Genomic DNA, 115343 nt, shown 5'->3' with positions numbered 1-115343 from the left:
AGCACCTGGAACCAGGATTACGCTGTAAGTATATTTTTTCCAATCTGTTTTTTTGATCTGATTAATGGCGGCAAGGTTTACGCCTTTAGCCATCGGTTCGTAATCGGCGGCATCATTACGCTCATTTAGTTCTAATGCCTGAAGGGCAAATTGCATAGCGGGCTCAAAAAACAGTTTATTGTTGCCCTGAAGGGCTAGCCAGGCATTGGCTGCGGTAAGCTCTGCAAACGCTTTATCTTTTAATTTAAAACTGATGGAGTCTATTTTCGGGTAATTGGGTTTGTTACCTTCTACATATACGCCAATAGCGTAATTAATAGCATTGGCATCTTGTTCCCAGGCTTTAGCTAAAAGGGCTTTATGTTGCTCTTTGGCAAACATGGAATAACAACCTGAAGGGATCAGATGATTTTTTACCAAATCTCCCAATGGATTATTTTCTGTATAAAGCAGCGCCAAACGTTTTCCAATACGGGCTATTTCTTCACTGTTGAATTTTAAAGCGTTGGCATAACAACTAATATCTGTTTTGCAGGTTTTCACCGCTTCATTTACCTGTTTGGTTTTTGATTTATAGATGTTGCTGAACACCGTATCTGTACTGAGCATTTTGCGTAGTCCAGGCAATTGCTGAAAAAGCGTAAGCAGGTAATAATTTTTGTATTGTACTTCGTTTCTGGTCTTAATTAATTGATAAGATTGTTGCGGTGCATCCTGTGCCGCTAAACCTGTGTAAAACAGGCAGAGCATAAGGAAAGGATAGAGGAATTTCATCGAAAAAGTTTTGGAAGCAAACTTACAGACCTCCCATTAAAGAAACATTAAGAGGGTGTTATGCTTTAATTCCTCAATAAACCGATTTAGGTGTTGTTTAATATGGCTTAATGTTAATTTAAAGTACGTGTTGTGATTGGTGTGAAGAGTTAACGCAGGGGATACATAGTGTTAAAAATACACGCATACTTTTGTCGCCGTAGAACGCTCCGCAAATTAACCTGTTAACGATAAAGGATAAGCCTATGTAAATGTGAAAATCTACGCTTCTACTTAAAAACACAAAACCCAATTCTATTTCAAAATCATTACTAAGAACAAAAAGATGACATCATTTTTTTTAACCGCAAGTATAAAGCGTATTTGCAGGAGATTGCTTTTGCCCTTAAGCGTACTGGCCCTCTTTAACTCCAGCGCTATCGCAATTAGCCACGGTGTAAATGGTTCTGGCTTGCACAATAGCGCATTTGCTACGGTGAGCGGAACAGTTACCGATCAAAATAATCAACCTTTACCCGGTGTTAGTGTTTTCGAAAAGAAAACAAAAAAAACCGCTGTTACCGATCCAAATGGCCGGTATTCAATTAATGTAGAAGAAGATGCCGTTCTGATTTTTTCGTATATCGGTTACGATAATCAGGAGGTTACGGTTAATGGCCGTCAAAATATCAATATTACTTTAAAAGAAAGCAGTAATACTTTAAATGAGGTTGTGGCCATAGGTTACCAGAAGATCAGAAAATCGGATGTAACCGGAGCAATCAGTAGTGTTAAGGCCAGCGAAATGAATTTAACTTCTCCAACGGTTGGCCAGGCATTGGTTGGTAAAGTTGCAGGAGTGCAGGTATCGCAAACGAGCGGAGCACCATATTCTGGTACTAAAATAAGGGTACGGGGTATCGGTTCAATTAATGCCAGTTCAGATCCTTTATATGTAATAGACGGTTATCCGGCAGGGAATAACGTATCGATCAATCCGGAGGATATCGAAACCATCGACATTTTAAAAGATGCGGCCTCCGCAGCCATTTATGGTTCAAGGGCATCGGGTGGGGTGGTATTAATTACCACTAAAAGAGGTACGGATGGAAAAGGAAAGTTTGAATATGATGTTCAGGGTGGTATTTCTCAGTTGGCTAAAAAAGTAAAATTACTGGATGCCAACCAGTTTATACAGCTTTTAATTGACGGACGTAATAATGCCTATAAAGATTTATGGGTAAACTCGGGCAAAACCTGGAATGATGCCATGTTTAGCGATAACAATACTACCCGTATTGCCAATGTGGGCAATGGAAGTAGTGTAAGTATTCCGGCCGATCTTTATAATTTTAGTACGCAACAGGCTATCCCTGCGGCTTATAATACCGACTGGCAGGATGAACTCTATCGCAATGCGGCCTTTCAACGCCATAACCTTTCCTTTTCTGGCGGTACCAAAGATGTAAAATACTTTTTAAGCGGCGGTTACCAGAACAACGATGGTATTGTAACCAATACCAATCAAAAGGTAACCAATTTCAGGGGCAATATTGATGGCAAAGTGAGTGAGCGTTTACGTGTAGGCGCAAACATTTCGTATACGCAGAACGATAACCGCGAGGTGAGGGAAGGACGTTATGATTTAAGTCCGATGATGTCGGCTTTGATCTACCTGCCTTATCTGCCGGCAAGGGATGCCAATGGAAATCCGATCCAGTTTGGCATGGGCGCATTAGCTTCCCAATACGGTATCCAGAACCCAGAGAATCCTTTGGCTACAGTTGAACAAGTAAAAATTACCAGAAAAGGGGCAAGAAGCACCTATAATGCCAACGCTACTTATAAAATATTGGAAGGATTAGATTTTAAAGCCAATTTAGGTACACAGACCTATAATGAGAAATATGATTTTTATCTGCCAACCAGTTTAAGTAATGGTAATAATCCGCCTTATTCTACTGCTGCAATAACTGCAGCGAATGCTATTGCACAAACGCTTAGTCAGGTCGATCAGCTTGGTGAGTTTACCCTAAACTACAATAAAACCTTTGGTAAACATAAAATTGATGTGCTTGGAGGATATTCTGCTCAAAAAACAACCAGCGATCTGATCCGTATTTCTGCCAGTGGTTTCCAGAATGATAATATTGGCGAAATTACAGATAAAGGTGCTGATGCAGGATTTTTAACTTTAATAACCGATGGATCAAATAAAACAGCTAAAGCCACCAATACCTTACTTTCTTATTTCGGCCGTTTCAGTTATAATTATGCAGGAAAATATTTTTTAACCGGTTCATTTCGTCGTGATGGTTCATCAAGGTTTGGTCCGTTGAATAAGTATGGTAACTTTCCTTCTGTTGCTGCGGGCTGGAACCTATCAGATGAAAGTTTTTACAGAGATTTTCTTGGTGAGCAATCAACCGTGAAGTTGAGGGCAAGCTGGGGTTTAAGTGGAAACAATAATATTCCGAATTACAGGACACAGCAGGAAATGAGTGCGCCAAATGGTGTTGTATTCGGTAGTGCCATATCTACTGCTATCTGGCCAAATGCCATTCAGGATCCGAAGCTGGGATGGGAATCTACTTCTCAGTATAATTTTGGTACTGATATCAGCCTCTTCAAAAACCGTTTAAATATTATTGCCAATTATTACTTGAGTTATTCTTACAACCTGTTGTTCAATCAGCCGGTTTCTGGAATTTCAGGTACCTCATCTATCCTGACCAATCTGACTGATAGCAAAATCAGGAATAAAGGCTTCGATTTACAGTTGGATGGACGAATTATTCAAAACCAGGATTTTACACTAGGCCTTAGCGGAAACATTGCTGTTAACCGTAATATAGTGCTAAATATGGGAGGCGCGAGTACTATCTTAACCAATGGTGCAGAACGTTCTTATTTAACCCATATTACACAAGAAGGTCAGCCGGTAGGTATGTTTTATGGTTTTAAAGTATTGGGCAGGATCACTGCTGATAATTTAGGAAAGGTTGCCCCGTCAGCTTCTTCAACCAATCCGGCAAAAATTGGTGATTTATATTTTCAGGATACTGATGGAAATGGTATCGTAAATGATGCAGACAAAACGGTAATTGGTACGCCATATCCTAAATTTACCTATGGTTTTGCCTTAAATACCACTTACAAAACCTTCGATTTAAGAGCATCATTCAATGGGTCGTACGGAAACCAGGTTTTAGATGGACAGGATTATTACCTGTATAATTTTGAAGGTTCGGGAAACCAGTATGTAGAGGCTGCCGATCGTTACAGAAACGAGGCCAATCCGGGTAGTGGCTTAAACTACCGTGCATCGCGTGCAGGTACGCAAAGTAACAGTACCCGTTTATCGTCTTTCTACATTCAGGATGGTTCTTATTTCAGGTGTACCAACATTACTTTGGGCTATAGCTTTCCTAAAACGCTCGCAAATGCCATAAAAGTGAGCAACATACGTGTTTATGCCAGTGTTGATAATGCTTTTACGGTTACCGATTACAAGGGCTATAACCCGGAGGTTGATTATAGCGGAGGCTCTAACCTGACACCAGGTGTGGATTATGGAAACTACCCTTTGGCAAGAACCTATAATCTTGGCATTAAATTAACTTTTTAAAATTCAAAACATGAGAAAAAATATTTATATCATTTTAGCCCTTGCTGTTGTGGTTGGTCTTGGTGCTTGTAAAAAGGATTTTCTGGATCAAAAGAATCCAAATGCAGTAGCGCCTGAAGATTATTTTAAAACAGAAAATGATGTTTTGCTGGCCGTTAATGGCGCTTATCAATCATTAAGGAGCAATAACACTATGGGTGAGAACAGTGGTTTATTTACCGATGAACGCTCTGACGATACCGGAAGAAATGATAACCAGAGTAATGCGGGTGAACCTTTTCAGTTTAACGATTTTTCCCTGCTGCCAAGCAACTCCTATCTGAAAGCCCATTGGCTAGCCCTTTACAATGCGATAACCAGAAGCAATTTTATTTTGTCCAACATTGATAAAGCGAATTTTACCACTCAGGCTAATAAGGCAAATTACGCTGCAGAAGCTAAATTCATAAGGGCAATTATGTATTTCGAACTGGTACGGAAGTGGGGTGCGGTACCGTTGGTAACCAAACAATTATCAACTAATGAAGAGGTGACGCCCTTTGTTTTCCGCGCACCTGAAGCGGATGTTTACAATCAGATTGTAGCCGATTTAAAAGACGGGTTAAACAGTACTTTACCCAACTTTCCGGCAACAGCGAATATCGGAAGAACATCTAAAGCCGCCATAAATGCCTATCTGGGCAAGGTTTATTTAACCATGGCAGCCACCCTGCCAAACAATAAGGCAGAAAACCTAACCAATGCAAACACTTACCTGTTGGCAGCCTATAATATGAAAGCTTTTGGGAACCTTTCCGAAATCCCCTATGCTGATGTTTTCGACGTAACTAAAAAAACGACTTGTAAGGAATTGATTTTCCAGATTTCATACAAACAAGGTGACATCACTTACAGCTCAAGTATTGCGGCCAATAACCAGGCGAAGGGAGAAACCATTAATTCGCAAAAAACTGCTACAGGTGTTGGTGGTAATGTTACGCTCGATTTGATTAATGAGTATGAAGGAAATGATTCAAGAAAGAGTTTCTCTGTGAAATATGCAAATGATGCTACAGTAAAAGACTGGTTTATTACCAAATTCCGCGATGCCAGCGAATTGGCAACTAAAAACGGTTATGGAGGCAACGACTGGATCTTAATGCGTTATGCTGATGTAATTTTAATGCTTGCTGAAGTTAATATGTTGCAGGGCAATGATGCCGTAGCTATTCAATATTTGGATATGGTTAGGGCGAGGGCAGGGATGCCAGTTTATGCGGTTGCCAAAACGGATGCTACCTATGCCGCTAAATTCCCGACTTTAAAACTAGCCATTTTACACGAGCGTAGGGTAGAGTTTGCTTTCGAACACCAAAGATGGTTCGATTTAATCAGGAATTTTACTGCTGCAGAGTTGGTTACTTACTTAAAAGCGAAACCACAATCATCGTATGGAATTGCTAAGCTGGCTAACGTAACCACAAAAGACAGGTATTATCCTATTCCTTTTGATGAAGTAAAATTAGATCCGGTTAAAATGTACCAGAATCCGGGTTACTAAAAGGGTTGTAATGTATAAGAAAAGCGGTTCTGATCAATGATCGGGCCGCTTTTTTAGTTTGGAGTTCTGAGCGTGTGTTTTATCTCTAAGTCTGTTCAATAAACTGTGCGATTGATTTCCGAAGATTGTTTATTGCGTTCGAAATGCAAATCTCACTAGCCATCGTTGCAAACGAATATATGGTTCTTATAAAAATCGTCATTGCGAGGAGGAACGACGAAGCAATCTTTCATGCTATTGCTCCTTGCTAGAGAGATTGCTTCGTCGGCTGAAAAAGCCTTCTCGCAATGACGATTCCTTCTCCGCCACATAGCACTAAAAGCCCTCTCGTTAAGATTCATTTTATGCAATAAATTATCCCTATTGACAGATACTAAAGAAAGTCGTCATTGCGAGGCACGAAGCAATCTTAAAGCGCTCCCTACTAGCGATAGTTGTAAGATTGCTTCCCCGAAAATCGGGGCAGGCTGTCGGCTGAAAGAGCCTTCTCGCATCCGATAGCTATCTGATGACGACTCATACGCAACCTATCGCACCAAAAAAACTCCTGTCATTTATTCGAAATGACAATTTATAATACAGACTCGAACCGAAAACTGCTTTGCCTAAATAATATTCCTGGTAATTTTTCCTTTTATAATATAAAGTGCCTGGATGTTCTTTTTGCTGATTACGGTATCGCCTTTAAAATTTGGATTTGAAGAACGGAGGATTAGTTTGGTATCATCCGTGTGCTGAAAAATTAGCTTTATAGTACGCAGACTGTTACTATCTTCATCCGTCATCACCACATAAGCCTCGCCCCACTGTAAAATTTCGTAATTGGTAATTTCTTTTATCGCTATAATTTCGCCTGCGGCATATTGCGGGTACATGCTATCACCATAAACCGGTAAATAGGCTGTACAATCGTTAAAAGGCAGGTAATTTACCAGGTATTCTGCCCGTTCTTCTTCCACCATGTGCTCTTTCGCATCAGATAGGCTCATATCGAAGTATGGCACACCCTCCCTACTTTCGCCAACGACTGGTTTTTTTTTGAAAAAAGGTTCGCCAATTCCATCCTCCAGCCAGGTTAAATTAACGTCGAATTTCATTTCCAAACGATCTTTAATCGCATTAGATACATTAACCCTTTCTCTTAAAATATCTGATAAAGAACCTTGTTGAATATTCAATGCAGCAGCAAAATCCTTTTGAGTTTTAAAATGCAGTAATTCCATTAACCTTTTTAAGCGCTGATTTTCATTCATAAGAGATGTTGATAAGTTTTTTGAATTAATTATAGTTTAACTATATTTATTTTGCTAAATTCGTTAGCTAATATAATCATTTAAAAAATATACACTATGGATGGGGACTTAAATTTTAAAAAAGAAACTGTGGCATTTATTGGTGCAATTGAAAGCTTTTTTTCATCAAATGGCGTAAGCTACCATTTAAATTTTTTAAAAAACTGGTTAATCCCTCCACAGAACGAATTCGATTTTTCACCACAAAAGCACCCCGCAAAACTGTTGGTTTTTTACGAGCAATTAGTGCCGCTTTTCGATTATTCGGATTTAATTTTTAACCACATTGAAACCGATACCGCATTTGTGAAAGCGATTGGGGCTGATGAATGTGGTGTGGAACGCGAAACGGTACTGCTTGATTACTATCCGAAACTGTTAAGCAGCGGTGAAATGAAAAATCCAAAACTTACCTTTCTTGATATTTTCCTGTTTTTTCAATCAGATACCTATAAGCTGGTTTACAAAGAATGGCTGTTGGCTGCATTGGAAAATAACCTCGATCTGGATTGGGACCAGTATGTTGCGGCGTTTTACGAAAACACCAAAAAAATGCTGGAGGCTTGTTGGCTCATCCACGAAAGGATTATTACCAGAAATAGTTTTAAAAATATCGATCGCTATTACCATATGGCCATATTCGAAAGTACATCGCCTTTGGCTTTCGAACAGGAATTATTTAATGATCCATTTAAAGCAATTGAATTTTTCTTTAGCCTGGATAACCTTAGCGGGCATAAAGCTTATTTAAAAAATTGGTACAAAGCCGCCCTGGCAGAAGAGCGATGTGTGAGCGACGTGGCCGATTATTTTTTCTTCTATAACCAATTTACAAAACTGCTTAACGCAGGTTATTTAATCACGGCTAAAAAACTAACTTATCAGGGCGCCGAAGGTTTGCCCGCTGCTCAAGAGCAATTTATAAACAGCGATACCTACCACAAAGAATTGTGCGAGGTAAATACGCTGGCGGCAGTACATATAGAAAATCCTTACCTGTTTGTGGAGTCGTTTTTTATTCCCGAAAAAATTAAACAGCTGCGTTTAGGGCTATTAGAGTGGTTATATGCTGCTTTCAGTACCAGGAGCAGCATTAAACTAATGGATAAGGAATTTTTGTTTGAACAGTATGAAAGCATGATGATGATTATGGAAGCTTTTTTTGTAATGATCAATACTCCTGCATTAATTGAAAATGATGAAGGGGGTTATTATGCGGAGTAAATCTTTAAACCTGGGTCATGATGCGCTAAAAGATGAAAGCATAGTGCGTTTATTAAAGGGCATTACGGCTGCAGTACCTGCTCAGTATATTTATCTCCATAATAACTTTTTGGCTGATAAGGCAGCACTAGAAATGCTGATTATGGTTTCGTTTAAACATGTACGTATTTTAAACGAATTAACGCCGGTATTAAATATTGTATTTAACGGGGAAATGGAATGGAGTTACCGGGTTTTTCATGTACACGAGGTGGAGCAGGCATTACAGCAGGGAAGTTTGTTTTTTTACTATGCCACCACCGTTCAAAATTGTTTATTCAGTATTTCCGGAAATTTTCTAAACGGGGGCACACCGGAACTTGTTGCAGATCATGTGAGCACCATTTATCGCCAGGGAATTGATAAGGCTAATAAATTTTTATCGGGCGCAACATTCTATTTTAAACAGCAACATCTAGCATACTGCGCTTTTATGTTGCATCAGGTTTTCGATCTGATGTACGGGGCCATCGAAACTCTGGTAATGGGAAAGGATAAAAAAACACACCGCATTAAAGTTCATCAATTGTATATTAAACCTTATGTAAAGCCACTTTCCGAGTTATTTAATGATAGGGAAGAAGAGGTTAGCCTGTTGCATTTGCTTGATGAGGCTTATCTGGCTGTGCGTTACGAAAACAATTACACGATCAGTGAACCAGACGTGTTGCGCCTGTTTGAAAAGGCAGATTTATTGTATGTGCTTGCAGAACAGGTTTATCAGCGTATGATGAATAAGCATTTCGATCAACAGCTTAGCAGAATAGGTATGGGTTAAGTGTTGTTGGTAAACTCAGCCATTAAAACCTACCGAGTTGGCAATTCGTTTTTGTATCAGGTTATCCCAAAGCTTAAGTTAAGTTTATTGTTTTTAGCTGAAAATGAATGTTCAGTATTTCTTCGGCAACAGCAGCCCCGTTATTCGCTTTATCCCGATGGAAACCTGTGAAACAAGCAAGCACACCAAAATATAACATAAACTGGTGCTTAAATCGGGATGCACGCTACTACCGGGTTTATGAACAGGGGTTTGTGCAAAAATTGCGTACATTAATGTTTGCCGGCTGTGCGATTAACCAGTAATAGTAATGCCTGCCCTGCCATCTAGACCCGATTGAAGTGAGCACGAGCCCGATATTTCATCGGGTGAAGTAAAACGGAAAGCGGGACGAAACCTGAATAATTGTACTGAATTTGCTCTCCAAATAATTGGAAAAAACTCGCTTTAGCTATTAAACGCAGATATTTAACGAAAATGAAAATATAGACTTATTTTTCTGCCTTCTTGATCTGTTCGTAGTTCGCTTCGCCCGGCTTTTAACCCTAGGACTGCCTGCCGATCATAAATTCTGGACAGATGCACCCGTACCCTGAACCAGTTTAAAAGCCTGGAGCGGACAAACCATAAAAAAGGATTATAAAGTTGAGTATTAATACCAATAATAAATATCGTATAAATATATTTGCCATAGGATCTGTTATGAGTTCAGGTCCTGATCTCAAAACTCAATTTTAACCAATGAATAAATTCGAAAGCCGTTACGCTCAAAGCCCTAAAGAAGTTAAACAAATGGATACCGCTGCCTTGCGGGAAAATTTCCTGATCGAAAACGTATTTGAGGCCAATCAGGTAAACCTGACCTTATCTCATTTTGACAGGTATATTGTTGGTGGTGCAATGCCAGTTGATCAGAAAATAGCACTTCCAAACCCTGATGATTTAAAAGCAACTTACTTTTTGGAACGCAGGGAACTAGGGATTATTAATGTTGGCGGAAAAGCTATTGTTACTGCTGATGGCGAAAAATACGAACTGGATTATAAAGAAGCTTTATACATTGGTAAAGGTACAAAAGAAGTGTTTTTTGAATCTGCTACACCAGGCGAAGCCGCTAAATTATACATCAATTCTGCCCCTGCGCATCATACTTACCCTACTAAAAAGGTAAGCAAAGCCGAAGCGGAGATTGTAGAGTTGGGTACGCCTGAAACAGCAAACCATAGAATAATTAATAAGTTGTTGGTGAACAGCGTTTTGCCAACCTGCCAGTTGCAAATGGGTATGACCGAGTTAAAATCGGGCAGTGTTTGGAATACCATGCCTGCACATACACACGATAGGAGGATGGAAGCCTATTTCTATTTCGAAGTTCCAAAAGGGCAGAGTGTTTGTCACTTTATGGGGCAGCCACAAGAAACCCGCCACATCTGGATGCAGAGCGATCAGGCGGTAATTTCGCCAAACTGGTCTATCCATTCGGGAGCAGGTACAAGCAACTATACTTTTATCTGGGGTATGGCCGGCGAAAACTTAGATTATGGCGATATGGATCACTGCGCCATTACCGAACTGAAATAATAATTTCTTACCGTTATCTCGATCCGATAGCTATCGGATGAAGCGTAGCGGAATGGAGAGATCTAAAAAATGAATTTTAAACATCATGTCTGACATATTTAATTTAGCAGGTAAAACTGCATTAGTTACGGGTTGTAAAAGAGGAATAGGGAAAGCTATGGCGCTGGCTTTAGCCGAAGCAGGTGCCGATATTATCGGTGTTTCTGCAAGTCTCGAACTTCAGGGTAGTGCTGTTGAGAAAGAAATTTTAGCGCTGGGTAGAAAATTCTATGCTTACCAGTGCGATTTTGGTAAACGCGAAAAGACCCTGGCTTTTGCGGCCCAGGTAAAAGTAGATCATCCTGTTATCGATATTTTGGTAAATAACGCCGGAACGATTTTACGTCAGCCAATTGCTGAACATTCAGATGAATATTGGGATGAAGTAATTGCGGTAAACCAAACAGCACCGTTTATTTTAACACGCGAAATTGGTAGAGAAATGATTGCCAGGAGAAGCGGAAAAGTGATTTTCACAGCATCATTACTATCATTCCAGGGTGGTATTACCGTTCCTGGTTATGCCGCCAGTAAAGGTGCAATTGCCTCTTTAACCAAGGCTTTTGCAAATGAGTGGGCCTCAAAGGGTGTAAATGTAAATGCGATTGCGCCTGGATATATCGCAACTGATAATACTTCTGCTTTACGCGAAGATCAGGATAGAAGCACTTCTATATTATCCCGTATACCTGCCGGAAGATGGGGAACACCAGAAGATTTTAAAGGACCGACTATATTCCTGGCCTCACCGGCTAGCGATTATGTACATGGAACAATCTTGACCGTTGATGGCGGTTGGATGGGAAGGTAGGCTAGTCATTAGTCTGGAGTCCTTAGTCAGGAGTCTTTAGTCCGGAGTCGATGTTTAGGAGTATTTAAACCTCGCAGGTTTTTAAAACCTGCGAGGTTTTTTATGCAATTTGTACTTAGGACTTGGGACTCATGACTTGGGACTTAATAAAGATTATAAATCTCCTTAATATCCTTCAAAATGGCTTCAAAATCGATTTTAAGATCGATTAATTTACCCGTGTGGATATCGAAAACCCAACCGTGAACCGTTATCCCACGGTTGGTAATTGCTTCCTGCACTGCTGCGGTTTTTAACAGGTTAACGCATTGTTCCTGAACATTCAGCTCCACTAGTCTGTTGTAACGTGCACCTTCATCCTCAATGGCGTTTAACTCATCTTTATGGATGCGGTAAACGTCGCGGATATTCCTTAACCATGGATTGAGTATACCCATATCTGCAGGTTGCATTGCAGCTTTAACACCTCCGCAGTTGTAGTGACCGCAAACCACAATATGGTTCACTTTCAAATGGCGCACAGCGTAGTTTAAAACCGTCATTACGTTTAAATCTACGTTGTTTACCAGGTTGGCCACGTTACGGTGTACAAAAGCCTGACCTGGTTGTATGCCCATTAAATCTTCTGCTGTAACACGGCTGTCTGAACATCCGATATATAAAAACTCTGGACTCTGTCCTTTTGATAGTTCAGTAAAGTAATCAGGATTGATAGCCAGTTTATCGGCGATCCATTTTTCGTTGTTCTTAAAAACCTCTTCTACATTCATATTGTGGTGTAATAGCTTTGTTGGATAAATAAATTATTATTAAACCGTTGTTTGTGCAGGCGTAATATTAAAAAATATTTCCTGATTTCGGCAAGTTATTCGTCTGTAATTGTTGTGTTCAGATTGAAATAAATATGCGCCCTGCAGTTTTCTTTTATAGAGTGATTTAACAAATTTTATCCAGAAATGTTTAAGATTTGGCAGATATTTTAGGAAACCTCGCCAGATTGGGCCAGCATGATCAGTTTGGAGTATTGCTCACTGATGATGTGAACTTTAAGGTAGGAACTGATATCTTGATTGAATGGTTTTCGGATGGAGCGCAATGAAAAGATTTCTCTATTTCGCTGCGCTCCGCTCGAAATGACGATTAATTGTATTCGTCTAATATTTTAGCTCGCAACTGCTACCGCATTTTTATTGATGTGGCTAGGTAATTCTTCTAGCGTGTATAAGTTAACTAAAGATTCTCTTAGTACATCTTTAGCATCATACCACACGTTTTCTTGAGTAAAATGACAAATGCCATTGGTTATTTCTGTAATAATTGCACCTATTAATGTTGCAAAATGATTTTCGAATACATCTCCAGAATGGTATTTTAGAGAGAATACTTTATTGCAATTTTGTAATTGTGCTTCAACCGCTACACTTAGTTTTACAGGTTTTGCAACCTTTCTTTTCTTCTTTTTGAATAAACCAAGAATCTTTTGTACGATACTCTTTTTAATGATTTTTTCTTTAAAAAGCTTTTTCTTGTACTCTTTCAAATCGAATGATTTAAGAGAGACACTAAAATTTAACTTTAAATTATTTTCGTTAAATATTGCAAGGCTTGGTTTGTCCCATTTAAAAACGATCGGTAAGTTTCCATTCGGATTTCTGAATGAAAAAGAAGAATTAATATCCAAAACGTTCTCATGTTCATTTAAACGTTTTAAAATTGTTGGGATAAGATCGTCTGTTAAAGAATTGGTGTAGATGTTAATATAAGCGCTCATGTTTAATTAAGATTAGCTGAATCAATGTAATTGCGCAGGTTTTTTTAACCTATGCTTTTTTATGCAATGATAGTTAAGGATATCATTATACTATGGAGTAATCTATTTTTTATAGATGGTACCCCAACATTTGGATTAACTCGGAAATCTTAATTTGGATTGATAGTAGTTTTTTTTCATTTGTATGTGTTTTTTTGTGTGAAATTATTTTCCGCAAATGGCGGTTATTTTTAAATCTCAATTGCTTAAACGGATCGAAATGCGAAAACGCTACAATTAATCTAAAATTAATTTGATAGCAATAATTATACCATAAACACTGTGCGTTTCTTAATTTTCCAGAAGCTTTTTCATACTGGTTAATTGCAGCGTATTTTTAAATTCAGGTGAATCAAAATCACCTTTAGCTATAACCTGCTTTAAGCTTCTGTTAAAGCTCCTTAGGGAGATGCCCAGGTAGGCAGCCATGTCTTCTTTGGATATAGAGATATGCTCGTCAGCTTGTAATTTAAATAATTTCATAATGGCATATTCTAAGGTGTATAACTGCTGGAAAGCTGCGCGTGTACTGGTTTGTATAATTCTGGTAGACAATTCCTGGAGTAGGAGTGTAGTGAATTCACTACTTTTGTTAATCAATGAAAGGAAATGATGATGCGGTATGACATAGGCCGTAACATCGCTAATTGCAGCTACATTGCACAGGCAAGTAATCTTTTTTAGCGCTTCTAATTCACCAACAATTTCGCCCTTCCCTAAAAATTCGATAATAAAATCTTTACCGTTCTCTTCAGAAATAAAACATTTGCTGATGCCTTCTTTAATGATGTAAATGTTGTTGATTTTTTCGCCTTGCTCAATAAATCTATAACCTGCTTTAAAATTTTTAAGCGTAATGTTTGCCTCTTTATTTTCAGCGCAAAAACGTTCAATAAAGGACAAGAAAGTAAGGTTGGTTCTTAACATATTTATTGAGTTGAGACAAATGTCCTTTTTTGAAGTTCGTTGCTGCTTTACTTTTGTGGTGCTAAAGTAAGCATAACCATGAAAAATCAAATTACTGTAATTGCTTTTGATGCAGATGATACCCTTTGGGTAAATGAGCCCTATTTCAGGGAAACCGAAAATCAGTTTGCAGGCCTATTAGAAGATTTTATGCCGCACCATAAAATCCTGGCAGAACTTTATAAAACGGAAATAGCCAATTTACCCCTTTATGGTTATGGAATTAAGGGTTTTGTATTGAGTATGATTGAAACTGTTTTAAGGATAACAGCTGGTAAAATAGACCCAATCGTGATTAATAGGGCCATAGAACTGGGACAAGATATGCTTAATAAACCGGTAGAGCTGATTGATGGGGTTGAAGAAGTGCTGAAATCCCTACATGGAAAATATAAACTGGTGGTGGCTACCAAAGGCGATTTATTAGATCAGCAAAGAAAATTGACAAAATCAGGGCTTGATCACTATTTTCACCACATCGAAATTATGAGTGATAAACAGGAAAAAGATTATCAAAAACTAATCAAACACCTGGATTGTAAGCCTGAGGAGTTTTTAATGTTGGGTAATTCTTTAAAATCGGATGTTTTACCTGTGTTGAATATTGGCGGACATGCTGTTCATATTCCTTTTCATACTACGTGGGTGCATGAGCATATTGATCATACCGTTGAGCATGCAAATTTTTACCAGATGGAAAGTCTATCTGAGGTCTTACCAAAATTAATTGAATGAAAGAAAAAATAGATATCAATACCTGGATCAGAAAAGATCATTTTAAATTTTTTAGCGCCTTTGAAGAGCCTTTCTTCGGTGTTACTGTAGACGTAGATTGTACGGCTACCTACGAAGAAGCAAAAGAACAAAACGTTTCCTTTTTTCTGCTTTACCTGCACAAATCTTTGGTAGCGGCCAATAATGTAGAGCCCTTTAAATATCGCATTATTGATGGCGAAGTTTGGAAATACGATATTGTAAATGCTGCGGCAACCATTAATCGTCCAAACGGAACTTTTGGGTTTGGTTATATGGATTTTCATGCGGATTTTGAAGATTTTAGAGTGGCAGCTAATCAGGAAATTGAAAAAGTGCAGGCCGGCACTGGCTTAATCCCTTCCTCATCAGGTGAAAATGTAATCCATTATTCGGCACTGCCCTGGTTAAATTTTACCTCTCTATCACATGCGCGAAACTACGCTTATCAGGATAGTTGCCCTAAAATATCTTTTGGCAAGCTTAGAGATGAAAACGGAAGAAAAATAATGTCGGTTTCTATACATGTAAATCATGCTTTGATGGATGGCTTTAACGTTGCTCAATTTGTGGATTGCTATCAGGCGCTGTTAAATAAAACAGGGGTTAAAGAAAATGTTTAGTATAAACATTTAAGGAACGAAATCTACACAATATTTAGTGCCTACTTAACATTGAAGATTTATTTTCGGTAATTTTTATCAATGTCGTTATTGTCCCTTTTTTAGCTCTTGTAGCCATGTGTTATATGGACAGTGCACTTAAGGCCATTATGTTTTTATCGTGTTACTGGTTGCCACATTTATACTTTTTCTATTCATCAATTTACCCTATGCAACCGGCCCTTGCCGTAATCTGATTAATGGCATTGTTTGCCTTAAAATTTAAAGATTAATTAAAAAGTTAAATTATCATTTGCATTCGAGAAAGTATTTGCTATTTTTGCTGCTCAAGCCAGAAGCTTGTTATTCAATGTTTAATTATTTTATTATTGAATATTAATACCTGGGGGATTAGCTCATTTGGCTAGAGCGCTTCGCTGGCAGTGAAGAGGTGATCGGTTCGAATCCGATATTCTCCACCATATTATTTAGCCCCTTTAAATCATATTAAAGGGGCTTTTTTATTGCTTTTAATTGGCGTTTTCGCAACAATCATCCGCTTTTTGTAGTTAGTAACTTTTAATTAGTCAGTTTGCTAGCTTCATTAAAAAAAAATATTTGACATCTGATCTAATAATCATTACTTTGTTCCAAATTAAACTGGCAAATAAATAAACGCCTCTCCAATGTTCAAAGACCCCTTTTCTTTTTATGGCAGAATCCGCCGTACGGAATTCGCTTTAACCCAAATCTTCTATCTGATTATTTACTTTTTTGTGCTAATTTTTGAGAACAATAAGTCAGTTGGCAGCTGGATTGAGATCATCTTGCTATTGCCGATCTATCTGTTGATTTCTCAGGGCGCAAAACGCTGTCATGATCTAGGTAAATCAGGCTGGTGGCAGTTGGTGCCTTTTTACGCTTTTCCGATGTTTTTTTCGGCAGGTGATTTTGGCCCCAATGAGTATGGCGATAATCCAAAGGGAGAAGGGAATGAGGATTATGATGCATTTGGATATGATTTTAAAACCGGCAAAATGATAGAGCCAGATGAGAATGGCTCATCGCAAGCTTTGCAGGAGATAAAACCAGATTAAAACCGATACTATTAGCATACTTAATCATTAAAATAAAACATTCAACCCGTAAAAATGAAGTTTACAAAAACGATACCCATTGTACTGTTATTCACCCTTGGCAGCATTACGCTTCTGGCTCAGGAGGCTGCGAAGCCGGATCCCCTGATTATCGTTAAAAACTGCATTGAGGAAATGGGCGGTGAGACCTTTCTCCGTAGTATTACAACCTTGTACAGCAATATCAAGACCGAAATGGAGGGTAGAGAGGTAAACTATATTACAAAGGAAATGTTGCCAAATAAAGGTAGTTTTAATATCGTATATAAGGGCAGAACCGTATTTCAAAATTGGTTTGATGGAAAGAATGCTTTTGAAACCGTTAATGGAGAGGTAAAGAAGGCGGATCTTGCTGAATTTAAAGATAAGTTCGATAGGAATAATATTTTTAATGAACTTGATTGGATTATGCCCGAACTATGGACGCTCGAATTTCTGGGTGAAGAAAAAGTGGGTGTTAAGGACTGCTACAAGATCAAGGCAACTCGTAAAAGCGGATTGGTTGAACTGTTGTATTTTGATAAGGAAAGCAAGTTGCTTATGCGGGATGATAAGGTAGAGGATATAAACAAAAACAGTTTTTCTACTACACTCTATGTTAGTTATAAAAAATATTCAGGACTGACCTTTGCATCCGAAATGAAAATTGGTGATAAGGATCATTTACAGACCCTGAACGTTGTTGAACTAAAGATTAACTCAGGTGTAAGTGAGGCTGACTTTAGACCTTAACTTGGTTTATATAATGCAATTTTGATACAGGAATTCTGAAAAAGCCATATAAGTAATACACAAATAAGGAATATTTGTACTTTTTTTATGTTCCTAAAAATGCTAACCAGCCTTTTCAAGGCACTTTATTGATAAATATCAAGGACTCATTTTTGTTAAGTAAACTTTAAGAAATAATTAAGGGTATCTTTGTTTTATGAACAACGCTCTTAAAATCATTGTGTTATCATTATTAATGATTAGCGCTAAAGCCCAATCTGTTAAACCATTCTCAACAGAGGGATTATCAGCTACCCGTGCAAACTTTAACAAAAACTTAATAAAATTGGATTCGGTTGATATCGATGATTTACCTACCCCGATCTATTTGTTCTCTAGAGATGGTAAACAGGAAATAAACATTGACGGTGTTACGGTCTTAACTAACCAAAGAGAAATTATCGGTATTAAAGATATGGATCTGTCAGAAGAGTCAATAAAAAATATCAGCGACAGACTTATAATTCTTGATAAGCTTCAGAAAGCCTACAGTGAAGCATCCAATGATGAATATAAATCTAGCAAAAGAAACAAAAATAAAATCGTTTTCTATGATCGCAGATTTTTTGCAGTTCTACGTTCAATGAGAACAACCCTGAAAGATTTTAAAAATATGTACGCTGCAAATCAGAATGATAAAACAAAAATAATATCAGTTGCAGCAATGAGAAGCCCCAATATTGACTGGGAATTCTACTGTCGTTTGATACAAGTGGAGCACCAAAAAACACTAGCACTAACCAAATAATTATTGTCAAGATTAAAACTAACCATCTGTAACGAAAGTTGTAGGTGGTTTTTGATTTTTACATCAACCGATGATCAAAATAGACGGTTAAAATTATAATTAACAAAAAGATTCTTCATTACATTCCGAATAGCAAATTCATCATTTCATCAAGAATGCAGCCTCTTCATGTGCAATGTTTTTATTTAAAAATCAGGTCGCCATTCATCAATTTTAATTAAGCAACACCTTTAGATGCACCCTGCTTTTGTAAGCAGACCAGCTAAAATTAAACCATTTATTGACTTATTTTAACCTGTTGTTTCCTTAAATTGCTGAGCACTGTTTTAACATTTAGATTTGAGGATGAATGCAATCAAAATATCATTATGTTGGGGTTTATCCGTTTTAATGTTCAATGTATTGTTTTGCGGAACAGTACATGGTCAGGGTAGGACAGAATACCTGCTGGAAAAAAACTGGAAGTTTAGCAAAGGTGATTTTCCTGAGGCCAAAAATCCTGCGTTTGATGACACCAAATGGGAAACGGTAAGTGTACCGCATGATTGGGCAATAAAAGGTCCTTTTGATGGGAACAATGATAGCCAAAATGTACAGATTTTACAAAACGGAGAGCAAACAGCATCATTAAAAACAGGAAGAACAGGTGGCTTGCCTTTTGTTGGCAAAGCCTGGTACCGGAATACTTTTGTTGCACCTGCTTTTACAAAAGGTAAAAAAGCAGTGATCTTGATTGATGGCGCCATGAGCTACCCTAAAGTGTTTTTGAATGGAGAAGCTGTTGGGCAATGGGCGTACGGCTACAATTCTTTTTCAATAGACGTAACCGACAAAATGAAAGTTGGCAAAAATACACTTACCATTAGCCTGGAAAATTTGCCGGAAGCGTCGCGCTGGTATCCCGGGGCCGGCCTGTACCGGAATGTGCATGTCATTATAACGGATGAGGTAAGTATCCCGGTTTGGGGTATTTATATTACCACCCCCATAATCAATAAAGATTTTGCGCGTGTAAAAATAAGAACTCAGGTAAATTCACTTAGTGGGAATTATACTGGTTTGAGCCTGCAAACCACCATTGTAAATGCAAAAGGCGAAACGGTAGCTTCTGCAACCAAGATTTTGAATGAAAGTGATTTGAATGAGTTTGAGCAAGATTTAGTTGTCAGAAAGCCAGAATTGTGGTCGCCGGAAACACCAAACCTATATTCGGCCATCACAAAACTATATGCTGGGAACAGCTTAAAAGATGAATATACCACTACTTTTGGTATCCGTTCCATTAAATACGAAGCAGAAAAAGGGTTCTCGCTAAACGGGGTTTACCGCAAGTTTAAAGGCGTTTGCAACCACCACGATTTGGGGCCACTTGGAGCCGCCATCAATGTAGCTGCATTGCGCAGGCAGCTTGTATTATTGAAAGATATGGGTTGCGATGCCATTAGAACCTCACACAATATGCCAGCTCCAGAGCTGGTAAAGTTATGTGATGAAATGGGATTTATGCTTATGGTCGAATCTTTTGATGAATGGAAAGCACCTAAAGTTTTAAACGGATACAGTCCCCTTTTTGATGAGTGGGCCGAAAAAGATATTGTTAACATGATCCATGCCAACAGGAACAATCCTTCTGTGGTGATGTGGAGTATTGGAAACGAAGTGCCCGATCAATCAACCAAAGAAGGGGGCAAGATTGTAAAGTTTTTACAGGATATATGCCACAGGGAAGATCCAACCAGACCGGTTACTGCGGGTATGGATAGGATTAAAGATGCCTTAGACAATAACTTTGCTTCGGTATTGGATATCCCTGGGTTTAATTATAAACCGTTCTGGTACAGCGATGCATACAAACGTTTGCCACAAGCTATGATTCTGGGGTCTGAAACGGCCTCTACCGTGAGCTCAAGAGGGGTATATAAATTCCCGGTTGTGCCGCAAAAAATGAAAATGTACAACGATAATCAAAGTTCATCTTACGATCTTGAATACTGTAACTGGTCGCAAATTCCGGATGATGAATTTGTAATGCAGGATTCACTTAAATATGTAATTGGCGAGTTCGTTTGGACAGGCTTTGATTACTTGGGCGAACCTACCCCATACGATGAGAAATGGCCATCGCACAGTTCTTATTTTGGGATTATTGACCTGGCAGGGATCCCTAAAGATCGGTTTTATCTCTACCGGAGCAAGTGGAATCCTGAAAAACCGACTCTTCATATAGTTCCTCACTGGACTTTCCCTGGGCGTGAAGGACAAGTTACACCAGTATTTGTGTACACCAATTACCCGTCAGCAGAGTTGTTTATTAACAACAAAAGCCAGGGCAGGCAAAGCAAAAATAAAAAGTCCAATACCAGCAGGTACCGACTGATGTGGAATGATGTAAAATACGAACCAGGAGAAATAAAGGTTATTGCCTATGATGAGAATGGTAAAGCTGTTGCTGAACAAAAAGTTAAAACGGCTGGCAAACCGCACCATATCGTGTTAGCATCTGATCGTAAAACTTTGATGGCTGATGGCAAGGATTTAGCCTACATTACGGCAAGTGTGGTAGATGCGAATGGTACTTTATGTCCTGATGCAGAGAATAGCTTAGCTTTTAAAGTTACCGGAAAAGGAACATATAAAGTAGTAGCCAATGGCGATGCAACAAGCCTGGAATTATTTCACCTGCCAAAAATGAAGGCCTTTAAGGGCAAACTGGTGATTACCGTTCAATCAACAGAACAGGCTGGGAAATTAAATCTAAGTGTTTCGTCTAAAGGTTTAAAAACTGCTGTACTGCCCATTGAGACCAGATAACAATTAAACTTGGAGATGACGGTGCCTGATCATTTGAAGGTTAACGTTTAATCGGCAAACCGAAATGCCTCTGTAAAATGATTGAAAAAAATAAAAGTCCTGGCCAATTGCCAGGACTTTTACGTTAAACCCATAAGTAAAAAAAATTAATCATCAACTTTCTCATACTTATAGATTTGGGTTCTTGCACTGGCATTATAGATACTATCCTGTTGTATGTTTTTGCGGTGCTCCGTTAAAATAGCATAGCTTGTGCCCATTAGCAGAGGCTGTTCCTGTTTATTACCAAAGATGTGATACTACAAAACTTAATTTTTCAGGAATATTTTAAACACCGAGCCAACCTCTGCATTGTTTTCGATTTCTATTTTACCGCCGGCGTTGCTCACGATCGTATGTACAAGGTATAATCCCACACCAGATCCCTCTACGCCAGTTTTTACACGTTTAAATTTCTCAAAAATAATATTTTTGGCTTCTTCCGTAAGTCCAATTCCATTATCTGATACCTTTAAGAGCATATATTTACCGCGCTTTTCGGCTTGAATTTTTACGTGGGGTTTTCTATCCTTTGGTGTATATTTTATTGCATTGCTAACCAGATTGTAAAGGATGCTGCGTAATTTTCTGCGCACAAAAGTAATTTCTGTTGCTTTTAAATCTGTTTCAATAATCGCACCCGATTCATGAATTAAGCTGGAAATGGACAGACGTACATCTTCAATTATATTTCCCAGGTCTATAAGCTCTTCCGCATAATCACTGCGCTGCTTATCCCAGTGGCCCCGCACAAGATCATCCACAACATTTTTGATGTTATTTAGGCTTCTTTCCATGGCATCGATCAATTTTGGCAATCTTTCCGCCTTTTTATTAACGTCCAGTTTCATCGCAGATAATGAAAGGCTTAGCGCTAATATGGGGTTCTTAATGTCGTGGGCAATACTATCAAGTAGAAGCTCATGCTCTGCCACAAGTTTTTCTTGTTCGCGTAGATCTTTTATCCTGGCTGTGACATCTACAAAGGTGATAATAACACCATTTGTTTTATTGTCTTTTCTGTTTATGTATGGCAAGATATTCATCTGAAACCAATGCATATCCGTAGTCTGGATTTCCTTTTCCAGGATCTTTCCGGTTGCAATCACTGTTTTTATATTTTCAATGATGGTGGGAAATCTGAAATTTTCATGAACATCCAGTATTGATCTGCCAATAAAATCAGCTTTCAGCGAAAACTGCTTCATGGCAGGTGGGGTAAATTTTCTTAAAATCAGTTCTGAATCGACAAAAAGCTGGGGTATAATGGTATTGGCAAAATAATTTTCCAGCTCTTCATTAAGTGTTACCAGATCTGAAATCTGCTGATTTTTGGTTGGCATAGTTTGTATTTTAGCGTGGCATCTATTATGCTTCAGAATGGATGATTCAAATATAATCCAATTATTTTATGATCAATCCAATTGAAGCAATTCCACTTCAGCGCATCTTACATGTCTGTAGTATTAACAAGTAATAATAAAAGATGTTTACTCCTTTAAAGAATTTTTTTAAAATTGTAGATTGAATGGACTTGGATTTGGCCTCTACGATGAAATCATCTTAAGCAGCAAACTGGTATATTAAGATGAAAGAGAATCGTTCTTACTGATGATATAATACACTCGCTAAGATTTTAATGGTTACGATCGCATACCATTGTACTGCATAAATTCGCACTTTTAAGGAACAGGTTTTATAGGCGCCAAATAGCTGAAAGGATGTTTTCTTGATAGATACTTAAGTAAGATCGTCATTGCTGAGTGTTTATTCCTATTTTTAGGAAAGGGAACGAAAATGTAATCTTTCCTTTTGCAATGATTATATAAAGATTGTTTCCCCCCTAAAAGTTGTGATATGTTATCGGCTGAAAAAAGCCTCTCTCATCCGATAATTATCGAATGTTGATTTCAATAAGGATAGAATTCCTTGTATAAATAGCCGGGGAGCATCAATATATAACCTGAGTTATTCACTTAACACTCCCGTAAGCTATCAACTAACTGACCGACTAACTAATAAACTCCGTCTAAATCCATGGCACGTACAACTTTAACGTGTCTGAAGGCGCCCGTTTCCGACCATTCTGAATCATAATTCAATCCGTAAGGCCAAAAGTGGCCACCTCCCGCACTGATATTGCTGGTGGGGGTTTCAAGCGCCCTGATGGTCGCAATACCATTTGTACCAGAGTATGTTCCTCCATTGGTTAGGTTATACCAACCCCCAGTTTGTCCTACGCCATAGCAATGCCCCATTTCATGCATAGCCGTACGTACATTCTGATAACTGGTATTTGCACCGAAACTGATGCTACCATTTACATTAGCTTCAGCTGTTGGAACACCTGTATTGTAAGAAACACTTAGGGTTCTGGCATCCCAATCGGCACCGGCATTGTAGCGTGCACATGCATTATTCATGGCATTTGTTATTCTGGTAATCACATCTGCAGGAACGCCAGCAGTTGATGTCCATGTCCAGCCAACCTGTCCGTTATATTTTATTTTCACTAAAACCCATTGTTGGTTCTCGCCACTATTAGAATCATACTGGTTTATATCGCCGCCGTCTTCCAATGAAGAGTTCCATAAATCCAGCGCTTTTCCACTTGCCCTGTTTACAATGCGGTAATAGTTGCTACCCAATGATACAAATTGCCATTGCTGGTTATTGGCACCGGTGTAGTCGTTTATCTGAATATTGCCACCGTTTGTATTATCAGCAGCAGTTAATGCCCGGTTACTTTCTACCCCGATTATGCTATAGTATCCACCAGATAAGGCTGTTAGTTTCCATTGTTGGTTAGTGCCACCTGTTCCTCCCCACTGCGATACACTTGTATTGTTGCCATTTTGGCCTCCCGGCACATCTATCACCTTGCTGCTTAATTTATTCATGATATAAAAAGTTCCATTTGCTAGTGCCTGTGGAATTTCTATTGCCTGTATGGCTTGAATTTTTCGCTTGGTTATTGCCGAATCAAATGTTTCTGTCTCATTAAGATTTAACTCAGCCGCCTTCTTACAGCTGATCGTGCAAACGGCGGCTACTAGAATCGCACCCGCGTACTTTAAAAAAAGCATTTTGTTTTTCATAATTAAGTTAAGGTTTTGTATGGAAGTTTACGCGACAACCAAGAGTCTTATATTTCCCAAAGGCGCAAAATTTTTGAATTAAAAAATCTCTGGGCGTTAGCATTGAAATTTTGATTTTGTGAAGATTGATTAGGTTATCTCTTATGCGTAGAAATTTTTAATCGGAATACCCGCCACGATTGATGCTTGGCCTTTTTTCTTTACTGCTGATATTAGTAAACATTTTAGATTCATATAATATATGGTTAGGTAATTACAAGAAAGTATTATATAATTGCGTCTGTAGTTCAAATATAATGTACAATCAATTGTAGGAGGGGTTGTAAATCAATCCATTTTGGGGGGTAAATCAATAATTTTATATTATTTTAAGGAGGATTAGGCCTAATTCGCTTTAAAATTGCTTTTGTAGTTGGAGGTTTCCTTTTTAGTAGCAACTTGATGAAAGACCAATAGACAGAAACCTTCACCGATATTAAAATATCTCATTGTGTTTCTTTACATTTGGAAATAAATGTTATTTGCACGTTTATTTGTGTTCACGGTAATGTATGTTATGCAATTAAATGGCTGTAAATAGTTTCTAACCAAAAAAGATTAATCTGGTCAATCAAAATATAATCGCAGGATAATTTTCTAATTACCTGATCGATAGCATTCCAAATAATTTGAACTATGAAGTTTTATACGAAATGTATGGTGTTAATTGTCGCGTTGGCAATTGTTTTTTTTGGTGGTTTCTCTCAGGAAGTAAAATATCCAAAGAAATTTGATGGGTATCTTTTTGCTTATTTTGAAGGATCGGGCCCAGGGGAAGCGCAGGAACAGCTACGCTTTGCGGCAAGTGTTGATGGAGCAAATTGGTCCGCACTTAACCATAACAACCCGGTAATAAAATCGGATACCATTGCAAATTCTGGTGGTATCCGTGATCCCCACATCCTCAGAAAGGAAGATGCAAGCGGATTTTTTATAACAGCAACAGATATGAATACCCATAAAAACGGCTGGGCCAGGAATACTGGAATAGTCATGCTGAAATCTTCAGATTTAGGTTGCTGGAACCATAGTGCTGTAGACCTGGCAAAAGAATATCCGGCAACTTTTGCTAAGGTGAAATGGGTATGGGCGCCACAAACGATTTATGACCCGATTGCAAAAAAATACCTGGTGTATTTTACCATCAGGTTTGAGGATAATGAAAAGCTTGATTTTTATTGCGCCTATGCCAACCAGGACTTCACAGGTTTTGAAAAAGAGCCAACTTTAATGTTTAGTCCGAAATTTGGCGGTATTGATGGTGATATTATTTACAAAGACGGTATATACCACTTTTTTTATAAGGGAAATACCAAAGTAGATGGAAAAGAAGTTAAAAATGGAATTCAGCAGGCCACTTCGAAATCATTGAAGGGGCCTTGGGTAGAAGATTTTAAATACCTGGATGTTTACGCCGGAACGGGCACTCCTGTGGAAGGATCAAGTATTTTTAAACTAAACGATTCTCCAGATTATATATTGATGTATGATTTGTATACAAAAGGTAAATATGAATATCAGAAGAGTACCGACCTGTTTAACTTTAGTGCTGCCCCATTATCATTTACCAAGAATTTTTTTCCAAGACATGGAAGTGTAATCGGGTTAACCAGTCAGGAGGCCCGTCATCTAAATAGCATTTGGAAAGGTATGCCTGGGGAATTGCTTGTTCCTAAACTTCCTGGCGATCGGTTTCAGTTCGTAGCTAATGGAAACCCGATTATCACGCACCAATATACAGCAGATCCGGCAGCGATTGTAGATGAGGGAAAACTATGGCTATTTACAGGGCACGACGCAGGTGGAAAGCAAAAAACTTTTAAAATGGAAGATTGGTCGGTTTTTTCAACAACTGATCTGAAAAACTGGACTCAATACCCTGTGCCGCTTAAGCTATCAGACTTTTCATGGGCCAAAGGTGGCGATGCTTACGCCGGTCAGGTGATTAAGCGCAATGGCAAATACTATTGGTATATCAGCACCAATGCACTGGGCATAGGTGTCGCGGTTTCAGATCAACCCGAAGGTCCGTATAAAGATGCGCTTGGAAGGCCTCTTCTAACCAACAAAGATTGTTATGATTCCAAAAATTATTGGGCATGTATTGATCCAACTGTTTTTGTGGATAAAAAAGGTCAGGGCTGGATATTTTGGGGAAATAGTGAGTGTTATTATGCGAAATTAAAGGAAAATATGATCGAAATTGATGGTGCTGTAAAAAGGATCAATTTTGAAGGCTTTAACTTTACCGAAGCGCCATGGATACACGAGGAAAAGGGAACTTATTACCTGTCTTATGCTACTGGTTTCCCAGAAAAAATTGCATACGCAACGAGTAAATCCCTTGATGGTCCTTGGAGATATCAGGGTATTTTAAACGAAATAGCAGGCAATAGTGATACCAACCATCAAGCTATCATCGAGTTTAAAAACAAATGGTATTTCATTTATCATAATGGGGCTATGCAACCTGGAGGAGGAAGCAATAACAGATCGGTTTGTATTGATGAAATTTTTTACAACAAAGATGGAACACTTAAAAGAGTAATAATGACGAGTGAAGGTGTAGGGAAGAAATAGTCAAAAATCAATGCAGATCTATCACTTTATTAACGCTTGTTATCGGTATAAAACAAAACCTTCGAAAAGCGCAATAGCTAGTGGTAGGTATGATACCAGCCACTAATGAAACTAACTAAAAATGCCTGGATCATAAAGACGATCCGGGCATTTTTAGGTTTGATCGAAGCTACTATTTTATAGTCAGATTAACAGTGAAGGTAGCGGTCACTTTACTGCCGGAAGCTAATGTATAAACCAATGCCTGTTTCATGGTATATTTATCACCTGTATTAACACGGTTAGGATACTGACCAGCACTTAGCTTAAAATTTTGTGCATCAAACTCGCAAAACACACGTGAATTAGCCGAACTGTAGCTAACTACATAACCGTTGGCATCGAACCACTGTCCGTAGCCATTAGCTGTTAGGGTAGCATTTAGGTTGTTGTTAGGTTCAATTGCGTAAAATTTAATGTCGGTTCCTATTTTGTTGGTAATATCTTGTTTAGGTAATTGAAAGGCAGAAGCCAGTTTAGCAATATCAATTTCGGCTGTGGCATAATCGTAAGAAGTGGTACTCCGCTTTAATTCAAGGTCGTAAGTAAAGGCTGCATCTTTAGGTGCCTGATTATTGTAACCCGGTAAACTGGTATTCTGGAATTTTACTTTGTATGGCCATTGTTCATCATTGCTATTGTTATCATCCCAGGCATGCGGATTATATCGGGTAGGGGCGCCGGATACCACGAACCAAAGGCGGCTGCAATTCACCGGAATAGTAAATGTTGCATTTCCGGAGGCACTTGAGAACATGGTGCTGTAACTTCGCGTACCATTTGTTGATAAGGCAACGAAACCATACCTCCAGCCGGCTATGCTGGCATCAACCTGATTATAGCCCGAGGCATTTGGCAAGCCTTGAAATGCGGCTGTAACAATTGTACCTGCTACAGGCACCTCTAAAGGCATCACATTGTAACCGGTTGTTTGCGGGCAAAAGCTTGGATCCGGTTGGAAAGCACCATCGCTCATCAGGTTCATTTTATAATGATGTGCACCAATTTTGCTTGCACCTAGCGTGCGGATGTTATCAATATCCCAGGTTACAAATTTAGATGCAGCATCATATAATTCATCGTTTAGTTGGCTCACCGTAAGTCCGTATAAACGTTGGTAAACCTGAATCGGATCTTCAAAACTCTGCGACGCCTGCCATATTTTGCCGATAACGGTAATGCCTCTTTTTTGTGCCCAGTACTGATGGATCATGTAGTTGGCATAACGATAATCTTCGTGGATAAGGTGTTTTTGGTAATTATCCAGGTAAGGATCGAACCAGCTGCTAAAAAGTTCATCAGGGTAGGAGATAAAAGCTTGCCATTGTGCGGTTTGTTCCCAAAAGGCATTTCCACCTGCTCCATTGCCTCCGAAACCCCATCTGAAGCCATGAGAAGTGCCTAAATCACAAGATACCTGATATTGAAAACTGTGGCCAATCTCATGTCCGATTGTTGAGCCAACCGGCCGGCAGGTCTGCGGACTTATCCACAATGCACCTATGGTATCGTCGTATCCTGAACCAGTTGCACGCCAGCCATCCTCATAATATAAAAAGATCATCATTTTATATTGGTCCAATTTTGAAGTTCCATTTCCAACAGTGGCAAATTTCAAGGTATTCACATTCAAATTATAAAATGATTCGGCCTTGGCCAGCAAATCATCAATATCTACGCGGTATTTTGAATCTACATTTGTGGAGGACGGATTGTTGCTGCCATATCCTTTTCCCCAGAACAAAATAAAGTGATCAGATTGCTTAGAACGAGGATAACACCATTCGCTTTCGGTAGAATTCCAATCCATATTCTGCATAGATTTTGGTTTATAAATCTGCAGGGCGGTCGCTGTCTGCGCACTGGTTTGATTTGCAAGAGGATCAGGTTCTACCTGAGCTTTCTTACATGCTGTAAAGTTTAATAATAAGATGAAGGAAAGTGCGGCACCGATTCGCCACTGCAGCATTAATTTTGGTAAGTTGTTCATTGTTTTAGGAGTTGATTGATGTATTCAGCAAATTAACCAGGACCCCAAAACTATAATGACAGCTTTTTAACTAGAAATAGCTCATTTTTAACTAATTACGTTATTTTTACGCTTGTCTGTTTTCATATTTGATTTTTCCATGCTTGATGAGTTTTTAAGCATGAATATGGACAGTAACGGGTAAGTTTATTTCAACAAGGTCCAATCCTTTTTTTTCGATCAGTAAACCTTCAATAGCCAGAACATCAATTTCAGTATTTAAAAAGCAGCGTATGGCATCTTCAGGACTTGAGGCCATAGGTTCGTTCATTACATTTAAAGAGGTATTAATCACTGCCGGGCATCCTGTAAGGTTGTAGAATGCCGTAATTAGTTGATGAAAATCTGGATGATGTGCTTTGCTAACGAGCTGAACCCGGGCCGTACCATCAACGTGTACCGCTCCGGGAATTAAAACTGCATCGGATAATTGATAACCATTGCTATTGCCTAAATAGTTTTCTGTGAATAACATATATCGGTTTTTTGAGCCTTCACCAAAATATAAATCGGCAAATTCTGCTAAAATAGCGGGCGCAAAGGGACGGAAAGACTCTCTAAACTTGATTTTTGCATTCAATATGGCTTTCATTTCGCTGTTTCTGGGATCTGCGAGAATGCTTCGGCAACCCAGTGCTCTTGGTCCAAACTCTGTTCTTCCTCTGAAATATGCGATTACCTTGCCATCGGCTAAGTACGTTGCTATTTTACGATAATAAAGTTCATGATCAACTTCTTCGTAATTCAGGCCATAGGCGGAAAGTGCTTTGATCACTTCATGCTGGGTATAGCTTGGGCCGAGCAGTGATTGCTTCATTCCGTCCGCCTGCGGATCAACATTCCTAACTCCAGATAAATGCTCGTAAAATACGCTGTAAGCGGCACCCAATGCACCACCAGCATCGCCTGCTGCAGGTTGTACCCAGATATGTTTGAATCCAGAATGTTGTCTGATGGCTGAGTTAATGATGCAGTTCAATGCCACTCCGCCTGCAATGCATAAATTATCTATTTTAAATTCCCTGTAAAGACTTTGAGCCAGCTTCATCATGATCTCTTCGGTCACTTTTTGTATTGAACTGGCCATGTCTTTGTGAAACGCCAATAATTCATCGCCTTTTGCACGGGCGGGATGACCGAAAAGCTTGTCGAATTTTTTATTGGTCATTTTCAACCCTGTACAGTAATCAAAGTAATCCATGTTCAGGAGAAAGGAACCATCTGCTTTAACATCAATTAAATGATCATAAATAAGCTGTTTGTATACCGGTGTGCCATAAGAAGCTAAACCCATTACTTTATATTCATCAGAATTGACTTTGAAACCCAAATAATAGGTGAAAGCAGAATATAAAAGACCTAGGGAGTTTGGGAAATTGATCTCTTTTTTTAAAGTTAATTTTGCCGAACTGCCTATTGAAACCGCAGTGGTAGTCCATTCGCCCACACCATCAACGGTTAATACCACAGCCTGTTCAAATGGACTCGGGTAAAAAGCAGAAGCTGCATGTGCATGATGGTGATCGGTAAATAGAATGGTACGCGATTTTCCCCAGTTGGGATCTATGTCATGAAGCGCTTTGGCTATGTTTTTTTTGATAAATAATTTATCCTTTAACCATATTGGCATCGCCTTTAGGAAAGACTTTAATCCCCTGGGTGCAAAATGAACATAAGTTTCGAGCAAGCGTTCAAATTTCAGGAAGGGTTTTTCGTAAAATACAACTTGGTCAACTTCTGCCAGGGAAATATTAGCAAATTTAAGGCAGAACTTAATTGCTTCTGTGGGGAATGACTCATCATTTTTAATCCTGGAGAAACGTTCCTCCTGCGCAGCAGCAATAATTTCTGCATCTTTCAACAAACATGCTGCACTATCGTGATAGTAAGCCGAAATCCCAAGAATATAGCCCATGCTGCGTGCCCGATTAGAATAAACTGTAAATAAAAGGGGCCAGGACAGAGCCATGCGCTGCTACCAGTACTACTCCCAAGATAAGCAGAATGATAAACAAGGGCCATAACCAGTATTTTTTACGCTGGGTTAAAAAATGGAAAAATTCGATCAGTATATCCATTGTATGTGTTAATTAGAACTGTTGATTAAAAGAACCCATCGCCCGGTCTGATACCTCTTCCCAATAAGAAACCAACTGCTTATTCTTTTTTGTTTTTAAACCCTGCTTTTTAAACAGGCGAAGTAAAAAGGCAATAGGGGTTAAGATGAAGATAAATACTAAGGTTAACAAAATTGTACCGTTAACCATTCCCAGAAAATTTCCAACCTTTAACCATATTTTTCTTATAGGTTCAAGGTGTTCAGGAGCGCAGATTGCCATTAAGATTAATCCGCTTGATAGCAACAGTAAGATTTGCTGCGGGTAGGTTCCCCTCCAAAAAATAAGGCAAAACAAAATAACTGTGGCACCTAAAATAAGGCCGAATTTCCTGTTTTCTAGTTTTTTGTTGATCATGTTACCTGCTATTTTTCTTCCTATATTTTACTGCAGCTTCATCGGCCCGGAGTTGGTGATAATAGCTTGCAATTAATTCATTAATGTTATCAGATGGAGTTTCTTTTTTGAGTTTGATGATGTTTTTTATTATTTCTTCGGTTTGTGCATCCAGGTAGGTTTGCTCACCAGCATGTTTTAGTCCATCATTAAATTGCAGTGCCTTTTCCGGTAAGTCAGATTTAAAATAAAACAGGAAAAGATTATTTGCATTCTCAGGCGTTGGTGAGATGTTGTAAGCTTTTTTGAAATAAAAATCTGCGGTTTTCAGATCTGCCAGTTCAAAACCAAGGCGGCCTGCATAAGTGTGATAACTGGTTTGGTAAGGGTTTTCCAGCAGTACAGCTTCGGTAACCTTTAAGGCTTTGTGTTTGTCGCCTGTGGCCATAGCAGTTTTATAGAGTTCGTCCATGGCCGCTCGCCAGGTAATCCTGTCTACCGCCAATGCGCCTGCAAGTTGTTCATCTAAGGAATTTCCACGGTTATAAGTAGCTGTTATGGGCTCATTAAAGGGCCAACCCGAGCGGAGCATCATAATCTGATACGCACCATATAGCGAATCTACTTTGGTAACGGGCATGTTAGCCAGCAATTGTGCAAAAGACATTTCGCTTTGTTTTTTTGCGGGTATTAAATTTCTATTGTTAATCTGTTGATAAAAAGATTCGCTCATGATTGCATAACCCAATAAATTTGGATGAACATGCTCTAAAATGGTTTCTTTGCCAATTATTCCGCTAACCTCGTTTTTCTCAAACAAGGCACGGGTATCAGCGAGGTAAATACCGGGGTATTGCCTGCACAGCTTTTTAATGATTTGGTTGAAGGCTTCCGGCGCTCTGAAACGCAGCTGATCGTACTCTTTAGCCATAACAAAATTTGTTTTTGCGGCTTTAAAATCACCATTTACGTATAATTTTTCGCCATTTTCGTATTGCTTTTGAGCTGAAAATTTGCCTGTACTGATGAATGGTTTAAGATCTTTTTCGTTGCTTACCAGTGTACTGATTACGGTTGGGATGTGTTTTTTTGACAATAACTGGCACAATTCGTCCATATTGCTGTTAAACTGAGCTATGCCACGGTTAAAATCGGCCGATTGATAAGCAATTTGTTGCTTGGTTACCATGCGTTTCATCAGGTTTTCGCGCTTATCAATTCTTTTGCCAGAGCGTTTCGCAATAGCCTCAATGATGCGGTCTGATAACTGTACCAACTTAAGTTCGCGCAGTTGAATGACCAGTTTTATCCAGGTGCTATTCCCCTTAATCTGGCTGGTAGAGCCAATGCCCAAAGCGCCGTAATATTCGTTATGCCCGGTATAAACCAGTACCAGATCTGGCTGATAATTAACAATTTGTTTGGCAAAATCTAATACCGTGTACGAATTTACTGCGGTAAGGGAAACATTAACCACCTCAAAGTTAAGATCAGGGTATTGGTGCATCAGCCGGTATTGTAACCACCTATGGAACGATCCATTGTGCATGTATGGGTAGCCGGCAGTGGTCGATTCGCCTATCACAAATATCCTATAGGTATTTTTAGATTTTACAATGCTAAAGCGTTCGCGGTTACCCTGTGTTGCATTGGCACTGGTAGAAAAAAACTTATAAGAGGCGGTAGGGTTCATCATCATATAGCCCTCTTGATCGGGATCTTTGATAAACAAAGATGGATCAAAGCCATAGTTGAATAATCTCAACATGATTTCGATGAAGCATAAAAATACCAATGGCAGCGCCAATGCCGCTGCCTTAAAGTATAATTCTTTTCCCTTGCCCATGCTTTATTTAGTAGATAAGTATTTTATAAAACTGCGTAGCTTTTTTGATTAAAGCTTAACGGAAATTTTACGGCCACTATAATTAAATGATTTGTTGATCTTTTGATTATCAACACCTGCTCCGTTCTGTTTACTTACCATCACGATGTTGAATTTGCGTTGGCCCAGCATGCCTTTAAATTGTCCTTTTCTATCCGAAAGGGTAAGTGTTTTTGTGGTGTCATTCCATTTGAAGTGGATTTCTGAATATGCGCCCTTCTCATAGTTATAACTGTCGTTTTCATCTTCATATAAAACAAAATCGCCGTTATCGCCAGGATATATGCGGATATCTAAATCATTCCATCTTTTTTCTGTTGCATATTGTACTTTTGGACCCCAGGGTACAATTGAGCCTGCTTTTACATAAAGTGGTATAATCTCTATCGGTGTTTCACGTTTTACGGTTTGTCCGCCTTTAAATACTTCACCTGTCCAGAAATCGAACCATGTGCTGGTGGAAGGAAGATATATTTCCTGATTGGTAACACCTTTATCGGTAACTGGCGCTACGAGAAAAGCGCTTCCGAACATATATTCAGAGCTGTTTTCGAAACCTTTAGTATCGTTGGGGAATTGTGAGTATAATGGTCGCATAAACGATCCGGCGTGATGCGTTACCGACCAGGCAGTTGCATAATTATACGGAAGTAAACGGTAGCGGAGGTTGATAAACTTCTCCTGGATATCAAATGCCTGATCTCCTTTTTTGCCAAACTGATATATTTCTCTTGGTATATCGGTGCCGTGAGAGCGCATCATAGGGGTAAAGGTTGCGAATTGCATCCACCGGTTATATAATTCCTGAAAATCGGGGTTTTTTGCACCACCACCTTTCACAAAATCGCCAGCGAAAAATCCACCAATATCGCCATTCCAATAAGGTAAGCCGGTTAATGAGAAGTTTAATGCTGCGGGTATTTGTTTTTTGAGTGTAGGCCAGTTAGAACCAACATCGCCGCTCCAGGTATTTGTTGCATACCGTTGCTGACCTGCAAATGCTGACCGGGTTAAAAGTAATACGCGTTTTTTATTGCTTGCTGCTCTTTGGTGATCATAAACCCCTCCCGTGTGTTGAAGTGGGAAAGCGTTCTCTACACTCCGGTAACTCCCCAAATAGGTAGGTTGATCGAAATCCTGTTCCTTCACATTAATATGGTCTGGTTCTGTCGAATCGAGCCACCAGGCATCTATACCTAATGAGAATATGCCTTTGTTCAGGTAGCTCCAGTAAATGTCGCGCGCAGTCGGGTTATATACATCGTAGGGTTTTGTGTTTGCACCCGGCGGCCATGTATCAAAGTTTAGGAGCATGTTTTTTGATTTAAACTCTTGATATTGTGGTGTTTTTGGTGCAAAACCTGGCCATGAAACAATAAAAAGATGGGCGTTAAGCTGATGTACGCTATCTACCATGGCTTGTGGTTTTGGGAAAGTGGTAGGATCAAAACTCATGGCATTCCAGTTATCGTCTTTTCCCCAGTATTGCCAGTCTTGTACAATACCATCAAGTGGTATTTTTAATGCTCTGTATTTTTTCACCACATCAACAAGCTCAAATTGGGTTTTGTAGCGCTCACGCGATTGGCTGAAACCAAATGACCACAAGGGCATCATAGGAGATTGACCGGTAAGCGCACGCATTTGTGCCACCACGCCATCACCGCCTCCACCAAACATAAAATAATAATCGGCACAGTTGCCAACTTCCGAATCGAATGAGGTTTCCTGAGCATTATCTGTAAAGGTAGTTGGTGAATAGTTATCCCAGAAAATTCCATAACCTTTTACCGATTGGAAGAAAGGAATGCATACGCTTGTATTTCCCTGTTTAAGGCGTATTTTTTGTCCTCTTTGGTTTAATTTTCCGTTCTGTTGCTGGCCAAGGCCATAAATAATTTCATCCTTGTCTAATAAATAGGCCTGTCTAACTACATAAGTTGGGTTCCCGGCATCTTTTATTGCGGTAAACTTGGTGCTATTATCTTTTTCTGTAAATAACTTCTTACCGTTTGGAGTTTCAAATGAAACTTTTCCGGTTTGTAAGTTAACCGTAGCAGCTATCAGTTTGCTGCTGATGGTTACGCTTTGCCCATTGTTTTTAACATCGAGTTTCAATTGTTCAGGACGTTTTATAACAGAAAGGCTTTCTTTTTTTTGCTGGCTCCCTTCGGGCTTTTTAAAAACACGAACAATAGCGGGCGAATAGAAACTGACCTCTACATCCATGGACTGGATAACGGCATGAATGCCCTGTGGTGTTTTTTGAAAAGATTGTGCTTGTCCTGAAAGGTGATAGCATAAAAATAATGTGATTAAGGCAATAAATTTTCTTTTCATAGTTTATATCATTTGAGGTTGTATTATAAGATAGGTTTCTGTAGATGTTGTCGTGTTAAAATATCAATTACAAATACTAATAAATGTCGTCATTGCGAGGAGGTACGACGAAGCAATCTTTCATGCTAACGATCCTTGCTATAAAGATTGCTTCGTCGGCTGAAAAAGCCTTCTCGCAATGACGATTTCTAGAGGAGATCCATAATGTTAAATTCTCCTGTAATTTATATTGATTTTTATACAATAAATTATCCCTCAGGATGACAATTTATATCTTATGATACAACCTCTGTAATCAGGACTAATATCCCTGGTTTTGTTTTATATTCGGGTTTTTAGCTAACTCCGCACGTGGAATAGGTAACAGTGTACGATAATCTCCATTTGGCGAGTGTGATAACCACGATTTTTTGGTGAATACACCAAATCTGATCATGTCCTGCCTGCGTCGTCCCTCAGTATTAAATTCCCAGCCGAGTTCATCCAGGAACCTTCCGTATTGAATATCAGCCCCACCTTCTACCGTAGAAGTTAAGTGATTGCGAAGGCCATAGTTATACACACTACCCTGCAACAGCTGGCTACCGGTTACGGTTGCTTTTGAAGGGTTGCCCAAGAAAGATCGCTGACGAACCTGTGTTACCAATGCAGCGGCACCGGCAGCATCTCCTGTTCTTAACAGGCATTCGGCCTTCATCATTAAAACATCGGCATACCTAAGTAAAGGGAAATCGTTGTTCATCCCTACCAGGGCACCTGGTTTGAATTCAAATTTTCCCAACCTGAAACCATGTACTTCATCTGATTGATCAACACCCGGAAGCTCATTGATATAAATCAGCGGTTTCCCATTACTGGCGCCAATGGTTCCCAATAAAACAGCACCTGCAGCGGTATATTGCTGCCCCTGCACATAATTGTCTTTTAGCCGGTTATCTTCCGGATCGAATGTGCTCACAAACTGTGGTGTGGCACAGATTCCTCCCCATGGCGAGTTTTTGAAGTTATAAGTAGCCTGGTTTTCTGGCTGAAGTGTTTCCATGTGCAGGGTGAAAGCATCACCACCGTCTGTAGTAAACTTTTCATCAAAGGGTATCGCAAAAATAGTTTCTCTGCTGCCTTCATTTGCATCAAGAAAAATAGTCTTCTGATTGGCTTCAAGCGTATATACGTTCGATGCTATGATCTCATTACAGGCTGCAATGCATTGAGCATAAGCTGGAGTGCCTGTATACACATTAGCATTCAGATAAATTTTAGCCAGCAGGGCAGTGGCAGCCCAGTAATTAAATTTGCCATAAGTAGCCTGGGTATTGGCCTTGCTCAGGTTTGGAAGGCTTTCAGTAAGTTCTTTAACAATAAAAGCATAAACCTGGGCACGTGTGCTCTGCTGTGGAAGAAATCCGGATGGTACATCAAATTTATCTACTATAGGTACCCCGCCAAAGAAATCGCAGAGTGCATAATAGTAAGATGCTCTTAAGGCACGCAACTCGGCTATGGTAGCATCTTTACCTGTAGGAATTGGAATCAGGTTCGATTGAATCTGATAGAGTACACGGTTGCATGATGTAATGCCTCCATAAGCATTGTTCCAGATCTGGTAGCTGTTGTCCTCATCAGAGGTCCATCGATGTTCATGCATCCTGCGATAGATGCCATTGTCAACCCATCCGTTCGGGCGGGCAGGTATTACGGCTTCATCGCTGGAAATCTCATTGGTACGAAAAATAGAGTTGTTGCTTCTTCCAAGCATTAAGGGCCTCCAATAGGTGTAACCTGCGCCAACCAGGGCCGCCACATCAGAGGTATTAGGGGTAAACTTATTTTGAATAAATGCGGAGTAGTTTTCGTCCTTTAACTTAGTGCAGGATGCTAAACTAATAACCAGTATCACAAGTGCGACGATGCCAGTGCTCAATATATATCTTGTTTTCATGATGTAAAGGATTAAAGATTAAGAGAAAAACCTAGTGTAAACGTACGGGCGGTAGGATACTTATCACGGTTATCATTACCAGGTGCCAGACCGCTCCAGTCTACTTCAGGATCTAATCCTTTATAGCCTGTAATGGTAAAAGTGTTTAACGAAGAAACATAAACTCTCGCACCTTTAAGATATTTGGTTTTTAGCTTGTTAAAGGTGTAACCCAATACAATATTGTCAATTTTCCAGAAATCGCCGTTTTCTACATAATAGCTGTTAAATTCTACTGGCATATTTTTATTGAGAACAGCTGTACCAAAAACAGGATCATAAGCTGATACCAGGCGGTTATAGTTCTGAATACCCGTGTTCTCATAATACATTCTTTGGAAGTTAAGAATCTGGAAGCCAAATGCACCTCGCATAGTGATGCTTAAATCGAGGTCTTTATACCTGAAGTTATTGTTCCATCCGCCGGTAAATTTAGGAATCCCGTTTCCAAGTACTTTTTTATCTTCAAAAGCATGATTAAACTGGTTGTATGAAACATCTTCACCATTTTTGCCTTCATAAATCCACTGACCATCAGCCGTTACACCTTTAACTTTAAAGCCATAAAAATCTCCAATGTTATCGCCAACACGAACAATATTGGTAAAGGTAGTTGCTGGCGGGCCTGTTCCCCCTGTAGTGAAATAGTCGTTTGTGGCCTGGTATAAATCGTTAGATAAACTAACCAGTTTATTTCTGTTGGTTGAAAAGTTGAAGCTTGTAGTCCATTCAAAATCTTTGTTTTGTATTGGTACGATGTTTAATAAAACCTCAATACCTTTATTTTGCATGGTACCTACATTTGCCCTTGTACTTGGGTAAAGGTTTGGCGGGCTAGGTACCTGATAGTCAAATAATAAACCATTATAATTTCTGTTGTAAACATCAACGGTACCCGTAACTCTTCCTTTATACATGCTGAAATCAAGACCAATATTAGTCTCTCTTTTTTCTTCCCAGCGTAAAGCAGGGTTAGGGTTCTGCGTAGGAACGAGTGTCTGGATCCAGTTGCCGTTAGATAGCACATTAGCGCCATAGCCCAATAATGCAACAGCGCGGAAACCATCGCTCGGCTGGTTACCGGTTACCCCATATCCTGCACGAAGCTTTAAGTCATCAAAAATCGTTTGATCTTTCATAAATGCTTCGTTGGTGATTTTCCATCCAACAGATACGGATGGAAAATTGCCATACGGTTTTGCAGCACCGTAAAGCTGGCTGGCACCTTCTCTTCTTAAAGAGGCCATTAACAGGTATCTGTCTTTGTAGCTATAGGTTAACCTGCTAAAAAATCCAATCAGGTTGGTTTCCGAATAACGACTTCCCAATAGTGCATCTAAAGCACGGTTTGCACCACGCCCCTGCTGGATATTATAATAACCAAAAGCATCTGTAGGGAAATCATAATTCCGCTCATAGAAATTCAGGTATGAATTATCCTGATAACTGTATCCGCCCAATAGTGTGAAACTATGATCGCCCAGTTTTTTGGAGTATTGAGCTGTAAGCTCAAGCAATCTGTCTATACTTTGAGTAGAACCCAGGGCAGCATAGCCATTAAGTTTATCTCTGATGTTGGAAATGTGGAACTTCGATTCTGAATAACCGCCATTTGAAACATATTTGGTGTATGAACCTAAGGCACTTAATTTAAGATCCGCAATCGGGTTATAAGTAATCTGCGAATTTAAACGTTGGGTGGTGTTTTGGTTAAGTCCCGTGCTTTCGAAAAGGCGCGCCACAGGGTTATCATATTCAAAGTTGTTCGGTTCCTCAAAGTAATGTCCGTCACTACCGAAAAGGGGAGATGTTGGGTTACGGATTAACGCCTGACGGTAAACAACGCCATTGAAACTGGCGCCATCCTGGGTTTGGGTATATTTATTGTTCTGTACTAAAACGCCCATGTTAATTTTTACCTTATTATCAAACATGGAGTGGTTAACATCTGCTCTTGCAGTAAGGGTAGAGTTGTCAGATTTTTTAAATATCCCGTTAAAATAGCGGTAGTTTACAGTCGCCAGGTAATTGGTTTGGCTGTTACCCCCACGGAAAGTGATATTGTGGATGTTGGTAATAGGTGTTTTATTAGAAATCTCTTTTAACCAATCTGTTGTTGCACCAAGATCGTATGATGCAAGACGTGTTCCTTCGGCAATCTGCCTGCGGTAATCATCGGCCGTAAGCATGTTGAGTTTTCGGGCAATAGTTTGTGTGCTTACAGAACCACTATATTCTACCACGTTGCTGTTCTTACCTGAAGATCTTTTAGTGGTAATAATAATTACACCATTGGTACCGCGCACACCATAAATTGCAGCAGCAGAACCATCTTTTAGTACATCTACTGATTCAATATCTTCTGGCGCAACCAGCTTAAGGCTGCTCGGTACACCATCTACAATAACAAGCGGATCGGCATTGGCACCGAAGAGTGTGTTATTGCCACGAAGCCTGATTTTGCTGCCTGAGGTAGGGTCGCCGCTTGGCGTGTTAACGGTTAACCCGGCTACTTTGCCCTGAATTAACTGGCCCGCATCTAGTACGGGCGATTTTACAAAATTCTCGGCTTTAACACTCGCTACAGAACTTGTTACATCACCTTTACGTTGCAATCCATACCCGATTACCACTACATCGGTTAAATTATTAAGTTCGGCCTTTAGCTGAACATTGATTTCAGTTCTGTTGTTGACCGCGATTTCCTGGGAAGTGAAGCCTACAGAGCTAAAAACCAGAGTTTCGCTACCAGTAGGAACTTTAAGGCTGTAGGTTCCGTTTGGTGCGGTTTGAACACCTGTACTGGTGCCTTTAATTTTAATGCTAACAGAAGGAATCGGAAGACCAGCCTCATCAGTAACTCTACCTGTTATGGCAATTTCAGCCATTTTATTTATTGTGGGTTCAGTTATTGCTCTCCGCTGGATAATGATAATATTATCTTCGAGCTTGTAGCTAATGGGTTGTGATCTCAGCGAGAGATCCAAGGTCTCGGCCAAACTCATTTTGTTAATTTCGATACTTACCGGGTGAGTTCCACTAAGCATTTGCCTGGTGTACAAAAACTGGTAACCGGTTTGGCGCTCAATTTCCTTGAAAATTTTTTCAATAGCCGCATTCTTTTTTGAAAGTGTTACCGTTTGTCCGCTGCTGGCTAATGAGAGCTGTAACATTAAGGAAACTAAAAGTAAGCATGTTAATTTCATAACCAGTAGCGGTTTACGCAGATAGGCCAAAAGCCTATTTACGCGTGATGCATAATAATTCATATATTTGAATGTTTGGGTTTATACTTGGTTGTACTATTGTCTGGAATACTTGGTGGCGATCCAAACGTCAGGTCAGAGTGTTACAGCACTCTGGCTTTTGTTTCATGGATGGGCCAACCTATTTTTGTAAGGTTATGGCATAATGGTCACGCTCCTTCCTTTGATTTTAAAGTGCAACAATCCGGTCAGCTCCAGCCTGTGGAGTACTTCTTCCAAATTTTTGGATTTTGGAATCGAACCGACAAATTCTTCCTGCGTTACTTCACCCTGATATTTTACATCAACATCATACCATCTTGATATTTTTCCCATCACCGTGCCGATGCGTTCATGTTCAAATGAAAAATTTCCGTTTTTCCACCCCATCACGTGGTTCGTATCAACATTAACAATACCGATGTTATGACTTGAAATGGCCTGCTGACCAGGTAAGATTATCTTTTTGCGATCACCTTTACTTACCTCTACCGAACCCTGAAGCAGGGTTGTTCTAGGAATTTCGCCTTCTCCGTATGCGCAGATATTAAAATGGGTGCCCAGTACTTTTACATTTGAGCCCTCAAAATCAACAATAAAAGGTTTTTTCGGATTGTGGGCTACCTCAAAATAAGCTTCGCCATGCAGGGCAATTTTCCTGGTATTGCCCGAAAAAACTACCGGATAAGTTATTTTACTCTCTGCATTCAGCCAAACCTTACTTCCATCAGGAAGATTAACGCAGTATTGTCCGCCTCGGGGTGTTACGATGGTGTTTGAATTACCTGCTGCTAAAACGGCAGCTGTATTGATTTTTCTGTATTTTAAAAGGCCGTTGCTTTGTTTTTCGATAGAATAGCCATTTTCTACGGCAAGTTGCCCTTTGGTAAAGTTGTTTACTTCGATACGCTTACCGTTTGAGAGAATAAGCAGTACTTTGTCACTTCCTCCATAAATGGGTTTTGCACGTAAGATGGTAGTGCTTTTGGAAAGTGTAGCGTATTTGTTCCCGTTCAAATGAGCAAAGTACAGCAATACAGCTGAACAGACCAGCACCAATACCGCCGCTGCGGCCATGATTTTAAAAGCTGTATGTTTCCAGTAGGGTGTTTTGGCAACCGATAAAGCATCTAAACGCATTTCGATTTTGTTTGCTAAATCCTCGTGCCGCGGTCCGTCTAAACTATCGGTTTTATGTTCGAATGATGCGCTATATTCTTGCATGAACGCATTCAGCTCGGGCTGATCTAATCGCTTTAGCCAATTAAAAAAGTCTTGCTGTTCAGACTCAGTTAATTCACCATGAATTAATTTTTGCTTGAGTTGCTCAACATCCTTTTGTTCCATATCAACTAAGACGTATACGGAAAGAAAAAGAACCCCTCGTTAAAGAAAAAAATATAGAAAAGAAATAAAAGGTGCAATCCTGTATAAATGTTTCAGGTGATTTCTCAGAAAAGCCATTCCGGTATAAAACTGTTTTTTGACTACCGATTTGGATATTTTTAGCTGTAGTGCAATTTCATCAAGAGAAAGGTCGTCGTTTATTTTGAGCTCAACAATTTTTTTTCTTTTTTCAGGAAGCAGGTTAATACCACTGTATACCTGATTTAAGGTTTGTGAATAAATCAGATGATCGTCTGTGCTAACAGAGCAATTCTCTTCAATGTTTTTTGAAACCTCTTTTAGCTTGATCTGCGTTTTTGATTTTCTGATATGATCGATTAGCAGGTTGCGTGCACAGCGGTAAAGGTAAGGTTTGAAAGACCCAACAAGAGGAAGGTTTTTCCTGCTCAGCCATATTTTAACAAAGATATCCTGTACAAGCTCATCTGCCAGGTCGGTATTGCCAGAAATTGAAGCGACAAATTTTCTTAAATTTTGGAGATATTTCCTATACAACAAATTAAACGCGGGGCGATCACCATCAGCTACGCGCAACAAAAGTTCTAGTTCCTCTGAAACATCTTTCATCTGCTTTTATGAATTTGGTTAGAATAAAAACCGTTCAATTGCTAAATTGAGGCAGTTAGTTCGGCAAGAAGTTAAGCCAGTCAATCATGTTTGATTAATTTACCAGCAGCTAATTTCATCCAACGTCTGCACGAATGTAGTAACACTTATTAAATAAAAAAATAAAGTAGCGGTATTTTTAGCGTATTTATAACGTTTATTTTTTTTAGTGCTTTTCCTGCTTCTGTAAAACAGGTTTCCAAATGGGTTAATGGACCTTTTGCTGTCAGGATGGATGTTTTAGGTTTACTGGTGTTAACGTTCTGTTAGTAAGTTGTTTGTTTTAATACACAAAGATAATTTATTGTATAAAAATCAATATGAATGACATTAGAATTTAATGGAAATAAAATTTCCCCGAGTGATTCGTCATTGCGAGAAGGCTTTTTCAGCCGACGAAGCAATCTTCATAGCGAGGATTACTAGCATGATAGATTGCTTCGTCGTTCCTCCTCGCAATGACGACCTTTTTTATGAATCTGTCAACGGTAGCATAATGGATTGCTTTTATTAAATGCATTTTTATTATTGCATTAAAAATGGTCTTCGACTACGCTCAGACTGACGTACGAATTAATTTTTAAACAAGCTTTTATTATTTCGGTCTGAGCTGTTTCCCCAATTGCTTATTTTAAGGTCACATCCAGGTAAACCGAATGCCTTCCGTAGCTATCATAAAATGGTTTAAACAAAACTCCGTCTATCGTAAATTCCAGTTTGGCTGGATTGCCTTTGATGGTTTCTCCCAAATCATCAGCATTAAGTACAACATTACGCCATTCTTTTCTTGCTTCTGGCTCCTGTGCGGCAAGCAGTATGGGACCGTAGAACAAACTCGCAATATTCTGCTGATCCATTACCGGATCTAAATGAAACTGAAAAGGCATTGTTAAATCAACCTGATCTCCGGATTTCCAGTTTCTGGAAATTTTAAGATAAGTTCCCGAAACTGCATTTAACTCTTGTTGCTGACCATTAATTTTAACAAAGAAACCCTTTGTTGCCCATCCCGGAACCCGCACGTACAGGTCAAATTGACCATTACCGTTGATGGTTAAACTGGTTTGATCTGATTTTGGATAGTTGGTAGTTTGTTCAATTTTAATTTTTCGCTCTGACCAGTTTAATACAGATGGGATGAAAAGGTTAACATATAAAGATTGATTTTGCTGATCTTTAAAATAAATAGCATTCTGTAACTTGGTACTACTTTCCAATGCGGTACCATTGCAACAGGTAAAACCGGTCATATCATCATTGCTGAATTGTTTAGCAGAACCTGGTCTAAGCGATATGTGGTAAGTATTTCCAGGATTATCTTTTGCTACTGAAGCTAAGATATCATTATATAAAGCCCGTTCGTAATAGTCCATTAATTCTGCTTTTTGTTCGAAGAGAAACAGATCTCCCGTAAGTTTAAGCATATTGTAGGTGGCGCAGGTTTCATTTTGCCCACCTTCAGAAAATCCATTTTCATATAAGGTTCCCGGCTGTGCAATAAAACATTCTGCATTGGCCGGATTTCTCGCGCCAGCAACACCGCCTATACTATACATGTAATTATTTACGACTTTATGCCAGAAGTTATCCGCAATTTTAAAGTAATCTGACTGCTTTGATACGCGATAAAGTTCCATACTACCCACAATCTGAGGAATATGCTGATTAGCGTGAAGGCCGCGCAAAAGATCCACATTTTTAACTAATCCATTGCTATGTGCGGCATCGCCATAAAACAAACCGATGTTGTCAAAAAGCTGCGCCGTTTTCAGGTAATTTTCTTTTCCGGTAATTCTGTAGAGATGTGCCATTGATTCATTCATGCCACCAAACTCACCAGCAATATAGGTACTCCACATTTTGGTTAAGGTGTGTTGTGGCAAATGGCTTAGTCGGGTGTATACCCAGTCACTCATATTGGTTGCAACTTCAAGTGCTTTTTTATTACCGCTAACCTCGTAAATATCAATCAGCCCAGCTAAAATTTTATGTAAAGTATAATAAGGTGCCCAAATCTGATTGTTTTGTCCGCCGTATTTAGCGCCATTTTCAAGCATGATAAACTGATCTGGTGGATAGGCGCTGATGAACCCTTTTCCCCAATTCCAGTAATCCCTTCTGATTCCCTTTTCGCTAATATCAGAATCATAAGCAGTTTTTCCAGGGCCAAAAGGAATAGCTAGTGGATCTGCAACAGCAGCACCACCCGCTTTTTGAGGTTTTCCGGACAATTGAGATAGGTTATAAAGTGTGTTTACCATATACTCCATTTTATCGGCGAAAATTTTCTGCAATGCTTTATCATTACCTGCACCTGCATAAGCTTGCGCAATGGCACTTAAATAATGCCCGGTAGCATGACCTCGTAATTTAGTATCTTCGCTATCCCATACTCCAAGTGGTTTCGAATCGGCGGGCTGTTTCTGACCAAAAGCATGACGAAACATATACAGGAACGAATTAGGATCTGTTTTAGCCAATGTGCGGATAAATTTATCCCTGTTTTCAATAAATTTCGTATCATGCCCTTCATGATCAGCCTTTAGCATTACCTGGTTCAGGGCAAAAGGTTGTAGCTTAATAGTAGGTGTCGCTTCATTGTCGGTCGCGGTCACCTTTACCAGTGCTTTCGGCTTAAAGTTTGTTCCTGGTACATAACCGGTAATCGTATAATTTCCGGGTTGGGCAACTGTTGAATTATCTGTTGGATTGGGCCAGATTACCTTTACCATCGGGCCAGTTTTACCTGGTTGATAAGTTCCGGCAACAGCACCTGGCAATCGTGGCAGATTACCTACGCTCGTTATTACATTAATATCATTTACCTGGGTCAGATATTTGGTATATAATTGGGGTGCATCTGCAGGAAAATGTTGCAGGTTATCATCTGTTTTAGCCGAAGTGTTAACTGTTGTTTCGTTGGCCCCGTTTTGTTCGTGGCGGTAAATGGAAACGATCTGCTTGGCATTTAAAGGCACCCGATAAATCCTGAAATCGTGGATTAATGCATTCAGCTCGGTATTTTTGCCCAATATCGCTTTGCCAAGGTTCAGTAGTTTCCTGTCCGATTTGTTCTGACCGAAAATAGCTGTAAGATCAAAGTTGATATCTTTTGCTTCAGCAACCTTTTTACCGTTAAGGTAACTCACCATAGATTTTGAAGAAATGTCAACAACAATGGCCAGATGCGCCCATTGGTTAATGGCAGGCATAGGCCCCTTTGCGATTATACCTGAGCCTTTCCCATTTTGGATCATCGCAAGAAAACCCTGATCATGCTGTTTACTGTTCAGTTTTGAAGAAAAATGTTTATCCGCGCTTTGACCAAAGTCAAAAAAACTTTGATCTGAACGTTCGCTTTTAAGCAAAACCCAACTGGTGATGCTGATGGATTCAATGTCTGCTAAGGCGGCTGCAGGTATGCTTACATAAGTTTCGGTAGTTCCTGGCAAAGAAAGTACTTTTCCGAAGCGACTGTCTTGTACAAATTGCGGCTGACCTCCAATGAAGTTTGCATTAAAGCGATTTCTGGACCAATCCTTTAAATCACCTTTAAGTTCATATCTGGCGCTCATCGCTGTTTCGCCAATGCCATCCAGGATCTGATCACCATTTTGTGCCAGAACCGTGTTGCTTGTCACTATAAAAACAGCAAGATATAGAATGGAGCTGAAGACTTTGTAAATTTTCATAATTGATAAAATTAAACAAAAAGAGCAATAGACGAAGCCCTAGAAATTGCAGGTATTGTGCATATTTTAACCTTATTTTACACTAGAAATGTAAATTAATGCCCGATTATGGTGTGAATTGTATTTTCTTGGATCGTTTTTGTTTTCCCTCCAGAGAAGAGAATATTTTAAAGATTGGAGCATTAAAAAGTGAAAGGTTAAAATATTGATACTATGCATTAATATCCAACGGTAATCTGCGTAGTACTTCGTTTATATTTACAGGCTGACCTATAACAGCTGTTCCCAAAACTCCTGATGTAACACTTAACCATGAATAAAAAATATTTAAAGCAATTCATTTTATTCCTGCTGTGCTCTACTTTTCAAATTGTCCTCGCACAATCTGCAAAGGAGGCTGTGCTACATGGAAATCCAATTATCCCGGGTTATTTTGCAGATCCAACGGTAAAGAAGTTCGGGGATACCTATTATATTTATGCGACAACAGATGGTAATGGCGGTGGTTTCGGCCCCGCTCAGGTATGGACATCCAAAGACTTTGTGAATTGGACCATGCAGGATATGAACTGGCCAACCACGCACTATTACTGGGCGCCCGATGTAACCCAGGGTGCCGACGGTCAGTATTATCTGTACTATTGCCAGCCTGTTGAAATTTTTGGCGCCTCCTCTCATAGTCCTGTTGGGCCATGGACCTCCCTTTTGCCTAAGGGCAAGCCTATTGTGTCTAATTTTATGGTGCCAAATGTGATTACGCTTGATGGGCAGACTTTTAAGGACGACGATGGCCAATATTATATGTATTGGGGCACCTGGGGTATTTATCCCAACCATGGCTGTGGGGTTGGCCTTTTAAACAAAGACATGAAATCCTTTTCCAAGCTGGCCCAGATTCCGAATACTGATGCAAAAGATTTTTTTGAAGCACCCTTTATGTTTAAAAGAAAAGGAATTTATTATTTAACTTATTCATCAGGCTATTGTGAAGATGGCACTTACAGGGTTCAATACGCAACTGCAACTAACCCAATGGGGCCATTTAAATACGGCACTAATAACCCGATTTTATCTACAAATAAAGACGGGACGGTGCACGGGCCTGGACACCAATCTGTATTGCAGCAACGTGATGATTTTTACCTGGTTTATCACCGGCATAATAATCCGCATAATGATGGCGGTTACCACAGGCAGGTTGCTGCAGATAAGATGCAGTTTGATGATGAAGGGAATATACTTAAAATTTCGCCTACACATACCGGAATCGGTTATCTGGCCAAAAATGCCAATCCACATCCAAATTTAGTGCGTGGTAAAAAAGTGTCCGCATCTTCCAGCTATGATGAAAATTTTAAAGCGGAATTTGCCTTTGATGATAATAATGGAACCTTATGGAAAGGTAAAAGCAATGTGGGGCCTGCCTGGGTGCAGGTAGATTTAGGAAAAATATTTCCTGTTAAAAGTATCCATACGCAGTTTGAATACGCCACCTGGTACTATCAATATAAGATCATGTATTCGATTGACGGGAAAACATGGAAAATATATGCAGATCGCAGCAAAAATACCCAACACGGCAGCCCGATGATTGATTTTGGGAATGTTAAGGCGAGGTACCTGCGGACAATGGTTTTACGGACCGAATATCCGGGATTGAATAAAGCCATATGGAATATTAAGGTTTTCGATGATGCGGAATATCATCCGGTAATGCATACCAAAATTAAAAAATGGCAACCTTTAAGTGTCTTTGAACCAAAAGGTCTGTTGGTAGATCTGGTATTGGATAATCTCCGCACAGGTACCGTTATAGCGAACGTTCCAAATAAAGGTAAGCTGGGTGGGTACTTTTTAGCGGGTGGAATAACTAAACCCATTACAACAATGATCGGAGGTAAAAAAGCATTGATTTTTACTGGTCAGGAACGCTTAGCTTCATCAGGTCCTGCGCCACAGTCTCTGCTTGGAAACAGCAGCTATAGTATAAGTATGTGGGTGCTAAATCCAGAGATTGATAAAGAAGAAACTATTGTATCGTGGACCGGGCAGGGAGGGGTTAATTTAAGTAATGCTGCCGCTGGTTATGGAAATAGTAAAACGGCTGGTGCAGTAACCCACCTTGGATGGGCAGATTTAGGATACAAACACTTACCAAAAGCCAATGAATGGCATCTGATCAGCATTGTTTTTGATGGTACAATGGAACGGATCTATGTTGATGGAGAGTTGGATAGGAGCGAAAGAAAGATGCTTTTTATCAATAACCTCAAACATTTTCTAATCGGCGGAAATGAAGATGGAAGCGCAGGATTTTCCGGTGCATTGGCTTCGTTGAAAATTTATGATATCCCACTAAGCCACGATGAAATTAAAGCCGCCTATAAAAAAGGACTGCATAATAGTACAGTGTTACATGTAGAAGCAAAAAATCTCGAATATGGCAATTTAGATCAGTGGACCAATAACGGAGCTGCTTTGGGAGAACTCATAGTTATAGATAAAGCAGAAGTTGCTGATGTAGATGGCAAAATAGCGGTGACATTAGGTAGTGGTGAAGAGTTACTTCTCGGAAAGGAGTTGGCCAGGATACTAGACTTTTCAAAACCTTTTAGCGCCATTTTTTCATTATACGCGCAGGTTGGTACAAAAACAGAATTATTTTTTGGGCGTAAAAGGGCTAGGATAGTAGGCTCTGGAAAGTGGCAACAGCTGATCTGTACTTATTATAAAGGGAAATTCAATGTTTTTATAAATGGTAAATTAGCCGTAAATATTGATGGGTCTAACACACAAAAAGATCCACACATTTTAATCGGATCTGCAACAGAAGGAAAATCAGTTGCCATATCTTCAATTTCTGTGTTCAATTATGGTCTTGATGATAGTGGGTGTACGCAGGAGTTTGATTTTTGGAAACAGAAACTAAATAATAACCTCATAAATGCATCATTCGCCTCGAAACCGTCAGCTGTTACACCCAATATCGTTTATATGGCTGCGAATAAACCAACATTACCGGGCACCAATTTCGAATACCTTTTTAAAAGTGACGAAGATAAAAATGCCCGAAAATGGTTAAAATCTGCAGATTATACTGATTTTACTGTTGCGCCAGAAAAGCGCTATACTTACACCGTAAAGGTTAGAGATAACTTTGGCAATGTTACCCAAACCTCATTGCCTTGTGCCGTTACGACAGATTCTACACTTTTTGTAATCAGAAAGCAAAATGGAACGGCGTTATCTGTTCCGGCAAGTGCAGATGGTTTGAAAGGAACTTCCTGGGACGGTTTGATCGGAAATGCGGACACCGTTGCCCAGCACTCCGGAGTATTGAAGTTGGTATCGCACCATACATTCTGGGATGGATCCATGGCAATAGGGCCATTTGCCTACAATAAAGTGGAAGGTGATTTTGTTGCTGAGGTGGTGTTGTCGGATATGTTAGGGTTGAACCAAAGGAAAGCCTATGGCGCAAATGAAGGTGGTTTAATGGTTAAAGAACCTTCTGGTACGACTAAGCTTTTACAAAATGGCGTAATGACAGGCTGGGGCATTGGAAACATTGTTACTGATTTTCGTTCTGGAGAACGTAAACAATTGAATAACCAATCCGGATGGAATTTTTATCGTCATTTACAAATACAAAGGCAAGGCAATCTATTTTTTATGCGTGGCAGTCAGGATGGAAAGGATTGGGTTAACCTCCCGGGCAGTCCGGTAAAAAGAGATGATATGGGCCGTGTTTTACAGGTAGGCGTTTATCATGCTACCTATGGAGATATTTTTGGTTATGCATCATTTAGTGATTTTAAAATTATTCAAAAGAAATAAAAGAGAAAAATTAATAATTTGTTATTGAGATTGGCTGACCAAATTTGTCATTAAGTTAGGCGCCGCGGTTGGTCAGTCTGAGCGTAGTCGAAGACTTCTTGATATTTTGATAAAGACTGACATACGAAATAAATTTTATTTAATTTTAAACAGGCTCTTAAATTATATTGCAATTCCAGGTTAGTTTCTGTATAGAATAATTCGGAATTTTTTGCCCATTACAAGCCTGTCAGATTCACAGAACTTTTCCTACTTCAAACGATTTTTGCATCTACCATTTGACGGAAATGACGGGATGAAATGACCTTTCATATAATAAAACAGGCTTCTAAATATTAATAGAAGCCTGTAGGTTCTCTTTTACAAAGATTTTAACCAATCTACAATCTGCTCGCGGGTTTTACCTGTTTTTTGTTGCAGTTTACCATAAAGTTCATCATCTTTTCCCTCCTCATACTTTAAATCGTCTTCAGTTAAATCTGCGTAGGCCTGTTTAACTTTTCCTTTAAGTTCGTTCCAGGCGCCTTTTAATTCTAATTTGTCCATTGTTTTAGTATTTAAGATTGATATTTCTGTTGTTGTTGAAAATTGGCTGTGCCTTATCTGCTCTGAGCATCTTTAGCAGCATAAACGCTATCTACCACATATCTGCTAAATCCTCTCCAGGGCAGGCTACTTTTATATTCCTTATAATGCAGTTCGTAAAATTTGCCACTGTTTCCCATCATTTGTCTAGCTATACTTTCATCGGTTACAGAAAATTCGAATTCATTGTTTTCCAACGTACCCATTTGTCTGGAACGAACGCCGCTTTGAATGAGTTTTCCCTCATTGGTTTTGAAAATATATCCCTTTTTAACGATGTAATTCAGCTCCCCGGCTTTTACCCCTTCGCCAAAGACAAAAAAGTAATTGTAATAGATCAAGCCGATAACCAGTACAAGGCCAACAATTGCTGCAATGGTTCCGATTTTTTTTCCTGTAGTCATTGCTTAGATAATTTGGTTTAAATTCTTTCTTCTCTGATTTCGATCGTTTTAACTCGTTTTTGGGAAGCTACAATGGCTCCAAAAGCCGCGCTTACTGCACCCAATATCATTCCAATAAAAGAGAATATTGCAAATTTGGATAGTGCCGACGCCATTTCATCACCAACTACTCTGGCTTTTGCTTCTGCTTGGGCTTTTACTTCTTTAACCTTTTCTTTTGCTGTTTTCAGCGTACTGATCCAGTTTTCTACAATCTGTTCTGATTCTGCCTGACTTTTTCCGGTTCTGTTTTTAACCACATTAACCAATGCCTCTTTATCTACGGCATTAAAAGTAGAATCGTTTTCAGAAAACAATTTAGAGAACAGGTCATCTATTTTCTGTTGAGCTTCCTGCGGATTTTCGAGAACATCCTCTCCAGTCGATTTTCCTTGGCTTGCTGCCTTATCTAATTTTTTATTAAGTGCGCCAGGCTGTAGTTCTTTCTTCTCCGTCTGCTTCAATAACAATTGCGCCTCCTGTTTCATTTTACTGAAAGTATTTTCATCTACGTTTAACTGGTCTTTGATCATGTTTCCAGCTTCTGGTGCAGCAGCCTTAATCCCTTCTCCGGCAAGTGAAAATCCTTTGGTGATTACCGTACCAACTCCCCCGATAACTTTTCCAACTGAAGAAGTGATTAAATACATGTTGAGGAAAGTTAACAAGCACCAGGTCAGTAACCCATGCAGAATCAGGTCTGTTCTTTGGATGTGATTCGAAAACCAACCAGCTACCCAACCACCAGTAAATACGGAGATTAGCATGGTAATGATCCACCAGATTAATGCTCCGGTGCCGAGGCCACTAAATGGTTTAGCTTCCTCCAGCGGATTGATGCTTCCAAAGCCAATGCCCAGGCCTAAAAAACTAAGGAGAAGTTGAACTGCGATAGCAATGAGTACGCCTGAAATAATTGCGCTCCATGATAAACGGCTGATAAATCCGATTGCGGACTTGTCGCCCAGGGTATGAATTTTATGTTCCATAATTTATGATATTGGTTAGATGTCGTAAATGATTTAGTCCTTTAGAAAAGAAGCCACTTTCGGAGGAAAGCAGCTTCTTTATTTTTAGTTTTAGTTATTGATGTCTCTTTTAACTTTGTTAGCTGCTCTTTGTCCCGGCAAATAAATCTGAAATCCGAAAGAAAGGTTCAGGTTATTTTGGGTTGTTGCGCTTCCAAAACCAACCAGGCCATTGTATTTTAACAAAGTCTCAAGACCAATATTTGGTGTAATGAAATAGGCAAAACCTGGACCAACGCTTAAGTTTAATCCGTTTGTATTACCACCGCCATTGCTCACATTAACACCACCAATACCAACAGTAGCTTCTGCAAATAAACGTCCGTGGCGTAACACCTCAACATCTTTTCCGGTATAATAGCGGCCCAATGCACCAACGCCATAACTGGTTGTAGTACTTGAGTTTTTTGCTGTTTTTAAACCGAAATTTACATAACCACCCACTGCAACGTTATCCTGAATAAACCAGGCTGCCTTTGGGGTAATGTCTACACTGAATATTTTTGGGTTATCCAAACCAAGGTTAATGTTGGTTAAGTTTCCGCCAACCATTACGTTGCCTTTTTGGATCTGGGCATTTGCCGCAAAAATGGTTGTTGCAGAGATAATTACTGTTGCTAGAAAATTTTTCATGATGATTGATTGTTTATAAAAATTAATATAATGTGAATTCTACTCGACGGTTTTCCTGACGGCCTGCGGCAGTTTTATTGCTTGCTATAGGTTGATCGGGGCCATAACCTGTTGCCTCTATTCTGGATGCATTTGCACCTTGAGAAACCAAATAAGCTTTAACAGATTCAGCTCTTTCTTTAGATAAGCGCAGATTTAATTCTCTGCCACCTGTATTATCGGTATGGCCGGCTAATTTTAAACTGAAATTTTTCTCGATTAACAATGCAGCAACACGATTTAATGTGGTGTAAGATTTTGCACGGATGGTTGATTTACCTAAATCAAATTCAAGATTTGAAATGGCATCTCTTAAAATTTTGCGATCTGCTTCGGTTACTACAGTTGTTTCTTTAATAACGGTTTGTGTAACGGCTATCGGGCATCCTGATCCGTCCACAACAGTTGCTGCTGCAGTTCCAGGGCATTTATCAAATTTGTTTGCCACACCATCATTGTCATCATCGCCTAAATCTTTGGCATATTGCTCACGGTCTCTTGCGGCATTTTGCTCGGCGGTAGATAATGCTCTTCTTAATTCGGCACTTTCTTCTGCACTTTGTTTTCTCAGGTCTGCAACCGCACTATAGTTTTGCAATTGAGAATTTTCTTTATTTCCAAGCGCAAATTCCAATCCTGCATGCGCATAAGAGAATCTGCTTTCGTTGTATGCATTTTTAACGGTAGGAGAAGATTTAATGAAATTAATGTCGTAACCCAAATCAATATTGATTCCTTTGGCTACGCCGAATTTAAATCCAACGCCTGTTGGGATATACCATCCTTCTCTTTCAGTAAAAATGTCAACATTAGCTACTTTTGAATCTGATGACATGTATCCGGCACCTGCCTTAACGTAAGGAATCAATACTGCGTTCTGTGTATTCAGACTAAAGTTGGCAATATTTAATACTGCAGTTAGGGAACCAGACCAGTTGATGCTGTTCACTTGCTCAATCGTGCTGGTACTATTTAAAGTTTTGATTTCTCCGCGAAGAAAATCGGCCTGTAGACCTAATGCTGGCAAAATTTGCTTTTTGATAAAGGCGCCGTAACCAATGCTTTTAAATTCTCTGGCTTTAACACTCCCTCTACCTAAAAATGTATTCTGACTAAGTATACCTCCGTGGGCTCCAACACTCCATGTTCTTAAAGATTGTTTGCCGAACCGCTCTGAGGTTGTTGGCGTTTCTTGCGCAAACAGTTGAGTTGATAAGCTTAATAAAGCAATCAACATCGTAGATTTTGTAAAATTATTATTCATGTTGTTCATTTTTGATTGGGGAAATAACATTATCAGAATGCAAATGTTTCAATTTCGTTACATAAAACATACTCCCAAAAGGGTTTGATTTTTCAGCATCTGAGGAGAAAATAATTACGTAAATAAGATGTTTTGTCCGGCAGTAATTATTGAGATTTTTACAACTGCCATTGCAAGTACTTGAATTAGGCTGTTTTCTGCAACCATTTTAGTTTGGCTAAAAGATCCTTCGACTCCGCTCAGGATGACATAAAGGGAATTAATTTTGGATGACTACCGCTTTAATTGAAAAGTTGGTTTGGAGTTGCCCGAGAGGAACATTGTTTAGTGAACTCAGGCTACTAAGATACTTTAAGTAACTAGATAATTTGGCTAAAAGATCCTTCGACTCCGCTCAGGATGACATAAAGGGAATTAATTTTGGATGACTACCGCTTTAATTGAAAAGCTGGTTTGGAGTTGCCCGAGAGGAACATTGCTTAGTGAACTCAGGCCATTAAGATACTTTAAGTAACTGGATAATTTGGCTAAAAGATCCTTCGACTCCGCTCAGGATGACATAAAGGGAATTAATTTTGGATGACTACCGCTTTAATTGAAAAGCTGGTTTGGAGTTGCCCGAGAGGAACATTGCTTAGTGAACTCAGGCTACTAAGATACTTTAAGTAACTGGATAATTTGGCTAAAAGATCCTTCGACTCCACTCAGAATGACATAAGGGGAATTAATTTTCGATCACTACCGCTTTAATTGAAAAGCTGGTTTGGAGTTGCCCGAGAGGAACATTGCTTAGTGGAGTCACGCTAATAAGATACCTTAAGTAACTAGATAATTTGGCTAAAAGATCCTTCAACTCCGCTCAGGATGACATAAGGTTCAGTTCAGATGATGGCCAAATAATAAATCTATTTGGCCACAATTACATTTGCCCCGCCCGGTAAAAGTTTTACTTTTAATTGTTTTGTCTTGTTTAACTTCAGCTGTTTTATTTGAGGTGAACGATCGTCGGCATCTGTGTATAAGGTAATATCTGTGCCCGATAACATCGGGAGCGAAATATTGATTGTTTTCTCTGTAGTTTCAGCGTTTATGGCCGCTACATACCATGTATCGCCATGGCGACGTGCCAGTACACAATATTTTCCAGGATATCCATCAATGAAAACGGTATTATCCCAGGTGGTAGGCACTTTTTTCATAAAATCAATCACATGAGGTGCAACATCAGTTAAGTTATTTGGCGTAATGCCGAAGTTTTGTACCGGGCTCTGGAAAAGTACCGCAGTTGCAATCTGAAAGGTTTCAGTAGTTTTTCTGATGGTACCACCATCATTTGTCTTATTGTGGCGCTTGTTTAAGAGTACAGGCCCGAATTCCATTGCGCCTACAGCATTCCGGATAAAGGGGTGAAGGCTGGCATTGAAAGCTTCATTATCATTCGCATGTTGCCCAAATATCAGATTCTCTGATGCTAGAACGGCTTCACTTCCCACATAATTGGGATACATGCGTTCCCAGCCTCGGGGTATTGTGCAACCATGGAAAATTACTGTCAAACCAAAAGTATTGGCATCAGACAGGATGTCTTCATATAGCTTCATCGTTTCCTGCTTATCGCCACCAAAGAAATCGACCTTAATACCCTTAACACCCATTCGCTGCATCCACGCCATTTCCTGCTTTCTAGCCGAAGCCGTGTTCATCCGGCTTTTAGGGTCTTGAGGAGCATCATTCCAGAATCCGTTGGAGTTGTACCATAGGCAAATGCCAACACCCTTGGTTTTAGCATAGGCGATCAATTCTTCGATTTTTTTATAGCCGATATTTTTTTCCCATCCACCATCAATCAGGGCAAACTCGTAACCCATTGAAGCAGCCAGATCGATAAACGTTTTTTGGTCATCATATTTAATACTGGGATCCTGCCATAACAACCAACTCCAGGTTGAACGTCCAAAAGTGTATTGTTTTGAAGCCTGGTACTGCGGTTCAACAACATCAAAAGGAATGGTTGTTTCCGCAACGGGCTTTAGGGTAGTGCCAACGGTGATGGTGCGCCAAGGGGTGTGGCCTGGAAGCGGAATCGTTGGATTTGCACGTCCCATTCCATTGTTTTCACCTGGTTCAGGGAAGGCTATTTTGTAATTGCCGTCTTTGGTTCCTTCACTCAACTTTGATCCGCAATATAGCGAATTAACACCTGTTTCGGAGAGTAATACCCATCCTTCATTTCCTAAATGGAAAAGCGCAGGAAATGTATAACCCACACCATATTTTGAAGGGACACCCATTGCCTGATCGGGCGTATATTCTTCTTCGTAGCTAGGTTTGGTTTTCATCCAGCCAATCATAGGGGTAGCCTGTGGCGTTAAAAAAGTAGTGGTGTTGGCCGGAAATTTGTATCCGCTCAATTCTTCTTCAATGATAAAGTTTGCAGTTTCACTGGTTTGCGGCACCTGGTATCTAAAAGCAATATTGTTATTGCTTACACGGAATGTTACTTCAAGCTGATTCTTTTTCGCATTCTCGAACTTACAGATCAGCTCGTTTGCCTGATAGTTTACACTACTGATCTTGATTTTTGGTTCATTGTAATGCTCATTTATTTGTCGCAATTGTTTGTCTATTAGCTTTAAACCAGATGATAAATCCATCTGGCTTCCACGAAGTCCTAAAGGAGACCGCTCAATCATTTCTTTTCCCTGTAATGTTACATTATAATAAAGTTTACCCTCATTTAAATAAAGCTTAACCATCAATTTCTGATCCGGACTTGTAACGTTCAGGTCTTGGGCAAAAGATATAACGTGGCTGGCAACCAATGCCATTACCAGTAAAATGCCTTTAAAATAATTCATAGCTAAAGATTTGGGGATATTCATCACAACGGAATAAGCTTATTTGGTTTAGATTGATCAGGGTCAGTTTTGAAAACTGAAAATTAGGAAAAATTTTTAAATGTTATAGTAACGTTTATTGTTTTTTTCCATAATCCATAAAAACAGCGTTTAAGCAACGCAATTAAAATCAGATATTCTTAAAATCCTCAAAGTTATTTCGCTTTCACTAAAATAATTAACTGAATAGGATTAGATTAACCAATTTTTCGTTTTATGACTTTAAAATAATTTTGGCAGTAAATCCTCGGAACGATTAAAAAATGGAATAAAACAATTCGAAACTTAGCATTTAATTCAAAGGCCCAACCAACCAACAGTTTTATCAATCTGGATTTATTTTTTTATCATCTTCCACCAGTCTAAACTGAATGTCCCCTCTTTAAATATCAGGAACAGGTCGTGCTCGCCCTTTACCTGATTAAGCGTACAGGAGATTGTTTCCCATGTAATATCTTTATTTTTTACGGGAAGCGTTCCGGTTAGCCTGCCATTTTGATCATCAATCCTGATTTCCAGCTTTCCTCCGCCGGTAAGAGAATTTAAACTGGCTTCAAACTTTTTAGCACCACTTTTAAAATCGACACCTTTAATTTTGATGAAGGCACCTTCCTGTTTATTGGTGGTGAAAATACGCCCGTTTACAGCGTCTTTTTCTGCTTTAATGCCTTCAGCCCAGTTTATTGTCTCAGCTTGGGTACGTTTGAAAGGACTCAAATTACCGACTTGTTTCACTCCGGTTTCCGACCACCATGGCAACTCCTGGATGGTGCCATCCGGGTTGTACCTGAGTTCTTCTACACAAACCGAGCGCCTTTCATGGTGTTTATCGGTGATCATAAAATTTAACCGGAAATTAAAACCAAACAAATATGATTTACCCTTATAGTCAATGATTCCGGGGTGATTTCCTGAAGATTTTTCATTTGGTTTCATCAGGTAACCCTTATAGTCCCAGGGACCGGTTGCATTTTTGCTCATTGCGTAAGCAATCCCTTCCGGGCAACAAGTAGAGGCATAGGCGAGATAGTAATGGTCATTACGTTTATAAGTCCACGGGCCTTCCTGGTAGTGGTAAGCATCAGCTTTGGTTTGCCCTTTTTCTTTACCTACATCTTTTACTTTAACGATTTCCCCGGAATAGGAAATCATGTCTTTATTTAACTTTACATACCAGAGGTTTGGATTTCCCCAATACAGATAGGCTTGTCCGTCATCATCAATAAATACGGAGGGATCAATATCATTCCACAGATGGTCATCATCAATAAGCCTTTTTCCAATAGGGTCTTTAAATGGTCCATAAGGACTGTCTGCTACCAGGACCCCAATGCCACTGCCCTGTACCGGACAATACAGGTAGAATTTTCCATTACGCTCAATACATTGTGGTGCCCAGGCTCCGTTATCCTGCTTTCCCCAAGCGAAGTTTTTCAGAGATGCAATAGCGCCGTGGTCTGTCCAGTTTACCATGTCTGTCGAAGTATAAAGAAGCCAATCCTTCATCAGGAATTTACCCATTCCAGGCCCCGCATTATCTTCATCATGGGAGGTGTACAGGTATACGGTATCTTTATATACCATTGGTGCCGGATCGGCCGTAAATTTAGTCTGTATAATAGGATTTTGGGCTAAAGTACCCAGCGTTATGAAACTTAAAAGTAAGCTTGCGCCTACTCTGAATTTCTTTACCATTTTTATATGTGTTTTTACCATTTAGATTTATTTTAAGGACTGATGTGGATTTTTCTATCCATAATTCCATTTAATTCACTTAGTCCTGATAAGGAACCGCAGTTAGACATATTCATGTGAGCTCTACAGCGCTGGAACCTGAGGTGATTAAACGACCTGCTATTAGCGGATCAAACGCCAGGAGTCAAAATTAAACAGGTCATTACCCTCACCTTTGAATACCAAATAAAGGTCGTATACACCAGTAATCTGGTTTATTTTACAAAGCTGGGCTTTCCAATCCCGAGTATTTTTGGTTGATTTTACTTCTAGTTTTCCCAGCAGCTTGCCGTTTAAACCATCTGCCCGAAGTTCTATATTTCCTTTTGAGGATAAGGAGGCTACGGTTGCTTCAAACTTCGTAGCACCTTTGCCAAAATCTACACTACGGATTTTGATATAATCGCCATTGTCAATATTGGATACATAAATGGCCCCTGTTAAGCTATCTTTGGCGGTTTTTACACCTTCAGACCATGCAATGGTTTCAGCTTCAACGCGGTTATAGGGATTTAGGTTTGCAGCGCTTTTCAATACGCCTGCTTTTGTGCGGTTAATTCTCGGAATGGATCCATCAGGGTTAAAACTGAATGGTTCTATACAAACCGAACGTTTAAAGCCTCCGCCACCAGGTAAAGCGCCGTCATGATAAAATAAATAAGACTGACCTTTAAAATCAATATAGCCGGGGTGGTTGGTGAATGCACCACGATCTTCGATCACTTTCATGATCGTATCTCCATATATCCATGGTCCTGTTGGGCCTTGGCTGGTAGAATAAGCCAAATGTTCGGGAACGCCACCGGCCGGATAAATCAGGTAATATTTGCTTTTCCGTTTAAAGAACCATGGTCCTTCCTCATATTCCGATGGTCTTTTTTCCGGATCTTTTTTCCTCGCACTAAAACCCTGCTTGTCTAGCGGCACTTTCACGATCCCAACTTTTTCATCATAAGAGACCATATCCTTATTCAGTTTTACATAATATAATTGGGGATTGCCCCAATATAGATAGGCCTGCCCTTCATCATCGATAAAAACAGTTGGATCAATGTAGCCAAAGCCTGAAAGCAATGGCTTTCCTATTGCATCTTTAAAGCCTGCTGTCGGACTGTCGGAGATGGCAACACCAATCGCGTTTCCGCCATTTTTTTGGTTCACGGGTAAGTAGTAGTAGAATTTTCCATCCCTGAATATGCACTGGCCAGCCCATGCATCACCACGCGACCAGCTAAAATCTTTATAAGATAAAATAGCGCCGTGGTCAGTCCAGTTAACCATATCCTTTGATGAATAACACCGCCAATCATTCATAGTGAAAAAATTTTTCACGGTAACATCTTCATCATGAGAGGTGTAGAGGTAAACGGTTCCATTGTGAACCATTGGTGCCGGATCAGCGGTATAATAAGTCTGAATAATTGGGTTTTGGGCAAAGCAGGATAATACTGATAGTAAACCCGTAAACAGTGATATTCCAAATGTTTTTTTCTGCATTTTTGATATTATTTTAACAAAGAAATCATTGTTTTAGCATAACGCTCGCCAAGCATGCGGTAGCCTTGTGCATTGAAATGTAAATGATCTGCTGCAGCGGTACAGCCAGCTGATGATATGATGTGTGCATTGGGAATTATTGTTGGCAACGTTGCAATAATTTTGTTCATTGATGCGCATATCCCTCCCTGATCTGCATGAACCACTTCGCCAGCGAGAAGGGGCGTAGTAGCTGGATTTAAATTCAAATCCCTGATGAGGTTTTCATAAACCCCTTTCACTTTTTTAGGCCATTCCTGATCGCCGGTATTGGATTCGCCCTGGTGCATCAGAATGCCTTTTATTACCCCTGATTGCTGGGCAATTTTGGCTAACTCCACTAAACGGCCGTACGGGTTTCCGCCATATTCATTTAAGGGCGATTTCATCCATTCTGGCGCAGTAGCCGTATAGGTTTGATAATTATCTTTATCAAATAATTCAATTTTGCAACCACCAACGGCTACATTAATAATCCCGATGCGTACATCTTTGGGCAATGAATCCAAAAGGTTTCGTCCGAAATAATCCATTGGCGTTAAGCCGGTTTTGCATCGGCATAAAGGTGGTTTAGCCGTGTACCAATTGTCTTTTTTTCTGCCTAATTCCGGACAGTCAACTGCCTGGAGCACACTAAATCTATTGTTAACGGTTGTATCCTGAGGTTCGAAAGGCGCATTACCTTCCATATTAGATTGACCAAAACTCAAAAAAACATATAATTTAGGGTCCTGAGCATATGATTTTTCACTATCACAGCACATTAATGCAAGTAACACGATAATTCCTAATCTTATGCCTATCGTTTTGTTTGAATATGTTATGGCCTGTTTTACCTTGTTTGCGGTTAATTTTTTCATACTGATTCATCTTTATACCTCACACTAAAGTATTAAATGCTGCAGATTGGCAGTAGCACTTTTTATCATAAAAAATGCTCATATGATTAAAATTTACCCAATCATTCTATTGCTTGTTGTTAACCAACCGAATCTCTTTAAGTATGGGTTTATATTGGCTACGCAATAAAATAAGTAGTTGCCAGGGAGATTTTTTTAATTAATAATCAACATTTCTGCTAGCATATTATTCAAAGTTTCCATACTAAATTCTTCTTTTAACATAGTTTTATCTTTTGCCTCACCTATCGTTTTTGAATGCATTTTATCCGAAAAAATTGGCAAAATTTTAACCAAATAAATAAACATCAATAATAAGTTAAGATCAACCGTATTAAAATAATTTATAGTAATGGAATCAGGGTTAACAAAAGTGGCCATCGTAACTGGTGGTGCATCCGGACTGGGGCTGGCAATTTCGGGCTTACTTGTTGATAAAGGAATGCATGTGGTGATGGTAGGTAGAAACGAAGATCATTTGAAAGCTGTAGCTGCAGATTTAGGTGGACGTGCTTCCTATTTCGTCTGCGATCTTTCAGAACCTGGAGAAATACCCAATTTAATTGAAAATATCTATACTAAATTTTCAAGAATAGATGTTTTGGTAAATAATGCCGGAATAAACATGAAAAAAGCATTTGTTGAAGTTACTGATGAAGAATTTGAATCGGTTTTGCAGACTAATCTTCAATCTGTATTTTCTATAAGCCGGGAAGTAGTTAAAAAGATGATAATTGCTCAGCAAGGGGCCATTGTTAATATCAGCTCCATGGCTGCCCAATACGGAATCCCAAAAGTAATTGCCTATTCTGCTGCTAAAACCGGAATTGAAGGGATGACCAGAGCCATGGCAACCGAACTTTCACCACTTGGAATTCGTGTTAATTGTGTGGCGCCAGGATTTATAAAAACAGCGATGTCTGCAAAAGCATTAGACGCTGATCCTGAGCGAAGGCAAAAAGTGATTTCAAGAACCCCTATGGGCAGGATGGGAGAGCCTAAAGATGTAGCTGAAGCGGTTTATTATTTATGCTCAGACAGTTCTTCTTATGTAACTGGTGTCGTGTTGCCTGTTGATGGAGGTAATTCTATAGGATTTTAAAGCTAAATAAATGATTTAGCCCAGATTGGGATAAAACTCTCATTAATCGTATTTAACCAAAAATGAATAATAATGAATCTAAAAATTAAAAGCCAATCTATTTTGGGCATTGCCCTAATTGTTGCTTTAGGAAGTTCCTGCCAGGAAAAAAAGAAGCATGCTGAGGAAAAGGAAACTTCAAAAACAGAGCAGAAACAATATCTTTCTGAGCCATTGGTGAAAGAAATTTATACTGCAGATCCTTCTGCGCACGTATTCAATGGTAAAATTTACATCTACCCATCGCATGATATCGAATCGGGTGTGAAAGAAAATGATAATGGTGATCATTTTGATATGAAAGATTATCGGATTCTGAGTATGGACAGCATTGGTGGTAAGGTAACCATTCATGAACCTGCACTATCTGTAAGTGATATTCCATGGGCAGGCAGGCAATTATGGGCACCGGATGCGGCCTATAAAAATGGTACTTACTATCTCTATTTTCCTGTGAAGGATAAAAATGACGTTTTCAGGATAGGGGTGGCAACCTCGAAGTATCCGGCTGGACCGTTTAAAGCAGCTAAAGAGCCAATTGAAGGCAGTTTTAGTATTGATCCTGCAGTTTTTACCGATACAGATGGCAGCAGCTACATGTATTTTGGCGGCATCTGGGGCGGACAGCTTCAACGCTGGAAAGATGGGAAATATGATCCAAATGGTTCTAAAACCGATTCTCAACAAGAAAACGAACCTGCTTTGAGTGCAAAAGTGGTAAAACTAAGCAAGGATATGATGGCTTTTGATGGGAAGGTGAAAGATGTGGTCATTTTAGATCCGCAAGGTAAACCGCTTCTTACAAAAGATCATGATCGCAGATTTTTTGAAGGTGCCTGGATGCACAAATATAACGGGAAGTATTATTTTACCTATTCAACAGGTGATACCCATTTTCTGGCATCGGCAATATCAGATAATCCATGGGGTCCTTTTAAATATCAAGGCACTTTCATGACACCTGTAGAGGGCTGGACTACTCATCATTCCATTGTTGAAATTAAAGGTAAGTGGTATATTTTTTATCACGATACCCAGCTCTCGGGAAAAACACATTTAAGAAATGTGAAAGTAACTGAACTTCATCACCTTAAAGATGGCACGATTGAGCTTATAAAACCGAATAAGGGTTAACTACCTGCGGTGCGATCAAAGACAAATCCACCAATAGATTCGTCATTCCCGCGCAGGCGGGGATCTTAATACAAGCGTTTTAAGATCTCCGATCCACCTGGGAATGACGATTCTCTGAGGGATATTATCTGCTTAATATCTCTAAGGATGAGGATTTTATATTTCCATCACGCTCTAATTTCGTAGCTACGCGAAGCCATTAAGTTGACAGCATGTTCTGAAATTCGGGCACAAGATCAGTTTTTTGCGTAAAGGACCCTGAAAAAAGTTCAGGGTGACGAACCTCAAGAGTGATCGTCATTGCGAGGAGGCATTTTCAGCCGACGAAGCAATCTTTTCAACAGGAAAGATTGCTTCGTCGTTCCTTCTCGCAATGACGAATTTTTATATAAATCTTAAAAGCCCGCGCTCGTTTTTAACGAGTGCGTAGGTAGCTTAACAATTTTATCGTTTTGTCAGTAAACCCATTATTATCGACGCTCGTTTGGAAACTTGCGTGAGTTTAAGTTATTTCGAATGATAAATTTTATCATTCCCGCTATAATCCAGCCACTTAAAGCTTGCTGTATTATCGCTTGGTTGGCCAGAAGATGTAGCATACAGCGCGAAAAGCGAACCGATAAAGCCGCCGGCAGCCTGCGTACTTAAATACTTGCCATCAACGTCTTTTTTCAGCATCAACCAGTCGCCACTATTTCCCTGACGATATTTGAAATCATACAGGCCACCTTTAGCTTCAATCTCCAGCTGAAGATCGGCTGATGAGTTAGGTAAAGGCAATTCTGTAAGTAATACCATTTTATTGGTAGCCTTATCGCCTTTAAAGAGCTGAATTACAGCTGCATTTTCTTTAATAGATTTACACATGAAGTAGAAATTAAATTCCCCCTGGAAAATCATAAATCCTGCTTTCTCATTTTCAGATTTTGGCAAAAAATGAAGCGCTGTACTTGCCGAACAGAACATATGTTGCTGTCTCTTTCCTAAAAAAGCCGGATTTGTTTTTTCCATGCAGGTTTCGGGCTTAAGTTTCATCGTTAGTCCATTTTTCTTATCAAGTTTATACCATGAGCTGTCGTTTTTTCTTAAAAATAATAGCGATGGATCCAAATCTTTATCGAATGTGGTGCGATAAGAAAAGTTTCCGTTTTGTGGTGGCGCGCCTGCTTGCTTGATTTCTTTATAATCTGCTGAGTACTGATATTGAACTTCCTTTAAACCGGGATTAATTACAGGCCATCCATTTGTCCATTTAACTGGCGCAATAAAAGTTTCCCTTCCGGTGTTGTAAAAATTTCCTTCATATGGGCGCACGGCAAGGAAAATGGCATAAGTTTTTCCATCAGGGCCTTCAACCAATTCTGCATGGCCGGTAGAAGTTATCGGATTTGCACGGTTTGGATCTAAATCCCGTTGTGTTAGAATTGGATTTTTTTCATAGGGCACATATGGGCCGTTAGCAGCCCGACTTCTAAGGATAACCTGGGAATGATTTACACTCGTTCCACCCTCAGCAGCGCAGATGTAATACCAGTCTCCGCGTTTAAAAATGTGTGGTCCCTCAATCCATACCGGTTTTTTTGAAATATCTACTCCACCATTTACAAGCAAATGTTCTTCCCCCTTAACTTTTAGCGTTGCGGGATCAAATTCATAGGTGCGGATGGTACGGTGGCCACTATAAAGTGGCTTATTGTCTGGGGCATCACTATTGTAAACGATATAGGCTTTATCTTCATCAAAAAATAAAGATGGATCTATTCCCCGTACTTCGCGTAACCATACCGGGTCGCTCCATGGGCCTGCAGGATTTTTAGCCGTCATCACAAAATTTCCGCCCTTGTCTATATTGGTACAGGTCATATAAAAGGTTCCCTTATGGTAATTGATAGAAGGCGCGAACAAACCACGTGAGGTTCCATCGCCCAGAAAAGTCATCTGTGAATTTCGCTCAATTACATTTCCAATCTGTTTCCAGTTTTTTAAATCCTTACTGTGAAAAACAGGGATACCCGGAAAATAAGAAAAGGTAGAATTAACCAGGTAATAATCAGATCCTACTTTCGTGATACTTGGATCCGGATAAAAACCGGCAAGAATGGGATTCGTAAATTTTATCTGTGCAAATGCTTGTGTAGTGAAGCACAGTAAGAATAAATAAAAGATTTTTTTCATAATTGTATTTGGTTATTGAAGATATATGCCTGGGTTTTTGCTGGTTTTTATATTTAAGCTCAACTAAAAATTACCCGGGTATTTAATGATGTAAGTTTTTTGTTTTTAAAGTTTCGCTGATGCCCAATTCGAGTCCGCGCAGTTCGGCAAGTCCTTTCAGTCTTCCTATCGCAGAATAACCTGGGTAGGGACTTTTATCCAGATCATCAAGCATTTGATGGCCATGATCGGGACGCATAGGGATCGCACGGTTTTCGGAATGCATGAGTTTTAGAATAGCTCTTACCAAACCGCTCATATCTGCATTTCCTTCCAGGTGATTAGCTTCATAAAAATTGCCGTTATCCTCTCGTTGCACGCTTCGCAGGTGCAGGAAATATATTTTGTTTCCCAACCGTTCAATCATTCCCTTTAAATCATTATCTGGCCTGGCACCAAAAGAACCACTGCAAAAACAGATTCCATTTGATGACGCAGGCACCGCTTTTAATATTTTTTGCGCATGTGCTTCTGTACTCATAATTCTTGGCAAACCTAAAATCGGGTAGGGAGGATCATCCGGATGTATGGCTAACTGTAGCCCACTTTGATCGGCGGTAGGCGTGATTTCCTCCAAAAAACTGATCAAATTATCACTCAGTGTTGCTGCAGAAATGTTTTTATATCCTTCCAGTAAAGTAAGCACCTGATCTTTAGTGAAATGATCTTTACTTCCCGGCAAACCCTGTAAACAGCTACTCATTAAAGTGCGCTGCTCTTGTGGGGTAAGTTTAATAAAGAAACTTTTGGCATCTTCCAATTCTTGTGGCGTATAATCAGCGCTTGCTCCAGGTCGGTTTAACAGATAAAGGTCAAAAGCAATGAATGCTGTTTTCTCAAATCTTAAAGCGAGTGCGCCAGTGCGGGTTTTATATTTTAAATCTGTCCGCATCCAGTCTAACACCGGCATGAAATTGTAAGTAATCACTTTGATTCCGCAGTTGGCCAGGTTTTTCAGACTAATTTTATAATTTTCAATCCATAGCTGATATTCTCCCTGCCGCTTTTTAATGTCTTCATGTACGGGTAAACTTTCTACCACTTCCCATACCAGGCCAGAAGATTCAATAAGTGATTTTCGGGCTAATATTTCTTCCTCAGACCAGATTTCGCCAACAGCGATGTGATGTAAAGCAGTTACTACGCCTGTACAGCCTGCCTGTAGAATATCGGCTAGCGTAACTAGATCATCGGGGCCGTACCAGCGCATGGTTTGGATCATTTTCATAGCAGACCAGTATTATTTTCAAGGATCTTTTGATCGCACATCATCACATTTTTAATTTGCTTTTTAATTTGAGGAACGATATTTCCCTGCGCTATAATGGTGTGTTTCATATTTGGTTTTTAGGCTTGATCACTTAAAAATATTTAGAATACATCAATCTGGCTTTTTTGTGCAATCGATTGCTAAAAAATGGCTGGTAACGCTAATTTTTTCTTAGCTTAGTGATGTATACGGTCAATTGTTTTTCCTTTTCCGAAAGTATCTATTACCGAAGTTCATTAAAGATTTTTAAATAAATGATGATTTGTTTAGCTCAAAGGCATTTTTGAACATTTTTGCACTCAAAATAATCAATGGTTCCATCATGCTGCGGTGCGATGCACTTAAGTTTGTAGTAATAATTAATTCTGGCAGTTACTTCATTGTTTCTGCCAATCACCTCTAACCAAAAAAATGAAACGATTAATCTCCATCTTAGCCATACTGCTTTTTATTCAAACTGCAGTTTTGGCACAAAAGCAGATTCCTACCGCGCCTGCAGGTTTTGATGTTAACCAGGAAAACATCCCCCATGGAAAAATAGATACGGTCCAGTATGCATCAAAAACTGTTGGGGTAACCAGGAAAGCCACTATTTATTTTCCTCCGGGTTATCTGAAAACTAAAAAATACCCTGTTTTATATTTGCTCCATGGTATCGGTGGAGATGAAAAGGAATGGCTTAATGGTGGTAAACCTCAGGTAATTTTCGATAATCTGTATGCCGCAGGAAAACTTGAACCTATGTTGGTGGTGATGCCGAACGGCAGGGCGATGAAAGATGATCGTGCTACCGGAAATATTATGGCACCAGAAAAAGTTGCTGCCTTTGCAACCTTTGAAAAGGATTTGTTGCAGGATCTGATCCCATACGTAGAAAAAAATTATCCTGTTTTTAAAGACAGGGAACACAGAGCTCTTGCCGGATTGTCTATGGGCGGTGGTCAATCCTTAAATTTTGGTTTGGGTAATTTAGATACATTTGCCTGGGTTGGTGGTTTCTCTTCTGCTCCGAATACCAAGGCGCCTGCAGAATTATTGCCAGATCCGGCCAAAGCTAAAACCATGCTTAAATTGCTTTGGATTTCTTGTGGTGACAACGATAGATTGCTTAATTTCTCTCAACGTACGCATGAGTATCTGGCGGAGAAAAATATTCCGCATATTTATTATGTTGAACCAGGTGTGCATGATTTTAAAGTATGGAAAAATGATCTGTACCTGTTTAGTCAGTTGTTATTTAAACCTGTTGATCAGGCTGCCTTTCAAAAGTATAGTCTAAATCCTTAACCACTGATTATTTGCTCCATGAAAAACTTTGCGCTACTGCTGCTCTTCATTAATGTTGTTTTCTCAGGTGCTGCTCAGCAAAAACCAAAACCAAAATTAAAATTATGGTACAATAACCCGTCCGGACAAATTTGGGAGAACGCATTACCTGTTGGCAACGGGCGGCTTGGCGCAATGGTATATGGAAATGTGGTTAATGAAATTATTCAATTAAATGAGCATAGCCTTTGGAGTGGGAGCCCCAACAGAAATGATAATCCCTTGGCATTAGATTCATTGGCACGCATTAGAACACTTATTTTTGAAGGTAAACAAAAACAGGCAGAAATGCTCTCCAATAAAGTTATCATCAGCAAAAAGTCTCAGGGACAGATTTTTCAACCTGTTGCAGATTTGCACCTGGATTTTGCTGGTCATGAAGCCTATACAAACTTTTACCGAGAACTAGACATCAGTAATGCAGTAAGTACCACTACCTATCAGGTAAAAGATGTGGTTTACACCAGGCAGGTTCTGGCCTCACTGGCCGATGGGGTAATTGCGATTGAGCTGAGCTCGAGTAAACCAGGTGCATTAAGTTTTACGGCTTCATTATCTTCCCTGCAACCCAGTGCGAAAATCAACACGCATGTGCCAGGACAAATTGAAATTACCGGAACCTCCACCGCGCATGAGGGCGTAAAGGGTCTCGTCCGCTTTGATGGGATCGCGGCATTTAAGAATATTGGCGGCAAAATCTCCAGTACCGAGCGTACAATTGTGGTAGAAAATGCGAACGCCGTAACCATTTATTTAGCTATTGCCACCAACTTTATCAATTATAAAGATATCAGCGGGGATGAAAAGTTAAAGGCCAGGGAAATGCTAAACCGTGCATGGCCTAAAAAATTTGAGGCTGTTTTAAAAGCACATCAATTACAGTATCACAAATATTTTAATCGGGTAGATTTATCGTTAGGGACAAACGATTTTGAACATGTACCCACTGATATCAGGCTTAAGAATTTCAATTCGGTTAATGATCCGCAGTTTGCAGCCCTGTATTTTCAATATGGACGCTACCTGCTCATTTCCAGTTCTCAGCCTGGTGGGCAGCCTGCTAACCTGCAGGGTATCTGGAATAATAAATTATATCCACCATGGGATAGTAAGTATACCATTAATATTAATGCGGAAATGAACTATTGGCCTGCCGAGAAAACAAATCTGGCCGAATTGCATGAACCTTTTTTAAAAATGGTTCAGGAACTGGGAGAAACCGGAAAACAGACCGCCCACGATATGTACGGCGCCAGGGGATGGATGGCGCATCATAATACAGATATCTGGAGAACAACCGGTGCTGTAGATGGTGCATTCTGGGGCGCATGGACTCATGGTGGCGGTTGGGCCAGTCAGCATCTGTGGGAACACTATCTTTACAGCGGAGATCGGTTATTTCTTAAAACAGCCTATCCAACTTTAAAAGGAGCGGCCATGTTTTATGTTGATTTCCTGGTTAAAGATCCTAAAAGAGGCTATTTGGTCATTAATCCGGATATGTCGCCCGAAAATGCCCCTCCGGCGCATCAGGGCTCCTCGCTCGATGCAGGAACCACAATGAGTAATCAAATTGTATATGATGTTTTCAGCACTGTCATTCGTGCGGGAGAAATTCTCGGTGGAGATAAAGCTTTTGCAGATACCTTAAAAAAAATGCGCAGCCAGCTCCCACCAATGCAGGTTGGGCAATACGGCCAGTTGCAGGAATGGATTGATGATATTGACGATCCAAACGATAATCACCGGCATGTATCTCATTTATATGGTTTATTTCCATCCGCTCAAATTTCGCCATACCAAACCCCTGAATTGTATTTAGCAGCCAAAAAGACCCTGAACCAGCGTGGCGATGTTTCTACCGGATGGAGCATGGGATGGAAAGTGAACTGGTGGGCAAGGCTGCTTGACGGAAACCATGCCTACAAACTTATTCAGAACCAGTTAACGCCCGTGGGTGGAAACCGGGCAAGCGGTGGTACTTATAATAATCTATTTGATGCGCACCCGCCTTTTCAGATTGATGGTAATTTTGGATGCACTTCGGGTATAGCAGAGATGCTGATGCAATCAGATAATGGCGCCATTCAACTTCTGCCTGCACTTCCGGATGTCTGGAAATCAAATGGACATGTTAGTGGTTTACGTGCAAAGGGAGGATTTGAGATTGTTAAACTGGAATGGGTAAACGGCATGATCACTAAACTTGTGATTAAATCGCGGTTGGGCGGAAATTTACGGATCAGGGTGCCTAATGAATTAAACTTATCCAAACTTGAAGCCAAAAATGCAGCTGGTGAGAATCAAAATCCTTTTTTCTTCATGACAAAAACGCCAAAACCGATTATTTCCAAACTAGCGCCTGCTGTAGCTGTAGATTTGCCTGAAACTCAATTATATGATATTAAAACAGATGTAGGGAAAACCTATGCGCTGTATAAAAAATAAAATGATTATAACACACTACATGATTCGTAAACCAAATCTGAGCGCCGTAACGAGAAAGCATATTTTTTATCTTTTGGGTTTTATGATCAGCTGGACTGCCAATGCAAATGGCCAGGATAGATTATATGCCAATGAATTCCCACTTCAGTCAGTTCGTCTTTTAGATGGCCCATTTAAACATGCCCAGAACCTGAATTTAAAAACACTGCTTGAATATGATGTTGACAGATTGTTGGCGCCTTACCTGAAGCAGGCTGGTCTGAAACCTAAAAAAAGCTCTTATGAAAACTGGGATGGTTTGGATGGCCATGTAGGAGGCCATTATCTTTCTGCACTTTCAACAACTTATGCTGCAACAGGAGATGGGGAATGTAAAAAAAGATTAGATTATATGATCAAAGCGCTCAAAGCTTGTCAGCTTGCAAATGCCGTAAATCATCCCGATTGGGCGATTGGATATGTTGGCGGCGTGCCTAACAGTGCTGAAATCTGGTCAACTTTTAAAACAGGTGATTTTAAAGCGTTCGGTAAAGCCTGGGTTCCCTGGTATAACGTTCATAAAATGTTTGCAGGCCTGCGCGATGCCTGGTTATATACAGGTAATGAAGATGCTAAAAAAACATTTATAAACTTTTGTGACTGGAGCCTGGATATAACTGCCAAACTATCGGATGAACAAATGCAAAGGATGCTCGGTACCGAGCAAGGTGGAATGAATGAGGTTCTCGCAGATGCTTACGAGATTACCAGGAATGAAAAGTATTTAAAGGCTGCCATGCGCTTTTCCCATCGTCAACTGCTTGATCCCATGTCGCACAGGGAAGATAACCTGAACAATAAACACGCAAATACCCAGGTGCCCAAAGCGATCGGTTTTCAGCGTATAGGCGAATTAAGTCATGCAGATAATTACAGGCAGGCTGGTCTCTTTTTTTGGGAAACCGTTTCCCATAACCGCACGCTTGCTTTAGGAGGAAACAGTAGGAGAGAGTTTTTTCCAAGCCCGGCTTCTGCGCCTGATTTTATCAATGATGTAGAAGGGCCGGAAAGCTGCAATACCTACAATATGTTAAAGCTTTCTGAAGGACTTTTCCGCGATCAGCCGTTTGGAAAATATATGGATTTTTATGAAAAAGCTTTGTTTAACCACATTTTGTCTGCCCAACATCCTGTTCACGGTGGTTATGTTTATTTTACACCGGCCCGGCCAAGGCACTATCGTGTATATTCTGCGCCAAACAAAGCCATGTGGTGTTGTGTAGGGAGTGGAATGGAAAATTATGGTAAGCTGGGGCAGGTAATTTATACCAACAGCAAAGATTCACTTTTTTTGAACTTGTTTATCGCCTCGCAGCTCGATTGGCAGAAAAAGGGCATTAAAATAGTACAAAGGACTTCTTTTCCTGATGCTGAAAAAACCAGAATCGAGATTGAAAAGGGGAGTGCAAACTTTATACTTATGGTAAGATATCCTGCATGGGTAAAACCAGGGGAGCTAAAAATACGCGTCAATAATAAAGAAGTAAAAAGCGATGCCGATGCCTCATCTTATGTTGGAATAAAAAGAAGCTGGAAGAAAGGCGATATTGTGGAAATCGAACTGCATATGCACACCAGCCTGGAGCAATTGCCAAACCTGCCGATTTACAGCGCAATACTCCGTGGGCCGATATTGCTTGCTGCGAAAACCGGAACGCAGGATTTGAAAGGACTTGTAGCCGATCAGAGCCGCTGGGGACATATTGCCAGTGGCGAAAAACTGCCCGTTGATCAGGCACCTATATTAATCGCGGGCGGGGCCGATCAGGTAATCTCCAGCATAGTACCTGAAAAAGACAGACCAATGGAATTCAGCTTTGCCAACCTCAAGATCATTAATCCTACTCAGCTTTCCCTGGAGCCTTTTTATAAAATCCATGATTCCAGGTATATGATGTATTGGATGACACTGAACGAGGACCAGTACAAGAATTATTTGGATTCCCTTCAAACTTTGGAAAAAGGTAAACTTTTACTTGAAAAAAGAACGGTAGATTTTGTGGCACCAGGAGAACAACAGCCAGAGGTGGACCACCAGTTGCTCCAAAGCGCTTCCCAAACCGGAACTTTTTCTGACCAGTTCTGGCGTTCAGCCAATAATGGCGGATATTTTAGCTATTTGCTTGAAACAACAGGGGAAACTGATCTTAAAATTTCGCTTAAGTATTGGGGCGCAGAATGGGGAAAGAAAGTTTTTGATATTTACATTGACGATAAAAAACTGCTGACTGTAGATAATTCAGAAAAATGGAATACTTCTGAATTTAAAACTGAAGAATATGCAATACCCCGGGAAATGCTTTCAGGAAAGAAAAATATAAGGCTTCGGATTCAGACTTCGCAGGGAAATACATCGAGTGCAATTTATTATATACGCCTGCTTAAGGATATTAATAATAAATAATAATTCTTAAACAGAATATCCATTTCATTATTAAAAAGAATAAGATAATAATTGAGCTGATTTTTTCTGGAGATGGGCAATCTTTATTGTAAGAATCGTCGGTATAAAAGGTTGCTTTCCCGAATGTCGGGACTGGCTGTTGTTCCTCCTCGCAATAACGACTTTTCTATTTTGAATGTATTAATGATAGCGGTTAGAATTTTTTAAATACGTTGGAGGGGTGATGACAGATATACGAGGGGCGTCATCTCCTTTGATTAACCAAAGGAAATGACGGTAACACGAGAGAATTTTTACTTGTGGATTAATTACTGTCATTTATATTGATTTATACCATAAATTATCCTTCAGGATTACATTCTTTATTATGATACAGGCGCTATATTCTCTAATTGTAATCCTTGCTTTTAGTTAATTCTTTCAGCGATTGAAGATCATGAACGGGACGCTCAATTTCAAATGGAATTTCCCTTCTGCTAAACTGCTGGAAATAAAGTAAACAGGCATCTTTCCAGATTTGGGCATCTCTGCTTTGTGTTCGCAGCTTAGATTGCACTTCTGCGAAACGTTCGCTGTCTATTGAACCCTTCATTTTGTCCCAGTCTTTTTGAAAAGATCGCACCTTCTGAACGCCATGGTCATAACGGATACATAGTTCCGTCCATAAATCCTTTCCATTTTTTAAACGGTAAGACCACGGCACATGGTGAAACCAGAGCAGATACATTTCAGGGCAGCTGGAGAGGTTATTAAAGGTTGAACTTAATGGCTCATGATATTGGTCTACCGCATCACTTCCGCCACGGCTTCTGTCAAAACCTATCCCAACGGTATCTGCCTTGTGGTAATACACAGAGGTCCAGTCTGCTCGAATTTTATCATTAGAGAACCATGGTGCCGGGCCATAATGATGGCCTTCTGCAAAAATATGATGTAAACCCAATGGCATCATATAATCAACGGCGGCTTCTCTGCTCTCCAGCATGATTTCTTGTGTAGTTTTAACAAAGTTGGCGTCGGTTTTCTTTTCTTTATCATCTAGAAAAGTCTGTTTTATCCATTCCTCAGCAATTGTTTTACTTTCGAGTTTGTTATTCCAGGCCAGGCGTCCGAAGGCATACCAGTTTGCCTGGGCAAATGTGTGTCCGGTCCAGTTTACATCATTGCCTATGTTGGCCACGCCCGCAATAGCGGTAAAATCTGTTTTGCTTAATGAGCCATCGGTGCAGGCAGCAACAGTACTGCCTTTTCCATTTTTATAAGTGTCGCTATTTAAACACTCTTCCCATAAGGTAGAGAGAAAAACAAGTTGCTTGGAGGCCCCCAGGTACTCTTGGGTGATCTGGAATTCGGGCATCACCGGTGTTTTCGACATTGCGCCAAATAATGGGCTAAAGGGTTCTCTGGGTTGGAAATCAAGCGGTCCGTTTTTTACCTGTAAAATTACATTTTTCTTAAAGGCTCCATCCAGCGGTAAAAATTCTTTATAGGCTTGTTTGGTCCTGTCTTCTGGAGATGGGTTATAAACAAATGCACGCCACATCACGATTCCATCAAAAGGGGCGAGGGCATCGGCAAGCATATTCGCACCATCAACATGGGTTCTTCCGTAATCCTGTGGTCCGGGTTGCCCCTCACTGTTTGCTTTAACTAAAAATCCTCCGAAATCGGGGATAAGTTTGTAAATTTCAGCTGCTTTATCTTTCCACCATTGTTTAACCTGAGGATCTAATGGATCTGCCTTTTTTAATTTGCCGATAAGAACCGGAGATGAAAAATTAACCGATAAATAGGTTTTTATTCCATAAGGACGTAGACTTTCTGCAATTGCCTTTACTTTTTCCAGGTAAGCCCGGGTAAGTATTTTTGCAGAGGCATTTACATTGTTTAAAACAGCACCATTAATGCCAACAGATGCATTTGCCCTGGCATAAGCTTTCCATTTTTCACGGTCTTGATTCGTAATATCTAATCCATTAGCCGCATTGCCCCAAAATATCGAACTTCCGGCATAACCTCTCTCAATGGTACCATCCAGGTTATCCCAATGGTTGAGGATTCTCCTGGAGTAGGCAGGATTTGAAATAAAATTACGCTGTGGAAGGTTGAGGTATTGGCGCCTTAACAATTCGTAAGCACCATATAGTAAACCCAGTTCTGTACGTGCATTGATTGCTGATTCTTCCAATTGAAATCCATCGCCTTTAATCGCCGGATTTTTGCTTAGGTTGAGTTTGATGGACATATTCTCTTTGCCCAGCCAGCCTTTTTTGAGTTCATCTGTGGCAAGATCTACAAAAGCAGAGCGGGTTGTGCTTGAAATATTAACATTTACAGCAGAATGGTTTCGTAGCCATAGGGCATGGCCATCTTCAGCTTTTGATATTGTAGCCTGGCTTAGCATCAGCAACGCAACAATAATTATTCTTTTAATATTTGCCATTTTTCTTTTTATCATCATGCTTTATTCAATGCTTCAAGGTATTTTATCATAGGGATTAAATTAGCTACCAATTATAGCTTAGTTTACCTTGATAACTTTCTTTATAATATTTCCGCTTTTTGGAGCGAGCTCATCTGGTTGACTGCCACCGATAGCTAATGTAATACTGCTTTTGTAAAATTGTTTTGAACCATTCTGGTCAATATAAGACAGGTCGTTAGCTTTTAAGCTGAATTTAACCAGTTTACTTTCTCCAGGTTCAAGACTGATGCGCTTAAAGCCTTTCAGAGCCTTTGCCGCTGATTTGATAGATTTCTGGTTGTTGAGTTGATACAATTGAACAACCTCGTCACTCCTGAAACTTCCTTTATTACTCACCTTAACAGATATTTCCATTCCTTTTCCTGCTTTCAACACCGCAGGAGCAACAAACTTTTCATATAAAAAAGAAGAATAGCTAAGTCCATAGCCAAATCCATAAAGGGGTTTGCCTTTAAAATACCGGTAAGTCCTGTTTTTCATGCTATAATCACTGAAATCGCCCAGATCCTGATCACTTGCATAAAATGTAACCGGTAATCGGCCGGATGGGCTATAGTCTCCGAAAAGAATATCTGCTACGGCTTCACCTGTAGCTTGCCCGCCGTACCATGCATTTAAAATAGCTGGAATGTTTTCTGCTTCCCAGGGTATGGCAATGGCACTACCGGTCATCATCACAAAAACAACTGGTTTTCCACTCTCTTTAAGCGATTTCATCAAGGCTGTCTGAACGGCAGGTAACATGATTGAAGTTCTGTCCCCACCACTAAATCCCGGATAATCTACCCGCATTTCCTCTCCTTCCAATTGTGGCGAAATTCCGCCTACAAATACGAAGGCATCAGCATCTGCATGGGTTTTGGTGAGTGCATTGAAATCAGTTTTTACAAAGGTACCAGCCTTTAAGCGGATGTTTGCACTACCTTCGCCTTGCCAGTATTCCACAACCAGATTGTAGACCGAATCTTTTACGGTCTCTAATTTATAAGTTTTAGCGCCCCATCTGTTCCTCGACCAGGCGTCAATCACATTTTTACCATTAATCATAAAACGATACCCGTCATCAGCATTCAATTCAAAAGTGATTGATCCCGAAGTGGATGGTTTAAATGTGGTGCTGTATCTGGCAGAAAAATGATTGGCTGTTAAGTTATCAGCAATTTTTTCACCTTCCTGCCAGCTGTTTTCAAGTTTTGGTTCTGTCCGGGTTAATACTGGTTTTCCCTCAAGGGTAATATTGTTAAAATATTCTGACTTAAAGCCCTGAACACCGTCTATTTTGTATTCGCTGTTTAAATCCAGGTAACTTAGCAGCGTATCATTAGTGAATGAAATGGCCTGCTGGTAAACTACATCGGTCTGCTTGCCTACTTTTTCGCGGATACCTGCTAAAACTGTAGTGATTTTGGAAGGAATTCCATTGTAATTACCCAATACCGAAATTGAATTGTCTGCATTCGGACCCAATACAACGATTTTTTTGAGATTCTTTTTTAAAGGTAGTGTATGCGATTCATTACGGAGCAACACCATCGATTCACGGGCCATTTTAAGGGCATGTGCTTTATGTTCGCTATTTTCAAGCACAGTGCTAGGGGTATTGGCATATTTAACCATCGAAGGCGGGTCGAACATGCCCAACCGGAAACGGATCATAAATAACCTTTTTACCGAAACATCAATGTCTTTTTCTTTAATAATGCCTGTTTTTACTGCTGTGATCAAGGCCTTATAGGCTTCTGTGCCGCAATCCAGATCCGTTCCATGAAAAACAGCATCAGCTGCGGCCGATGCTGCATTTGGATGTGTTTTGTGGTTTTTATAAAAGTCATCTATGGCCCAGCAATCAGAAGTTACATAGCCCTTAAAGTTCCATTTCCGGCGCAGAATATCAGTCATTAAAAGATCGTTAGCACAACAAGGCTGTCCCTGAAAAGCATTATAAGCGCACATTACACCTGCAACTTTAGATTGAGTAACCAGCTTTTCAAACGCTGGCAAATAGGTGTCCCAGAGATCATAAGCGCTCACCGTAGTATTAAAAACATGTCTAAGTGGTTCCGGACCGCTGTGTACCGCATAATGTTTGGCACAAGCGGCAGCCTTTAGGTATTTAGGGTCATCACCTTGCAAACCTCTTACAAAAGCATCTCCCAGGGTGCCAGTAAGATAAGGATCTTCACCGTAGGTTTCCTGACCTCTTCCCCAGCGCGGATCCCGAAAAATATTAATGTTTGGAGTCCAGTAGGTTAAGCCCAGATAGCGTTCGTTTGTTCTTCCCTGCGCTACTGCCTTATTGTAAATAGCCCTTCCTTCTAAAGCAGAATAGTCGGCCATTTTATAAAGCGCAGCCGGATCAAAGGTTGCAGCCATGGCAATGGCCTGAGGGAAAACGGTGACTTTGAAAGGTGTTCTGGCCACTCCATGTAGGGTTTCATTCCACCAATCGTACGCCGGAATCTTAAAGCGCGGAATCGCCGGTGCAGCGTTAAGCATTTGCATCACTTTTTCATCCAGGCTGAGTCTTGCAACCAAATCATCTACCCGCTTTTCAAATGGAAGCTTGTAGTCTTGAAATGGATACTCCTGGGCATTGACCAAACCGCAGAAATTGCAGAAAAGGATGGCAAGAAATAATTTTTTAAGGTAGTTGTGTTTTCTCATAATTGGGCCGCTAAAAGCGCACTGCTAAGAATTTCTTTGAATCTGTTTGTTTTACACTAATTAAAATTTATCCGTCACTCATATTGTTTTTATACAATAAATTATTCCTCAGTGTGATAGAAAAAGATCATTTTTTTATTTGTTCCAACACCGCAAATTAAACGTATTCATTAAAATTTTGTCACCTCAAAAAATGCTTTTTTGGGCATCAAGTTTTGATCAAATAACAGCGGATAATTTTTCTGTCCACGGTTATTCAGCCAGCTGTACCTGTCTGATAAATTCCAGAAAGTTACACCTGTAATGTTGGCTTTATATTTCCGTAGCACTTCAAAAATCATTTTATATTGTTGGAGCTGCTTTTCTTCCATTTCAGGCGTAAATTGTTCCGTATTGTTACTCGTATTGCCCTGGATTAACCTTCCGCCCTGGTTGCCGCTATAAACCGATACATCCAACTCTGTAACCTGAATTTTAAGTCCTAAAGAAGAAAATAGCGCAATAGATTTTTCCAGCTCAGACCGGCTCGGATTACTGATAGACCAGTGGCCCTGGAGGCCAATACCATGGATTGGAACACCCTTAGCCAGCAGGCTTTTAAGCATTCTGTAAATTTTCTCACGCTTTAATGGCTGTTCCGTATTATAATCGTTGTAAAACAGTTGGGCTTTGGGATCTGCCTGGTGGGCGTACCTGAATGCCATTTCAACAAAATCCTCTCCTGCAATCTGGTATAGCGGGGTTTTTCGGAAATAGGCAGAATCATCTGCTATAACCTCGTTCACTACATCCCATGCGTATATGTCTTTTTTATACCTGTTTACCACTGTATTGATATGCTCCTGGAGCCTTTTTAATAAAATTTCTTTCGAAACCATATTCCCATTTTCGCCTTTAAACAACCAGTTTGGCGTTTGCTTGTGCCACACCAGGCAATGGCCACGTAACTTTAAACCATTAGTTCTGGCGAAAGCGGCTATAGAATCTGCCATTTTCCAATTGTAGGTATTTTCCATGGGGTGTATCGGCCCCATTTTCATTGCATTTTCAGCTGTGATGCTGTTAAACTGGTTGAGAATCAGATTCCGCTTATCACCACTAAGGTCCCATGGCGTAATAGCCACACCTATAGGAAAATATTTTCGGTAATAGTCTTTTAAACCTTTTGTACTTACTTCATTGCTTTTATAAGCGCTGAATACTATTCCAGTAATGAGGAGCAAGGCGGCCAGGTAAGGTATGATATTCGGTTTTCTCATATTTGATTAGGTATGGCGGTAAAGTTGCAAAATCGTACGTTTTTTATGCCGACCAAGCTTCTTATCGTCAATTTTAGGAAACAAATGTCATGTAATGAATTTATGACATTTTGCCTGGCTGCTTATTGGGTTATTAATTCCGCTAATTTTAGCTATTTGGTGCTTTTTTGAACATCTGTTGTTATTGTTTTGACAAATATGACTGCTGGTGTATTTACTTAGGTCTAAATTTACTGGATTTTTCGGCTAATGTTAATAACGGAAATCGACTTTGCTATTTAACCAAATATAAATGCGTACAACTAAATTTCATATTGCCATCTTTATTATTGCTGTTTTTACAGTTTTTTCCAGTTGCGGCAGTTATACTACAGTTAAAAAAAGTAATTTAGGCCTCAAAGATTATTATCAGTCTTACTTTAACATTGGCGTAGCGGTTTCTACCCAAACAATTAAAGGTGAGCAGGGCACATTGCTTTTAAAGGAATTTAATAGCATAACGCCGGAGAACGCGATGAAAATGCAACCCATTCATCCCCGCGAGGATGTTTATAATTGGACGGAAGCCGATGCACTTGTTAATTTTGCACATGATAACCGACTTAAAATAAGGGGCCATACTTTGTGCTGGCATGAGCAGGTGCCAGCCTGGATTTTTAAGAACAGTACAGGAGGGCGGGTAGATAAAGCCCTATTGCTTAAGCGGCTTAAAGACCATATTACAATGGTTGTGGGCAGATACAAGGGAAAGGTTTATGCCTGGGATGTGGTTAATGAAGTGATTGGCGATGAAGACGACCAATATTTAAGGCCTTCTTTATGGAAAGAGATCTGCGGAGAGGAATTTATTGCCAAGGCATTCGAATATGCGCATGAGGCTGATCCTGATGCATTGCTTTTTTATAATGACTATAATGCTGAACGACCTGCAAAAAGAGCAAAAATCTATAAAATGCTGAAAAAACTGGTCGATAATAAGGTGCCTATTCACGGGGTAGGCCTGCAGGGGCACTGGTCTATTTTTGAGCCTAGTGAAACTGAATTAAAGGAATCTTTAAAATTATATGCTTCCCTTGGCCTGCAGATTCAGATTACAGAATTGGATGTGTCTATCTATAAATGGGAGAAAAATTTAAGGGTAAAGAAACCCGGTGAGCAGGACAGCCTTACTGCAGCGCTGGAAAAGAAGCAAATTGACCAATATGCACGGGTTTTTTCTATTTTCAGGGCCTTTAAAAAAGAAATCAGCAGCGTAACTTTCTGGAATATTTCTGATCGCTCTACATGGCTGGATCAATATCCGGTACCTGGAAGGAAAAACTATCCATTGCTTTTTGATCAAAACCTACAAAGAAAAAAAGCCTATTGGGGTGTTGTTGATTTTAGGGAATAATCAGTTTTTTAACCTGAAAATGAAGAAAATATATTGTTCAGGCGGTAATGATGCGATGAACTAAATTAGTTTTTTTATCTTACCACCACTAAACCAGATAGATCATGTATCCAAATAATTTTGAGTCTTCTTTAGATTTTAGCGCATTGTGTAGCCCTTCAACTCCTTTGAAGTTTAAATTTTATTAATACGGTAAAATCACAAAATTATGCTCAAAGGGTCTGCATATCTATCCGTAATTTTATTTATTTATGTGCTTCTTAGCGCTGGCAATATTGCTGCACAGCCTAAAATGCAACAGCCTGAATTGCGTTTCACCTCTTTAACCTCTAAAAACGGATTATCGTCTAACAATATCACCGTAATTTTTAAAGATCGCTATGGATTGATGTGGTTTGGTACGGAAGACGGCTTAAATAAATTTGATGGCACTAACTTTACCACCTATAAATATCAGGCAAACGATTCTACAAGTATTCAGGCAAATGAGGTTAAAGCCATTCATGAAGACCGGAAGGGGAACCTTTGGTTTGGTACCAGTGGCGGTTCATTAGCCCTTTTTGATAGAAGAAAAAATTCTTTCATCAACTACCGTGCTTCAAATAGCCCAACAGGTTTTAGTCACAGCCTGATCAGGTATATCACCAGCGATTATTTGGGTAAAATATGGGTAGCAACCTTTACCGGGCTCGATGTTTTTGATCCAGACACTAAAAAAGTTGCGAAGTTCCCAATCGCAGCCGCCCAGTCTGGTAAACTTCCGCCAGTAATGATTAACATCCTGATGGAAGATAGCAAACATAGGATGTGGGTGGGAACAGACGATGGATTATTTCTTTTTAACCGTAAAAATTCTTCTTTTATCCGGATTGGATCTGCAGCAGATAAACCTGTGCAACTGGCAGGAACTATGATAAAGTCATTAGCGGAAGATGGTAACGGTAATATCTGGATTGGCACCAACTCGGGTTTGAGTATGCTTAAATCGGATGGTATGGGTTTTGAGAATTATCAGCACATTCCAGGAGACCCTAACACACTAAGCGATAATACCGTTCAAAGTATAGCCGTAGCGCCAAATGGTCAACTATGGCTTGGCACCGAAGATGGCCTTAATGTTTTTGATCTCCGCACCAAAAAGGTTAGGGTATACCGGCCAAATCCCCGTAACCCTTACAGCCTAAGGGGAACCAGCGTAAAATACGTATACATAGATAAGGAAGGCATATATTGGTTAGGCTTATACCGCGAGGGGATCAATAAATTTGATAGTAACCTTAACCTCTTTAACCTCATCAGAAGCAATGTATTTGATGTTTACGGTTTAAATTCACCTGTGGTAACCTCATTTGCACCTAAAAACAACTCGGAAATATATGTAGCTACTGAAGGAGGCGGACTGAGTATCTTCAACAGAAATACGGCCTTGTTCCACAAAGTAAACCTGGATAAACTAGGTTTGACACCGCGTTTAACCCTTATTTCATTATCTGTCAGTTCAGCTAAGAAACTCTATCTGGGTACCTTTGGCTATGGGTTGATCGTGCTCGATTCGACTTTAACCAAAGCAACATCTTATCGGAAAACCAATACAGATGCTGGCCTTAATTCTGATGATGTATTTTGCATTACCCAAGATAAAACCGGTCTAATATGGTTGGGTACCAATGGCGGCGGAATCAATGTAATGGATGCTAGCCATAAAGTCGTTTTTAGGTATATAAGCAAAGTACAGTCGCCCATAGACCGTAAACTTCCACTCAATAATTATGTCCGTTTTATTAAAGAAGACCGTTTTGCCAACATGTGGGTAGGTTCTCATGGTTCTGGTGTAGCCATGATTAGTGCTGATAAGACCATTATTAAACATTATAACGAGCTTAATTCGGGCCTAAAGGGCGATATTGCCCAGGCTTTTCTGGAAGATTCCAAAGGACAGATCTGGATAGGCACCGCAGGAGGGGGCTTGAATTTACTGGATCAGAAGACAAATAAGTTCATCAATTTTGCCGAACGCGATGGTTTGGCAAGTGCTGTTGTGGATGCCATTGTAGAAGACGACAATCATAATCTTTGGTTAAGTACCAATAAAGGGATTAGCCGTTTTGATCCGAAAACCCGAAAATTCAGCAACTATGGTATATATAATGGCGTTCAGAACAATAACTTTATCAGGGGAGCAGTCCTGAAATGCAAAGACGGTGAAATATTTTTTGGTGGGGCAGAAGGGATGAACTACTTTAATCCGGCCGGATTTAGAAAAAATAAAAATGTTCCCGCTGTACTTTTTACGGAGCTAAAAATTTCCAATAATGTGATCGAGGCGAGCGAAGACGGACCGATAACCGACCATATTTCTGTTGCAAAACAAATCGATCTGGATTATAAGCAAAATTTTTCACTGAGTTTTGTGAGTGTAAACTATACCGCACCAGAACAAAACCGCTATAGTTACAAACTCGAAGGTTTTAATAAAGAATGGATTGATGCAGGTACAACTAAAACTGTTTCTTATACCAATCTCGATCCCGGAGAATATATTTTCCATGTACGGGCAAGCAACAATGATGGCGTTTGGAATACCACTGAATCTTCTATCAAGATAATTGTTCATCCACCATGGTGGAGAACCATATATGCTTATGCCTTTTACCTGCTGGCTATTGCCGGTACTTTGCTTTATATCCGTCATCGGGGCATCAAAAACCTGGAAAGAAAGTTTGCGCTGCTTCAGGAAAAAACTAAAATTGAACAGCAGATTTTGCAGGATAGAAAAGAGGCCGAGCGTTTACATGAACTGGATTCGCTAAAAATTAAATTTCTAACCAACCTCAGTCATGAGTTTCGCACGCCGCTTTCACTCATCCTGGGGCCAGTCGAGAAAATCCTTTCACAACCGGGAGATGATGCTAAAAACGCTTCTCTTAAAATAGTTAAGCGAAATGCCCGCCGATTGCTCAACCTGGTGAACCAGATCCTCGATTTCCGTAAAATTGAAGAAAATGAACTCAAGATCAATAATGCCCCAGGTGAACTGGTTTCTTTTATTGCCGATGTAATCGAATCTTTCAACGATTTAAGCGAACGTAAATCTATAAATCTTTCCTTTCAAACCCAGTTTGATAGTTATCCAACGGAGTTTGACCATGACAAGCTGGAACGGATTTTATTCAACCTGCTTTCTAATGCCTTTAAATTTACACCATCAGGTGGTAACATCACTGTTGATTTGAAAAGGACACCGCTTGATGGGCAGGAAGAGGCTGTTCTGATTACCGTGAGCGATACCGGAATTGGCATTAGCGGTGAAGAGCAGCATAAAGTATTTGAAAGATTTTTCCAGGCCGATACCGAAGTTTCCATTCTTAACCAGGGAAGCGGCATCGGGCTCTCCATTATCAAAGAATTTGTCAAAATCCAGGGCGGTACGATCGATTTACAAAGCGAAGTTGGAAAAGGAACACGTTTTATGATTGCCTTGCCTTTACCGCTGCTAGACCATATTGAAAAGCTTAATCTGGATTTTTCTAGTCCGGAAAGCCCATTACAGGTTGAGGAAGAAATTTCAGATAAAACCCTGGGCGAAACGGATGCAGAAATCCATACCATTCTTCTGGTAGAAGATAATCAGGACCTTAGAGAATACCTGCGAGATAATTTAAAGGCCCACTACCGCATTGTAGAAGCAGCCGATGGTAAAGAGGGTTGGCAAAAAACACTGGCAAACCATCCCGAACTTATTGTTAGCGATATTAGTATGCCAAATATGACGGGTATTGAATTGTGTAAAAAAATAAGAGAAGATAAAAGGACAAAACATATTCCGGTTATTCTTTTAACTGCGCTCACCGCAGAGCAGGAACAGTTAACGGGACTTGAAATTGGTGCGAATGATTACCTTACCAAGCCATTTAATATCGATATCCTCAACATTAAAATCAAAAACCTTTTGCTCCTTAACCGTACCTTGAAAAACACTTATACCAAGCAGATCAAGATGGAGACCGCTGAGATTTTAGTTGAATCGCACGGTAATAAATTACTTAAGAATATTCTAAAGTACATTGAGGATAATATCAATAATTCACAATTGTCTGTTGAAGATTTAAGTAAAAATGTAGGGATGAGCAGGGGTTCGCTCTACCACAAGGTGCTGGAATTAACCGGCCTTTCACCGGTGGAGTATATCCGTTCGGTAAAGCTCGATAAAGCTGCGGCTTTATTGGTTAAGAGCGACCTGAACATTTCACAAATTGCCTATCTGGTAGGCTTTGCCACACCAAACTATTTTGCCAAATCATTTAAGTTAAAATTCGGCATGCAACCTTCAGAATATTTAAACCTGTACCGCAAGCCAGACCATACTACTGGTATAGATAGTTAGGCCATTTACTATTATGCAATCGATTGTAGTAGGTCAGTAAAAACGTTTTACTAAATGAAATCTCTTGATAATTAATGTATTTATTCGCTCTTATTTAATGTAACTGATTGTTTGTTAGCTATTTATCAGTTTAGAACATTTATAGCTGATTTATGAACAAATATTCTAACCCTCAGACTCGTTTTCGAGCTATGTTTGAATTGTAACCAAATAAACTCTTAAACAATGACTAATCAATTGATCACCTTCTATGAGGAAGGCCCTGTTGGCCCGTGCAGAAATATAGAGCATTCCTGCCGAAAAATCGATTTTCTTTGCTACTTCCTATATCTGATTCCGACCGGTCTTCAAACGTTTACACGATGGGCAGAAACCATGTTGACTGATATCAATCAACCCTGTTAATTTCCTGAGTTAATTGCAAGTAACAGGGCTTAATCGTCAGATAAAGCCTGAATTGCACGTATTATTCGGATGTGTAACCAGCAGTAACTGCACCTCCAATGGAAATTGGGAATACCAAAATTTTATAAACAGGAATCAATTTTATGAAAGCACCAATGTAGCGGGCAATAACTGCAAAATATGCAGATAAGCATCTTTTTAAATATAACTAACCAGATAAAACCAAATTATGACTAAAAAAATACCACAAAGTATCCATTTCGTGTATGCTGAAAATGGAAGAGTAAATTTTCGAAATCGTAGGCTCTTAAATGAATTCAAATAATGGAACAATACAAGAAATTGTGTAGTAAGCATTGTTGCAAGGCTTTTTTAAAGCGACAATCACTGCTAAAAACTTGCTTTTCAATAATATTCCTCTTTCTGGTAGTTACTTCAGCCAGTGCACAACAAAAAAGACAGCTGAATGGAACTGTGTACGATGATCAAAAGCAACCTATGATCGGCGCAACCATTACTGTAAAAGGAACCAATATTAAAGCAATTACCTCTACAGAGGGGAAATTTTCTGTTCAGGTACCTTTGGGCAGGGTTACCCTGGTGGTGGCATTTGTTGGAATGACCACCAAAGAAGTGAGTATAAATGACCAGAGTAACATTGAAATTTCAATGGCTGATGACCGGACCGCTTTGGATGAGGTAATTGTTGTTGGGTATGGACAACAGAAAAAAGCGAGTGTTGTAGGTGCCATTTCACAAACCTCGGGCAAGGTGCTTGAACGTACAGGCGGGGTGACAAATTTAGGTATGGCCTTAACTGGTAATCTTCCCGGGGTAGTAACAACAGCCTCATCCGGTATGCCCGGAGGAGAAGACCCTCAAATTTTAATTCGTGGCCAAAGTTCATGGAATAACAGTTCACCACTCATTTTAGTTGATGGAATTGAACGTTCTATTAGTGCAATTGATATTTCATCAGTTGAAAGCGTTTCTGTTTTAAAGGATGCCTCGGCAACCGCAGTATACGGTGTGAGAGGAGCAAACGGAGTGATTCTGGTAACCACAAAAAAAGGAATGGAGGGCAGGGCACAGGTTCAGGTCAGATCCAATGTCACCGCAAAAGTAGCTTCAAGACTCCCTGAAAAATATGACTCTTATGATGCCTTAATGATAAAGAACCGCATCATTGAGCGCGAATCTATTGTGGATCAAAATGCATGGTCTGGCTATACGCCCAAATCTATTATTGATAAATATCGCAATCCAGCTAACATAAGTGAATGGGACCGCTATCCAAATGTAGACTGGGAAGACGAACTTTTCAAGGACAGGGCGATGTCTTATAATACAGCGGCTAATGTTTCGGGCGGTTCAAAGTTCGTAAACTATTTTGTAGGGTTGGACTTAACCAGGGAAGGTGACTTGTTTAAGACCTTTCCTAACCAGCGGGGTTACGAGTCTCATTTTGGTTATAACCGTACAAACGTAAGGAGTAACCTGGATTTCAACCTAACCAAAACAACTAAATTCTCTACTAAACTTTTCGGTTCGAATGGTGTTCGTCAGGTGCCATACGGCATGGGAGACGCCGATCAGTCATTCTGGTCTTCAGCATATAGAACGGCTCCCGATTCCTTTCGGCCGATTTATTCAGATGGAACCTACGGTTTTTTCCCGAGTGCAGCTCAGGATCAGCCAAATGCCGCATTCTGGCTAGCCTACTCTGGTGTAGAAAAAAGAACCACGACCCAGCTCACTACCGATTTTATTTTGCAGCAGAAGCTGGATATGGTTACAAAGGGACTTAGTTTTAGAGGTAGCCTTTCGATCGACAATAGTTTTCTGGAAAGGATTAGGGGGATAAATGATCAGTTTAACGCCGCCCAAAGGAAATATATTAATCCGAGTACTGGCATAACAGGATTTGAACAGCCACGTAACACTGGCACCCAGTTTGATTTTACCGAAGCCATTGCCTGGTCTATTGCGCCTGGAGAAGTTGATAAAAATGCCACCTACCGCAACACCAATTATCAGTTTCGGGTTGATTACGAAAGGAAGTTTGGAGATCATGATGTATCTGCTATGGGGCTTATGCAACGGCAAAGAACTGCTCGTGGAGGCGCATTCCCGACTTTTAGAGAGGATTGGGTATTCAGAACAACTTATAACTACAAAAGCAGGTATTTCCTGGAGGTAAACGGTGCTTACAATGGATCTGAACAGTTTGGTCCTGACTATCGTTTTGCATTCTTCCCATCGATTTCGGGAGGCTGGCTAATCAGTAATGAAAAATTTATGAAGAGCCTGAAATTTGTTGATTTATTAAAGGTACGGGCTTCTTGGGGTAGAATAGGAGATGATGCACTAGGAGGTCCAAGATGGCCATTTCGTGATGCCTATCAATATGGTGGAAACACACCTATGGGATCACCCGCAGTTGCTACCCCATATACCATCTATCGGATTGGTACCATGGGAAATCCCAATCTTTCCTGGGAAACTGTTGAAAAACGCAACCTCGGGGTCGAATATAGCTTCCTTAACGGTGCAATTTCAGGTAGCGTAGATATCTTCAAAGATAAGAGGAGTGGGATCATGATTGGCGGAAGTTCAAGGGCGATCCCTTCTTATTATGGTTTTGGTACAAATGCACCCAGACTTAATATTGGTCAGGTAAGCTCTCAGGGGTATGAAATTGAGCTGAAACTAAACCATGCTTTTAACAAAGACATCAGGGCCTGGGCAAATGTTGTTATGACCCATGCAACTAACATGACCGATTTCAGGGATGATCCGGTGCTTACTCCCAGCTATCAAAAGCAGGCTGGCTATCCAATTGGTCAAACCAGATCTTTTTTAAATGAAGGTTTTCTTACCAGCTGGGATGATATATATGGGAGCACGACGCGATTGTCGAATAACCAAAATAAACTACCCGGCGACTATAATATAATCGATTTTAATGCAGATGGCATAATTGATGATAAAGACAGGGCTCCATATGGATACACTTCTAATCCTCAGAATACCTACAACGCGAGTATTGGTTTTGAATGGAAGAAACTCAGTCTTTTTGTACAGTTCTATGGTGTGAATAATGTAACCAGGGAGATAGAGTTTCCTAACTTTCAGGGAAAAAGCAATGTCGTTTTTGTGGAGAAACCATATTGGTTTCAGCAGGACGGAGGCGGCGAAGTACCTCCGCCACGTTGGAGCGTGCTGGATGGCTTTGGCGGGAGTGGAACCCGCTACTATTATGATGCATCTTACATACGTTTAAAAAATGCAGAACTCGGTTATACTTTATCCGGAAATTACATTAAGAAAATAGGACTGAAAAGTTGCAGGATTTATGTAAATGGTAATAATCTTTTACTATGGACAAAAATGCCCGATGACCGCGAGTCCAACTTTAGCGGAAACTCACAGGGTGGAGCGTATCCAACTGTAAGACGTTTTAACCTTGGTCTTGATATTACCTTATAAACAAATCGAAGATGAAAAATCTCTTTAGGCATAAAATATTGCCACTTATCATACTAGCAGGTATTTTTACAGTAAGTTCATGCAAAAAATATCTGGACAGATCTCCTCTTGCTGACATCCAGGAAGTTGATCCCTACAAAAACTTCAGAAACTTTCAGGGTTTTACTGAAGAACTATATAACTGTATTCCATTGCTGAGTGTAACGGAAGCACACAACAGCTTTAATTTAGGTGAAGACGAATTTTGGGAGATTGGAGAAACACGGTTGCTTTCCTACCAGATTGATCAGGGGAACTATATGGCCTGGAATAATACTTTTTATAATTTTCTGGGAAGTGGCGGGGATCCCACTAACGGAACAGGAACTGATCCGAACAGATCAAAAGGAAAATTATGGGGACTTTCCTGGTATGCCATCCGCAAAGCAAATGTAGGGCTTGCCAACCTGGATAAATTAACTGATGCCACTCAGGAAGAAAAAGACCTGATTGCGGGGCAGCTTTATTTTTTCAGGGGCTATTTCCATTTTGTTTTAATGGAATACTGGGGCGGCCTGCCATATACTGACCAGGTATTGCCAACTGACCAGTTGATCCCGCTATCCCGCCTAAGCTATCAGGCTACCGCGGATAAAGTTGCTGCAGATTTGCAGCGTGCCGCGGCATTGTTACCTGTAGACTGGGACCAAACCGTAGTGGGAAAGCAGACGGCAGGAAACAATAATACCCGTATCAATAAAATAATGGCACTCGGATTTCTTGGTAAAAACTACCTGTGGGCAGGAAGCCCGCTGATGAACAGGGAATCTACCGGAAATAATACTTATAACCAGGAATACTGTAAGAAGGCGGCAGATGCCTTGGCTTCAGCACTTCAAATTACCGAATCAACGGGGCGCTATGAACTTGCTCCTTTTTCACAGTATCGTGATTTATTCTATACTTTTAATCAAAATGGTAAAATACCAGGGCTAAAAGAAGCGATATTTCTTGAAAATCTTGCTGGATCAGCAGGAAGGTGGAGATGGAACCAGGTAAACGATTATCGTCCTTTGGTCATCCATCAGACCGGTATTAAAGTATATCCAACGGCTAATTACGTAGATTATTACGGCATGGCCAATGGCTTGCCGATCACCGATCCTGAACAGAAGGATTCAGAAAGCGGATATGATCCGGAATATCCCTGGAGAAACCGGGATCCCCGATTCTACAATGACATCATGATAGATGGCGAAAAATGTGTACTAAGTGCTCAAAGCGTTGGTAATAATGAATACCGCCAGTATGCAAGTCTTTTTACCAATGGACTTTTCAGGACTGCAGATGGAAACAAAAAAGTTTGGACGGGCTATCTGAACTCCAAATTGGTGTCTAAACTAATGAACGAATATGATGGTTACAGGGAAAATAATACTTTCGTACTGAGTCTGATGAGGCTTGCGGATGTTTACCTTCTTTATGCAGAAGCTGCTGCTACCGGATATGGTTCTCCTGAAAGTAAAGCCAACGGATACGGACTTTCGGCTGTAGATGCGGTTAACAAAGTGCGTAACCGTGCCGGGGTATCTAATGTGGCGGCAAAATTTTTATCCTCCAACACACTTTTCCTGAGTGAGCTCCGACGCGAACGTGCTGTTGAGCTGGCATTTGAAGGACACCGTTTCAATGATTTGAGAAGGTGGTTATTGTTAACCGAGCGTCCGTACACCCAGAAAAAAGCGGTTGAGTTTGACCGTGCCCTGACCAACGCTCAGGTTTATGCAGATCCTAAAAACGCCAGGGTAAGAAATTTCAGGGAAACCATACTTTTTGAAAGACAATTCGGTCAACGTCACTACTGGTTACCTTTCCGTATAGAAGATGTGTATATGTATAAAGAATTCAAGCAAAATCCAGGGTGGTAAAAAATAATTCAACAGAAATGAACAGAAAATATATAGTGACCTGTTGCTTTTGTCTAGTTGCTTTCCTTTTAAGGATCACCGGGACATCTGCACAGGAACAAAAGGATAGCATCGTTAAAGTGCCGTTTCGTAACGTTTCCGCGCAACTTCCTAACGATAGCCTGGTAAAAGTAGCATTCAGAACGGTCGCCCGCGAGGACTTACTGGGCGGCGTATCAACAGTCAACATTTCAGCGCTTTTGAAAAAAAGCTATAGCACCAGAAGTCTGGATAATTTACAGAGTTTTGTGGGTGGCTATAACGGAAATATCTGGGGGCAGGCACCGCTGATTCTAATTGATGGCGTTCCCAGAAATGCAGCAGATGTAAAACTTGTAGAAGTGCAGTCGATAACAATATTAAAAGGTGCCAATGCTGTAATGCTTTACGGAAGTACGGCCGCTAAAGGTGCTGTATTAATTACGACCAATAGAGGAAGTATAAAACCTTTGAGTATTAACGTACGGGCAAATACCGGAATCTTTGTACCTAAGGCTTATCCAAAATACCTGAACGGGGCAGATTACATGACCCTTTACAACGAAGCGCTCACCAATGATGGAATAGCGACTTCAGGAGCCGGATTTAGCCAGGAACAAATTAATAATACAAGGGCGGGAACAAATCCCTACAGATACCCTGATGTGGATTTCTTTAGCAATGATTACCTTAAAAATGCATATTCTAAATCCGATCTTACAACAGAGGTTTCAGGAGGAAATGAGTTTGCAAGATACTATACAAATATTGGTCTGAGCTATAATAATAGCCTTATCAAGTATGGTGAGCAGAAAAAAAATAGTGACTTTGGTTTCAATATCAGGGGTAATGTAGACATGAACATTACAAAATGGTTAACCGCCTCAGCTGATGCCGTAGCCATATCCTCCAACAACTATGCTGGCAGAGGAGATTTTTGGGGCGCGAGTTCTACAATAGCCCCGACTTTTAACAGGTTTTCCCCATTGATCCCCATAGACAGGCTTGATCCAAGTAATCCCGCCCTGCAGACCTTCGTGAAAAACAGTAACCATGTGATTGACGGAAAGTTCCTGTTGGGTGGTCAAAGTACAAATCCGACCAATGTGTTTTCAGATATGCTGGCCGCAGGATATGTCAGGACAAAAACCAGTACATTTCTTTACAACCTGGGTGTTAAAGCAGATTTGGCCTCTTTAGTGAAAGGTCTTTCGTTTACCACAGCAACCAGTATGGATTACGCTTCTTTATATTCTGAAGCTTACAACCTGCCTTATGCAACCTACCGTCCAACATGGTCTACTGTAAATGGCCAGGACGTGATCACAGCACTTGAAAAATTTGGCGAGGATAAAAATTCTACGAACGAATATGTTGGCAGGTCGACTTATACCCAAACGATGTCACTCCGTTCCCAGTTTGATTACGCCAGGGTTTTCGGTAATGATCATTCGGTAACAGCCACAGTTTTGGGCTGGTGGTATAAGACACAATTTTCGAGTGATATTGATAATCAGGGTGGTAGTGATTATCAGCCTGTATTAAATACGAATCTTGGGTTTCAGGCCGGTTATAATTTTAAAAGAAAGTATTACGTAGATTTTACCAGCGCTTTAGTTCATTCGGCTAAGCTTCCGCCCGGAAAACGAAATGCGCTCTCACCTTCAGTTTCTCTTGGTTGGAGAATCAGTAATGAAAGTTTTTTTAAGGATAACATCTCTTTTGTTGACGATCTGAAATTCAATGCTTCATATTCGTCTATTAACCAGGATATTGACGTGACCGGTTACAGGGCTAACAATGTTAATGAACCGGTTGATTATTATTTATATCAGGGCTATTACAGTAACACAGCTGCCCTTGGAGGTTATTATCAATGGCGTGATGGAGTTGCAGGAGGGAGGACTACACTTTCAGGCCAGTCTGAAAACCCTGATCTTACCTTCATTAAACGTAATGAGTTACGGGTAGGGCTAGATGCTTCCTTCTTTAAAAACCTCCTTACCCTTGATCTGAATTATTTTTCACAAAATACAAATGGACTTTTAGCACGTGGCGTAACCATTTATCCTTCTTATTTTTCCGGCTCAGGCGATTTCCGCCCATGGCTTAATTTCAATAAAGATAAACGCAGCGGCCTTGATTTCTCGCTTAACCTGAACAAGCATATCGGAGAATTGCAGTATTCCCTTGGCATTTCCGGAATGTTTTACGATAGTAAAGCGGTTAAACGTGATGAAATTGCAGACCAGGCCTATCTGGCCAGAGCGGGTAGGGCACTTGATGCCTATTATGGTTATGTGAGCGAAGGCTTCTTTCAAAACCAGGCAGATATTGATGCGCATGCCAAACAAACTTTTGGTGTGGTAAAACCAGGAGACCTCAAGTATAAGGATTTAAACGGCGATGGACTTATTGATGGCCGTGACCAGCAGGACTTAGGCCATACAGGCTGGGCTGCATCCCCGTTTACCTATGGCCTCAACCTGACCTTGAAATACAAAAACTTTACATTTTTTGCATTGGGTTCAGGAAGTCGCGGTGCGGTTGGGTTTAAAAATAGTTCCTATTATTGGGTTAGCGGAACTGGTAAATATTCCGAGGCGGTGTTAGACCGTTGGACAGAGGCTACAAAGATGAGCGCAACCTATCCCCGTCTGACTACAAACAGCAACAATAATTTTCGTAATTCCACTTTTTGGTTATATAAAACTAACCGTTTTGATCTCAACAGGGTTCAGTTAAGCTATGATTTTGATCATAAATTTTTGAAAGATTCTTTCGTACACGGACTTAGTTTATATGTTCAGGGAGATAACCTGCTCGTGATTTCAAATGAGCGGAAATTAATGGAAACCAATATTGGTACTGCACCACAAACCCGTTTTTTCAACCTGGGTGCCAGGGCATCTTTTTAATGGAATTAAACCAAGAATGATATGAAATTCAAAATATATATTATCGGATTAGCTGTTCTGGCTTTAGCTGGATGCAAGAAGATCCTTGATCCGGAACCGGAGAACCTTAAAACCCTTGATCAAATGTATAGCGACGCTAATTTTGCGCAGGGCTTTCTAATTAACGCTTACCGAACCATTCCAGCCTATTATGATAACTCAGATTTTGCTACTGATGATGCGGTAACCAACCAGCTTACCCATCCTTACCTGCAACTGGCGGCCGGTTCGTGGACTGCAGCCAGTAATCCCGCTTCAGTCTGGAACCAATCATATGAGGCCATGCAGTACATCAATCTTTTCCTTGCAAATTCTGGGAAGGTTAAATGGGCTGCGGATGCGGAAAGTGCAAAGCTTTTTAATATGCGCATGCGAGGAGAAGCTTTTGGATTGAGAGGTCTTTATTTGTACTTTCAGTTACGCAATCATGGAGGGATAGCTTCCAATGGTCAACTCACCGGCGTACCAATCCTCACAGAATATCAAGGTCCAACAAGTGAATTTAATTTACCCAGGGCAAGCTTCGATGCCTGCATAAAACAGATCTATAAAGATCTTGATAGCGCTGAAGCCTATTTGCCGGTTGAATATAACGATGTATCCTCGGCGGCACTGATTCCCACAAGGTTTCGCAGTATTACCCAGAATCCTGAGACTTATAACCGGGTGATGGGGCAGTATGCGCGTCAGCTTTTCAATGGCTTAATCGCAAAATCCTTCCGTACAAGAACGGCTTTACTGGCGGCAAGTCCGGCTTTTAAAAGCCCATCCAATACCCTTAGCTGGGCAGAAGCTGCAGATTATGCTGCACAGATTATCGATTATAAAGGTGGAGCAGGCAGTCTTCCCCAAAATGGTGGAACCTATTATGCCAATACCGGAGAAGTTGACGGACTGGGTGGTGGAAATAATCCTTCGGAGATCATCTGGAGAGAAAATATTGTAACTAACGACGGTAACCAGGAGGGACAACACTTCCCGCCTTCACTTTTTGGAAACGGCCTGATGAATCCAACCCAGAATTTAGTAGATGCATTTCCAATGGCAAATGGCTATCCGATTAATCATCCTAATGCAAATTATGTTGAAGCAACTCCTTATACCGGAAGGGATCCGCGTTTCGCCAAATACATCTTATTTAACGGAAGTACTGCAGGTGTATCAAATACTGTGATACGGACAGGGAGTGGTTCAGGTTCGGATGATGGGATAAATGTAAGGACTACTTCTACCCGTACCGGTTATTATATGAAAAAAAGATTAAGGATGGATGTTAACCGCAATCCCATTTCATTAAGCGGAAAAACACATTATAACCCTAGAATCCGCTATACAGAGATGTATCTTGCCTATGCAGAAGCCGCGAATGAAGCCTGGGGCCCAACAGGAGTTGGTACGCACAGCTATTCGGCTTACGATGTGATAAGAAATATCCGCAGAAGGGCTTTCGGTTTTTCCAGTGATCCTTATCTGGAAGAATGTAAATCTGATGTGGGTAAGATGCGTGAACTGATCAGAAATGAACGCCGGCTGGAACTGTGCTTTGAAAGTTTCCGGTTCTGGGATTTGCGTCGCTGGAAAGTGGATTTAACCAAGTTAAATGAGACGGCCAGAGGACTGGATGTGAATGGGAATGTGTTAAAGCCGTTAAATGTTGAACCTCGTGCCTTTCAGAGTTATATGTATTACGGTCCTGTTCCTAATTCTGAAATTTTAAAATACAACCAGCTCATCCAGAACCAGGGCTGGAAATAATAAAATATCATTTAAATAAACTATAAGCATGAAATTAAATCATATCTGTCTGGGTTTAGCAGCTGCCATTGGACTGCTTTCATCATGTAAAAATGATGAGCTTGTTTTTCCCGATAATGTCAATAATGCTGTCTATTTCGCCAATCAATATCCTTATCGAACCATCGTTTTAGGTGAGGATTTGTTATTCGACAATACACTGGATAATCAACACAAAGTGTCTATCAAGGCAACCCTGAGTGGGGTAAGCAAAAATAAAGAGAAAGTAACTGTCGGATTTAAAGTGGATGAAACCCTATTGGATGGCGTTAACTTTACTAATGGAGGCACTAAAGTACTTGCTTTGCCTTCGTCGTATTATAAACTGGGTTCCAATCAAATCACTATTGAACCAGGAAATATTCTGGGCGGGGTAGATGTTCAATTAACCGATGCTTTTTTTGCAGATCCGAAAGCCTTAACCCGGAATTATGTAATTCCCCTGGTGATGACAAGTTTGAACGGTGCGGATTCCATATTAAAAGGTATGCCCGCTGTAACCAGCCCATCCAGGGTTGTACCTTTGAATTGGGTAGTACAACCCAAAGATTTTGTGTTATATGGAATTAAATATGTAAATCCCTGGCACGGCAATTACCTGAGAAAGGGAGTAGATCAGATTACCCAGGCAAATGGCACGGTGACTAATGCCACCAGGAGGACAGCGAATGTGGAAAGTAATCAGGTAGTCAGCATCTCAACAAGTGCTTTAAAGGTTGCTAATTTACCCTTAACGATTAAAAACAGTGCTGGAAATAATGTGAATTTTACACTGGTTTTGAATTTTGCCGATGGTAATAATTGTACCGTCACTGCCAATTCAAATGATTTTGATATTTCCGGATCAGGTAAGTTTGTGTCAAACGGAGAAAAAAATAGCATCGGCGGAACAAACAGAAGTGCTATATACCTGGATTATACGGTAAACTTTAAAAACCTGAATGTTAAATATGCAACTAAAGATACCCTGATTGTTAGAGATAGGGGGATCAAAGCAGAGTATTTTGAAGTTGTGAAAAATTAGAAGCTGCAGCATAAATGATGACCGATTACTTACTGCATGTTACCCTAAGGATTATTTTATTGCATAAAATCAATATAGATGATTTGAGAAGTTAACGGCATAGCTCTCCTTGAGGAATCCGTCATTGCGCGAAGGCTTTTCAGCCGGCGAAGCAATCTTTTTAGCAAAAATCGCTAGTATAAAGTTTGCTTCGCCGTTCCTCCTCGCATTGACGAGATTTCTTAGGTTATGTGTAATGGTAGCTTGTCGAAAAAAATTATTTAACAGTAATGATCATTTCCTCGAGGAAGAGGCTGCCCCATAAATGTAAAACTGTCATCCTGAACTTGTCGAAGGACCTGCTTTAAATGTCTTACAAGGCGTTTCGACGACCTGTCCCGATTCGTCGGGAGGCTCAACTTGACAAATTCAATTGAATTACAATTTATGAGACAGCCTTTATTTAGGTTATGTGTCTTCGGTAGCTTGCTGAAAAACTTATTTAAATATACTTTTATGCGTTTAGATATTTCATCAGGTTCTGCGCAACGATACAAACTTTAGCGCAACTTGTTTTATGATTCAGCATCTTTAATAAATTCAAATTTACCCCAATTATGAAAAACCTCGTATTTTATCTGTGTGTTGTGTTTCTAAATGGCCTGTTTCATTTTACAGCCTATAGTCAGCTAGCCATAAATCCTATAATCGCTGCTGATGTACCCGATCCATCGATTATCAGGGTCGGAAAAACCTATTATATGAGCAGTACAACCATGCATATGAGTCCTGGACTGCCAATTATGAAGTCTACTGATCTCGTAAACTGGAAGATTGTAACATACGTTTATGATACCCTGGCAAATACTGATCAGCTAAATTTAAATAATGGCAAAAATGATTATGGGAGAGGATCCTGGGCCAGTAGTTTGCGCTATCATGAAGGCCGGTTTTATGTGAGCACTTTTTCTGGTACAACAAATAAAACATACATATATTCCACTACAGATATTGAAAAAGGCCCCTGGAAAAGATCCGCCTTCAGTCCTGCACTCCATGATCACTCCCTGTTTTTTGAAAAGGGCAGGGTGTTTATGGTTTACGGTGCAGGCAAAATTATGATTGCGGAATTAAATACTGATTTTTCTGGCATAAAAACAGGTACAAGCCCTCAGGTATTGATAGAAAATGCTACTCAGGTTGCTGGTAACAATCCAGGTTTACCTGCTGAAGGTTCGCAACTTTTCAAAGTGAAAGATAAATATTACTTGTTCAATATTACCTGGCCAAAAAACAGTATGCGTACGGTTATTATTCATAAAGCCGACAAACTAATGGGCCCCTACACGGGAAAAATCGGCCTTCAGGATAAAGGAGTAGCACAGGGTGGATTAATTAGTACTCCTGAAGGACAGTGGTTTTCATATCTTTTTCGTGATTATGGCGCCGTTGGTCGCATTCCTTATCTTGTTCCGGTTAAATGGGAGCAGGGCTGGCCTGTTCTTGGGGTAAATTCAAAAGTGCCAGATACACTTCAGCTCGCTAAAAACCTAAGCCTGATCCCTGGTATTGTAGATTCTGATAACTTCGATGGAACAGGTGAAGGAAACGGTCTTAAAAAGGTATGGCAGTGGAATCATAATCCAGATCATGCCAACTGGTCGCTTACCAGAAAAAAGGGCTATCTGACGATCCAAACCTCCAGGATTGATACCTCAGTGCTTTCGTCCAGAAATACACTTACCCAAAGAACGGTAGGGCCAGCAAGTTCTGCCGAAACCAGTATAGACCTGGAAAATATGAAAGTAGGGGACTGCGCCGGTATGCTGTTGCTTCAAAAAAAATATGGCTGGATAGGCGTTAAATCTTTAAAAGAAGGCCTGTTCATTGTGGTGAATACGGTGAATGATACTCAGCCTATGGAAAGTATTAAGATTCCACTAAAACAGCAAAAAATTTATTTAAGATTAGATTGTGACTTTAAGGATCGCCATGACCTGGCTTCTTTTGCTTACAGCTTAGACGGTAAATCATGGAATACGGTTGGCGAAAAACTGAAAATGTCTTACACCTTACCGCATTTTATGGGCTATCGGTTTGGTCTTTTCAATTATGCAACGGAACAAATTGGTGGACATGCAGATTTTGATTATTTCCATATCAAAGTTAACTAAGCAAGGCGTTTGAAGATATTTTAGAGAATTACTGCTATTGAGCTAAACAATTTGAACATTAATGGCCTCATTATATTCAAATGGCAGACCAAAAGCCAGAACTGTTAAATAGTTTTGGAAATTGATAAGAATATGAGAACAAAATTAATTTTATGCGGCTTAGTCTGGCTACTGGTTTTCAGTTTTTCGGTTTCTGCCAAAGTTACCCTACCCCAGCTGGTATCCAGCCATATGGTGCTCCAGCGCGAAACCCCATTAACAATATGGGGCTGGGCAACAGCAAAAGAAAAAATAACGATTATTTTTAACGGAAAAACATATCAGGCTACCACCGATGCACAAGGCTCATGGTCAGTAAAAATGAGCAAAATGAAAGCTGGCGGACCTTTTAAAATGACCATTAAAGGTGAGAACACAATTACCCTTGATGATATTATGCTGGGTGATGTTTGGTTTTGTTCTGGGCAGTCTAATATGGCCCTGCCCATGGAGCGATTAAAAGAAGCTTATCCTCAGGTGATTGAAAAGGATCATTTTCCTTTGATCAGGAACTTTTTTGTTCCAACCAAAGCAAGCCTTTCTGGAGAATCCATCGATCTTCCTCCCGGCAAATGGGTTCCTGCTACTGGTGCAGGTATCTTAAGTTTCGGGGGAACCAGCTATTTCTTTGCAAAAACCCTCTTCCAAAAATATAACATTCCAATAGGTATTATCAATTCAAGCGTTGGGGGCACCCCGATTGAGGCCTGGATGAGCCGTGATGCATTTTTGACGAATCCCAAACAGATGAAAAAAATTAATAACTTCAGGGATTCGGCATATATGGCCAATTATCAAAAAAAAGTTAAAGAGAATAACCTGGCCAGGCCAACAACATCAGCACATATAGTTGATGAAGGACTTTCAGGTCCGGTAAAGTGGATCGATCCTGATTTTAATGCCAGTGGCTGGCGAAAATTCTGGATGCCAGGCTACTGGGCAGATCAGGGAATCCGAAATATCAACGGAATTTTTTATTTCAGAAAAGAACTGAAGATTCCTGAAGAGATGAGCGGACAGCAGGCTAAGCTTTATATTGGCCGCATTATAGATGCCGATTCTGTATTCCTCAACGGTAAATTTATTGGCAACACGACCTATCAATATCCTCCCCGGAGGTATGTTGTTCCAGCCGGGCTGTTAAAAAAGGGAAAAAATATTCTTATTGTTAAAGTGGTGAGCAACAGTGGTAAAGGCGGCTTTGTGCCCGATAAAAATTATTCCTTAATCACTTCCGATAAAAAAATAGACCTGCGGGGCGAGTGGAGTTTTGAAGTAGGTTATGCGCAACCTAGGCAAAACCTGGGTTTTCTTGCCAATGCCGAAATGCCCTTAGTTGCACAGAATGAGCCAACCGGATTATTTAATACTATGGTTGCACCAGCTGTACAATTTGCAATAAAAGGTTTTGTTTGGTACCAGGGAGAATCGAATACCGGAGATCCAAAAGCATACGGTCAATTGTTACCAGCGCTTATAAAAGACTGGCGCAATAAATGGAAACAAGAAAATCTGCCGTTTATTTATGCGCAACTGCCTAATTTTATGGAAGCCAACTATTTGCCTGAAGAGAGTAATTGGGCGCAGTTTAGGCAAAGCCAGCTACAGGCACTCTCTGTACCCAATACAGGGATGGCTGTGGCTATTGATGCTGGTGAATGGAATGACATCCATCCGCTGGATAAAAAAGACGTGGGTGAACGTTTGGCGCTATGGGCTGCGCATTTAGCTTACCACGATCAGCAGATTACTTATTCAGGACCTATTTATAAATCAAACCAGTTAAGGGGATCTGAATTGACCATAAATTTTGACCATAGCTCACCTGGGTTAATGATAAAGGGAGCTGATAAACTGAGCGGTTTTGCCCTTGCGGGTGAGGATAAGGTTTTCTATTGGGCCCAGGCCAGGATAATAGGAGATAGCGTTGTGCTTTCGAGCCCCATGGTTTTAAAACCAGCCTTTGTCCGTTATGCATGGGCAGATAATCCAGATCGAGCTAACTTATACAACAAAGCAGGTTTACCGGCTTCACCTTTTGAAGCAGAAGTGAATAAATAGAGTATTCCTAGAAACTTCTGCCTGCAACTATGTTCAAGATTAACATTAGTTGTAAAAATGCTCCTGGTTTTAGAACTAATCGGGGTGTAAAATTTCAAGAATTAGCTTGTTTAAATTTTTATTAGCGATCATCATCACCCTGAATTCATTTCAGGGTCTATTTGTAAAGAAATGTTAAAAATGAACTAGCTAAAAGATAGTTGAAAATACTAGTTTCTACTTGTAGAATAAATCTGATTACAATCATAATTGTATAGTGATTTTGTCTTCTATGTTGAGGAAAGAAAACAAAAATTCAACCGATTGCATAAAGCAGATTTTTCGACATTTTTTATCAGATTTATACCCTTTTGCTAATCATTTTCATGCACAATATACATGAAAATGATTAGCAAAAATCAGCATTAAAAGTAAACATAATAATATGTTTTTTTTATTAAAATACGCGTTTATTAGTATTTAAAGGCTGTTTTTAACTCAATTTTTCGATTCTTAAATACACGTATTTTTATTCTGACAGTAAAATTTTGTCTTCCAAATAACTTCTTTTGTAGCTCCATTTTTGTGTCGCCCATTTAATCATAGCTCCTTTTCGATTTGAACATTTATTCTATTAATATGCACAATCAAATCATGAGCAGATGAGCAATCCAAATATCTTTATCGCAGAATAAATCTGAATTGAACCAGCGAGGTATTGCTCATTAATTTTTGGTGCGTGATTTAAACATGTGCCTGATGATTTTCCAAATAACAGCTGGTCTTTTCTTATTCTTTAACCATTATAAACCATTAATTATGAGAAGTGAAATTTTACAATTTTCTGTAACGTCGCGCTGGAAATTTTTCAGGTATCTCCCCAAAGTGATGTTATTGGCAACACTGATATTTTCGGCTTTTATTGCACAGGCACAAACTGTGGTAAAAGGGAAAATTGTTGATGAAAAAGGTAATGCAATGCCAGGTGTAGGTGTCCTTTTAAAAGGAACAAATACCAGTACCTCATCGCAGGATAACGGAAGTTTTTCCATTACCACCACTGGTGCAAACCCCGTTTTAATATTCTCTTTTGTGGGTTATACCAATAAAGAGGTTCCGGTTAAAGGTCAGAGCACTATAAATGTAAGCCTTCAACCAAGTGCAGCAGAGCTGGGCCAGGTAGTTGTGGTAGGTTATGGTACCCAACGCAAAGAGGCGGTTACAGGTTCTGTAGCCTCTATTGGGGGAGAAAAAATCCGAGAAGTGCCGGCACCCAATATCGCTCAGGCCATTCAGGGACGTTTGGCAGGTGTTAATATTTCGCAAACTTCAACCAAACCAGGTGCAACCATGCAGATCCTGATCCGTGGTCAACGTTCACTATCGGCTAGTAATGAGCCACTTGTGGTATTGGATGGGATTCCATTTCCTGGCTCAATAGGCGACATCAACCCTAACGATATTAAAAGTATCGATATCTTAAAAGATGCATCTGCTACTGCTATCTATGGTTCAAGAGGTGCCAATGGTGTAATCTTGTTAACGACCAACAGAGGACAGATTGGTGCACCAGCCAAGATTTCTTACAATACATACACAGGTTTGCAAACCTTATTTGCAAAATATCCGATGATGAACGGGCCTGAATTTATTGCATTGAGGAAAGCCGCAGGGCTATTTACAACACTTGGTGTTGATGAATCCAATGATGTAAATACAGATTGGCAGGATCTGTTTTATAATAAAAACGCTATTGTAACCAGTCATGATTTGGGTGTTACCGGTGGTTCAGCAACCAGTAACTACAGTTTTGGTGGCGGATATTATAAAAACCAGAGTTTAATTCCTACACAGCAATATACCAGGTATTCAATGAAAGCATCGCTGGATCAGCAAATCGGCAAGCTTTTCCGTGTTGGATTTACCACCAATAATAATTATAACATTAGTGAAGGCAATCAGGTTGGTATTTACGGCAATTTGAGCAATACTCCTATTTCAAATCCTTATAATGCAGATGGTAGTTTAAAACGTACCGTTAGAATGCCACAAGATGAAGCTTTTGTTTATACCAATGGCATTGTAAAGGATTTGCATGATAAGTGGTTGAATGAGACACGTGGCTTTGCTACCTATAATTCATTATACGGTGAGGTTAAAATTCCATGGGTTGAAGGGTTGAAATACCGTGCTAACCTGGGATTGGATTTTATCCAGAGCAATAATGGTAACTTCACTGGTGTTGGGGTGGGTAATACTACAGCCACTACACCTTCTACCGCTGGCGTAGGTAACTCACAAACTTACCACTGGACACTGGAGAATTTACTGACCTACGACCGCAGTTTTGGAAAACATACTTTCAATGCAGTTGCCTTGTATTCTGCTGAACAAAATAAATTCAATTCTTCTTCTATGACCGCCAGGGATATCCCTTCCGAAGCCTTCCAGTTTTATAATCTTGGGCAGGCAAATGGCGAGATCACCATTGGTAGCGGTACGCCTCAAAACCCACTCTATACCCTTACCGGACTTGTTTCTTACATGGGAAGGATTATGTACTCGTATGATAACAAGTACTTATTAAGTGCTACCCTTCGGTCTGATGCTTCATCGCGTTTGGCGCCAGGGCATAAATGGCATACCTATCCGGCAGTTTCAGTGGGATGGAACCTGATGAATGAATCTTTTATGAAAGGAATTAGTGTAATTGATAAATTAAAAATCCGTGTAGGTTACGGACAAACGTCCAATCAGGCGGTTGCTCCATATCAAACACTTGGGCTGTTAAGTACCCGCCCATATAATTTTGGCGATAATACTTATGCAACCGGATATTACGTATCTCAGCTTCCAAGTCCGGGCTTAGGATGGGAATATTCTGAAACCTGGAACTATGGTTTGGATTTTTCAATCTTAAAAAACCGCATTTCCGGTACTTTTGAATACTATGACACCAAAACCAAAGACATCCTGCTGAGCGTGGCCTTACCCTCAACTGCGGGTGTAGGTAGCTATACGGCTAATATCGGCCAAACACAGAATAAAGGCTGGGAATTGAGTTTAAATGGTGTAATCCTTGAAAATCAGGGTGGATGGACCTGGGATGTAGGTTTCAACATTACGGCAAATAGAAACAAATTGACTGCCCTGGCTTCCGGACAAACCCGTGATGAAGGAAACGCATGGTTTGTAGGTCATAATATCAATGCCATTTATGACTATGAAAAAATCGGATTATGGCAGTCAGGAGACCCTTACTTAAATGTGCTTGAACCAGGTGGTAACGTAGGGATGATTAAAGTTAAATATACCGGAGACTATGATGCAAACGGTGTTCCAACAAGGGCTATCGGTGCGGCCGACAGACAAATTATCGATATTGATCCAAAGTTTACCGGTGGTTTTAATACAAGGGTTGCCTACAAGGGATTTGACCTGAATGTTGTGGGGCTTTTTAAAAGTGGCGGAACATTGGTAAGTACACTTTACGGCTCAGCAGGCTATCTGAATTTATTAACAGGTCGTAGAAATAATGTTAAGGTAGATTATTGGACACCTGATCATACAGATGCAAAGTATTCTAAACCGGGTGGTATTGCCAGTGGCGATAACCCTAAATACGGAAGTACGCTAGGTTATTTCGATGCATCATTCCTAAAAATCAGAACCATCTCTCTTGGTTATGATTTTAACAGAGATCTGATTAAAAATTCAAATGTAAGGTTGCGCATGTACCTAACCGTACAAAATCCATTTGTAATGTTCTCTCCTTATCACAGGGAGTCTGGTATGGATCCGGAAACCAATTCATTTGGTGACGAAAACCAGGCTGTTACTTCTTATCAACGAAGAATTTTAACTATTGGTACCAACACACCTTCAACCCGTAATTATGTTGCAGGTCTTAATTTAACATTTTAGTATAAATAGGATATGAAAAATATACAATTAAAAGCCGTTGCAGCTATTTGGTTACTGATGGTAATCATTTCAGGTTGTTCTAAAATTTTGGAAGAAGAACCACGCAGCACCTTTACACCTGATTATTTTAAAACGGTTACAGGCGTAAACGGTGGACTAACTTCTATGTATGCCCATTTGAGAAACATTTATGGTCAGGCTTACTTTTACAATTCTTTAATCACTGGTACTGATGAGGCCACCTGGGGCAAAGATGCTGACGGAAATTTTAAAGATATGGACTGCTCTGGAGTAGGTTCTATCTTATCAACAAGTTTTCCCAGCAGTATATTGTGGAGTGAAGCATTCCCTAACATTAACAATGCCAGTGGTATAATTGAAAACGCCAGTGGAGCAGGTATCTCAAATGCATTGGTGGCCGAGGCCAGGTTTTTCCGGGCTTTCGATTATTTTCTTTTGGTGCAAACTTTCGGTGGTGTTCCACTTGATTTAGGTGCAGGAGAATTAAAATTTAATACCAATCCGTCAAGAACTTCTGTGAGAAATACTGTACCTGCAGTCTACACCAAAGCTATATTTCCCGATCTTGTAAAAGCTATTGCTGACCTGCCTGCAACAGGAAGGGTTACCGGTGGTGTAACCAAGGTTGCTGCACAGCTATTTTTATCAAAAGCTTATTTAACTTATGCATGGTGGTTACAAAATCCAAATAATATTCCAACCTATCCCGCATCTGCAAGAACTGACCCTGACGGACATGATGCCAATTACTATTTTCAGCAGGCTTACGATATTGCTACTGCAGCAATTGAGAACCCAAGTACATTTGGGCTGATGGATACGTATTATGACGTGAATTTGGCCATAAATGACCGCAATAAAGAAACAGTATTATATGCCGATCATACGCAAACAAGTGAGAAATTTAATGGTGGTAGCTTAACCTTTGGAAGTGGCGGTGCACCTGATAATTTTTCAGGCTGGATGATGACCTGGAATTATACCAATATCCGTAGTGGAGGCATTAGTTCCGTTCAACGTGAGGCAGAGCAGCATTTAGGCCGCCCATGGAACCGTATGGCGCCAACAATTGAAGTATTGAAGAATACCTTCGCCGATAAAACACTCGATTCGAGATATGATGGTACTTTCACCACAGTTTACAGGGGTAACTGGCCTAAAGGTTACAACCCGCCTTCGAGTGCGCCGACATCATTGGTTAACGCAAATGGATTATCGATAGTACCTGGAGATGCTGTACTTAGCTTTCTAAATGCAGATGATGCTACAATTGCTTACCCAACAGGTGCAGGAGTAAGTGGTGTAGGTGCTGGTGTTTTGCCTGGAAGAGCTGATTATGTTGTGGCTCCTGGCGGAATCAGCAGAATCGTTTATCCAGGCCTTTGGAAATTAGGTCCTTACCGTACCGATAACGGCACAGGATTAGGACAACCAAATGCAGGTAGTACACGCCCTTATCCGGTAGCTAAATTTTCTGAGCTTTATTTCATTGCAGCAGAAGCAGCAGTGAAAGGAGCAACAACCAAAGCTGGCAAAAGTGCCCGCGAACTCATCAATGTGATTCGTGCAAGAGCCGGTAAATGGCGTTTTGATAACAATGGAAATGTGGCTAAAGTTGCTGATAATAGTGCAGCGATGGTTGCGGCTACACCTGCTACAATAGATATTAATTATATTTTGGCCGAACGCTCAAGAGAATATTATGCGGAAGGTTACCGCAGATACGATCTGATTCGTACCCAGAAATGGGGTGAGCTTGCGGCTACCTATACCATAGCAGGAACGGCCTACGGCGATCATACACCACAAACCGTAACCCGTACCATTACACCTAACTTATATTTACGCCCTATTCCTCAGGCACAAATAGATGGAATGCAGATGAGTGCAGATGAAAAAAAGGCTTACCAGAATCCTGGTTATTAAAAATACTTTGGTTTAGTTGGATGGGCGGCGTCAATTGATGTCGCTCATTCTTTTTATAATTGCCTGCCTTTTCTTATGTCCAAAGATTTTGGATAAATAAAATCCTGAAAATTTGAATCCGAACTTAATTGCTCTTTCTGTTTAAGCACCCAGACATTTTTTTTGCACTATTCTTAATAAAAATCCTACCTGCTAATAGCTTGCTTCCATAGCTAAAATATCGTGCTCTAGCCTAATAAATAACGATCAATCAAGAACCTAATTTATTCCCCTAATGCCAGTAAATTCTTTTAAAAAAAGCCAGATTTTCTTTACGCTTCTTATCCTCTCAACCATTTGGGTTAATTACACGAAAGCCCAGACAAGTTTGGGTTTGGAAAAGCAATTTATTCAAGAAACCAGAAGGTATAAAGATGATTTTGCATTGATTGATGGAGGGGAAGCAGCAAATATTTTTTATGATGAGAATGATTATAAAGGTGTGATCAGGGCAATTGGCGATTTAAGTCAGGACTTTTTCAGCGTGTCCGGCGTAAAGCCTGAATTGAAAAGCGTTAAGCCTTCGGGGAAAGCTGTTATTTTGATCGGAACCCTGGGCAAAAGCAAACTCATTGATCAGTTCGTTTCATCAGGCAAGCTTAATATTGCTCCCATTTCAGGCAAGTGGGAGAGTTTTATCATATCAACCGTCAAAAACCCGTTTCCTGGTATTGATCAGGCATTGGTTATTGCTGGAAGCGACAAAAGGGGAACAATATACGGCATATACGAAGTGTCAGAACAGTTAGGCGTATCGCCATGGTATTGGTGGGCCGATGTTCCACCTAAAACCCGCAAGAGTGCATTTGCGCTTTCCGGGAGTTATAATTCTGGAGAGCCAGCAGTAAAATACCGCGGCATATTTATTAATGATGAAGCCCCGGCAATGACGGGTTGGGCCAAAGAAAAGTTTGGTGGGATGAACAGTAAAATGTATACCCATATGTTTGAGCTGCTGCTTCGTCTGCGGGCCAATTACCTTTGGCCAGCCATGTGGAGTAACGCATTTAATGAAGATGATCCCGAAAATCCACGCCTTGCCGATGAATATGGTATTGTAATGGGCACTTCGCATCACGAACCGATGATCCGTGCGCAACAGGAATGGAAAAAACATGGGGTAGGTGCCTGGAATTACGCAACAAACCCCAAGGGGCTAAATGCTTTCTGGCAAGACGGGATTAAAAGAAATAAAAACTACGAAAGCCTGGTAACCATGGGGATGCGTGGAGATGGAGATGAACCCATGGTTGAAGGTGGTGATATGGCATCTAATGTAAAGCTGCTGGAAAATATCATCACTGATCAGCGCAAAATTCTTGCTGAAAATATAGATAAGCCTGTAGAAAAAATTCCACAGCTTTGGGCCTTATATAAAGAAGTAAAAGACTATTACGATTTCGGAATGAAAGTTCCGGATGATATTACGCTGTTGTGGGCTGATGATAACTGGGGCAACTTACGGCATTTGCCTACGGCCCAGGAGCGCAAACGCAGCGGTGGATCCGGAATATATTACCATTTTGATTATGTGGGTGCACCCAGAAATTATAAATGGCTAAATACCACCTCCCTGCCAAAAGTTTGGGAGCAGATGAATTTGGCTTATCATTATGGTGCCGACCGCATTTGGGTGGTAAATGTTGGTGACCTGAAACCAATGGAGATTCCGATAGAGTTCTTTTTAAGGATGGCCTGGAACCCCGAAGCGATGAGCCGGGAAAAGCTGGCAGGTTTTCTTCAACACTGGGCAACACGAGAATTTGGAACCGGCCAGGCAAAAGAAATTGCAGATTTAGTGCGTTTATACGCCAAGTATACTACAAGACGCAAACCAGAACTATTGAGTCCAGAAACTTTTAGTCTGATCAATTTCAATGAAGCGCAACGCGTAAGCATGGAATGGAAGGCATTAAACAGCAGGGCAGCACAGGTAAATGAGAAGTTGCCTCAGCAATATAAAGATGCATTTTATCAATTGGTATATTATCCCATCCAGGCGATGAAAACGGTTACCGATTTATATATTGCTGTTGGTAAAAACAGACTTTATTTTAAGCAGGGGAGAGCTGCGACCAATCTTCAACGCAATCTTGCGCTCGATTTTTTTAAATATGATCAACAGCTTAGCGATGAATATAACTATCAACTGGCAGGTGGTAAGTGGAACCATATGATGGATCAGGTAAGGATTGGGTATACGAGTTGGAATGATCCAAAGAAAAATATCATGCCAAAAACAGACGAAATCCAGGTGCCTTCAACATCAAGCTTTGGCGTAGCCATAGATGGTTCATCTGAAAGCTGGCCTTCAGCATCAAATATTCCGGCGGCTACGCTTCCGCAGTTCGAATCTTTAAATAAATTACAATCTTATTTTGAAGTTTTTGCAAAAGGGGCAGCACCGATCAGTTTCCAACTAAAAGCCGATCAGTGGATTCGTTTGAAAAAAGAAAGTATTCCAGGTACAAATGATTATCGCATACTGGTAGATATTGACTGGACTAAACTCGGCAGTGGAAAGCATCAGGGTAAAATTCAGATATCTGGCAACACGACCCTGGTGGTAATTAATGTTATCGCCAACAAGGCGACATCAAAACAATTGGGAGAAGCCAAAGGAACTTTTGCCAGTTTAGGATCGCCAATTGCATTTGAGGCTTTTCAGGCAAGTAAGAAAGTATCCAGAAATGGGGTGAGCTGGGAGGCGATACCCGGTTATGGAAGAGGAGCATCAGGCATGTCGATTTTTCCGGTCACTTCCGCTTCGCTTGATCAGCCTGGTACTCCTACAATAGAATACCCTGTTTTCTTTTCTGAAAGCGGGGAGGTTAAAATTGATTTGGTGGTGGGGCCAACCGTAAATTTCTCGTCCCAAGGTTTAAGGGTTGGAATTTCTGTAGATGGCGCGGCGCCTCAAATTCTGACCATTATAGCCAAACCCAGTGCCTCAGGATCTGATGCCAGCTGGGCCAATTCGGTAAAAGATAATGCACGAACGCTTACTTCTTCACATTTCTTTAAAGCCTCTGGCAGGCACACTGTAAAAATATGGATGGTTGATCCGGCAGTAGTTCTGGAAAAAATAATCGTATACAAAGATAAATTATCGCCAAGTTACCTCGGGCCAATGGAAAATGAAGTTGTAAAATAGTTATTGGAGGTTATTTAACGTAATTGTGAGGCTTAATTTTGTCATTGCGTTATGTACGTTTTTATTTTCCATTCGTCATGCTGAATTTATTTTACAAGTAAAAATTAGCATTTTCAATTGCCTTGTAGCTACTCCGTGGTCAGCATCTTACTAGCAGTAAAGACCCTGAAATAAATTTACTGCGTAGCTTTCCGCTGCGCTACAGGTCAGGGGTGACGCCCACTTAAATCTGAAAATTTGGTTTAGGATGCCAGAATATATTCTCAATTATCTAACTCAAGGTATCCTACCTAAATAACAAAGGTGCAAAATTTTGCAGGCTGCGTCTCCAGGTAAGCCATTCATGCGCTGTTTTCGGAGATTCGTAATAAGTATATTTAATTCCTTGTTGGTCCAGCATGGACTTGAACGCGCCAACAGACTTAGGGAAAGGAGCGGGTTCTTTGGTTCCTAGCCCTAGCCAAAATAACTTAAGCCTCTTGTTCACTTCAGTTCCAGTTTTAAATCTTCCTTCCATAAATACATTCGGATCGATTACATCCGTGTTAGGATAATTTGAGGTGCCACTAAAACCGCCATAATAAGCGAACTTATCCAGATTTCTCATCACGATGCGCATCGTTTGATTTGCACCCATTGAAAGCCCGGCAATAGCCCTGTGTTCCCGGTCGGCCAAGGTGCGGAAACGTTTATCAATCATTGGAATCACTTCTTTAATCAGTACATCTTCAAAAATTGAAATACCCTGTCCTTTTTGAGCTGTCTCATTATTTCCTGGTTTAAACGCATAACCATTATCCGTAACGATGATCATCGGTTTTGCCTGATTTTGTGCGATTAAATTATCCAGGATTATATTGGCTTTTCCCTGATTCACCCAGCCCGTTTCATCCTCGAAACTTCCGTGTTGCAGGTAAAGCACAGGAAAACGCGATTTATTGTTCTCGTAATAACTTGCCGGGGTATAGATGAAACACCTTCTCCAGGTTTTGGTTAAATCAGAATAATAAATATTTTCACTCACCATACCATGAGGCACATTTTGCAAGGCATAAAATGCTTCATCATCAGCCGGAACTTCGATGCCGCTGCCCAGCCTTCCTGCACCGTAGAAATAACGACTGTTGGGATCTGGAATTGCAGCACCATCCACATTGAGCTGGTAATAATGAAAGCCTTCGTCCTGTGGTTCTGATTCACCTGTCCAGAGGCCAGCCTCATTTTTAACCATCTCATATTTTTTTCCACCCAAATCCAACAGGACTTTAGATGCATGAGGCGCATATAGGCTCGCCCTCACTTTGCCTTCATCGTTTACCTGGGGGAATAATTTGCCAGGTTGATTGCTTTCGGCTGGTTTAAATGCTTTTAAATCAGACTTCAGTTCAGTCTGGGCTAAACATAATTGGCTAAATAAACAGCCTGCAAAGAGGAAAATAACATTTTTAGCTTTCATGTTTGATAATTAGCTCTTGTTTAAAATGAAATAAAAATTATTTCATCTGTCAGTCTGAGTGTAGTTGAAAACCCTGTCAATGATCAACTTTCGAAGCTTAGGCTTTCGCAAAAGATCCTTCGACTACGCTCAGGATGACAGCGGGAGGGAAGCAAGAAATAAAGTCTATTCTTATCATCGTCATTATAAGGAGGAACGACGAAGCAATCTATTATGCTATTATCCTTGCTATAAAGATTGCTTCCCCGAAAACCGGGGCAGGCTTTCTGCTGAAAAAGCCTTCTCGCAATGACGATTATTCGCGGTCTTATAATTTGTAAAATTCCCGGACATTCGTATTGACTTTTAAACAGGTTACCAGCGTAATCTATTTAAACAATAACGGAGCAAGTTCACGCAGGCTCCGGCGCCAGGTCTGAAATTCGTGGCCGGTATTTTCCGAAACATAAGAAACTGCATTGTAACCCGCTTCTTTTAAAGCTGCAACAGCATTTTTTACACCTTCAGGACGTTCTTTGCTTCCACAACTAATAAAAATTAACTGGGGTTTTGGTTTATCTTTCAGTTCTGTAGGGTTGAATGTTCCACCACTAAGCAACGCATAATAGCCAAAAAGTTCGGGTTTGTTGAGCGTAATGGTATGCGTCTCCATACCGCCCATCGATAGTCCTGCCATAGCCCGGCCATTTGAGGTTTTTATCGTTAAAAAGTTGTTGTCTACGTACGGAATCAGCTCTTCGGTTAATAAGGTTTGAAAACCATCAATCTTAAAGTCTTTCATACGTCCCCATTTGGTTTCATTGGTCATTCCATATGTCATCACAATAATAAACGGCTTAATTTTTCCTTCCGCAATCAGGTTGTCCATAATCAGGTTTGCCCGGCCCTGATTACTCCAGGCAGTTTCATCTTCGCCCCATCCATGTTGTAAATACAGCACCGGAAAACGTTGTTTATCTTTGCCATAACCTGGCGGCGTATAAACGTATGCCCTGCGCGAGGAATTGGTACTTTTCGAAGGAAAAAGTATTTGCTGCACATTTCCGTGGGCTACATTTTTATTGGCGTAGAAATCTTCATCCTTAGCCGGAATTTCAATGCCACTTTCCCAGCGCGACGAGCCAAAATAGTTCATAGCGCCGGGGTCGTTAAATACTCCGCCATCAATGGTCAGATGATAATAATGGAAACCTTCATCCATTGCACCGGCAGTGGTGCCCGTAAAAAATCCGTCATCAGTTTTGGTGAGTTTGGTTCCTCCCTGTCCGCCAAGACCGAGGCTTACCCTGATACTATCCGATTGAGGAGCTTTGATGCGGAACCGGGCGTAGCCTTGCGAATTGACCTGCGGGAATTGCTGGCCGGGCTGGTTCGTTGCAGCAGGTTTAAAATCTTCTTTAATTGGCTCGGGGTTGTTTTGAGCCTGGCATATTCCATAGCTAAGGCTTGCTCCTAAAGCAATTATAATAAATTTGAATTTCATAATATTTGGTTATTTAAGTTGTTTTGGCTCCTTATCTTCGATATTCAGAATTAAAACAGATTTCATAAAGATAATAGATGTATACATTGAGGAATGCTTAACTTGTTTAGTTTTCTAGCAGAAATGTTTAACCGTACCCATTACCAGGATTTTTATTTTGATTGTGGAGCTATTTAGTGCTGAAAATTAATGAGTTAGGTGATTTTTAACACATAAGTCATTATGTAACCTTGAAGATACGTTTAATCAACTGTTTGGCTTTCATGGCGAACAAAAAAGGCAGCCTGTAAACAGACCGCCTGAACCAAAATATAATTCTTTTTTTATTTGCTAAGGGAGGCTAATGCATTTTCAGTATTTAAGCTGGTTTTTGTATTGGCTGCAACAAATTTGTCCATAATCAGCTTTTGTCCTTTGCCCATTACCAGCAAGTGGTCGCCGGTTGAACCGCTTAAGGTTAAATCAGCGTGGTCTTCAATCACTGTATATAATCCTTCAGTTTGTGAGTTTAAGTCCAGTGATGCATTTCCGCTTAGAAAAACCTGCAGGTATTGGGTATTGATTTTACCCTGTGTTTTTACTTTGGCATTATCCATGGCATGGATGCGGTAAATGTCATTTACATAAATGGTCAGTTTCGCGGTGCTGTTATCCAAAGAGGTAATCTCTAAGCCATCTCCATTCTGCATAACCTTAACTTTACCAGTATTTTCATCTGCATACCTAATGCCGGTACGTTTTCCCTGTATAATGGTCAGCTCTACATTTCCTTTCACTTTGATGCGTTTGAAGCTCAATGCTTTCGAAGCGTGAACAGGTTTGATGGTTTCAGTTGCGTTAGCTGATAATATTGCTGAAGTAGATAATACCAATGCTAAAGATGATGCGAATAATGTTTTAAGTAAAGTTTTCATATGCTTTAAGTTTAAATTTTTATAATGTTTTTATTGATTGTTCTGATATTAAGACGTGCAGGCACCGGAAACGTTTCAGCACAAATCGCAGCATTATACCAGCCTGGGAAGCTAATCGACCAACGCCCATAATTTAAAGACAAAAAGAGGGTAGTCGCTGGGTATTTTCCAGGTTTGCTTCCCGGGATAGCTGATTAGACGTCTTTTTTACCTGGAAGATCAGTCTTGTCATTGTCTTTCTGCTGATGCTTTTGCGGTTTGGGCAACAATCAAATCTATGTTGATCCGGTGCAGGTCTTTCTACGGGCAGGTGATATTAATTGTTATTTGACACAGTTTTTCGTATATTTGCGGTCTGGTATTTTTTTACCAGGAACTTTCTCTGGGGCCGTTCTTGGATTTGACGGGGTGGCGAAAGTTATGTTAGCATGCAGTGCGTTGTTCGGAGAGCACTTAAAGTGAACGATCACATTTTAGTTGGCGAAAATACTTACGCCTTAGCTGCTTAGTTTAGAACTAACTAGCTTTTGTCCCTCTAACTGCTGCATTGTTGGGTTAGAATCCGGGGCATCGAAACAACAAAGCTGGCTTTAAGGAGATACGACTTAAAGTGAGATCAAGTATCTAAGGATTTAAATAAGGTCGGTTTTCAGCCCGTTTATTTCCCGAAAATCAATTGAAAAATAAGCATGTAGAAGGTATAATTTATCTCACAACTGGACAAGGGTTCGACTCCCTTCGGCTCCACATTATTTAATGTTAAAACAGAAATCCCTGCAAATCAAATTTTTGCAGGGATTTTTTGTAAAAATCATTCGCTAATCCGAAGTAA

General features: G+C 40.1%; 67 protein-coding genes, 1 tRNA gene and 1 other RNA gene (1 of these 69 only partly in view). 34 read left to right on the top strand and 35 right to left on the bottom strand.

Going from position 1 to position 115343, the window contains the following annotated elements:
- Nucleotides 1-774: the 5' portion of a YdcF family protein gene (locus tag OQX63_RS04760; protein ID WP_265849739.1), read on the bottom strand. It extends 474 nt beyond the left edge of the window; the window shows 774 of its 1248 coding nt (coding positions 1-774); the start codon lies at nucleotides 772-774; its stop codon lies off the left edge, out of view.
- A gap of 325 nt (nucleotides 775-1099) precedes the next feature.
- On the opposite strand from OQX63_RS04760, the gene OQX63_RS04755 reads away from it, so the two are divergent.
- Both OQX63_RS04755 and OQX63_RS04750 read left to right on the top strand, forming a co-directional pair.
- Nucleotides 1100-4381 carry a SusC/RagA family TonB-linked outer membrane protein gene (locus OQX63_RS04755; protein ID WP_265849738.1) on the top strand — a complete coding sequence of 1094 codons (3282 nt, stop codon included), beginning with the start codon at nucleotides 1100-1102 and terminating at the stop codon, nucleotides 4379-4381.
- A gap of 10 nt (nucleotides 4382-4391) precedes the next feature.
- Nucleotides 4392-5921: a RagB/SusD family nutrient uptake outer membrane protein gene (locus tag OQX63_RS04750; RefSeq protein ID WP_265849737.1), complete on the top strand. Its 1530-nt coding sequence runs from the start codon at nucleotides 4392-4394 to the stop codon at nucleotides 5919-5921.
- Between the two features lie 605 nt (nucleotides 5922-6526).
- Here OQX63_RS04750 and OQX63_RS04745 read toward each other — a convergent pair.
- Nucleotides 6527-7144, bottom strand: coding sequence for a LexA family transcriptional regulator (locus tag OQX63_RS04745; RefSeq protein ID WP_322974254.1), 618 nt, complete (start codon nucleotides 7142-7144; stop codon nucleotides 6527-6529).
- A gap of 126 nt (nucleotides 7145-7270) precedes the next feature.
- Between OQX63_RS04745 and OQX63_RS04740 the strand changes: the two genes are divergently transcribed.
- The 4 genes from OQX63_RS04740 to OQX63_RS04725 all read left to right on the top strand — a co-directional run bounded on the left by OQX63_RS04740 (nucleotide 7271) and on the right by OQX63_RS04725 (nucleotide 11685).
- Complete coding sequence (locus OQX63_RS04740; protein WP_265849735.1) at nucleotides 7271-8437, top strand: hypothetical protein; 1167 nt, start codon at nucleotides 7271-7273, stop codon at nucleotides 8435-8437.
- Nucleotides 8409-9254 (top strand): HEPN domain-containing protein, encoded by an 846-nt coding sequence (locus OQX63_RS04735; RefSeq protein WP_265849734.1) that lies wholly within the window; start codon nucleotides 8409-8411, stop codon nucleotides 9252-9254. The genes OQX63_RS04740 and OQX63_RS04735 overlap by 29 nt, the downstream gene beginning before the upstream one ends.
- A gap of 741 nt (nucleotides 9255-9995) precedes the next feature.
- A complete protein-coding gene (gene kduI / locus OQX63_RS04730) occupies nucleotides 9996-10835 on the top strand; it encodes a 5-dehydro-4-deoxy-D-glucuronate isomerase (RefSeq protein WP_265849733.1) in 840 nt (279 codons plus the stop codon).
- 85 nt (nucleotides 10836-10920) lie between these two features.
- On the top strand, nucleotides 10921-11685 hold the full coding sequence (locus tag OQX63_RS04725; RefSeq protein ID WP_265849732.1) for an SDR family NAD(P)-dependent oxidoreductase: 765 nt from the start codon (nucleotides 10921-10923) through the stop codon (nucleotides 11683-11685).
- Between the two features lie 143 nt (nucleotides 11686-11828).
- Here the strand turns inward: OQX63_RS04725 and OQX63_RS04720 are convergent, their stop codons facing one another.
- Entirely contained in the window at nucleotides 11829-12455 is a 627-nt protein-coding gene (locus OQX63_RS04720; protein ID WP_265849731.1) for a carbonic anhydrase, read from the bottom strand.
- 197 nt (nucleotides 12456-12652) lie between these two features.
- Here OQX63_RS04720 and OQX63_RS04715 point away from each other — a divergent pair, with 197 nt between their 5' ends.
- Nucleotides 12653-12784: a hypothetical protein gene (locus OQX63_RS04715; RefSeq protein WP_265849730.1), complete on the top strand. Its 132-nt coding sequence runs from the start codon at nucleotides 12653-12655 to the stop codon at nucleotides 12782-12784.
- 63 nt (nucleotides 12785-12847) lie between these two features.
- On the opposite strand, the gene OQX63_RS04710 is transcribed toward OQX63_RS04715, so the two are convergent.
- Nucleotides 12848-13456 (bottom strand): hypothetical protein, encoded by a 609-nt coding sequence (locus OQX63_RS04710; protein WP_265849729.1) that lies wholly within the window; start codon nucleotides 13454-13456, stop codon nucleotides 12848-12850.
- Nucleotides 13457-13786: 330 nt separating this feature from the next.
- Nucleotides 13787-14422 (bottom strand): Crp/Fnr family transcriptional regulator, encoded by a 636-nt coding sequence (locus OQX63_RS04705; RefSeq protein WP_265849728.1) that lies wholly within the window; start codon nucleotides 14420-14422, stop codon nucleotides 13787-13789.
- Between the two features lie 78 nt (nucleotides 14423-14500).
- Here OQX63_RS04705 and OQX63_RS04700 point away from each other — a divergent pair, with 78 nt between their 5' ends.
- From OQX63_RS04700 to galB, 7 genes are all read left to right on the top strand, one after another.
- Complete coding sequence (locus OQX63_RS04700) at nucleotides 14501-15196, top strand: HAD family hydrolase (RefSeq protein WP_265849727.1); 696 nt, start codon at nucleotides 14501-14503, stop codon at nucleotides 15194-15196.
- Nucleotides 15193-15837, top strand: a complete 645-nt coding sequence (locus tag OQX63_RS04695) for a chloramphenicol acetyltransferase (protein ID WP_265849726.1) — start codon at nucleotides 15193-15195, stop codon at nucleotides 15835-15837. The genes OQX63_RS04700 and OQX63_RS04695 overlap by 4 nt, the downstream gene beginning before the upstream one ends.
- 384 nt (nucleotides 15838-16221) lie before the next feature.
- Nucleotides 16222-16298, top strand: a tRNA-Ala gene (locus OQX63_RS04690).
- A 204-nt stretch (nucleotides 16299-16502) separates the two neighbouring features.
- On the top strand, nucleotides 16503-16913 hold the full coding sequence (locus OQX63_RS04685) for a DUF805 domain-containing protein (protein WP_265849725.1): 411 nt from the start codon (nucleotides 16503-16505) through the stop codon (nucleotides 16911-16913).
- 54 nt (nucleotides 16914-16967) lie between these two features.
- Nucleotides 16968-17684 (top strand): hypothetical protein, encoded by a 717-nt coding sequence (locus OQX63_RS04680; protein WP_265849724.1) that lies wholly within the window; start codon nucleotides 16968-16970, stop codon nucleotides 17682-17684.
- Between the two features lie 196 nt (nucleotides 17685-17880).
- A complete protein-coding gene (locus OQX63_RS04675) occupies nucleotides 17881-18471 on the top strand; it encodes a hypothetical protein (RefSeq protein WP_265849723.1) in 591 nt (196 codons plus the stop codon).
- Between the two features lie 345 nt (nucleotides 18472-18816).
- Nucleotides 18817-21282: a beta-galactosidase GalB gene (gene galB, locus OQX63_RS04670; protein WP_265849722.1), complete on the top strand. Its 2466-nt coding sequence runs from the start codon at nucleotides 18817-18819 to the stop codon at nucleotides 21280-21282.
- Between the two features lie 308 nt (nucleotides 21283-21590).
- On the opposite strand, the gene OQX63_RS04665 is transcribed toward galB, so the two are convergent.
- Both OQX63_RS04665 and OQX63_RS04660 read right to left on the bottom strand, forming a co-directional pair.
- The gene (locus OQX63_RS04665) at nucleotides 21591-22664 is read right to left on the bottom strand and encodes an ATP-binding protein (RefSeq protein WP_265849721.1); all 1074 of its coding nucleotides are present in this window, start codon (nucleotides 22662-22664) and stop codon (nucleotides 21591-21593) included.
- A gap of 672 nt (nucleotides 22665-23336) precedes the next feature.
- Entirely contained in the window at nucleotides 23337-24419 is a 1083-nt protein-coding gene (locus OQX63_RS04660; RefSeq protein WP_265849720.1) for an RICIN domain-containing protein, read from the bottom strand.
- A 675-nt stretch (nucleotides 24420-25094) separates the two neighbouring features.
- On the opposite strand from OQX63_RS04660, the gene OQX63_RS04655 reads away from it, so the two are divergent.
- Nucleotides 25095-27038, top strand: a complete 1944-nt coding sequence (locus tag OQX63_RS04655) for a family 43 glycosylhydrolase (RefSeq protein WP_265849719.1) — start codon at nucleotides 25095-25097, stop codon at nucleotides 27036-27038.
- Between the two features lie 172 nt (nucleotides 27039-27210).
- Here OQX63_RS04655 and OQX63_RS04650 read toward each other — a convergent pair whose 3' ends face one another.
- From OQX63_RS04650 to OQX63_RS04600, 11 genes are all read right to left on the bottom strand, one after another.
- Nucleotides 27211-29067 (bottom strand): DUF4859 domain-containing protein, encoded by a 1857-nt coding sequence (locus OQX63_RS04650; RefSeq protein ID WP_265849718.1) that lies wholly within the window; start codon nucleotides 29065-29067, stop codon nucleotides 27211-27213.
- Between the two features lie 154 nt (nucleotides 29068-29221).
- Nucleotides 29222-31021, bottom strand: a complete 1800-nt coding sequence (locus OQX63_RS04645; RefSeq protein ID WP_265849717.1) for a carbamoyltransferase — start codon at nucleotides 31019-31021, stop codon at nucleotides 29222-29224.
- Between the two features lie 13 nt (nucleotides 31022-31034).
- Nucleotides 31035-31184, bottom strand: a complete 150-nt coding sequence (locus tag OQX63_RS23365; RefSeq protein ID WP_265849716.1) for a DUF5989 family protein — start codon at nucleotides 31182-31184, stop codon at nucleotides 31035-31037.
- Between the two features lie 12 nt (nucleotides 31185-31196).
- Complete coding sequence (locus tag OQX63_RS04635) at nucleotides 31197-31580, bottom strand: SxtJ family membrane protein (RefSeq protein WP_265849715.1); 384 nt, start codon at nucleotides 31578-31580, stop codon at nucleotides 31197-31199.
- A gap of 1 nt (nucleotide 31581) precedes the next feature.
- Nucleotides 31582-33405 carry a GDSL-type esterase/lipase family protein gene (locus tag OQX63_RS04630; RefSeq protein ID WP_265849714.1) on the bottom strand — a complete coding sequence of 608 codons (1824 nt, stop codon included), beginning with the start codon at nucleotides 33403-33405 and terminating at the stop codon, nucleotides 31582-31584.
- A gap of 48 nt (nucleotides 33406-33453) precedes the next feature.
- Entirely contained in the window at nucleotides 33454-35784 is a 2331-nt protein-coding gene (locus OQX63_RS04625) for a TIM-barrel domain-containing protein (RefSeq protein ID WP_265849713.1), read from the bottom strand.
- 301 nt (nucleotides 35785-36085) lie between these two features.
- Complete coding sequence (locus OQX63_RS04620; protein WP_265849712.1) at nucleotides 36086-37723, bottom strand: RagB/SusD family nutrient uptake outer membrane protein; 1638 nt, start codon at nucleotides 37721-37723, stop codon at nucleotides 36086-36088.
- An 11-nt stretch (nucleotides 37724-37734) separates the two neighbouring features.
- Nucleotides 37735-40968, bottom strand: coding sequence for a SusC/RagA family TonB-linked outer membrane protein (locus OQX63_RS04615; protein WP_265849711.1), 3234 nt, complete (start codon nucleotides 40966-40968; stop codon nucleotides 37735-37737).
- Nucleotides 40969-41163: 195 nt separating this feature from the next.
- Nucleotides 41164-42354 (bottom strand): FecR family protein, encoded by a 1191-nt coding sequence (locus OQX63_RS04610; protein WP_265849710.1) that lies wholly within the window; start codon nucleotides 42352-42354, stop codon nucleotides 41164-41166.
- Between the two features lie 39 nt (nucleotides 42355-42393).
- Complete coding sequence (locus OQX63_RS04605; RefSeq protein ID WP_265849709.1) at nucleotides 42394-42981, bottom strand: RNA polymerase sigma factor; 588 nt, start codon at nucleotides 42979-42981, stop codon at nucleotides 42394-42396.
- 665 nt (nucleotides 42982-43646) lie between these two features.
- A complete protein-coding gene (locus OQX63_RS04600; protein WP_265849708.1) occupies nucleotides 43647-46712 on the bottom strand; it encodes a beta-L-arabinofuranosidase domain-containing protein in 3066 nt (1021 codons plus the stop codon).
- Nucleotides 46713-47024: 312 nt separating this feature from the next.
- On the opposite strand from OQX63_RS04600, the gene OQX63_RS04595 reads away from it, so the two are divergent.
- Nucleotides 47025-50549 carry a family 43 glycosylhydrolase gene (locus tag OQX63_RS04595; protein ID WP_265849707.1) on the top strand — a complete coding sequence of 1175 codons (3525 nt, stop codon included), beginning with the start codon at nucleotides 47025-47027 and terminating at the stop codon, nucleotides 50547-50549.
- 360 nt (nucleotides 50550-50909) lie between these two features.
- Here the strand turns inward: OQX63_RS04595 and OQX63_RS04590 are convergent, their stop codons facing one another.
- From OQX63_RS04590 to OQX63_RS04550, 9 genes are all read right to left on the bottom strand, one after another.
- Nucleotides 50910-51095 carry a CsbD family protein gene (locus tag OQX63_RS04590; protein WP_265849706.1) on the bottom strand — a complete coding sequence of 62 codons (186 nt, stop codon included), beginning with the start codon at nucleotides 51093-51095 and terminating at the stop codon, nucleotides 50910-50912.
- Nucleotides 51096-51148: 53 nt separating this feature from the next.
- Entirely contained in the window at nucleotides 51149-51538 is a 390-nt protein-coding gene (locus OQX63_RS04585; RefSeq protein WP_265849705.1) for a hypothetical protein, read from the bottom strand.
- Between the two features lie 17 nt (nucleotides 51539-51555).
- Entirely contained in the window at nucleotides 51556-52566 is a 1011-nt protein-coding gene (locus OQX63_RS04580; protein ID WP_265849704.1) for a hypothetical protein, read from the bottom strand.
- Between the two features lie 90 nt (nucleotides 52567-52656).
- Entirely contained in the window at nucleotides 52657-53238 is a 582-nt protein-coding gene (locus OQX63_RS04575) for a hypothetical protein (RefSeq protein ID WP_265849703.1), read from the bottom strand.
- A gap of 22 nt (nucleotides 53239-53260) precedes the next feature.
- Nucleotides 53261-54541 carry an OmpA family protein gene (locus tag OQX63_RS04570; protein ID WP_265849702.1) on the bottom strand — a complete coding sequence of 427 codons (1281 nt, stop codon included), beginning with the start codon at nucleotides 54539-54541 and terminating at the stop codon, nucleotides 53261-53263.
- Nucleotides 54542-55446: 905 nt separating this feature from the next.
- A complete protein-coding gene (locus tag OQX63_RS04565) occupies nucleotides 55447-57399 on the bottom strand; it encodes a glycoside hydrolase family 97 protein (RefSeq protein ID WP_265849701.1) in 1953 nt (650 codons plus the stop codon).
- A 375-nt stretch (nucleotides 57400-57774) separates the two neighbouring features.
- Nucleotides 57775-59154, bottom strand: coding sequence for a glycoside hydrolase family 43 protein (locus tag OQX63_RS04560; RefSeq protein WP_265849700.1), 1380 nt, complete (start codon nucleotides 59152-59154; stop codon nucleotides 57775-57777).
- A 141-nt stretch (nucleotides 59155-59295) separates the two neighbouring features.
- Nucleotides 59296-60669: a glycoside hydrolase family 43 protein gene (locus OQX63_RS04555; RefSeq protein ID WP_265849699.1), complete on the bottom strand. Its 1374-nt coding sequence runs from the start codon at nucleotides 60667-60669 to the stop codon at nucleotides 59296-59298.
- An 8-nt stretch (nucleotides 60670-60677) separates the two neighbouring features.
- On the bottom strand, nucleotides 60678-61568 hold the full coding sequence (locus OQX63_RS04550) for a sialate O-acetylesterase (RefSeq protein ID WP_265849698.1): 891 nt from the start codon (nucleotides 61566-61568) through the stop codon (nucleotides 60678-60680).
- Between the two features lie 391 nt (nucleotides 61569-61959).
- On the opposite strand from OQX63_RS04550, the gene OQX63_RS04545 reads away from it, so the two are divergent.
- Both OQX63_RS04545 and OQX63_RS04540 read left to right on the top strand, forming a co-directional pair.
- Nucleotides 61960-62709: an SDR family NAD(P)-dependent oxidoreductase gene (locus tag OQX63_RS04545; protein WP_265849697.1), complete on the top strand. Its 750-nt coding sequence runs from the start codon at nucleotides 61960-61962 to the stop codon at nucleotides 62707-62709.
- A 72-nt stretch (nucleotides 62710-62781) separates the two neighbouring features.
- Entirely contained in the window at nucleotides 62782-63882 is a 1101-nt protein-coding gene (locus OQX63_RS04540) for a glycoside hydrolase family 43 protein (RefSeq protein ID WP_265849696.1), read from the top strand.
- Between the two features lie 507 nt (nucleotides 63883-64389).
- Here OQX63_RS04540 and OQX63_RS04535 read toward each other — a convergent pair.
- Nucleotides 64390-66057, bottom strand: coding sequence for a glycoside hydrolase family 43 protein (locus tag OQX63_RS04535; RefSeq protein WP_265849695.1), 1668 nt, complete (start codon nucleotides 66055-66057; stop codon nucleotides 64390-64392).
- An 82-nt stretch (nucleotides 66058-66139) separates the two neighbouring features.
- Nucleotides 66140-67324 (bottom strand): mannonate dehydratase, encoded by a 1185-nt coding sequence (uxuA, locus tag OQX63_RS04530; RefSeq protein WP_265849694.1) that lies wholly within the window; start codon nucleotides 67322-67324, stop codon nucleotides 66140-66142.
- A 453-nt stretch (nucleotides 67325-67777) separates the two neighbouring features.
- Here uxuA and OQX63_RS04525 point away from each other — a divergent pair, with 453 nt between their 5' ends.
- Genes OQX63_RS04525 through OQX63_RS04515 form a run of 3 tightly spaced genes read left to right on the top strand, consistent with a single transcriptional unit; the run spans nucleotide 67778 to nucleotide 73583 of the window.
- The gene (locus tag OQX63_RS04525) at nucleotides 67778-68653 is read left to right on the top strand and encodes an alpha/beta hydrolase (RefSeq protein WP_265849693.1); all 876 of its coding nucleotides are present in this window, start codon (nucleotides 67778-67780) and stop codon (nucleotides 68651-68653) included.
- A gap of 18 nt (nucleotides 68654-68671) precedes the next feature.
- Entirely contained in the window at nucleotides 68672-71140 is a 2469-nt protein-coding gene (locus tag OQX63_RS04520) for a glycoside hydrolase family 95 protein (protein ID WP_265849692.1), read from the top strand.
- 1 nt (nucleotide 71141) lies between these two features.
- Nucleotides 71142-73583, top strand: coding sequence for a beta-L-arabinofuranosidase domain-containing protein (locus OQX63_RS04515; RefSeq protein ID WP_265849691.1), 2442 nt, complete (start codon nucleotides 71142-71144; stop codon nucleotides 73581-73583).
- Between the two features lie 388 nt (nucleotides 73584-73971).
- Here the strand turns inward: OQX63_RS04515 and OQX63_RS04510 are convergent, their stop codons facing one another.
- The 3 genes from OQX63_RS04510 to OQX63_RS04500 all read right to left on the bottom strand — a co-directional run bounded on the left by OQX63_RS04510 (nucleotide 73972) and on the right by OQX63_RS04500 (nucleotide 79991).
- Nucleotides 73972-76026, bottom strand: a complete 2055-nt coding sequence (locus tag OQX63_RS04510) for an alpha-glucuronidase (RefSeq protein WP_265849690.1) — start codon at nucleotides 76024-76026, stop codon at nucleotides 73972-73974.
- 78 nt (nucleotides 76027-76104) lie between these two features.
- A complete protein-coding gene (locus tag OQX63_RS04505; RefSeq protein ID WP_265849689.1) occupies nucleotides 76105-78732 on the bottom strand; it encodes a glycoside hydrolase family 3 C-terminal domain-containing protein in 2628 nt (875 codons plus the stop codon).
- A gap of 170 nt (nucleotides 78733-78902) precedes the next feature.
- Nucleotides 78903-79991: an endo-1,4-beta-xylanase gene (locus tag OQX63_RS04500; RefSeq protein ID WP_265849688.1), complete on the bottom strand. Its 1089-nt coding sequence runs from the start codon at nucleotides 79989-79991 to the stop codon at nucleotides 78903-78905.
- A gap of 292 nt (nucleotides 79992-80283) precedes the next feature.
- Here OQX63_RS04500 and OQX63_RS04495 point away from each other — a divergent pair, with 292 nt between their 5' ends.
- From OQX63_RS04495 to OQX63_RS04440, 12 genes are all read left to right on the top strand, one after another.
- Nucleotides 80284-81384, top strand: a complete 1101-nt coding sequence (locus tag OQX63_RS04495; protein WP_265849687.1) for an endo-1,4-beta-xylanase — start codon at nucleotides 80284-80286, stop codon at nucleotides 81382-81384.
- Nucleotides 81385-81592: 208 nt separating this feature from the next.
- The gene (locus tag OQX63_RS04490; RefSeq protein WP_265849686.1) at nucleotides 81593-85768 is read left to right on the top strand and encodes a hybrid sensor histidine kinase/response regulator transcription factor; all 4176 of its coding nucleotides are present in this window, start codon (nucleotides 81593-81595) and stop codon (nucleotides 85766-85768) included.
- Nucleotides 85769-86515: 747 nt separating this feature from the next.
- Nucleotides 86516-89662 carry a SusC/RagA family TonB-linked outer membrane protein gene (locus tag OQX63_RS04485; RefSeq protein ID WP_416276526.1) on the top strand — a complete coding sequence of 1049 codons (3147 nt, stop codon included), beginning with the start codon at nucleotides 86516-86518 and terminating at the stop codon, nucleotides 89660-89662.
- Between the two features lie 11 nt (nucleotides 89663-89673).
- On the top strand, nucleotides 89674-91569 hold the full coding sequence (locus OQX63_RS04480; protein WP_265849684.1) for a RagB/SusD family nutrient uptake outer membrane protein: 1896 nt from the start codon (nucleotides 89674-89676) through the stop codon (nucleotides 91567-91569).
- 17 nt (nucleotides 91570-91586) lie between these two features.
- Complete coding sequence (locus tag OQX63_RS04475) at nucleotides 91587-94505, top strand: SusC/RagA family TonB-linked outer membrane protein (protein WP_265849683.1); 2919 nt, start codon at nucleotides 91587-91589, stop codon at nucleotides 94503-94505.
- 21 nt (nucleotides 94506-94526) lie between these two features.
- Nucleotides 94527-96299 carry a RagB/SusD family nutrient uptake outer membrane protein gene (locus tag OQX63_RS04470; RefSeq protein WP_265849682.1) on the top strand — a complete coding sequence of 591 codons (1773 nt, stop codon included), beginning with the start codon at nucleotides 94527-94529 and terminating at the stop codon, nucleotides 96297-96299.
- Between the two features lie 28 nt (nucleotides 96300-96327).
- Complete coding sequence (locus OQX63_RS04465) at nucleotides 96328-97362, top strand: DUF5627 domain-containing protein (RefSeq protein WP_265849681.1); 1035 nt, start codon at nucleotides 96328-96330, stop codon at nucleotides 97360-97362.
- A gap of 596 nt (nucleotides 97363-97958) precedes the next feature.
- Nucleotides 97959-99515 (top strand): glycoside hydrolase 43 family protein, encoded by a 1557-nt coding sequence (locus tag OQX63_RS04460; RefSeq protein ID WP_265849680.1) that lies wholly within the window; start codon nucleotides 97959-97961, stop codon nucleotides 99513-99515.
- A gap of 132 nt (nucleotides 99516-99647) precedes the next feature.
- Nucleotides 99648-101615 carry a sialate O-acetylesterase gene (locus OQX63_RS04455; RefSeq protein ID WP_265849679.1) on the top strand — a complete coding sequence of 656 codons (1968 nt, stop codon included), beginning with the start codon at nucleotides 99648-99650 and terminating at the stop codon, nucleotides 101613-101615.
- Between the two features lie 738 nt (nucleotides 101616-102353).
- Complete coding sequence (locus OQX63_RS04450; protein WP_265849678.1) at nucleotides 102354-105518, top strand: SusC/RagA family TonB-linked outer membrane protein; 3165 nt, start codon at nucleotides 102354-102356, stop codon at nucleotides 105516-105518.
- A gap of 12 nt (nucleotides 105519-105530) precedes the next feature.
- On the top strand, nucleotides 105531-107465 hold the full coding sequence (locus tag OQX63_RS04445) for a RagB/SusD family nutrient uptake outer membrane protein (RefSeq protein ID WP_265849677.1): 1935 nt from the start codon (nucleotides 105531-105533) through the stop codon (nucleotides 107463-107465).
- 274 nt (nucleotides 107466-107739) lie between these two features.
- Nucleotides 107740-110658 (top strand): glycosyl hydrolase 115 family protein, encoded by a 2919-nt coding sequence (locus OQX63_RS04440; RefSeq protein WP_265849676.1) that lies wholly within the window; start codon nucleotides 107740-107742, stop codon nucleotides 110656-110658.
- A gap of 286 nt (nucleotides 110659-110944) precedes the next feature.
- Here the strand turns inward: OQX63_RS04440 and OQX63_RS04435 are convergent, their stop codons facing one another.
- The 3 genes from OQX63_RS04435 to OQX63_RS04425 form a co-directional block, all read right to left on the bottom strand.
- Nucleotides 110945-112114 (bottom strand): alpha/beta hydrolase-fold protein, encoded by a 1170-nt coding sequence (locus tag OQX63_RS04435; protein ID WP_265849675.1) that lies wholly within the window; start codon nucleotides 112112-112114, stop codon nucleotides 110945-110947.
- 367 nt (nucleotides 112115-112481) lie between these two features.
- Entirely contained in the window at nucleotides 112482-113597 is a 1116-nt protein-coding gene (locus OQX63_RS04430; protein ID WP_265849674.1) for an alpha/beta hydrolase-fold protein, read from the bottom strand.
- A gap of 323 nt (nucleotides 113598-113920) precedes the next feature.
- Nucleotides 113921-114511: a GIN domain-containing protein gene (locus OQX63_RS04425; protein ID WP_265849673.1), complete on the bottom strand. Its 591-nt coding sequence runs from the start codon at nucleotides 114509-114511 to the stop codon at nucleotides 113921-113923.
- A gap of 384 nt (nucleotides 114512-114895) precedes the next feature.
- On the opposite strand from OQX63_RS04425, the gene ssrA reads away from it, so the two are divergent.
- Nucleotides 114896-115261, top strand: a transfer-messenger RNA (tmRNA) gene (gene ssrA / locus OQX63_RS04420).
- The last annotated feature ends 82 nt before the right edge of the window (nucleotides 115262-115343 follow it).

The organism is Pedobacter sp. PF22-3 (assembly GCF_026239555.1).
Lineage (GTDB): Bacteria > Bacteroidota > Bacteroidia > Sphingobacteriales > Sphingobacteriaceae > Pedobacter.
The sequence above is the reverse complement of the archived record's forward strand: the minus strand, read 5'-3'. Positions and strand labels throughout refer to the sequence as shown.

Bases quoted from the DNA above. Each gene is read 5' to 3' on its own strand.
- OQX63_RS04755 (WP_265849738.1), top strand. From the start codon at position 1,100: ATGACATCATTTTTTTTAACCGCAAGTATAAAGCGTATTTGCAGGAGA.
- OQX63_RS04750 (WP_265849737.1), top strand. From the start codon at position 4,392: ATGAGAAAAAATATTTATATCATTTTAGCCCTTGCTGTTGTGGTTGGT.
- OQX63_RS04745 (WP_322974254.1), bottom strand. From the start codon at position 7,144: ATGGAATTACTGCATTTTAAAACTCAAAAGGATTTTGCTGCTGCATTG.
- OQX63_RS04740 (WP_265849735.1), top strand. From the start codon at position 7,271: ATGGATGGGGACTTAAATTTTAAAAAAGAAACTGTGGCATTTATTGGT.
- OQX63_RS04735 (WP_265849734.1), top strand. From the start codon at position 8,409: ATGATGAAGGGGGTTATTATGCGGAGTAAATCTTTAAACCTGGGTCAT.
- kduI (WP_265849733.1), top strand. From the start codon at position 9,996: ATGAATAAATTCGAAAGCCGTTACGCTCAAAGCCCTAAAGAAGTTAAA.
- OQX63_RS04725 (WP_265849732.1), top strand. From the start codon at position 10,921: ATGTCTGACATATTTAATTTAGCAGGTAAAACTGCATTAGTTACGGGT.
- OQX63_RS04720 (WP_265849731.1), bottom strand. From the start codon at position 12,455: ATGAATGTAGAAGAGGTTTTTAAGAACAACGAAAAATGGATCGCCGAT.
- OQX63_RS04710 (WP_265849729.1), bottom strand. From the start codon at position 13,456: ATGAGCGCTTATATTAACATCTACACCAATTCTTTAACAGACGATCTT.
- OQX63_RS04705 (WP_265849728.1), bottom strand. From the start codon at position 14,422: ATGTTAAGAACCAACCTTACTTTCTTGTCCTTTATTGAACGTTTTTGC.
- OQX63_RS04700 (WP_265849727.1), top strand. From the start codon at position 14,501: ATGAAAAATCAAATTACTGTAATTGCTTTTGATGCAGATGATACCCTT.
- OQX63_RS04695 (WP_265849726.1), top strand. From the start codon at position 15,193: ATGAAAGAAAAAATAGATATCAATACCTGGATCAGAAAAGATCATTTT.
- OQX63_RS04685 (WP_265849725.1), top strand. From the start codon at position 16,503: ATGTTCAAAGACCCCTTTTCTTTTTATGGCAGAATCCGCCGTACGGAA.
- OQX63_RS04680 (WP_265849724.1), top strand. From the start codon at position 16,968: ATGAAGTTTACAAAAACGATACCCATTGTACTGTTATTCACCCTTGGC.
- OQX63_RS04675 (WP_265849723.1), top strand. From the start codon at position 17,881: ATGAACAACGCTCTTAAAATCATTGTGTTATCATTATTAATGATTAGC.
- galB (WP_265849722.1), top strand. From the start codon at position 18,817: ATGAATGCAATCAAAATATCATTATGTTGGGGTTTATCCGTTTTAATG.
- OQX63_RS04665 (WP_265849721.1), bottom strand. From the start codon at position 22,664: ATGCCAACCAAAAATCAGCAGATTTCAGATCTGGTAACACTTAATGAA.
- OQX63_RS04660 (WP_265849720.1), bottom strand. From the start codon at position 24,419: ATGAAAAACAAAATGCTTTTTTTAAAGTACGCGGGTGCGATTCTAGTA.
- OQX63_RS04655 (WP_265849719.1), top strand. From the start codon at position 25,095: ATGAAGTTTTATACGAAATGTATGGTGTTAATTGTCGCGTTGGCAATT.
- OQX63_RS04650 (WP_265849718.1), bottom strand. From the start codon at position 29,067: ATGAACAACTTACCAAAATTAATGCTGCAGTGGCGAATCGGTGCCGCA.
- OQX63_RS04645 (WP_265849717.1), bottom strand. From the start codon at position 31,021: ATGGGCTATATTCTTGGGATTTCGGCTTACTATCACGATAGTGCAGCA.
- OQX63_RS23365 (WP_265849716.1), bottom strand. From the start codon at position 31,184: ATGGATATACTGATCGAATTTTTCCATTTTTTAACCCAGCGTAAAAAA.
- OQX63_RS04635 (WP_265849715.1), bottom strand. From the start codon at position 31,580: ATGATCAACAAAAAACTAGAAAACAGGAAATTCGGCCTTATTTTAGGT.
- OQX63_RS04630 (WP_265849714.1), bottom strand. From the start codon at position 33,405: ATGGGCAAGGGAAAAGAATTATACTTTAAGGCAGCGGCATTGGCGCTG.
- OQX63_RS04625 (WP_265849713.1), bottom strand. From the start codon at position 35,784: ATGAAAAGAAAATTTATTGCCTTAATCACATTATTTTTATGCTATCAC.
- OQX63_RS04620 (WP_265849712.1), bottom strand. From the start codon at position 37,723: ATGAAAACAAGATATATATTGAGCACTGGCATCGTCGCACTTGTGATA.
- OQX63_RS04615 (WP_265849711.1), bottom strand. From the start codon at position 40,968: ATGAAATTAACATGCTTACTTTTAGTTTCCTTAATGTTACAGCTCTCA.
- OQX63_RS04610 (WP_265849710.1), bottom strand. From the start codon at position 42,354: ATGGAACAAAAGGATGTTGAGCAACTCAAGCAAAAATTAATTCATGGT.
- OQX63_RS04605 (WP_265849709.1), bottom strand. From the start codon at position 42,981: ATGAAAGATGTTTCAGAGGAACTAGAACTTTTGTTGCGCGTAGCTGAT.
- OQX63_RS04600 (WP_265849708.1), bottom strand. From the start codon at position 46,712: ATGAAAATTTACAAAGTCTTCAGCTCCATTCTATATCTTGCTGTTTTT.
- OQX63_RS04595 (WP_265849707.1), top strand. From the start codon at position 47,025: ATGAATAAAAAATATTTAAAGCAATTCATTTTATTCCTGCTGTGCTCT.
- OQX63_RS04590 (WP_265849706.1), bottom strand. From the start codon at position 51,095: ATGGACAAATTAGAATTAAAAGGCGCCTGGAACGAACTTAAAGGAAAA.
- OQX63_RS04585 (WP_265849705.1), bottom strand. From the start codon at position 51,538: ATGACTACAGGAAAAAAAATCGGAACCATTGCAGCAATTGTTGGCCTT.
- OQX63_RS04580 (WP_265849704.1), bottom strand. From the start codon at position 52,566: ATGGAACATAAAATTCATACCCTGGGCGACAAGTCCGCAATCGGATTT.
- OQX63_RS04575 (WP_265849703.1), bottom strand. From the start codon at position 53,238: ATGAAAAATTTTCTAGCAACAGTAATTATCTCTGCAACAACCATTTTT.
- OQX63_RS04570 (WP_265849702.1), bottom strand. From the start codon at position 54,541: ATGAATAATAATTTTACAAAATCTACGATGTTGATTGCTTTATTAAGC.
- OQX63_RS04565 (WP_265849701.1), bottom strand. From the start codon at position 57,399: ATGAATTATTTTAAAGGCATTTTACTGGTAATGGCATTGGTTGCCAGC.
- OQX63_RS04560 (WP_265849700.1), bottom strand. From the start codon at position 59,154: ATGGTAAAAACACATATAAAAATGGTAAAGAAATTCAGAGTAGGCGCA.
- OQX63_RS04555 (WP_265849699.1), bottom strand. From the start codon at position 60,669: ATGCAGAAAAAAACATTTGGAATATCACTGTTTACGGGTTTACTATCA.
- OQX63_RS04550 (WP_265849698.1), bottom strand. From the start codon at position 61,568: ATGAAAAAATTAACCGCAAACAAGGTAAAACAGGCCATAACATATTCA.
- OQX63_RS04545 (WP_265849697.1), top strand. From the start codon at position 61,960: ATGGAATCAGGGTTAACAAAAGTGGCCATCGTAACTGGTGGTGCATCC.
- OQX63_RS04540 (WP_265849696.1), top strand. From the start codon at position 62,782: ATGAATCTAAAAATTAAAAGCCAATCTATTTTGGGCATTGCCCTAATT.
- OQX63_RS04535 (WP_265849695.1), bottom strand. From the start codon at position 66,057: ATGAAAAAAATCTTTTATTTATTCTTACTGTGCTTCACTACACAAGCA.
- uxuA (WP_265849694.1), bottom strand. From the start codon at position 67,324: ATGAAAATGATCCAAACCATGCGCTGGTACGGCCCCGATGATCTAGTT.
- OQX63_RS04525 (WP_265849693.1), top strand. From the start codon at position 67,778: ATGAAACGATTAATCTCCATCTTAGCCATACTGCTTTTTATTCAAACT.
- OQX63_RS04520 (WP_265849692.1), top strand. From the start codon at position 68,672: ATGAAAAACTTTGCGCTACTGCTGCTCTTCATTAATGTTGTTTTCTCA.
- OQX63_RS04515 (WP_265849691.1), top strand. From the start codon at position 71,142: ATGATTATAACACACTACATGATTCGTAAACCAAATCTGAGCGCCGTA.
- OQX63_RS04510 (WP_265849690.1), bottom strand. From the start codon at position 76,026: ATGGCAAATATTAAAAGAATAATTATTGTTGCGTTGCTGATGCTAAGC.
- OQX63_RS04505 (WP_265849689.1), bottom strand. From the start codon at position 78,732: ATGAGAAAACACAACTACCTTAAAAAATTATTTCTTGCCATCCTTTTC.
- OQX63_RS04500 (WP_265849688.1), bottom strand. From the start codon at position 79,991: ATGAGAAAACCGAATATCATACCTTACCTGGCCGCCTTGCTCCTCATT.
- OQX63_RS04495 (WP_265849687.1), top strand. From the start codon at position 80,284: ATGCGTACAACTAAATTTCATATTGCCATCTTTATTATTGCTGTTTTT.
- OQX63_RS04490 (WP_265849686.1), top strand. From the start codon at position 81,593: ATGCTCAAAGGGTCTGCATATCTATCCGTAATTTTATTTATTTATGTG.
- OQX63_RS04480 (WP_265849684.1), top strand. From the start codon at position 89,674: ATGAAAAATCTCTTTAGGCATAAAATATTGCCACTTATCATACTAGCA.
- OQX63_RS04475 (WP_265849683.1), top strand. From the start codon at position 91,587: ATGAACAGAAAATATATAGTGACCTGTTGCTTTTGTCTAGTTGCTTTC.
- OQX63_RS04470 (WP_265849682.1), top strand. From the start codon at position 94,527: ATGAAATTCAAAATATATATTATCGGATTAGCTGTTCTGGCTTTAGCT.
- OQX63_RS04465 (WP_265849681.1), top strand. From the start codon at position 96,328: ATGAAATTAAATCATATCTGTCTGGGTTTAGCAGCTGCCATTGGACTG.
- OQX63_RS04460 (WP_265849680.1), top strand. From the start codon at position 97,959: ATGAAAAACCTCGTATTTTATCTGTGTGTTGTGTTTCTAAATGGCCTG.
- OQX63_RS04455 (WP_265849679.1), top strand. From the start codon at position 99,648: ATGAGAACAAAATTAATTTTATGCGGCTTAGTCTGGCTACTGGTTTTC.
- OQX63_RS04450 (WP_265849678.1), top strand. From the start codon at position 102,354: ATGATTTTCCAAATAACAGCTGGTCTTTTCTTATTCTTTAACCATTAT.
- OQX63_RS04445 (WP_265849677.1), top strand. From the start codon at position 105,531: ATGAAAAATATACAATTAAAAGCCGTTGCAGCTATTTGGTTACTGATG.
- OQX63_RS04440 (WP_265849676.1), top strand. From the start codon at position 107,740: ATGCCAGTAAATTCTTTTAAAAAAAGCCAGATTTTCTTTACGCTTCTT.
- OQX63_RS04435 (WP_265849675.1), bottom strand. From the start codon at position 112,114: ATGAAAGCTAAAAATGTTATTTTCCTCTTTGCAGGCTGTTTATTTAGC.
- OQX63_RS04430 (WP_265849674.1), bottom strand. From the start codon at position 113,597: ATGAAATTCAAATTTATTATAATTGCTTTAGGAGCAAGCCTTAGCTAT.
- OQX63_RS04425 (WP_265849673.1), bottom strand. From the start codon at position 114,511: ATGAAAACTTTACTTAAAACATTATTCGCATCATCTTTAGCATTGGTA.